Here is a 111,836-nt window from a genome sequence, read left to right on the forward strand (position 1 = left end):
CCTCGATCCGGCGCTCGCCGCGCGGCTATGCACGCTGGCGGCGGCGGCGCGGCTATCGGTCGCGGTCGATCTGCCGAGCGGGGTCACCACCGATAATGCGCGCGTGTTGGGCGATGTTCCGGTGGCCGATGTGACACTCGCGCTTGGTGCTCCCAAGCCGGCGCATTTGCTCCAGCCCGCCGCACGGCATTGCGGCAGGATACGCGTGCTCAATATCGGAATCGATGCGAATAGTGCGCTGCATGTGCTTGAAAAGCCTTCCCTGCGGATACCAGACCACGATTCGCATAAATATACGCGCGGGATGGTCGCGGTGGTCGGTGGCGCGATGGCGGGGGCATCATTGCTGGCGGGCGAAGCAGCGATGCGCGTCGGCGCGGGCTATGTCGCGCTGATCGGCGGCGAGGGGGGCGGGCCACATGCGCTGGTCCACAGGCCGTTCGACGATGAAGCGCTTGCCGACGGTCGGATCGGGGCATTGTTGATCGGGCCGGGGCTTGGCCGGGGTGGCGAAGCCGTGCGACGGTTTGATCGCGTACTCGCTACGCCGCACGCGCTGGTGATCGACGGCGATGCGCTGCATTTGTTGCAAGACCGGAAAGCCGATCTCAAGCAACGCGGGGTGCCGGTGATCCTTACCCCCCATGCCGGGGAGTTCGACGCCTTGTTCGGCAACGGCGCGGGCAGCAAGGTCGAGCGTGCGCGTGACGCCGCGCGTGACATTGGCGCGGTCGTGGTGTTCAAGGGCGCCGATACCGTGATCGCGGCGCCCGACGCCCGCGCCTGCATCGCGCCCGCCGCCAATCCATGGTTGTCGACCGCGGGCACTGGCGACGTGCTGGCCGGGGCGATCGCGGCGCTGCTGGCCGGCGGTATGGCGCCGTTCGACGCGGCCGCGGCGGGGGTATGGCTGCACGCCGATGCCGCGCGGCGCCTTGGTGCGGCCTTCATTGCCGACGATCTCGCGATCATGTTGACCGAATCGAGAGCATCCTTGTGACCGACGAAGCGATCGTGCGCGTTGCCGCGCGCGGCGACGGCATGACCGAGAGCGGCCGCGCGGTGCCGTTTGCCGCGCCGGGCGACAGGGTGACACCGACCGGCCAGGTGATTGCGGGGCCGCATCACCAGACGCCGCCGTGCCAACATTATCCGCGCTGCGGGGGGTGCCAGCTCCAGCATCTCGATGATGCGAGCTATGCGCGCTATCTGGTCGAGCGGATCGAGGGGGCACTGGCCGCGCACGGCCTCAGAGCCGAGATCCGGCCGCCGCTGCTGTCACCCGATCATAGCCGCCGCCGCGCCGCGCTCCACGCCGAGAGGCGCGGGCGCCAGATCTGGATCGGTTTCACCGAGGCGCGCAGCCATGCGCTGGTCGATATCGACCAATGCCGGGTGCTCGCGCCCGACCTGTTCGCGCTCGTCCAGCCGTTGCGTGGGTTGCTCGCGGCGATCCTGCCCAAGGCGCGCCGCGCCAATCTGACGCTCACGCGCACCGATCAGGGGATCGAGGTGTTGATCGACGGCGTCACCGCCGAGGGGCTGGCCGCCGCCGAGGGGCTCACCGCCTTTGCCGAGCGCCACAGCCTCGCACGTCTGGCGATCGACAGCGGATACGGCCCCGAAACGCGTTGGGAACCCGATCCGGTGACGATCACGCTCGGCGGCGTGCCAGTGCCGTTCCCGCCCGCCGCCTTTCTGCAGGCGACGCCCGAGGGCGAGGCGGCGCTGATCGCGGCGGTGCGCGAGGCGATTGGGCCTGCCGCGACGACGGCTGACCTGTTCGCGGGCCTCGGCACCTTTGCGCTGTCGATCCCCGGCAAGGTATACGCCGCCGAAGCCGCGCGCGACGCCAGTTTGGGGCTCAAGGCGGCCGCCGCGCGGGCGCAGCGCCTGGTGTTCGTCGAGCATCGCGATCTGTATCGCCGTCCGCTGACCGCCGACGAACTCGGCCGGTTCGAGGCGGTGGTGCTCGATCCGCCGCGTGCGGGCGCGCGCGATCAGGCAAGTATGATCGCGCGATCCACGGCACCGAGAATCGCTTATGTCTCGTGCAATCCCAGTACCTTCGCGCGCGACGCCAAGGAAATGGTCGAGGGCGGCTATGAGCTGGATTGGGTCCAACCGGTCGGGCAGTTCCGTTGGTCGACGCATGTCGAACTGGCGGCGAGGCTCAGCCGTCAGGGATAATCGGCGCGGACGAAGTATAGCCCATCGGGGGGCGCGTTGAGCCCCAGCGCGGTGCGGTCGCGTGCGGCGAGCGCGGCGGCGATATCATCGGGGGTCCACTTGCCTTCACCGACCAGCGCGAGACAGCCGACCATCGAGCGCACCTGATGGTGGAGAAACGAACGTGCCGACACATGGATCTCGATCGTGTCACCATCCTGACGCACGTCGAGCCGATCGAGCGTCCGCAACGGGCTGTTGGCCTGGCAATGCGCCGAGCGGAAGGTCGTGAAATCGTGTCGGCCCAGCAGCTTGGCGGCGCCTGCTTGCATCGCGCGACAATCGAGCGCGACGGGGATGCGCCAGGCCAATCGCTTGTCGAAGGTCAATGGCGCGCGGCGAGTGACGATGCGATATTGATAATGCCGCGCGATGCACGAGAAGCGCGCGTGCCAATCGTCGGGCACGATGTCACAGCCGAGGATCGCGACCGGCGCGGGGCGCATCACCGAATTGAGCGCCTCCATCAGCCGAAACGGCGTGAAGGCGCGCGCGATATCGAGATGGGCGCGCATCCCCAGCGCATGAACCCCGGCGTCGGTGCGCCCCGCGGCGTGCACCACCACATCCTCTTGCGTGATCGTGTGCGCCGCGTCCTCGATCGTCTGCTGGACGCTGGGGCCATGCGTCTGACGTTGCCAGCCCATGAAGGGCGCGCCGTCATATTCGATCGTGAGCGCGAATCGCGTCACAGATTCGTGCCGACAGGGATAGCGAAGCCGCGCAGCAGTTCATCGGCGCTCATCACGCCGCGGCCCGCGCGCTGGACGAGGATCGGTTCGATCGCGGCGGTGGCACAGGCGATCGTCAGTTCGCCATCGATCACCATGCCCGGTGCGCCGGTGCCGTCGGCCATCGCCGCCGCGAGCACGCGGATGCGTTCGCCGCCATGGTCGAACCACGCCCCCGGTGGGTTGAACGCGCGGATCTGTCGTTCGACTTGTACCGCTGGTTGCGCGAAATCGAGTCGCGTCTCGGCCTTGTCGATCTTGGCGGCGTAGGTGATGCCGCCCTCGGCCTGTGGATGCGCGGGATATGCGTCGAGATCGCGCAGCACCTCAACCATCAGCGTCGCGCCCATCGCGCTGAGTTCCTCGGTAAGGGCGCCCGCGGTCTTGCCCTGAATCGGAGTGCGCCCCTCAAGCCGCACCGGCCCGGTATCGAGCCCGGCCGCCATCTGCATGATCCCGACCCCGGTTTCGGCATCGCCGGCAAGGATCGCGCGCTGGATCGGCGCGGCGCCGCGCCAACGCGGCAACAGCGAGGCATGGACGTTGAGGCAGCCGTGGCGCGGCGCATCGAGCACCGCCTGCGGCAGGATCAGCCCATAGGCCGCGACCACCGCGACATCGGCATTGAGCGCGGCCAGCGCGGCCTGTTCTTCGCTTGCTTTCAGGGAGATCGGCGAACGTACGGCGACCCCGAGCGCGGTGGCGCGTGCCGCGACGGGCGAGGGCACCAGCTTCTTGCCGCGCCCCGCGCGTCGGGGTGGCTGGGTGTAGGCCGCGACGATGTCGTGCCCTGCCGCGACCAGCGCGTCGAGCACCGGTACCGCGAAATCGGGCGTTCCCATGAAAATGATCCGCATGACAGTCCTGTCGCCGCTTGGCAGGGGCGGGCGCAAGCCCTTATCTAGCGTGCTTATGGCATCCCCAGAAATCGAGGCGTTGACGCAAGCGCTCGCGCGGCTTCCCGGGCTTGGCCCCCGATCGGCCCGGCGCGCCGTTTTGCACCTGCTCAAGAAGCGCGCCACCGCGCTCGAGCCGTTGCGGGCGGCGTTGGAGGCGGTCGATCAGCGGCTCGCGACCTGTGCGGTCTGCGGCAATGTCGATACGGTCGATCCGTGCGGGGTGTGCGCCGATCCGCGCCGCGATGCGCGCGCATTGTGCGTGGTCGAGGATGTCGCCGACCTTTGGGCGCTCGAACGCTCGCGGCTGTTTCCCGGCAAATTCCATGTGCTGGGCGGTCGGCTCTCGGCGCTCGAAGGCGTGCGGCCCGAGGATCTGACGATCGATGCGCTCGTCCGCCGGATCGAGGCAGGAGGAATCGACGAGGTCGTGCTGGCGATGAACGCCACGCTCGAGGGCCAGACCACCGCGCATTATATCGCCGAACGGATCGAGCGGTTTCCGGTGCGCGTCACTCAATTGGCGCATGGCCTGCCAGTGGGCGGCGAACTCGATTATCTCGACGAAGGCACGCTGGCGCAGGCGCTCCGGGCGCGACGTCCTGTCGCTTGACGTTAGCGCGCGCGCAACCTAGCTGACCGAATCATGGCCGTGCTCGATATCCTCGAAATCCCCGATCCGCGGCTGCGTGCCGTGGCGAAGCCCGTCGCGCAGGTGGACGATGCCGTCCGCACGCTGATCGATGACATGTTCGACACGATGTACGACGCGCGGGGGATCGGCCTTGCCGCGACCCAGCTCGGGATCGAGCAGCGGGTGCTCGTCATCGATCTCCAGGAACGCGAGAGCGACGAAGAAGGCAAGGAAAGCGAGCCGGTTCGCGACCCGCAGGCATTCGTCAACCCCGAGCTTCTGTGGGTGAGCGACGACGTGTCGGTCTATAATGAGGGCTGCCTGTCGATCCCCGAGCAATATGCCGAGGTCGAGCGCCCCGCGCGCTGCCGCGTCAAATGGCTCGATCGCGACGGCGCGGCGCACGAGCAGGAATTCGACGGGCTGATGGCGACGTGCATGCAGCACGAGATCGACCATCTGAACGGCGTGCTGTTCATCGACCATCTCTCGCGGCTCAAGCGCGACATGGTGGTCAAGAAACTCACCAAGATGCGCAAGAACGCTGCGTAAGCGCCTGAGTTTAACCGGCCGGTCCGCAATAGGTCAGCCCGACGCCGTCCCACATTCCTGAACTGACAAGCATGGCCCGTGCCGATTCGGCGAAGCGAAGCTTGATCTTGTCGGGCGCGCGATGGCCCTCGGCCTGGCAGGTCGCGGCGATATCGTAACCGCCGGGCGCCTTCACGACGCTGTCGAAGCTGCACGAGACTTCGCCCGCGGTGGTGAGGCGGCGTTCCTCGAACCGCCACGCGCCCGAATCGCAGGCCTGTTGCGTCGCCGCCCAGCGGCCGACGTAGCGATATGGGGAGTCTGCTGGTGGCAGACTGCCCGCGGAGGTCGACGCGGCGATATTTGCGCTGTCGTGCGGGGGCAGGGTGCCCTCATCGGGGGCGACCTCGGTGAAGGCCACGTCGCCGACCTGCGTTTCGTTGGCGGTTTGCGGTGCCTGCTGGCACGCGGCGAGGCACAGCCCGGTGGCGAGGAGCGCGGTACGCATCGGCAATCTCCCTTACGCTGGGTGACGCCAACGGTGCACGGCCGGAGGAGGTTCCCCTTGTCGGCTGCGCGCCCGAACGGTAGGTTCGCGCTTCGTTCCATCGCTGGAGAGCCGATTTGGACCTGGTTACTGCCCTTTTGTTCTCGGTTTTTCTGATGGTCGGGCTCGTACTCGGCTGGTTCGTGGGCAACCGCGGAACGACCGCGGCGCGGGCCGAACGCGATGCCCGGACCGAGGAGTTCCGCAAGGCGATCACCGATCTTGCGGGTGCAGAGGAACGCGCCAAGGCCGCCGATGGACTGCGCGCCGAACTGGCCGTGTTGCGTGACGACCGCGATGCCGCGCGCACCGATCTGGCCACGCTCAAGGCCGATGCGCGCGCCTTCGAGGCACGGCTGGCCGAGTTGAAGGAAGCGAAAGACCTCATGGCGTCACAATTCGCCGAGGTCGCCAACAAGCTGCTCGGCGAAGCGCAGGCCAGCTTCCTCGAACGCGCGCAGCAACGGTTCGCGCAAGCCGGCGAATCGAACGAGGCCAAGCTGAAGGCGCTGCTCCAGCCGGTCGAGCATACGCTCAAACGCTATGAGGAGAATGTCGCCAAGGTCGAGACCGAGCGCAAGGAAGCGTATGGCAACCTCACCGGCCTAATCGATGCGATGCGGATCGGGCAGGAATCGGTGCGTGGCGAGGCGGCGAAGCTCGTCAACGCACTCCGCTCGGCCCCCAAGGCGCGCGGGCGCTGGGGCGAGCAGCAATTGCGCAACGTGCTCGAGACGTGCGGGCTTGCCGAGCACACCGATTTCGAGATGGAAGTGAGCGTTGCGAGCGACGGCGGGCGGCTGCGCCCCGATGCGATCGTGCGCATCCCCGGCGGCAAGAGCCTGGTGATCGATGCCAAGGTGTCGCTCAACGCCTATCAGGACGCGTACGGCGCGGTCGACGAGACCGAGCGCGCGAGCCATATGGCGGCGCATGTCGCCTCGATGAAGACGCATATCAACGCGCTCGGCGCCAAGGCGTATCAGACGCAGTTCGAGGATACGCCAGATTATGTCATCATGTTCGTGCCCGGCGAGCATTTTCTCTCGGCGGCGCTCGATTCCGCGCCCGATCTTTGGGACTATGCCTTCGATCGCCGCGTGCTGATCGCGACGCCGACCAATCTGATCGCGATCGCGCGCACGGTGGCGGCGGTCTGGCGGCAGGAGAAGCTTGCCGGCGAGGCGCGCGAGATCGCGGCGCTGGGCAAGGAACTCCACGCGCGGCTGGCGGTGATGGGGGGGCATGTCTCGCGACTGGGGAAGAATCTCGAAACCGCGATGGGCGCCTACAACGCGTTCGTCGGCAGCCTCGAATCGCAGGTCATGACGAGCGCCAAGCGCTTCGAAACGCTCAATATCGATACCGCAGGCAAGGCGATCGACGCGCTGCCGGTGGTCGAACAGTCACCGCGCCCGCTGACCAAGCTCGCCGCGGTGCCCGAGATCGACGCGGGGGCGGCGGAATAACCCACCACCCCGAGGCCGACGCGTTTTTACCGCGACGTCTTGCGCAACGTCACCGATCCTTCGCGACTGCTCAGCGTGAGGGTCTGGCCGCGCTGCTGCGTGGTTACCGGGCCGTCGAGGATCTTGAGGAAGCGGTTTTCGACCGTCATCGCATTGCCCTGGCACATCATCCTGGTCACCGCGAGCTTGCCGGTCAGCAACGTATCGCGCCGCTCCTGATATTCACCGTTGAAGCGATTGCAGCCGGCGCTGCCCTGAATCCGTCCCTCGCGGGTGAATTCGACCGTGGCGGGACGATCGAGCCGCACCTGCCGGCCATCGATCGCGTCGATCGTCCAGCTGGTGCCGGAGAGGCCGGCGCCGGGTCGACCCGGACCGCCGGGCCCCGGCCGATCCGGCCGATCGTTGCCGATGCCGCCGCAACCGCGCACGGTGCCGCGCCGCGTGGTGACACGCACCGTATCGGGATAGCGCCGATCGCTCATCCCGTCGCTGCACGGGGTACGCGTGATATCGACCGTGAGTTGGCGCGTCTGGTAGCGCCGACCGTTGGTCGTGGTGCGTGGCTCGGGGGTAGGGACCTCGACGACATTCTGCCCGTAATCGCCTTCGTACCGCATCGTGCGCGATCCGATCGTCAGCGCCCAGCCGGGCTCGGTGCCGATCGCGCGGTAGCTATCGCTTGCCGGCGGCCGCGGGCGCGGCGGCGGGCCGGGCCGATCGGGGGCAGGGGCTTGATCCATGACACAGCCCGCCAATCCGGCGGCCCCCATGAGCATGATGATGGAACGGCGCATTGATGTGATCTCCTTCATTGTCGGGGTGCAACGATCGACATGAACCGGAGGTTGCGCCTCAGCCGCGATGTTGGGCGAGAACCTCATACGCCATCACCGCGGTGGCCACCGCCGCGTTGAGGCTGTCGGCCTTGCCGAGCATCGGCAGCTTGACCAGCAGATCGCACGCGGCCTCATAGGTTTCGGGCAGGCCTTGCGCCTCGTTCCCCGTCAGCAGGAAGGTGGGGGCGGTATAGCGCGCGGCGCGATAATCGTGATCGGTGTCGAGGCTGAGCCCGACGAGCTGGCCGGGCCCGGCGCGCAGCCAAAGGAGGAAATCCTCCCACCGCGCCTTGACGATCGGGATCGTGAACAAGGCGCCCATGCTCGCCCGCACCGCCTCGACCGAGAACGGATCGACGCAATCGTCGATCAGGATCAGCCCGCCCGCACCAACCGCATCGCCGGTGCGCAGGATCGTGCCGAGATTGCCCGGATCGCGCAGTTTTTCGGCGACCAGCCAGAGCGGCGCAATGGTGCGGTCGATCGTATCGAGCGGGGTCAGAAATTCGGCGAACACGCCCACCACCGCCTGCGGATTATCTTTGCCCGAGAGCTTGGAGAGGATGTCGGGCGTCGTCTCGATCACGTCGCCGCCCGCCGATTCCACCGCTTCGACAAGCGCCTCGACGAGTGGGTGCCCCGCGCTCTGGCGGGCGAAGAACAGCATTTCGGGAAGCCGCCCGGTCTCGCGGGCCTCGGTCAGGATGCGCAGCCCTTCGGCGAGGAACAGCCCTTCGTCGCGGCGATGTTTCTTATCGCGCAGCGTGCGGACCCGCTTGATCAGCGGGTTGGAATAAGCGGTGATCTCACGGGGCATTATTCCTCGCCGAACTTGTCCTCGACCAGCCGGACCAGCGCGGCGACGGTTTCTTCCGCGCCCACGCCCGTCGCGCTGATCGTGATCGAATCGCCCATCGCCGCGCCGAGCATCATCAGCCCCATGATCGAGGTGCCCGTCACCGGCGTCCCGTCCTTCGACACCGATACCTCGCACGGCAGCGTCGCGGCCAGGGTCACGAACTTGGCGCTCGCCCGCGCGTGCAGGCCACGCTTGTTGGTGATGTCGACCACCGATTCGGCCTGCATCAGGCGATCGCCTCGCCCAGCACTTCGGAAGCGACCGAGATATATTTGCGCCCGGCCTCGCGCGCAGCGGCGACGGCGTCGGCGACCTTCATCACCTTGCGCGCGCCTTCGAGCCGGATCAGCATCGGCAGGTTGACGCCCGCGATCACTTCCACCCGGCCCGCTTCCATCAACGAGATGGCGAGGTTGGAGGGGGTGCCGCCGAACAGGTCGGTCAGCACGATCACCCCGCTGCCGGTATCGGCCGCAGCGATCGCCGCGGCGATGTCTGCGCGGCGTATCTCCATGTCGTCTTCGGGGCCGATGCAGATCGTCCCGATTCGTTCCTGCTTGCCGACAACGTGCTCCATCGCGGTGACGAACTCTTCCGCGAGCCGCCCATGCGTGACGATGACGAGGCCAATCATGATGCTGATACTTCCCGAAACTGCCCGAATTTCATCAAGCGCCCTCTGCTCACGCGCCGGTCGCGGCATCCTCCAGCGTGTCCTGCGGCGCGGTTCCAAGATCGCGATGCGAGACCGTGGGCGAAAATCCTTCCGCGTGCAACCACGCGGCGAAGCGTTCGGCGACATGGACCGATCGGTGTCTCCCGCCGGTACACCCGAACGCGATCGTGACATAGGCCTTGCCCTCGGCCCGATAGCGCGGGAGCAGCAACGCCAGCAGCGATTCGATCCGTGTCATCGCTTCTTCATAAGCGGGATCGGCGGCAATGTACGCGCTGACATCGGCGTCGAGCCCGGTGCCGGGGCGCAGCGCATCGACCCAATGCGGGTTGCGCAGGAAACGCATGTCGAACACCAGATCGGCGTTGCGGGGGATGCCGCGCGAATAACCGAACGACATGACCGAGAGCGTCGGCTGATCGAGCCCGTCGCGCGCGAAGGTCTTGCGGATCTGCTGCTTGAGTTCGTTGGGCGCGAGATCGCCGGTGTCGATCAACCGGTTCGCCCAGCGTCTGAGCGGCGCCAGCAGCTCGCGTTCGCGCCAGATCCCGTCGCTCGCCGGGCGATCGGGCGCCAGCGGGTGACGACGGCGGGTCTCGTCATAGCGCCGTTCGAGTTCCTGCCCCGGACAATCGAGGAACAGCGTGCCGATGTCGTACCCGTGCCGCTCGCGCAGTGCCTTGATCCGCTCGACGATGCGCTGGGGATCGAAATCGCGCGTGCGGGTGCCGATCCCGAGCGCGAGCGGCCGCGAATCGCTTTCGGCATCCTTGGCGGGCGGCGCCGACAGCAAACGATCGAGCAGCACCAGCGGCAGATTGTCGACGACCTCCCACCCCAGATCTTCCAGCGTCTTGAGCACGGTCGATTTGCCCGCGCCCGACATGCCGGTGACCAGCAGGATCTCCTTCGGCACATGCTTCATGCTGTGCCCTGCCGCGCCAGCGCGAGTTCGACCTTGATCGGTGCCGATGCTTCGTGTGCATTGAGCGCGATTTCGGGAACGACGATCCCCGCGATCAGACGGTCGCTGTCGTCGGCGGGCATCCGTTCGGGGCGCTCGACCAGCCGCACCAGCAACGCCACCGGGGCGCGATCGACATGCGGCATGTCGACGATGCCGAGCGCGCGTACCTCGATCTGCCCGGCGATCGTCGCGGGGGGCGAGGCCTTGAGCGTGCCGTTTTCGCGCGTGAGGATCGTGTAATCGTCGGCCACGAGTTGCGCGCCACGATCGATCAGGCGCAGCGCGAGATCGGATTTGCCGCTGCCCGACGGGCCTTCGATCAGCACCGCACGGCCGTGAACGGCAACGCAGGAGGCATGGAGCGTTTCCGACGAGACAATTGCCATATCCAATCCCTCATCAAGCCAACGCCCATCACGAGTCGGCGCGCGGCAGCCGCACCACGAACCGTGCACCGCTCAGCCGGTCGTCGCGCGATTCGACCGCGATCCTTCCCTGATGCCCCTCGACGATGGTGCGCGCAATGGCGAGGCCCAGCCCCGAATGCGTCCCGAACGCCTCGCCTTCGGGGCGAATCGACTGGAAACGGCGGAAAATCGCGTCGCGGGCCTCCTCGGGAACGCCGGGGCCTTCATCCTCGACGCGCACCACGAGCGTATCATCCTCGCGGACGATCGACAGCGCGATCAGGCCATCGTCGGGCGAGAAGGAAATCGCATTGTCGATCAGATTCTCGAACACGCGTTCGAGCCGGGCGCCGTCACCCATCACGATCAGCGATCCGGTGTCGGGCGTATCATAGGCAATGCGGATACCCCGCTCGACCCCGCGATTGGTGCGCGCGTCGAGCAGCGCGCCGATCAGCGCGCCGATATCGATCGGATCGAATTTGGCCCGGCTCAACTGCGCGTCGAGCCGCGACGCATCCGAAATATCGGTGATCAGCCGGTCGAGCCGATGGATGTCGTCGCGCACGATGCCGAGCAGCCGCGCCCGCAGGTCGGGATCGTCGACGGTCGCAAGACTCTCGGCGGCCGAGCGCAGCGACGCGAGTGGGTTCTTGAGTTCGTGGGTGACGTCGGCGGCGAACGCTTCGGTCGCGTCGATCCGCGCGCGCAACGCCTGGCTCATATCCGACAGCGCACGGGCGAGCAGGCCGATCTCGTCGCGGCGCGAGGGCAGCCGGGGGACGACAACTTCGCGCGCACGCCCCAGTCGGACGCGAATCGCTGCACGCGCCAGCCGCCCGAGCGGTCGCACGATCGTTCGCGCGAGGAACAGCGACAGCAGCACCGAAACGAACGTGACGATGCCGAGCACCACGCTCAGCCGATAGCGTTCGACACGCACCGTCTGCGTGATGTCGCGCGCGTTGACGGTGGTCATCACCGTGCCGCCATTGGGCAGCGCGGCGGCCGCGGTGATGACCGGCGTCCGATCGGGCGCGCGCCATACCGTCGTCGGCATCGTCCGCGTCGCGTGGGCGGTGCGGACATCGGGCCAGTCGTAGCCCGCCTTATGCTCGCGATAGAGCGGCGCGCGCGTGGCGCCGACGACGGTGTCGATCACCGCGTCGAGAAAGCGCGCGGCATTCTGTTGCCAGGGTTCCTTGTCGGGATCGACCAGCCGGAAATTCTTGAGCCCGAGCGCGCGGCTGTCGGCGATTTCGGTGCCCGCATCGTCGTACAGGCGGATGCGGGCACCGGTATCGCGCGCGAGCCGGAGCAACAGCCGGTCGCGGCGCTCGGGCGCGGCATCGGCGAGCGCCTCGGCAACGAGGCGCACCTCGCGCGCGGCCTGATCGACGCGACTGTCCTCGATCCGGCTGCGATACGAATCGAGGTAGAAGAACCCGCCCGCCAGCAAGGCCAGCGCGAAGATATTGACGGCAAGGATGCGCGGCGTGAGCGAGACCCGACCCGACCAGCGGAGCGCAAGGTCGCGATCGTCACTCCTCGGAGAATCGGTAACCGGCGCCATACAATGTTTCGATTGCGTCGAATTCGGGATCGAATTGACGGAATTTGCGGCGAATCCGCTTGATGTGGCTGTCGATCGTGCGGTCGTCGACATAGATGTCGTCGTGATAGGCCGCATCCATCAACTGGTTGCGCGTTTTGACGATGCCGGGGCGTTGCGCGAGCGTTTCGAGGATCAGGAATTCGGTGACCGTCAGCGTCACGGGCTTGTCGTTCCAGGTCACCCGGTGGCGCGGCGGATCCATCGACAGCCGTCCGCGTACAAGGATTTCCGCGGTTTCCGCCTCGCCCTCGGTGACGCCCTGCGCAAGCTCCGTCCGGCGCAGGATCGCCCTGATCCGCGCGATCAGCAGCCGCTGCGAAAACGGCTTGGCGATATAATCGTCGGCGCCCATCGCCAGCCCGAGCGCCTCATCGAGCTCGTCATCCTTCGAGGTGAGGAAAATGACCGGCGTGGTCACCTTCTCGCGCAGGCGGCGCAGCAGTTCGAGCCCGTCCATCCGGGGCATCTTGATATCGAGCACCGCGAGATCCGCCGGATTCTCGATCAGCGCCTTCAGCGCCGCTTCGCCATCCGAATAGACCCGGGTCAGGAATCCTTCTGCCTGCAGCGCAATTGATACCGAGGTGAGGATATTCCGATCATCGTCGACCAGCGCGATCGTGGCAGCCATGCGCGGGCGTCTCCGTGCTGTGAGCGAATCGCCTAGGGCAATCGGGCCGATTGCTCAACTCGGGCGTTTGACGTGGGTCAACCCGCCCGATAAGCGCGAAGGTAAATTGGTATCGGATGCGACGACAGAGCGCACCGGCAATGTGGGAGAACGGAACCGTGGAGCGCACGCCGCTGATGGGCTTTGATGCCCAGGGTATCCGCACGGATGCACGATTATACTGGAATTTGCAGACCGCGCCGCTGGTCGAGGAGGCGGTCCGGCGCGGGGAGGGGCATCTTGCCGCCGATGGCCCGCTGGTCGTCGCGACCGGGCGCCACACCGGCCGTTCGGCGCGCGATAAATTCACCGTCCGCGACGCCGGGACCACCGATACGATCTGGTGGGGGGAATCCAACCAGCCGATGACGCCCGACCATTTCGCCGCGCTCAAGGCCGATTTTCTGACCGCGCTCGGCGCGAAACAGGATCTGTTCGTCCAGGATCTGTACGGTGGATCGCAGCCCGAACATCGCGTCGGCGTGCGCGTCATCACCGAACTGGCGTGGCACAGCCTGTTCATCCGCACGATGCTGGTGCGCCCCGAGGCCGAGGCATTGCGCGGTTTCGTGCCCGATTACACGATCATCGATCTGCCCAGTTTCCGCGCCGATCCGGCACGCCACGGCTGCCGCAGCGAGACCGTGATTGCGGTCAATCTGACCGACCGACTGATCCTGATCGGCGGCACCGCTTATGCCGGCGAGATGAAGAAATCGGTGTTCGGCCTGCTCAACTATCTGCTGCCGCCCAAGGGCATCATGCCGATGCATTGTTCGGCCAATATCGGCCCCAAAGGCGATACGGCGGTGTTTTTCGGGCTGTCGGGGACGGGCAAGACGACGCTGTCGGCCGATGCCAGCCGCACCTTGATCGGCGACGACGAACATGGCTGGTCCGATACTGCGGTGTTCAATTTTGAAGGCGGTTGCTACGCCAAGATGATCCGGCTTTCCGAAGAGGCCGAGCCCGAGATTTTCGCGACCACCAAACGGTTCGGCACCGTGCTCGAAAATGTCGTGATGGACCCGGTGTCGCGGACGCTCGATTTCGACGACGCGCGGCTCGCGGAAAATTCGCGCGGGGCCTATCCGATCGATTTCATCCCCAATGCCAGCGCCGACAATATGGGGCCGGTGCCGCGCAATGTCGTGATGCTGACCGCCGATGCGTTCGGCGTGCTGCCGCCGATCGCGCGGCTGACCCCCGATCAGGCGATGTACCATTTCCTGTCGGGCTATACCGCCAAGGTCGCGGGTACCGAAATGGGGGTCACCGAGCCGCAGGCAACCTTTTCGACGTGCTTTGGTGCGCCGTTCATGCCGCGCCACCCTTCGGTCTACGGCAATCTCCTGAAAGAGCGGATCGCGCGCGGCAATGTCGATTGCTGGCTGATCAATACCGGCTGGACCGGCGGGCGCTATGGCGAGGGCAGCCGGATGCCGATCAAGGTGACGCGCGCCTTGCTCAAGGCCGCGCTCGACGGCAACCTTCACGCTGCGGACTTCCGCACCGATCCCAATTTCGGCTTCGAGGTGCCGGTCGCGGTCGAGGGGGTCGATAGCACGATCCTCGATCCGCGCCGGACCTGGGCCAGCCCCCATGCCTATGACAGCATGGCGGCGCGGCTGGCCGATCTGTTCGTCGAGAATTTCGCGCCGTTCGCCGAGCATGTCGACGACGGCGTGCGCCGCGCGGCGCCGCGGGTGGCGGTCGTCGGATAGAAACCGGACACGCCGCATCGCGCGACCGGTGGAAGCATGATAGGCAGGGCGATCATCGCAGGAGACGACGCATGGGCTTACTTGACGGGCTGCTGAGCCAGATCACCGACAATGTCGACATCGCCAACCTCGCTGCGAAGGTCGGGCTCGATCCCGCGCAGGTAGAGCAGGCGGTGGCCGCGCTGGCACAGGCGCATCCGCAGCCCGGCGATACCGCCGAACAGGCCGCCGCGGCGACCGGCCTGTCGGCCGACTCACTACGCCAGATCGTCGAGCAGATCGGCGGCGAGGGCGCGCTCGGGCGCTTTGCCGGGCTGTTGGGCGGCGAGGGCGCTGCCGGTGGTCTGGGCGGTCTCGTTTCCGGCTTCCTGAAGCGCTGACGAAAACCGGGGGTCAGTCGTCGGCGGGCTCGGTAAGGAGGGCGCTGCCGTCGACCCCGGTCACCCGCACGCGGCGCCCGACCGCGGTATCGGGACCGTGCGCGGGCCAGCTTCCGTCACCGACACGCACCCGGCCCGCGCCGTTTTCGATCGCGTCGGTCACCACCACGATTTCACCGATCAACCGCGCGACGCGATCGTTGAGCAGCGGATCGGACGATTCGACCGGATAATCGCGATACCAGCGCTTACCGATCAGCACGGCGACCGCGGCCCAGATCCCGAACGATGCGAACTGGGCGACCGGCGACAGATCAGCGAGCACCAGCGTTGCGACGCCGGTGATCGCCGCCGCGATCGCGAGGAAGATCAGGAACACCCCCGGCACCATCAGTTCGGCGATGCCGAGCCCCACCGCAAGGATCAGCCACAGCCATCCCGCCTCACCGAGCAGCGCGTCCAGCGTCATTGCGCGCCGGGTTCGAACGGCCCGCGTTTGCGCGATGCTGGCGCCGGCACGGGGGGTGTCGCGGGCGCCTGATTGGCGAGCGCGTCCTTCGCGAGTTCACCGATTCCGCCCAGCGTGCCGATCAACTGCGTCGCCTCGACCGGGAACAGGATCGTTTTGGCGTTGGGTGAGGTCGCGAACTTGCCGATCGCTTCGACATATTTCTGCGCGACGAAATAGTTGATCGCCTGCGTGCCGCCGCCCGCGATCGCATCCGAGACGACCTTGGTCGCCTGCGCTTCGGCTTCGGCGGCCCGCTCGCGCGCCTCCGAATCGCGGAACACCGCTTCGCGCCGGCCTTCGGCCTCGAGGATCTTCGATTGCTTCTCGCCCTCGGCGCGCAGGATCGCGCTAGCGCGCGCGCCCTCGGCATCGAGGATATTGGCGCGCTTTTCACGCTCGGCTTTCATCTGGCGCGCCATCGCGTTGACGATATCGACCGGCGGGCGGATGTCCTTGATCTCGACTCGCGTGATCTTGACACCCCATGGATTGGTCGCGTGATCGACCACGTTCAGGAGCCGCACGTTGATCTCGTCGCGCTTCGACAAGGTCTCGTCGAGGTCCATCGACCCCATCACGGTCCTGAGATTGGTGGTCGAAAGCTGCATGATGCCGACGAACAGATCGGAGACTTCATACGCCGCCTTGGCCGCGTCGAGCACCTGGAAGAACACCACGGCATCGACCGCGACCATCGCGTTGTCCTTGGTGATGATTTCCTGCCCGGGAATATCGAGCACCTGTTCCATCATGTTCACCTTGCGGCCGACACGATAGAAAAAGGCGGGGTAGAAATTGAACCCCGGGGGTGCGACCGCGGTGAAGCGGCCAAAGTGTTCGATCGTATATTGAAAGCCTTGGCGCACGATTTTAACGCTCGACATGAGATAAAAGAGCACCAGGACCAGCACCAGCGCGGCAGCGAGCAAACCCATCGTCATCCCCCGGACATAACAGCCGGACCGGCGCAACTGCCGGCCATAAGGGCAGACTAGCACAGCCGGGGGCAAGCCTCATCATAAACCGGACGTGACGCGATGGCGGCGCCCGATATGGCCCCCTAGCGGAGAAGCGTGGTGTTGGTTACATGGGCCGCCACACATCCCCCGCGCAGGATCCGGCACTCCATGGAAATCAGACTCGGCCTCACCTTCGACGATGTTCTGCTGCAACCGGCGGAATCGAGCGTGCTGCCGAGCCAGGCCGACACCCGATCACGCCTCAGCCGCGAGATCGCGCTCAACATCCCGATCCTGTCGTCGGCGATGGATACCGTCACCGAAGCCGACATGGCGATCGTGATGGCGCAGCTTGGCGGCATCGGCGTGCTTCACCGCAACCTGACGGTGGAGGAACAATGCGACGCCGTGCGGCAGGTCAAGCGCTACGAAAGCGGCATGGTGGTCAACCCCATCACGATCGCGCCCGATGCGACGCTTGCCGAGGCGCAGGCGTTGATGACCGACAATCGCATCAGCGGCATTCCGGTGACCGAGAAGGACGGCACGCTGGTCGGTATCCTGACGCACCGCGACGTGCGCTTTGCCGAGAATCCGCGCCAGCGGGTTTCCGAACTGATGACGCACGAGGATCTGGCGACGGTGCGTACCGGCGTCGGCCAGAGCGAAGCGCGCCGGCTGCTCCACCAGCGGCGGATCGAGAAGCTGCTGGTCGTCGACGATGCCTATCGCTGCGTCGGGCTGATCACCGTCAAGGATATCGAGAAATCGGTGACCTATCCCGATGCCACCAAGGACGGCGCGGGCCGGCTGCGCGTGGCAGCGGCGACGACGGTGGGCGACAAGGGCTTCGAGCGGACCGAGGCGCTGGTCGATGCCGAGGTCGACCTGATCGTGATCGATACCGCGCACGGGCATAATCGTGAGGTTGCCGCCGCGGTCGAGCGGGTCAAGAAGCTCTCCAACGCGGTGCAGGTGATCGCGGGCAATGTCGCCACCGCCGAGGCGACGCGCGCGCTGATCGATGCCGGTGCCGACGGGATCAAGGTCGGGATCGGGCCGGGCTCGATCTGCACCACGCGGATCGTCGCCGGGGTGGGCGTGCCGCAGCTTACCGCGGTGATGGATTGCGCCGAGGAGGCGGCGAAATCGAACGTGCCGGTGATCGCCGACGGCGGCATCCGCACCTCGGGCGATATCGCCAAGGCACTGGCCGCTGGCGCCTCGACCTGCATGATCGGTTCGCTGCTCGCCGGCACCGAAGAAGCACCGGGCAACACGTTCCTGTATCAGGGCCGCGCCTATAAGAGCTACCGCGGCATGGGATCGGTCGGCGCGATGGGGCGCGGATCGGCCGATCGCTATTTTCAGGGCGACATCAAGGACCAGCTCAAGCTGGTGCCCGAAGGCATCGAAGGCCAGGTCGCGTTCAAGGGGCCGGCGAAGGATGTCATCCACCAGCTCGTCGGCGGCGTGAAGGCCGCGATGGGCTATACCGGCGCGGCGACGATCCCCGAGCTTCAGCGGCGCGCGCAATTCGTGCAGATTACCGGTGCGGGCCTGCGCGAAAGCCACGTCCATGACGTCACGATCACGCGCGAAGCGCCGAACTACCCCAACCGATGACGCCCGGTGGGCGCGTCAAGGCGGCGATCGAATTGCTCGATGCGATCGCTGCCGCCGCGCGCGACCAGGGACCGGCGGCGGATACGCTGATCGCACGCTATTTCGCTGAGCGGCGTTATGCGGGCAGCAAGGATCGCCGTGCGGTGCGCGAACTGGTTTATGCCGCGATCCGATTGCTTGGCGAGCGGCCCGACAATGGCCGGCAGGCGATCGTCGCGCTGGCGCGGCACGATCCGGCGGTCGCGGCGATGATCGACGGATCACCGCACGCCCCGCCGCCGATCGACCCGGCCGAGCCCGGTGCCGCTGCGGGCGTGGCACCCGCGTGGCTCGTCAAGCGTCTCGAACGATCGGGGATGGCGGCCGATACGCTGCCGGCGCTGCTTGAGCGCGCGCCGCTCGATATCCGCGTCAACCGATCGATTGCCGATCCCGCCGCGATCGCCGCCGAGATCGAGGGGGCCGCACGCTTGCCCCATGCGCCCGATGGCCTGCGCCTGCCGAGCGGCACCGCCGTCGAACAACTCGCGGCATGGCGGCGCGGCGCGATCGAGGTGCAGGACGAGGGCAGCCAGATCGTCACGATGGCGGCCGCGGCCGCACCGGGGATGCGCGTGGTCGATCTGTGCGCGGGGGCGGGCGGCAAGACGCTGGCGCTGGCCGCGACGATGGACAACCAGGGCGATATCCTCGCCTGCGATACCGATCGTGCCCGGCTGTCACGACTCGCACCGCGCGCTGCCCGCGCCGGGGTGACGATCATTGAGACGCGGCTGCTCAACCCCGGGCGCGAAGCCGAAGCGCTGGCCGAGGATGCACAACGCGCCGATATCGTCCTGATCGACGCGCCCTGTTCGGGCACCGGCACCTGGCGCCGCAACCCCGAGGCGCGCTGGCGGCTCACGCCCGATCGGCTCGCCCGGCTGACGACGCTGCAGGCGCATCTGCTCGATGTGGCGTGTGCGTTGGTCAAGCCGGGCGGTGCGTTGGTCTATGTCGTGTGCTCGCTGCTCGATGAAGAAGGCGCCGGGCAAATCGCGGCATTCCTTGCCCGTCATCCCGGTTGGACACCCGAACCGCTGCACCTGCCTGCGGGTGCGGCGCGCGCCGCCGGCTGGCGGCTGACCCCCGCGCACGACGGCACCGACGGCTTTTTTGTCGCAAGGCTGATGCGCCCATGCTAGCGCTCAACCGCACGCGAATGCTGGAGAATGTCATGCGTTTCACCTCGGTTGCCATCGCTGCGGCGCTGACGCTGGTCACCGTATCGACCGCGCTGCACGGGCAGAAGCGCGACGACCAGATCGATCCGCGTTCGATGGCGCTGCTCGCGCAGGGTGAAGCAGCGGCGAAGACCGGCGACCTCGAAGGGGCAGCAGATACGCTCGAAACCGCGCTCGTGGTCGATCCGCGCAACCGCGCGGCGTTCGTGGCGCTGGGGGACGTGACCCACAAGCGCGGGATGCCGGGCAAGGCAATCCGGCTCTATCGCGAAGCACTCAATCTCGATCCCAACGACATCACCGCGTTACGCGGTGAGGGCGAGGCATTGGTCGCGCGCGGCGCGATCGATCAGGCCAAGGCCGATCTCGTCAAGATCCGCCGGCTGTGCGCCAGGGCGGTCTGCCCCGAAGCAGCGGCGCTCACCGCCGCGATTGCCAAGGGTCCGCCGGCCACCGCGCTGGCATCCAAGACCGAGAATGAGGCGCAGGCCGCCACCTCGGCCGAATAGTCAGGCCGACAGCGCGCGCGCGAGGATGATGAACTCGTCGACGCGCACCGTCTCGGCGCGGCGCGTCGGATCGATCCCGAGCGTGTCGAGCGCTGCCAGCGCGCCGGGGACGCCCTTGAGGCTCTGCCGCAGCATCTTGCGCCGCTGGCCGAACGCCGCCGCGGTAATGCGTTCGAGGATCGCGAACCGCACCCCCGAAGGTGCCTCGGTGGCGGTCAGATGGACCACTGCGGACATCACCTTGGGCGGCGGGGTGAAGGCCGAGCGATGGACCGTCATCGCGAGCCGCGCGTCGGCGCGCCACTGCGCCAGCACGGCGAGCCGGCCATAAGCATCGTCACCCGCCGCGGCGACGATCCGGTTGGCGACTTCGCGCTGGAACATCAGCGTCAGGCTCTGCCACCACGGAAGCCAGTCAGCCGACAGCCAGCGGACCAACAACGCGGTGCCGACATTGTACGGCAGATTGGCGACAATGTGCGGTTTGCCCGCGAACAGCGAGGGGGTATCGATCTCGAGCGCATCGCCCTCGATCACGCGCAACCGGCCCGGATAATGCGCCGCGAGTTCCTCAAGCGCGGGGATGCAGCGGCGATCGCGCTCGACCGCCGTCACCCGCGCGCCCGCCGCGAGCAATGCCCGCGTCAGCCCGCCGGGGCCGGGACCGACCTCGAACACCTCGGCATCCGAAAGGTCGCCCGGAATCGCGGCGATCCGACCGAGCAATTGCGAATCGAACAGGAAGTTCTGGCCAAGCGCCTTGCTGGCGCTCAACCCGTGTCGGGCAATGACCTCTCTGAGCGGCGGGAGCGCCGTCACGCGGCCGGGCAGGCGAGTGCGAGTCGGCGGTGTTCGACCGCGTTCGCGGCAAGCTGGATCGCCGCGATCATCGCGCCCGGCTCGGCCCGGTTCTCGCCCGCGATCGCAAAGGCGGTGCCGTGATCGGGCGAGGTCCGCACGATCGGCAGCCCGAGCGTCATGTTGACGCCCTCGTCGAAATGGAGCGTCTTGATCGGGATCAGGGCCTGATCGTGGTAGCAGCACATTGCGACGTCGTATGTCGCGCGGGCGCGGGGGTGGAACATCGTGTCGGCGGCAAAGGGGCCCGAGGCGAGGATGCCCTCATCGCGCAAGATCTGGATCGCGGGCGCGATGATGTCGATTTCCTCCCGACCCAGCGCGCCTTGCTCACCGGCATGGGGGTTGAACCCGGCAAAGGCGAGCCGGGGCGATTCGAGCCCGAAATTGCGGCACAGCCCGCGCGCGGTCGCCCGCGCCTTGGCAACGAGCAAGTCGATCGAGAGCAACTCGGATACCATCGCGAGCGGAACATGCGTTGTGATGGGCACCACGCGCAGACTGGGCCCCGCGAGCAGCATCACCGCATTCTCGCCCGCAATCCCGCACCGCTCGGCGACGAATTCGGTCTGGCCGGGATGGGTGAAACCGATGTCGTAGAGCTGGGCCTTGGAAACGGGCCCGGTAACGAGCCCGCCCGCCGCGCCGGTCTGCGCGAGCCCGGTGGCGAGTTCGAGCGACCGCAACGCGGTCTGCGCGCCGAGTCGGTCGGGCTGGCCGGGCTCGATGGCGCCGGAGCGTTCGATCGCGAGCACGGGGAGCCCATCCGCGAACGCGGCGGCGGCCTGCGCGGGCTCGAGCACGGTCGTGACGGGGCCATCCCACACCGCCGCGACCGACCGTGGATCGCCGACCGCGAAGAACGGCGCGAGGCCGTGCCGCTTGCGTTCCGCCCACGCCTTGGCGACGATTTCGGGCCCGATCCCGGCGGGATCGCCCAGCGCGATGGCGAGCGGCTTCATCGTCTCCGACGCGATGGGAGCCATCGCTTCATCGATATTCGACGATCGCGTCGCGCCGCAGGTCGCGCAGCATCTGCTGCGCGCGCAGGTTGACGCGCTGCTGTTCGATCTGGCTCTGGACCTGTGACGGATCAGGCAACTGGCCCGACTGGGGCGTGTCACGCCCGCACAGGACAAGCGCCCGCACGCCTTCCGACGGCGACCCGAACGGCGGGGTCGCCTCGCCGATGCTCATATTGAGCACGAGCTGTTGCAATTGCGGCGGCAGATCGCGCACGCGGACCTGATCGTTATCGACCAGCGTCGCGCCGATTTCCCTGGCGACCGCGGTGGCATCGCCGCATCCCTTGATCGCCTGCGTCGCCTGCGCGAACTTGCTGGCGCGCGCGCTGGCCTGATCCTGCGTCGTTCCCGGCGCGAACTCGATCGTCAACTGGCGCAGGCTGAGCCGGGCGTCGCGCGGATCGGCGGTCAACACCTTGCGTTCGTCGACCAGATACAGGATCGAAAAACCGCCCGAATTCGGGATCGGCCCGGCGACCTGGCCGACCTGCATCTGCTGCGCGGCCTCGGCAAGCGGCGCGGGCAGCGTGTTCGCCTGAATCCAGCCAAGATCGCCGCCGACCGCCTTGGTTGACGCTTCGGAATATTGCGCAAAATATTCAAAGGGATGTTGCCCCTTTTTGATTTCGTCCATCAGACCTTGCGCATTGTGTGCAACCTGATCAAGCCGATCGGGGGTCGCACCCAGGAAGATTTCCTTGAGGTGGTATTCGGGCTGGCCCTCCTGCGCCTTCAACCGATCGAGAATGCCCTGCACCTCCTCTTCGCCGACATTGACGAAGGGTTCGACCTGCTGGCCGAGATAGCGCTGCCAGGCGAGTTCGGCCTCGATCTGGAGCCGAAGCGAGCGATCCGACGAGCCGATCGAACGCAGATAGGCCCGCATCTCGTCAGGGGTCTTTTCGAAGTTCCGCGAGACGCGCGCGAACCCCTGGTTCACCTCGGCCGGGGTGACGGTGATCTTGTTGGCCTTAGCTTCCTGGATTTCCAGCGTCTCGTCGATCAACTGCGCCAGAATCTGGAGGCGCAGCCGCTCGAGATCGGCCGGGGGAAGATCGGGAATGTTGTTGGCCGCCTTGATGAGCGCGACCCGCTGATCGACGTCGGTGCCGGTGAGGACCGCATCGTTGACGATCGCGGTCGGCTTGCGGACGTTGGGATCGGCCTTGCCGAGGATCTGCGCGTCGGCGGGAATGTTCAGGTTGGCGGCCGAATTCGGCGCATCGTTCGGTTGTTGATCGGCAGTCTGCGCCACCAGCGCGGTGGCCAGCGCCAACCCGGCGGCAACCCCCAACCAGCGGCCAAAACCCGCCGCTTTCGTCCACGAAATCATCACGATGTTTTAAACCTCATTCGTCGCGGCCGCGCGTCGGCGGGCTCACCTATGCCCATTTTGCTGAACCTTGGCTTAGCAGCCCCGGTTCTTCAACCCCCCAGGTTCTTCAATCGCAACGTCAGCAAGAAGGTGTTCCCACGCCGTGCGTCGCCGGTATCTTCATAGTCGCGCCGCCAGGTGACGCCGAGCTTGAGGCAATCGTCTTCATACGCGACGCCGAGCCGGTGACGGACCGGCTCGAAGCCGTCGACCGCCGACAGCGGGTCTTCCTTCGGCCCGGTCAAATCGACGATCGCCGAGCCGAACACCGACCAGAATTGCGAGACCTGCACCCGCGCGCCGACCCGTGCTTCCTCCCGATCCCGCAAATCCTCCAGTTCTTCGGTGATGTTGCGGTTGAGCCGGAGATAGCCGAGCATCACATAGGTGCGCCGCGAACCGATCGTGGCGTCGATCTCGTTGCGGCGGAAGGCGAAATTGTCCTTGTCGATCCGGAACCGATGGACCAGCGACACGAATTCACGATAGCGAATTTCGGTGCGGCCGACATAATCCGAAAAGCGGTCGTTCAGCCCCGTGCCGTCGGGAAACAGGCTCGGGCGCGAGGTCAGGCGGTAGCTCTGGCCGATATTGGTGTCGATCGAGATGCCCGGCAGGCTCAGCGTATAATCCAGGCCATAGGTGAAGCGCGTCGAATCCTCGAACCGATCGTAGCCCGCGAAGCGATTGAGCGCGAACAGGTTCGAATCCTCGAGATCGACCGCGCGCGCATCTTCATTGGGCAGGTCGAGATTGGCGATATGCGGCGCGGCGACGACCTGAACCCGTGGCGTCAGCCGCTGCGTGCCGCCAAGAAATTCGCCGACCAGCGGCCATTTGACGTCCACCGCCACCGCGCCGATCGCCTGCGTGTTGAAGCCGGATTCGCCGCGATAGGCCGCCACCGTCGTCGCCAGCGTATCACTGGTGTTGTAGAGATCGCCGCGCGCATAAGCGGTGAAGGTCACTTCCTGGCCCCAGCGCGTCAGCTTGCGCAGATCCCAGCGCGCGCCGGCGAAAGCACGCTGGGTATCCTGCCCCTCGGTCCGCGTGAGCGCGAGCGAATTGGCCTGCAACATCAACGTGCCGCCGAACAGCCCGTCGACCCGACGGCGATAATCGATTTCGGGCAACGCGATCGGCTGCATTCCCTGCTGGTCGTCGACGCGCAGCGTCTGCACCGCCCAACCGGCAAGCGAAAAATAGCTGTCGCGATCGATCCGTTCGAGCTGGATCGTGTTGCGCAGCCGATCGTCGCGCGAAATATCGTACCGGCGCAGGAAGGTGTCGTCGGTGGTCAGCCGGATCGAGCCGCTGACGCTCCAGTTCGGATCGAGCTGATAACGCCCCGCGGCATCGAGATAACCACGAAAATCCTCTTTGCTGCCCGGTGGCGCGGGGCCGATGAAATCGTCGCTGCGGCGGCTGACAGTGCCATAGCCGGTAAGCCGGAAGGCACCGAGCCGATTGATCTCGCGGTATTCGGCCTCGAGCATCGGCATCGCATCGCTGAACAGATGCGGCGTGATCGTCGCGGCGCGATTGCGCGCGAGCTGGAAATGATAGGGGACCGCGATCTCGATCCCGTTGGTTCGATCGTAGCGGATGTCGGGCGCGAGGAAGCCGCTGTCGCCATCGCTGCCGATCGGATGCGAAAAAGCGGGCAGCGGGACCCCGAGTCCGAAGAAATCGAGCCGCGCCCCCTGGTAATAGACGCGGCGTTTGTCGGGCCGGTAGGTGACGCGTACCGCGCTGATCTTCCAGGTCGGCTCCTTGGGGCAGCCGGTCGAACTCGTCACCGCGCACGGCGTATAGGCCGCGCCCTCCAGCGTCGCGACACCGTTCGCATCACGCGTGCCGCGCCGCGCGGCGAGCCGCCCCCCCTGTTCGAGCACGATCAGCATGTTTTCGACCACGCCGTCGCGCAGCGAATCGGTCAGGTCGATGCGATCGCCATAAGCGGTGTCGCCCTGAGGATTGGTGACCGCGATATTGCCGGTCGCGACGACCTGCCCGGTCTTGCGGTTCCACACCACCTGATCGGCGCGGAGCCGATCGTCGCGGCGGACCATGCGCACATCGCCGCTTGCGGTGACGACGTCGCCATCCATGTCATATTCGAGCGTGGCTGCGGAAAACTGGACCTGATCGGGATCAACAGGCCCGGAGTCGGCATCCGCTGCCTGCTCGGCGGGCGGGGGCGGGGCGTCCTGCCGCGGCAGATCCTGCGCGTGCGCGCCGCCACCGATCAGCGCTGCCGCGCCGATGACGCAAGTGGCCAACAAGGCGTGCCGGGTCACGGTAAACTCTTCCCCCAACGGGCCATATGCGTTCCATAAAGGCGATCGCCTATCGCATTGCCGCGCGCGGATCGCAATCGACGCCGCGCGCTTTGCCACGCAACCGTGGCTCGATTAGGACAGGCGCACGACTCGCCCAGGTGAATTATTTCCCGAGGATATGATGCAGATTCAGTTTTCAACCGCCCCCACCGATGCCGAATTGACCGTGCTTCCCGTCGAAAAAGACGGCCTCGCGCGGGTGAAATTCGGTGCGTTCGATGCATCGGCGCAGCGCGTGCTGCTTGCCGCGGCCAAGGCGGGGCGGTTCGAGGGCGAGGCAGGGGGAATCGTTGACGCGGTGGTCGCGGCGGGCGAGCGCGTTCAGCGCGTGGCGCTGATCGGGGTCGGCAGCGGCGAGGCCGATTACGAGCGCGCGGGCGGCGCGCTGACGGCGCGCTACCTCACCTCGGGCACGACCGCGCTGACGGTCGATTTCAACGCCTTGCCGGCGGCGGCGAGCCCGCGCGCAGTGGCACGCTTCGCGGCCGGCGCGGCGCAGCGCGGCTGGCGCTATGACGTCTATCGCACCAAGCTTGCCGACAAGGCCAAGCCGACATTGGCGACGCTGACGATTGCCGGCGCGCCCGCGGGCACCGACGCCGAATGGGCGCCGCGCGACGCGCTGACGCAGGGGCTGGCGCTGACCCGCGAGCTTGTCACCGAGCCGGCCAATATCCTCTATCCCGAAAGCTTCGTCGCGCGCGTCACCAAGTCGGTCGAAGGGCTCGGGCTCGAGTTCACCGTGCTCGGCGAGGAGGAGATGCGCGACCTGGGCATGGGGGCGCTGCTCGGCGTCAACCAGGGATCGCGCCGTGCGCCGCGGCTGCTCGCGCTCAAGTGGAACGGGGCCGGGGCGGGCGATCCCGCGCTCGCGCTGGTCGGCAAGGGCGTGACCTTCGATACCGGCGGCATCTCGATCAAGCCCGCCGGCGGGATGGAGGACATGAAGTGGGATATGGGCGGCGCCGGGGCCGTCGTCGGCACGATGAAGGCGCTCGCGCTGCGCAAGGCCAAGGCGAACGTGATCGGCGTGTGCGGGCTCGTCGAGAATATGCCCGACGGCAATGCGCAGCGCCCCGGCGATGTCGTGACGTCGATGTCGGGACAGACGATCGAGGTCATCAACACCGATGCCGAAGGGCGGCTGGTGCTGAGCGATGCGCTCACCTGGGTCCAGCGCACGCATCGGCCCAAGACGATCGTCGACCTCGCGACGCTGACCGGCGCGATGATCATCGCGCTCGGCAACGAGCATGGCGGATTGTTCGCCAATGACGACGGCCTGGCCGATCAGTTGCTCGCCGCCGGGCTCGCCTCGGGCGACAAATTGTGGCGGTTCCCGCTCGCCGATGCATATGACAAGCTGCTCGAAAGCCAGATCGCCGATATGAAGAACGTCGGCCCGCGCGGCGCGGGATCGATCACCGCGGCGCAGTTCCTCAAGCGTTTCGTCGATGAAGGCGTGCGCTGGGCCCATCTCGACATCGCCGGCATGGTCTGGGCCGACAAGCCCGGCGCAACCTATGACAAGGGCGCCACCGGCTATGGCGTGCGTGTGCTCGATCGGTTCGTGGCGGATAATTTCGAGCAATAAGCCGTCATGCCAGCAAAAGCTGGCATCTCTCCGTAACCCCCGAAACTCCAGCTTTTGGAGGGCCGGTTTGAGGCGGGCCGCATGCAGGTCGATTTCTACCATTTGACAGCAACACCGCTCGATCGCGTGCTGCCGCGGCTCGCCGAGCGGATTGTCGCCGACGGCGGCCGTCTGCTGATCGTCGCCGAAGATGCGCGACTGCCTGCGCTCGATCGGCTGCTCTGGACGTACAAGGCGGAGAGCTTTCTGCCGCACGCCTGCGCCGGCGGCGATGGTGACACCGTGCAGCCCGTTCTGCTTGCCGCGGTGCCCGGCGCGGCGAACGGCGCACGCAACATCCTGCTTGCCGACGGGGTGTGGCGCGAGGAGGCGCTGGGATTCGATCGCGCCTTCCACCTGTTCGACGAGGAGCGCATCCGCGAGGCACGGCTGACGTGGAAATCGCTCGGCGACCGCGACGGGATCGACCGCCGTTATTGGAAGCAGGACGATAGCGGGCGTTGGGAGCAGGCCGCCTGAGCCGGGTTGCATCGCAGCGCGACCGCGCCTAGGTCGGCGCGACTTTCGAACAACCAGCAGGAGTACGCGACCGCCATGGCCGCCAATCGCACCTTTTCGATCATCAAGCCCGATGCCACGCGCCGCAACCAGACCGGTGCGGTCACCAAGATGCTCGAGGAAGCCGGCCTGCGCGTCGTCGCCTCGAAGCGTATCCGCATGACGCGCGAGCAGGCCGAGGGCTTTTACGCTGTTCACCGTGAGCGCCCGTTCTTCAACGATCTGGTCGAGTTCATGATCTCGGGCCCGGTCGTGGTGCAGGTGCTCGAGGGCGAGGATGCGGTGCGCCGCAATCGCGACGTGATGGGCGCGACCAACCCGGCCGATGCGACCCCGGGTACGATCCGCAAGGAACTCGCCGAGTCGATCGAGGCCAATTCGGTCCATGGATCGGATTCGGATGAGAATGCGGCGATCGAGATCGCCTATTTCTTCAGCCCCGACGAGATCGTCGGCTGATATGGCGTGGCGGGTGCGGGCGGCGGTGCGCGATGACGCGGCCGCGCTCGCGCTCGTCGCCGCCGCCACCTTCCTCGACGCCTTTGCCGGCGTGCTCGAGGGCGCGGACATCGTCGCGCATTGCGGCAAGCACAACACGCCCGCCGCCTTTGCCGAGTGGATCGACGATCCCGCCGGCGCGGTCGCGCTGGTCGAGGCGATCCCCGGTGGCGCGCCGCTTGGCTATATGTTGCTGACCGCGCCCGATCTGCCGATCGAAACCGGCCCCGACGATATCGAACTCAAGCGGATCTACACGCTCTCGCGCTGGTACGGCGCGGGGATGGGGCCGGCGCTGATGAACCAGGCGTTCGACGATGCCGCCGACCTCGGCAAAAGCCGAATCCTGCTGGGCGTCTATGGCGGGAATTTGCGCGCACGCGCTTTTTACGAACGCCACGGCTTCGTGCTGGCCGGTGAGCGCCGCTTCCTCGTCGGCAGCACCTGGCACGACGATGTGGTCTATGCCCGCGAGGTTTAGCCTCCGCTCAGTTCGCCGGTTTTTCGCGCGCCCATAAGGCGTCGAGTCGCTTGGCCGAGCCGCTTCGTTCGCGCAGCACCAGCCCCTTGAGTCGCAATTTACGCCCGCGCAGCACGCGACCGTCGGTGTGCCAGATGATATCGTAGATCGCGCTATCGGTGCGATGCTGGTCGGCATCCCAATAATCGCTGGTGATCAGGACCGGGAGCCGGCCCTCGACCTGATCGGGGCCGCGATCGGTGAGATCGAGCATCGTACGCGCGAACCAGTTCGCGTCGATCCGTGTGTCGACCACCGCATGGCGCACCGGCAGCCCGAGATCGGCGGGGAAGGTGATGTCCAGGCTCTGGATGCGGTGTGCCGGATCCTTGAGCGCGAGCGCGGCGCCGTTATCGATCGGCGTCGCGACAAGCGAGACGATCGCCGCGGCATGGGCTTGCGCCACCTGTTCGGCCTTGCGCGCGGTGGCATCGTCGCGGCGCTGCGACCAGTTGTTCCACAGCGTCAGCCCGGCGATCGCGACCCCCGCCATCGCGAGCAGTTCGGCCAGCGTGATCCAGCGGCGACGGGTGGCGGCGGCTTCGGCCCTGGCGACCGCGCGTTCGGCGGCGTTCTCGATATTCGCCGACGGCGACACACCGGCGTCGGGCAACGGCCCGCTGGGGGGAAGGTCGCTCATCGCCCCTCCGCGGCGCGCAGCCGGGCCGGGGCCGCCAGCGCCCAGCTTTGCGCGAGTCGCTCCTCGATATGGTCCCAATCGGTATCGGGCGACGCGAGGTTGATTCCCAGCCAGCTCGGCAGATAGGCAGGCTTGTTGTAGGTTTCGGGCGCGATCTCGAGCAGCATCGCCTGTTCGTCGGGGCCAGCCACGCGCACGCAGACGACGACGCGGCCATCGCCATGGTGATTGTCGCGGAACTGCGCGAATTGCTTGCCCGCGACGAAGAAGGTCGGCTGGCCGTGCGACAGTCTCTCGCTGGTCTCAGGTAGCGCGAGCGCGGCGGCACGAAGCCGGTCGAGGGGCGGGGCAGCCGTCATCGCGCCATGAAGTCTGCCAGAACACGCGGATAAAGGCGATGCTCTTCGACAAGGACGCGCGCGGACAGCGTCTCGACGGTGTCGCCGGGCAGGATGGGCACCTCGGCCTGGCCGAGCACCGCGCCCGCATCCAATTCCTCGGTGACGACATGGACCGAACAGCCCGCGACCGCATCGCCCGCGTCGATCGCGCGCTGATGCGTATCGAGCCCCTTGTATTTGGGCAGCAGCGACGGGTGGATGTTGATGATCCGCCCACGCCAGCGCCCGACGAAATCGTCGGACAGCAGCCGCATATAGCCCGCCAACGCGATCACCTCGACCCCGGCCGCGCGCAATGCCGCGTCGATCTGCTGCTCATAAGCGGGTTTGCCGATGCCCCTGGGCGAGAGCGCGAACGTATCGATGCCCTCGGCGCGTGCCCAGTCCAACCCCGGTGCTTCGGGCTTGTCGCTGGCGACGATCGCGACCTCGTAGGGCCAGTCGGCTGCCTTGGCGGCTGCGACGAGCGCCATCATGTTCGATCCGCGCCCCGAGATCAGAATGCCGACTTTGGTCTTGGTCATCGTGGCAGATCACGCATTGTGGGTGGCCGACCAGCCTTGTTCGCTGCCCCAGCATCCGGCCGGCCCCGCAACGGTGCAGCCGCGCGTACCCTTGTCGACGATGCCCATCCGGTGAACGGTCTCGTTGGCCGTGGTCAGCGCGTTGGTGACGGCCTCGACCTCGGCTTCGGCGACGATCACCGCCATGCCGATCCCGCAGTTGAAGGTCCGCGCCATTTCGTCGGGGGCGATGTCGCCCTGCTGCTGAAGGAACGCCATCAGCGGCAATTGTGGCCACGCCCCGGCGTCGATCCGGGCATGGACCCCCTTGGGCAGCACCCGCGGAATGTTCTCGAGCAGCCCGCCGCCGGTGATGTGCGCGAGCCCCTTGATGCGCCCTTCGGCGATCGAGGGCAGCAGCGCCTTCACATAGATCCGCGTCGGTGCCATCAGCGCCTCGATCAGCGCGAGATCGCGATCGAACGGGGCAGGGGCATTGACGTCCCAGCCACGATCGGCCGCGAGCCGCCGCACCAGCGAGAAGCCGTTCGAATGCACGCCCGACGACCCGAGGCCGAGGACGACATCGCCGGCCGCGATGGTTTGGCCGGTCAGCACGCGATCGCGCTCGACCGCGCCGACGCAAAACCCCGCGAGATCATAATCGCCATCGGCATACATGCCGGGCATCTCGGCGGTCTCACCGCCGATCAGCGCGCAGCCGGCCTGACGGCAGCCATCGGCGATCGAGGCGACGACGCGCTCGGCGACGCGCGCGTCGAGTTTGCCGCTGGCGTAATAATCGAGGAAAAACAGCGGTTCGGCGCCCTGGACGATCAGATCGTTGGCGCACATCGCGACGAGATCGATCCCGACGCCGTCGTGGCGGTCATGATCGATCGCCAGCTTGAGCTTGGTGCCGACGCCGTCATTGGCGGCGACTAGCAGCGGATCGGTGAACCCGGCGGCCTTGAGATCGAACAGGCCGCCGAAACCGCCGAGATCGGCGTCGGCGCCGGGGCGGCGCGTGGCGCGCGCGAGCGGCGCAATCGCCTTCACCAGCGCATTGCCTGCGGCAATCGAGACGCCCGCATCGGCGTAGCTATACGGGCCCTTGCCCTGTGGCTTATCGGTCATAGCGGAAGCGCCTAGAGTGTTTTCGGATCAGACCGCACCGGCCCGCTTCCTCGTCCGGCCACCCATGGGATACAATCGCCGGGTGGCCGGGCGGGGGAGCGGGCCGGTGCCGTTTCGCTTGTGCGAAAAAGCGCTCTAACCACATCGCGCTTGGATTTCCACGCCTGCTTCGCCAAAAGGGCGCCTGTCATGCGTCGGTTCCCCCTTTTTCGCCCGCTCGTCGTGCTGCCCGCTTTGGCGGTGCTGGGCGTGGCCGGTGCGGTAACCGCGCAGATCGCGGGCGATCGCGGCGTTGCGCCGATCGACAGCTCGGGGAATTTCGAGGTTACCGACGTCCATGTCGACATCAGCGCGAAAAGTGCCGAGGACGCGCGCAAGGGCGGCTGGCGGCTCGCGCAGCGCAAGGCCTGGCAGATGCTGTCGCAACGGATGACGGGCCATGCCGGATCGCTGCCCGATTCGACACTCAACGGCCTGGTCTCGGGAATCGTCATCGAGAACGAGCAGATCGGCCCCACCCGCTATATCGCCACGCTGGGGGTGCTGTTCGATCGCGGCCGTGCGGGATCGCTGCTCGGTGTGGGCGGGCACAGCTTCCGCTCGCCGCCGATGCTCGTCATCCCGATCGAATGGAGCGGCGGCGTCGCGCAGAGCCTCGAATTGCGCACCGGCTGGCAGGAGGCATGGGCCCGCTTCCGCACCGGCAGCAGCACGATCGATTACGTGCGCCCGACCGGCACCGGATCTGACCCGCTGTTGCTCAACCTCGGCCAGACCGGGCGGCGCGATCGCGGCTGGTGGCGGATGGTGCTCGATCAGTTCGGCGCGTCGGACGTGCTGATCCCGGTTGCGCACCTGTATCGCCAATTTCCCGGCGGGCCGGTGATCGGCGTGTTCGAGGCGCGATTCGGGCCCGATAACCGGCGCATCGCGCGCTTCGCGCTGCGCGTCGAGAATGCCGATGGCGTGCCCGCGCTAATGGATGCGGGCGTTCAGCGGATCGATCAGGCGTATCAGAATGCGCTGCGTGGCGGCATCCTGCGGGTCGATCCCAGCCTCGCCTATATTCCGCCCCCCGAAGCCGAAGCGGCGCCCGACGACGGGCTGGGCGAGGATCTCATCGAGATGACCCCGGCGCCGGTGGCAGGGGCATCGTTCAACGTCCAGTTCGATTCGCCCAGCGCCGCCGCGATCGGCAGCACCGAGGCGGCGCTGCGCGCGGTGCCGGGGGTCGGCTCGGCGGCCACGACCAGCCTCGCCCTCGGTGGCGTCTCGGTGATGCAGGTGACCTATAGCGGCGACGTCAACGCGCTGCGCGCCGCGCTTGAAGCGCGCGGCTGGCAGGTCGATGTCGGCGGCACGACGCTCCGTATCCGGCGCCCGGTGGCGCCTGCGCCGGCGGCATCGCCGCCCGCCGCCGGAGGCGCGACGGCGGGATGAGCCAGATCGCGCTGCCCTTCGAGTGGCCGGCGGACCCCCGCGACGACGAATTTCTGGTCAGCAGTTCGAACGCGGCCGCGGTCCATGCACTCGAACATTGGGGCGCCTGGCCGGTGATGGCTGCGATCCTCGTCGGCCCGCGCAAATCGGGGCGCAGCCTGCTGGCGCGCATCTTCGCCGCCAAGAGCCACGGCAGCATCATCGACGATGCCGATCGCGCGCCCGAAACCGAGCTTTTCCATGCCTGGAACCGCGCACAGGCCGAACGCCGCCCGCTGCTGATGGTTACCGAGCAGGCCCCGCCCGAATGGAAAGTGCGACTGCCCGACCTTCGCTCGCGGCTCGCCGCGAGCCCGGTGGCGCGCCTCGGCCCGCCCGACGACGTGCTGATGCGCGCCCTGCTCGAGCGCCAGTTCATCAAGCGCGGGCTCGATGCGCGGCCCGATCTGATCGATTGGCTGCTGGCGCGAATCGAGCGTAGTCATATTGCCGTCATGCGCACGATCGATGTGCTCGATCAGCATGTGCTCGAACGCCGCAAACGCTTGTCGATCCCGCTGGCGCGGTCCACGCTGCGCGAAGCCGGCCTGGTGAACGATCACGCCACCGACGGCAGGGAGACCCGATGAACCGCCCCGCGCATCTCGCCCGGTTCCACGACGATGACGATCCGTTCACCGACGCGACCGCGGGCGACCGGTTTTTCAACCGCGAGCTTTCGTGGCTGGCCTTCAACCGCCGCGTGCTCGAGGAGGCGTGCAACAAGGCGCATCCGCTGCTCGAACGGCTACGCTTCCTGTCGATCTCGGGATCGAACCTCGACGAGTTCTTCATGGTCCGCGTCGCGGGCCTCAAGGGCCAGCAGCTTCAGGAGGTCGAGCGCCGCTCGGCCGATGGGCGCACGCCGGGGCAGCAGCTTGCCGAAATCAGCGACGCCGCCGCGACGCTGATGGCCGATATTCAGGCGGTATGGTGCGATCTTCGGGCGGCGCTTGCCGGTGAAGGGATCGAAGTCCTCGACTACGACCAGATCACCCCCGACCAGATCGCCTGGCTCGAAACCCATTTCCGCGATCAGCTTTTCCCGATCGTGACCCCGCAGGCGCTCGATCCGGCGCATCCGTTCCCGTTCATCCCCAATCGCGGATCGGGGGTGATGTTCGATCTGGAGCGCGTGTCCGACGGGGCGCCGGTGCGCGAACTGGTGATCTTGCCCGGCACCGCGCCGCGCTTTCTGCGGCTGCCGGGTGATCCCGCTTATTATGTCGCGATGGAAACGCTGCTCGCGCGGTTTTCCGGGCTGATCTTCCCCGGCTATCGCGTGAAGGCGGCGGCGGCGTTCCGCGTGCTGCGCGACAGCGACATCGAGATCGAGGAGGATGCCGAGGATCTCGTTCGCTATTTCGCCAATGCGATCAAGCGCCGGCGGCGCGGGCGCGTGATCCGGCTCGATCTCGAATCGGGGATGGCGGACGACCTCAAGGCACTGCTGCGCGACGAGCTCGGCGGGGCCGAGGCGATCATCACCGAAACCGGCGATTTTCTGGGTATCAGCGACCTCGACCTGCTCGTCGAGGAGGATCGGCCCGATCTCAAATTCCCGCCCTTCGCGCCGCGCTTTCCCGAGCGCATCCGCGAATATGGCGGCGATTGTTTCGCGGCGATCCGCGCCAAGGACATCGTCGTCCACCATCCGTACGAAACCTTCGATGTCGTCATCGCCTTCCTCAAACAGGCGGCAGCCGATCCGGATGTGGTGGCGATCAAGCAGACGCTGTACCGCGCGGGCAAGCAGCCGGCAGTAATCAACGCACTGATCGCCGCGGCCGAGGCGGGCAAATCGGTGACCGCGGTGGTCGAACTCAAGGCGCGCTTCGACGAGGAGCAGAATCTGCTCTGGGCCTCGGCGCTCGAGCGCGCGGGCGTCCAGGTCGTCTACGGCTTCATCGACTGGAAGACGCACGCCAAAATCTCGATGGTCGTGCGGCGCGAGGGGACGGGGTATCGCACCTATTGCCATTTCGGCACCGGAAATTACCATCCGATCACGGCCAAAATCTACACCGATCTCAGCTTCTTCACCGCCGATCCCCGGATCGGGAGCGATGCGGCGCACGTGTTCAATTACGTCACCGGCTATGTCGAGCCCGAGCACCTCCAGCTCATCAGCATGTCGCCGCGCGACTTGCGGGCACGGCTGATGGCGCTGATCGAAACCGAGATCGGGAATGCGCGCGCCGACAAGCCCGCCGCGATCTGGGCGAAGATGAACGCGCTGGTCGATCCAGCGGTGATCGAGAAGCTCTACGAGGCCTCGAACGCGGGGGTCGAGATCGAGCTTGTGGTACGCGGCATCTGCTGTCTGCGCCCCGGCGTACCTGAGATGTCCGAGCGCATCCGCGTCAAATCGGTGGTCGGGCGGTTTCTCGAACACAGCCGCATCTGGGCGTTCGGCAACGGCAAGGCGCTGCCCAATAATGACGCGAAACTGTTCATTTCATCGGCGGACTGGATGCCGCGCAATTTCGATCGGCGCGTCGAATATATGTTGCCGATCGAGAACCATACCGTCCACGATCAGATCCTCGATCAGGTGATGGTCGCCAATCTGCTCGACAACGAGCAGAGCTGGGAACTACAGCCCGATGGCACCTATAGCCGCGACGATCCGGGAGACCGACCGTTCAACCTCCACCGTTATTTCATGACCAATCCGTCGCTGTCGGGCCGCGGCGCCGCGCTGAAAACGAGCGAATCGGTGCCCAAGCTGTCGCTGCGCCGCCGCCGTTGACGGTGCGGCCAAGTGGCGCGCCGTGCGTTGGGTAGATCGATGGCAAATCTCCTGTCGCGCCGGACCGCCGCCGAGCTTGACGGCCCACCGCGGGTCGCGATCATCGACATCGGCTCGAACTCGATCCGCCTCGTCGTCTATCAGGGGCCGCCACGGCTGCCTTCGGTGCTGTTCAACGAGAAGGTCATGGCCGGGCTGGGCCGCGAGCTTGCCGACAAGGGGACGATCGGGCCCGATGCGATGGCGCGCGCGCGCGCCGCGCTTGCGCGGTTCGTCGCCGTGGTGCGCGCGATGGAGGTCTCGCGGCTGACGACGGTGGCCACCGCGGCGGTGCGCGAAGCGGATAACGGCCACGAACTCATCGCGCATGCCGAGGACCTCGGGCTCGACGTGACCTTGCTCGCGGGCGAGGAAGAAGCACGGATTTCGGGGCAGGGCGTGCTGTCGGGCATTCCCGACGCCGACGGCATCGTCGGCGACCTAGGCGGCGGCAGCCTCGAACTCGTGCGCGTATCGGGCGGCGAATTGTGCGATCGCGCCTCGTTTCCGCTCGGCGTGCTGCGGCTCGCCGCGATCCGCGAACGCGGCGATCACACGCTCGAACGCTATGTCGGCAAGATGCTCAGGAAAGCGGGTTGGGCCGGTGTTGGGGAGGGGCGCCCCTTGTACCTGGTGGGCGGATCGTGGCGTGCGCTGGCGCGGCTCGACATGCACACCACCAATTATGCGCTGCCGATCCTCCATCAATATGCGATGTCGGCCGAAACCGTCGCGCGGCTGGGCCGGATGATTCCGCGGCTTGAGAAGTCGTGGCTGCGTGACGTTCCCGAACTCTCCAACGCGCGAATCGCGACGCTGGGCGATAGCGCGGCGTTGCTGGCCACGTTGCTGCGTTCGCTGGGCAGCGACACGATGGTCGTCTCCGCCTTCGGGTTGCGCGAAGGCCTGCTGTACGGCCAGCTCGACCCGCGCCAGCGCACCGAAGACCCGCTGATCGTCGCCGCGCGCGAGGAAGGGCGACGCCTCGGCCGGTTCGCCGAGCACGGCAATCTGCTCGATCGGTGGATCGCACCGCTTTTTGCCGACGAGACGCCCGCGCTGGCGCGGTTGCGGCATGTGGCCTGCCTGCTCGCCGATGTCGGCTGGCACGCCAACCCGGAATTTCGCGCCGAACGCGGGCTCGACGCCGCGCTCCACGGCAATTGGGCGGCGATCGATGCGCGCGGGCGGGCGCGAGTCGCGCAGGCGCTGTTTACCAGCCTGGGCGGCGGCATCGTCTCCCCGGCGCCCTTGCCCGATCTGGCGACCGCGGACGATCTCGCGCTGGCGGCACGCTGGGGCCTCGCGATCCGGCTCGGTCAGCGGTTCAGCGCGGGCGTGGCCGGGCCGCTCAAACAGTCACGCCTGTCGTTGACGGGCGAGGCGCTGGTGCTCGATCTGCCTGCCTCGAATGCGGCCTTTTATGGCGAAGCGGTCGAACGACGCCACAAGGTGCTGGCGACGCAATTCGGCCGCAAGCCGGTGCTGACGCTCCGTTAAACGGAGCCGTGAGCGGTGATGAAGACGCGCCGCTTCCACGGGTGCGGACGATACCCCGATCAGCCGCAGGTAAACGAGGTGACGGCGTTCTTGTCATCGAGCATGATGTTGAGCCGATCGAAGCGGAAATCCATCGTCACCGCGCTGTTGGGTTGAATCCAGCGCACCGTGCGCGCGCCCGCCCGCTCCATCGCCGTCGCGCCCAGCGCCGCGCTGGCGGGCTGGCCGACCAGATCGGTGAGCGCGTCCGCCTTGCAGGCCACGCCGCTGGGATCGTTGGCGGCGGGGATATCCGTCGCGGGTGACGGGGTTTGGGCACAGGCGGCGAGCGCCACCGCGCCAAGCAGGATCGTCCGGGTCATGCAGCATCCTCCGTTCGGCTCATCTTGAGCTTGCCGTTCTGGACGGCAAACGCAAGCTGCCCTTCGACGAGCGCCAGCGCATCGCGACCGAATTCCTCGAACCGCCAGCCTTCGAGGATCGACAGCCCGTCGCGCTTGCCCGCCGCGAGCGCTTCGAGATCGTCGCTGCGCGCGAGCAGCTTGGCGGCGACGTCGATTTCGCGCGACCGGATCTTGAGCAACAATTTGAGCAGATCGGCGACCAGCGCGCCTTCCTTGCCCAATCCCGGCTTACGATCGTCGCGCAGCGGCATCTCGCTGGCGGGCAGCGGTTCGGCTGCGTCCAGCGCCGCCATCAGCCGTCCGCCGATGTCATTGCCCGCCCATGCGCCTGAAAGCCCGCGCACGCGCGCCAGATCGGCCTGTTTTTTGGGCGGCGACAGCGCGAGATCGGCGAGCGTCTCGTCCTTCATGATCCGCCCGCGCGGCAGATCCTTGCCCTGCGCTTCGATCTCGCGCCAGCGGGCCAGCGCCTTCAGGCGCCCCAGCGCTTCGGGTTTGCGCCCCGAAATCCGCACCCGCTTCCACGATTCGTCGGGATCGTTGATATAATGTGCCGGATCGGCAAGCCGCTCCATCTCCTGATCGAGCCAGGCGCCGCGCCCGGTTTTCTTGAGCTTTGCGAGCATCTTGGGGAAGATGACGGCGAGGTGCGTCACATCGGCGATCGCGTAATCGATCTGGCGTTTGTCGAGCGGCCGACGGCTCCAGTCGGTGAAGCGCGCACCTTTATCGACCTGGATGCCCAGCCAGCTATCGACGAGGTTCGAATAACCGATCTGCTCGCCTTGCCCGAGCGCCATTGCCGCGACCTGCGTGTCGAACAGCGGATTGGGGGTCGTGCCGGTGAGATTGGCGACGATCTCGATATCCTGCCCACCGGCGTGAAAAACCTTGAGCACATCGTGATTTTTGGTCAGCAGATCGAGCAGCGGCGTCAGGTCGATGCCCGGCGCGAGCGGATCGATCGCAGCCGCTTCGTTGTCGTCGGCGATCTGGATCAGGCACAGCTCGGGCCAGTAACTGTTCTCGCGCATGAACTCGGTATCCACCGCCACGAACGGCGCGGTGGCGAAGCGGCTGCAAAGGTTGGCGAGGGCTGCCGAGTCCTCGATCAGGTCATGGATGTGCATCGCGGCTCCATAGCGATGCGGCGGCGGCTTGACAAAGTGCCATCTGATGGGGAAGCGCAGCGCTTCTCTTGAAGCGTCACCCCCGCAAGGGCAGGGACCCGGCTCCTGCAATCGCCGCGTGTTGCATGGATACGAGCTGGGTTCCCGCCCTTGCGGGGATGACGTGCCGATATTGAAAGACGATTACCATGCACGCCTATCGCACCCACACCTGCGGCCAGCTTCGCGCGGATCAAGCGGGAGAGACCGTCCGCGTTTCGGGCTGGGTGCATCGCAAGCGCGATCATGGCGATCTCGTCTTCATCGACCTGCGCGATCATTACGGGATGGTCCAGATCGTCACCGAGATCGATGGCCCGGTGTTCTCGGTGATCGAGGGGCTGCGTGCCGAAAGCGTGGTGACGATCACCGGCACGGTCGAACGGCGTGCGGCCGATGCAATCAACCCCAACCTCCCCACCGGCGAGATCGAGATCCGCGCGATCGAGGCGACGCTGCTGTCTGCCGCCGCCGAACTACCGCTGCCGGTTGCGGGCGAGCAGGACTATCCCGAGGACGTGCGGCTGCGCTATCGTTTCCTCGATCTGCGCCGTGAGACGCTCCACGCCAATATCGTCAAGCGGACCAAGATCATCTCGGACATGCGCCGCCGTATGGAAGGCGCGGGGTTCACCGAATATTCGACCCCGATCCTGACCGCGTCGTCGCCCGAAGGCGCGCGCGATTTCCTGGTGCCGAGCCGCGTCCATCCGGGCAAATTCTACGCACTGCCGCAGGCGCCGCAGCAATATAAGCAGTTGCTGATGGTCGCGGGTTTCGACCGCTATTTCCAGATCGCGCCGTGTTTCCGCGACGAAGACCCGCGCGCCGACCGGCTGCCCGGCGAATTCTACCAGCTCGATCTCGAGATGAGCTTCGTGACGCAGGAAGACGTGTGGAACACGATGGAGCCGGTGATGGCCGGGGTGTTCGAGGCGTTCGCCGATGGCCGCCACGTGACGCCCGCGGGCAGCTTCCCGCGCATTCCGTATAGCGAGGCGATGCTCAAATACGGGTCGGACAAGCCCGATCTGCGCAACCCGGTACTCATCACCGACGTCACCGACCATTTCGTCGACTCAGGGTTCGGTATCTTCGCCGGGATCGTTGCCGGGGGCGGCGTCATCCGCGCGATCCCGGCGCCGGGCGCGGGCGCGGGCAGCCGCAAATTCTTCGACGACATGAACAATTGGGCCCGCTCGGAAGGGTTCTCGGGGCTCGGCTATATCAACATCAAGGACGGCGAGCCGGGCGGGCCGATCGCCAAGAACCATGGGCCCGACGCAACCGCGACACTGATCGCGGCGCTTGGGCTCGGCCCGAACGACGGTGTGTTCTTCGCCGCGGGCAAGGAAGCGCAGGCAGCCAAACTGGCGGGGCTTGCGCGGGTGCGCGTCGGCGAGCAACTCGACCTGATCGACAAGGATCGGTTCGAATTGTGCTGGATCGTCGATTTCCCGTTCTACGAATATGACGAGGACGAGAAGAAGGTCGATTTCGCGCACAACCCGTTCTCGATGCCGCAGGGCGGGCTCGACGCGCTCAACGATCAAGACCCGCTGACGATCAAGGCGTATCAGTACGACATGGTCTGCAACGGCTTCGAGATCGCATCGGGATCGATCCGTAACCAGTCGCCCGACACGATGGTCAAGGCGTTCGAACTGGTCGGGCTCTCCAAGGCCGACGTCGAGGAGCGTTTCGGCGGGCTCTATCGTGCTTTCCAATATGGCGCGCCGCCGCATGGCGGCATGGCGGCCGGGGTCGATCGCATAGTGATGCTGCTGTGCGGCGCGCAGAATCTGCGCGAGATCACCTTGTTCCCGATGAACCAGCGTGCCGAGGATCTGCTGATGGGGGCGCCGTCACCGGCGGCGCCGAAGCAGCTTCGCGAGCTTCAGGTCCGCATTGTCGAAGCACCAGCGAAGAAGGATGGCGACGCGGCCGGTGCGCCCAAGGCGGGCTGATCGTGGCGCGCCGAGGGTGATTTAGCGGCGCTGAGTCGCCAGATCATTCCATCTGGCTCGACATCGCTCTAACGCAGCTTGGAAATCCTCAAGCCATCGAGCTTGGCGCGGTCCTTGACCGATTCTTCGCTGCGCGTGAGCGCCTTGGCGATCGCCTTGAGCGGCATCCCCTTCTTCGCCAGTACGTGCAGCTTCTGCACCTCGTCGGCGGTCCAGGGCTGACGGTGGCGTTCAAACTGCTTCGCGCTCATGCAGCGTCCTCATCGGGGATAAGCCCGATCGCGAGGATCTCGATCGCGTCGGCTTTGCCGTTGAAGGGCAGCAATTCGCCTTCCTCGGCGCCGATCATCGCCTGCGCCAGCGGGGAGGCAAAACCGATGCGGTGCGTGGCGGGATCGGCCTCGTCAGCGCCGACGATGTCGATCCGGCGCTCGGTGCCGTTGAGGGTAAAGCGGACGCGCGTCCCGATCGCCACTTCGCCCTCGGGCGGGGGCGGGGCCAGCTCGGCGGTGGCGGCGCGCGTGTTCCAATAACGCAGGTCACGCTGACGCGACTCGGGATCGGCCGGGTCGTCAGCAAGCGATCGTTCGAGTCGCTGCACTTGTGCACGGATCAACCGGTCGCCGCGGGGGGTGACGATATTGGGTCCGGCGGGCAGCGGCAGTTCGAAACGAGGTTCCTTGTGCTCGTCGTCGCTTTCGCGCCGGAAAGCGACGCTCACGGCGCCGAACCGCCGATCACCGGTGCAAATTCGCCATCGTCGCCCATCACCCACAGCACCCCGTCGTGAATCGCGAAATAGGCGCCGCGCAGCTTGAGTTTGCCCGCTGCCTCGCGTTCGGCGACAAACGGGAACGTGTGGATATTGGCCAGCGAGACGCGCACCGTTTCGAGTTCGAGCGCGCGAGTCGCCTCGTCGCCATGGCCGTGTTCGGCGATGATCCGGTCGCGCGCCTCGTCGAGCATGTCGACCCAATTGGCGATGAACGCGCCGTCGCCCGGCGCCTTGTCGACAAAGGCATGGCTGAGCGACGCGCTGACGCCGCCGCACGATCCATGCCCCATCACGACGATTTCGGCGACTTCGAGCTGGGATACGGCGAATTCGATCGCCGCCGACACACCGTGCCGGCCGCCGCCGATTTCATAAGGGGGAACCAGATTGGCGATGTTGCGAACGACGAAGATTTCCCCCGGAGAGGCATCGAACACGGTCGCGGGATCGGTTCGGCTATCGGCGCAGGCGATCACCATCACGCGCGGATGCTGGCCGTGGGCCAATTCGGTCCAGCGGGTGTGGTGGTCTACATAGTCATGGTCGTGAAAACGGCGATAACCGGCGATGAGGTCCGCAAAGTCTGTCATGGACCGCCCTATTTGCAGGTTGACGCGGGGCTGGCAAGCGGTTGCGACAATCGCTATCTGGCGGCCATGAATGAGATGACCCCGCTCGCCCGTCCGCCGCGCCAACGCAAGCCGGACTGGATTCGCGTCAAGGCGCCCACCAGCGCCGGCTTCGCCGAAACCAAGCGGCTGATGCGCGAGAAGAACCTCACGACGGTGTGCGAAGAGGCGGCGTGCCCGAACATCGGCGAGTGCTGGACCAAGAAGCACGCGACGGTGATGATCCTTGGCGACACCTGCACGCGGGCCTGCGCCTTCTGCAACGTCAAGACCGGGATGCCGCGCGCGGTCGACCCGCTGGAGCCGCAGCACGTCGCCGAGGTCGCGGTGCAGATGGGGCTCCAGCACATCGTCGTCACCTCGGTCGATCGCGACGATCTGCCCGATGGCGGCGCGCGCCAGTTCGTGCGGGTGATCGAAGCGATCCGCAAGGCCGCGCCGGCAACGACGATCGAAATCCTGACCCCCGATTTCCGCAACAAGAGCGATGCCGCGGTCGAGATGATCGTCGCCGCGCGGCCCGACGTCTACAACCACAATCTCGAGACCGTGCCGCGGCTCTACCCCACGATCCGCCCCGGCGCGCGCTATTACGCGTCGCTGCGGCTGCTCGAAAGCGTCAAGAAGCTCGATCCGTCGATCTTCACCAAGTCGGGCGTCATGCTCGGGCTGGGCGAGGAACGACTCGAGGTGCATCAGGTGATGGACGACATGCGCTCGGCCGATGTCGATTTCCTGACGATGGGCCAGTATCTCCAGCCGACTCCGCGCCACGCCAAGGTGATGGATTTCGTTACCCCGCAGGCGTTCGATGCCTATGCCGCGATCGCGCGCGCCAAGGGTTTCCTGCTGGTCGCCTCGTCGCCGCTGACGCGGTCGAGCTATCATGCCGGCGACGATTTCGAGCGGATGCGCGCCAATCGCGAAGCGAAGCTGGCCCAGGCCGCCGCGCCAACAGCCTGATGCCGCAGCACCACGAGATCCGCCATCTTCCATATAGCTGCGAACAGATGTTCGATCTGGTCGCCGACGTGAAAAGCTATGCGCAATTCCTGCCTTGGGTCAGCGCGATCCGGGTGCGTTCGGACAATGCGACCGAGATGGTCGCGGACATGATCGTCGGCTTCAAAGGGCTGCGCGAGACGTTCACCTCGCGGGTCGCCAAGGTGCGGCCGCGTGAAATCCATGTCGATTATCTCGACGGCCCGCTCAAATATCTCCGTAACGACTGGAAGTTCACGCCGGAAGGCTCTGGATGTATGGTCGATTTCAACGTCGACTTCGCGTTTCGGAATCGCGTGTTCGAGATGTTGGCGGGGCAGGTGTTCGATCGCGCGCTCAGGAAGATGATCGGCGCGTTCGAAGCGCGCGCGGCCGAGCTTTATGGCGCGGATGCGAAGGGTTCTGCGTCGGGCATCAGCAGTTCGAGCGCACATAGCGCGGCCTGAAGCCGCACCCCGCCACGCCCCTGATCGCCAAAGTCCTTGGCATCGGCGACGACATCGGCCGGATCGGCGCCGCGTTCGGCGCGCGCGAATACCACGCGGCCCACCGGCTTGCGCTCGCTGCCGCCGCCCGGCCCTGCGATCCCGGTGATCGCCACCGCAACATCGGCGCCGCTCTGTTCGAGCGCGCCTTGTGCCATGCTCCACGCGGTTGCGATCGACACCGAACCGAAGGTCTCGATCATGTCGCTGCTGACATGGAGCACCGCCAGCTTGGCCTCGTTCGAATAGGTGACATAGCCCGCCTCGAGCACGTCGGACGACCCCGGAATTTCGGTAAGCGCCGCGCACACGAGCCCGCCCGTACAGCTTTCGGCCAGCGCGATGCGGCGACCGGCGGCTTTGTTGGCATCGACCACGCGCTGCGCGGCGGCGACGAGTTCAGCGGGGAGAATCGTCTCCATGGGTCAGCGCCTCTGCGCCGGGCAGAGCGGGAGATCAAGCGTCGGCATGCGCGTGTCGATCGCACCGGCGGCCTGCTTCTCGCGAATCAACTCCAGCGCCGACACCACCAGCCCCGCGGCGTTGCGCGGCGGAAGCGGCTGGAGCAGCGTCACCATATGATCGATCGCAGCGCAGTCGCTGGTCTGGATCTGCCCGACCAGCGCCGGGGCGAGCACCGACACCAGCAGCGGCCGCGTAAAATCGGATTGCAGCAGCGGCGCCATATCGGGCCCGGCGACCTTTTCGAGCGCGGCGCGCGCCTGCGGCCAGGCCTGGTTCGCGGCGGCGTCATATTGCGCCAGGAAGGCGCCGCTCGTCTGGCGGATCAGCGCGGTAACTGGCAGCACGGGGGCGCAGGCGCGCCCGGTCTGGCGGATGATTTCGGGCATCGCGACCAGCGTGATCGATTCGGCTTCGGCGGTGGTGATGCACGGTGTCGCCGCGGTGGCCGCCGTGCCGGAGGCGACCAGCGCGATCGCGCTCAAACTGGCAAGGAACTTCATACACGATCCTTTGATAGAGAGATGGCGCCGGGAACGGGGGCGGGGACACGGACGGTCGCGATCGCCTGCGCGGCAATACCTTCGCCGCGGCCGACGAACCCGAGCCGTTCGGTGGTGGTCGCCTTGATACTGACCTGATCGGGCCCCAGCCCGAGCAATTCGGCGATCCGCGCGCGGATCGCCTCGCGGTGCGGGCCGATCTTCGGGGCCTCGCACATCAAGGTCAGGTCGACGAAATCGATCATGCCGCCGCGCTCGGCGACGAGCCGCGCGGCGTGTTGGAGGAACTGGTCCGACGCCGCACCGCGCCACTGCGGATCGCTCGGCGGGAAATGCGTACCGATATCGCCCGCGGCGATCGTGCCGAGCAATGCATCGGTCAGCGCATGGAGCGCGACATCGGCGTCGCTATGCCCCGCAAGCCCCTTGTCGTGGGGGATCAGCACGCCGCCGAGCCACAATTGCTCGCCCGCGACGAGCCGGTGGACGTCGAACCCCGTGGCGCTGCGCGAGACCATCGCGGCGCCGAGGCGCGTCTCGGCGGCGGCGATGTCGGCGGGGTAGGTGATCTTGTCGAGCATCGTCTCTCCCTCAACCAATGCGATAGTGCCGCCGAGGCGACGCACCATCTGCGCGTCGTCGGTTGCTTCCTCATCGCCGGGCCAGCGTTGATGCGCGGTGCGTAGCGCGTCGAACCTGAACGCTTGCGGAGTCTGGACCCGGTAGAGCCCCTCGCGCGCCACCGTCTCGCCCAGCGTCGTGCTGCCGCGCGCGAGCGTGTCGGCAACCGGCAGCACCGGCACCGCGCCGTCGTGCGTCTCGAGCGCTTCGAGCAGGCGGTCGATCACCGCCGCGCAAAGGAAGGGGCGGGCGGCGTCATGGACCAGCACCCGCGTCACCGCCTCGTCTGCCAACGCGTCCAGCCCGGCTTGCACCGATTCCCGACGCGTCGCGCCGCCGGTGACGTGGCGAACAGCACCGAGCGCGGTTGCCAGCATCGCCTCCTGCCCGGCGCCGATCACCACGATCACGCGGTGGATCGCGGGATGCGCCGCCAGCGTGGCGTAGCTATGGGCGAGCATCGGCCTGCCGCCGAGCATCTTGAATTGCTTGGGCGGGCCGCCGAGCCGCGTCCCCTGGCCGGCGGCGACGATCAGCGCGATCGTGCGGTGAATGGTCATCGCGTGCGCCTAGCCCAAGCGCGCGCGGCTTGCCAGCAGCGGGCGTCTCGGATAAAGCGCTGCCCAATTTTCAGGCACATTATGACGACACTCGCTCCCATTCAGGTCGGCCCCGTGCGGATCGACAGCCCCGTCGTGCTGGCGCCGATGACCGGCGTCTCCGACATGCCGTTCCGCACGCTCGTGCGCCGTTACGGTTCGGGGCTCAACGTTACCGAGATGATCGCGAGCCAGGCCGCGATCCGCGAGACGCGCCAGTCGATCCAGAAAGCGGCGTGGCATCCGCTCGAAGAACCGGTGTCGATGCAGCTCGTCGGCTGCACCGCGCTCGAAATGGGCGAGGCGGCCAAGCTTGCCGCCGACAAGGGCGCCGCGATCATCGACATCAACATGGGCTGCCCGGTGCGCAAGATCGTCAACGGCTGGGCAGGATCGGCGCTGATGCGCGACCTCGATCTGGCGAGCGCGATCGTCAAGGCGGTGGTCGCCGCGGTCGACGTGCCGGTAACGCTCAAGATGCGGATGGGCTGGGATCATGCCAGCCTCAACGCGCCCGAACTCGCGCGGATCGCCGAGGACATCGGCGTCAAGATGATCACCGTCCATGGCCGCACCCGCTGCCAGATGTACAAGGGCAGCGCCGACTGGAGCTTCATCCGGCAGGTGAAGGACGCGGTGTCGGTGCCGGTGCTCGTCAATGGCGACATCTGCTCGATCGAGGATGCCGAAACCGCGCTCGAGCAATCGGGTGCCGACGGGCTGATGATCGGGCGCGGCGCTTACGGCCGGCCATGGCTGCTCGGCCAGATGATGCATTGGTTTGCCACCGGCACGCGGCGGCCCGACCCCTCGCTCGATGAGCAATATCTTGTTATTGCAGAACATTACGAGGCGATGCTGTCGCATTATGGCACCGAAACCGGGGTCAATATGGCGCGCAAGCATATCGGCTGGTACACGCGCGGGCTGCACGGTTCGGCGGAGTTCCGCAACACCGTCAACCAGGAACCCGACGCCCGGGTCGTCAAGAAGATGCTCGCCGAATTCTATGCGCCGTGGCGCAATCGTGCCGCGGCCTGAGAATGTCGTCGCCGGTGGCCCCGGCCTGTCCGAACTGCTTACGGCGTTGCCGGTCGGCGTGCTCGTCATCGACCCCGATCGCCGGATCGCGCGGGTCAATACGGCGTGCGAGCAATTGCTCAACCTGTCCGAGCGCGTTCTGGTCGGCCAGCGGCTCGATGATGTGCTTGCCTTGCCCGGCCCCGCGCGCGCGCGCCGTGACGGCCATGCGCTCGCGGCGTTCGATGTCGAGATCGAAACCAGCCGCGGCGCGCGCGTCCGCGTCGATTATCTCGAGGCCTTGCTCGGCGACCATGCCGGGTGGCGCGTGATCACGCTCCACCATGCCGCCACGCCGCGCGCGATGGGCGTATCGCCGGGCCGCGATGCGGGCGCGCGCGCGGCGGTGGGCGCGGCGGCGATGCTCGCGCACGAGATCAAGAACCCGCTGTCGGGTATCCGTGGCGCGGCACAATTGCTCAGTGGCGGGGAAGGGGCGGGCGACCTGACCACGCTGATCGTCACCGAGGTCGATCGGATCGCGGCGCTGATCGACGGGATGCAGGATTTCAGCGACACGACCCCGCTCGAATTGACGTCGGAGAATATCTATCCGCTGCTCGATCACGCTCGTCGCGTGGCACGCGCCGGGTTCGCGCGCGACGTGACGATCGACGAGCATTTCGATCCGTCGCTGCCGCCGGTGCTCGTCAACCGTGATGCCTTGCTTCAGGTGTTCATCAACCTGCTCAAGAACGCGTCCGAGGCCGTCGCGGGGCAGGCCGAACCGCGGATTCTCCTCACCACCGCATATCGCCAGGGCGTCGCGATCGATGCCGGCCCCGACAAGCCGCGCCGCGCGCTGCCGATCGAACTCGCGGTGATCGATAACGGCCCCGGTGCGCCGCCCGATATCGCCGAGCTGCTGTTCGATCCGTTCGTTTCGGGCCGGCCCGAGGGCAAGGGGCTGGGACTGGCGCTGGTCGACAAACTGATGCGCGCGATGGGCGGGATCGTCCAATATGCGCGCGAGGGCAGCCCCGAGGCAACCGTGCTCCGGGTCCGGCTCGCGCGCGGGGAGGCGGCATGACCGCGACCGTGCTCGTCGTCGACGATGATGCCGCGATCCGCACCGTCGTTGCGCGCGCGCTCGACCGCGCCGGGCACGATGTCGTCACGGCCGGATCTCTGGCCGAGATGGCGCGCGCGCTCGATCGCGGCTTGCCCGACGTGCTCGTCTCCGATGTCGTGTTGCCCGATGGCAACGGCCTCGACGCGGTCGCGACCTTCGTGCGCGATCATCCGCGGCTGCCGGTGATCATCCTGTCGGCGCAGAATACGCTCACCACCGCGGTCCGCGCGACCGAGGTCGGCGCTTATGACTATCTGCCCAAGCCGTTTGACCTTGATGTCCTGGTGCGCGCGGTGGCGGGGGCGCTGGCGCGGGAAGGCGGGGTGCCGGTGGCGCCGCTGGGCGAGGATGACGCCGCGCTGCCGCTGATCGGCCGGTCGCCGGCGATGCAGGATGTGTATCGCACGATCGCGCGAGTCGTCTCGAACGATCTCACCGTGCTGGTGTCGGGTGAATCGGGCACCGGCAAGGAGTTGGTGGCGCGCGCGATCCACGATCTCGGACCGCGCCGCCACGCGCCGTTCGTCGCGATCAACATGGCCGCGATTCCGCGCGAGTTGATCGAATCCGAGCTGTTCGGCCACGAACGCGGCGCCTTCACCGGCGCACAGGCACGCGCGGCCGGGCGGTTCGAGCAGGCCGGCGGCGGCACCTTGTTCCTCGACGAGATCGGCGACATGCCGATGGAGGCGCAGACCCGGCTGCTGCGCGTGCTCCAGTCGGGCGAATTCACCACCGTCGGGGGCGGGCGGGCGATCCGCGCCGATGTCCGCATCGTCGCCGCGACCAATCGCGATCTGACCCGCGCGGTTGCCGACGGGCGGTTTCGCGAGGACCTGTTCTACCGGCTCAATGTCGTGCCGATCGCGCTGCCGGCGTTGCGCGAACGGCGTCAGGACGTCGCCTTGCTCGCGCGGCACTTCCTCGAGCGCGCGGCCGAGGCGGGGCTGCCGCGCAAGCAACTCGACGCGCCAGCGATCGCGCTGCTCGAGGCGCATGACTGGCCGGGCAATGTCCGCGAACTCGAGAATATCACGCGGCGGATGGCGGTGCTCAGTCGTGACAGCGTGATCGGCGCGGCCGACGTGCGCGCGACGCTCGGCGCGGCATCGCCCGATGTGACGGTGCCCGATGGGGCCACGCACGATGCCGGGATCGAGGCCGCGGTGACGGCGCTCGTCGGACGTCTCGCGCGCGCGACGCCCGACGCGCTCACCGACGGCACGCTCTACGATCGCGTGATCGCCGAGGTCGAGCGCCCGTTGATCCGCGACATGCTCGCACGCAACGGCAATAACCAGCTCCGCACCGCCCGCGCGCTCGGCATCAACCGCAACACGCTGCGCAAGCGGCTCGACAGCCTCGGAATCGCGCTCGACGCGGACGACGAAGAGCGGCCATCCGGTTCTGGAGATCGGTGAACGGGGCTAATATGTGTTTTGCTTGCACGGGCATTGTTGTATTCGTGCAACGATGAGTGGCGAGGCGGTGACAATTGCGGGCGGTGAGCCGCACCGCTGGCAACCCGGGTTGTCCTGGCCCGCGCTGGTCGAAATCGGCGTGCTGGCGGCCGCGATCCTGATGGGGGTCGCGACCTATTTCATCCTCGATAGCAGCAGTACTTCTCAGAAATTACTCAGTCCCGGCGTTGCGGCATTGCTTTTGCTGGGAAATCTTTTGCCGGTGGCGGCGCTGCTGGTGCTGATCGGGCGCCGGGTCGCGAAGCGCCGGGCGGCACGTGCCGACGCCGCCGGCGATGGCAGGCTGCACGTGCGGCTGGTCGCGATCTTCTCGTTGATCGCCAGCGTGCCGATCGTGCTGACGGTGATCGCCGCATCGGTGATGTTCCAGTCGGTCAACCAGTTCTGGGCATCGAGCAAGGCGGAGAAGGCGTTCAACTCGACGATTGCGCTGGTCGAGGATGCGCAAGGCCAGTTCATCGATCGCTGGGTGGCCGAGGCGCGCGCGATGGCGACCGATCTTGGCGACAACCGCAATGTCTACCCGGTCGGCACCGAGACCGGGCACAATTATCTCGCGCGGCAGACCTTGTATCGCAACCTCAGCGAAGCGGTGCTGTTCACCTATGAGGGCAAGGACGGGATCAACGTCGTCGATGTGGTCAACCCGCCCGACGAAACGGCCTTCTCGGAACGTGTCACACCTGAATTGCTCAAGCTGATGAGCAAGCAGCAAAATCCAGCGATCAACCGCACGCCTGATACGATCTGGATCGTGATCAACGTGCCCGATGCGCCCGACCTGTATCTGTACATCGGCACGCATGTGAACGCGACCTTCATCAACCGCCAGCACCTCGCGGCGAGCGATCTGATCAACGAATATCGCACGCTCCAGGAGCATTCGCACGCGCTCCAACTCAAGTTCAACGCGGCGCTGTTCGCGGTCGCGGTGCTTATCATCGCGCTGACGGTGTGGATCGCGCTTGCGGTCGCCGATCGGCTGGTGCGCCCGGTCAACGAGCTTGTCGGCGCGGCGCTCAGGGTATCGGAAGGCGACCTTGCGGTACGCGTGCCCGAGCCGCGGACGCGCGACGAAGTGGGCGCGCTCGGCACCGCGTTCAACGTCATGACCGCGCGGCTTCAAACGCAGACGACCGCGCTTGAAAGCCGCCGCGCGCTGATCGAAGCGGTGATGTCGGGGGTCACCGCGGGGGTGATCTCGATCGATTCCAACCGCACCGTCCAACTCGTCAACAGCTCGGCGGTGGCGCTGCTCGATTCGGAGCGCGGCGATCCTGTCGGGCAACCGCTGGCCGCGCTTTCGGCCGAACTCGATGCCTTGCTCGATAGCGACACGCGTGAGGCGGTGATCCAGGTTGCCGCCGCCGAGCGCGAGCCGCGCACGCTCGCGGTCAAGATCACGCGCGACGCCGCGGGGCAGGTGCTCACCTTCGACGATATCACCCAGCAATTGCTCGATCAGCGCCGCGCGGCCTGGTCCGATGTCGCGCGCCGGATCGCGCATGAGATCAAGAACCCGCTCACCCCGATCCAGCTCGCCGCCGAACGGCTCCAGCGCCGCTATGGCAAGCAGATCGACAGCGCCGACCCCACCTTCAAGCGGCTGACCGAAACGATCGTGCGCCAGGTCGGCGATCTGCGCCGGATGGTCGACGAATTCTCGTCGTTCGCGCGGATGCCCAAGCCCGTTTTTCGCGAGGAATCACTGGTCGATATCGGCCGTCAGGCGCTGTTCCTGCACGAAGTCGCGCATTCGAACATCCACTTCACCTTCGAGCATAGCGGCAATGCGGTGATGCTGGTGTGCGATCGCCGCCAGATCGGGCAGGCGCTCACCAACATCGTCAAGAACGCCGTCGAGGCAATCGACGCGCGCGGCACGGATGCCGATGGCGCGATCGTGATGCGGCTTTGGGAGGATAGCGATCCCGATAGCGTGACGATTGAGGTCGCGGACGACGGTGTCGGGCTGCCGATCGAGCGCGATCGCCTGGTCGAGCCCTATATGACCACCCGGTCGCGCGGCACCGGGCTTGGCCTCGCGATCGTCAAGAAGATCGCCGAGGAACATTGCGGCACCGTTACCTTCGCCGATCGTGACGGCGGGGGCACCAAAGTGACGATGACCTTCGATCGCGCGATGCTGGCCGCGATCGACACCGGCGACGGATCGGACGCCGATGACGCCCGCGATCGCCCGCTTCCCGCTCTCACCAGAAACCGGACCCCCTGATTATGACGCTCGACATCCTTGTCGTCGATGACGAACTCGATATCCGCGAACTCGTGGCGGGCGTGCTCGAGGACGAAGGCTATGAGGCGCGCAACGCAGCGGATAGCGATGCCGCGCTGGAGGCGATCGCGGCGCGACGGCCGTCGCTGGTGCTGCTCGACGTGTGGCTTCAGGGCTCGCGGCTCGACGGGCTCGACCTGCTCGACGAGATCAAGCGGCGCGACCCGTCGATCCCGGTGCTGGTGATCTCGGGGCACGGCAATCTCGATACCGCGGTCGCCGCGATCCGCCGCGGTGCTGCCGATTTCATCGAAAAACCGTTCGAGGCCGAGCGGTTGCTGCTGATGGTCGAGCGCGCGACCGAGACCGAGCGGTTGAAGCGCGAGATCGCGTCGCTGCGGGCCTCGGTGGCGAGCGAGAGCGATCTTACCGGCGCGTCGGCGGCGATCAACGCGGTGCGCGCGACGCTCAAACGCGTCGCCTCGACCGGCAGTCGCGTGATGATTACCGGCCCGGCCGGGGTCGGCAAGGAGATCGCGGCGCGGCTGCTCCACGGCTGGAGCCCGCGCGCGAGCGCCCCGTTCATCGTCGTCAGTGCCGCCCGGATGACGCCCGAGCGCGTCGAGGAGGAATTGTTCGGGGTGGAGGAGGGCGGAGATCTCGTCCGGCCCGGCATGCTCGAACAGGCGCACGGTGGCACGCTGTTCCTTGACGAGATCGCGGACATGCCGCTGACGACGCAGGGCCGCATCCTGCGCGTGTTGACCGACCAGAGCTTCACTCGTGTCGGCGGCCAGCGCATCGTCAAGGTCGACGTGCGTGTCGTCTCCGCCACCGCGCGCGACCTGACCGAAGAAATCGCCGAGGGGCGGTTTCGCGAGGATCTCTATTACCGGCTCAACGTCGTGCCGGTCGCGATTCCGCCGCTGGCCGACCGGCGCGAGGATATTCCGCCGCTGGTCGATCATTTCGTTGCGCATTATGCCGCCGAGCGCCGCGTGCCGACCCCGGAGATTGCCACCGATGCGATGGTCGCGCTGCAATCGTGCGATTGGCCCGGCAACGTGCGCCAGCTCCGCAACGTCGTCGAGCGCACCGTGATCCTGGCGCCGGGCGATCGGATCGGCCGGATCGAGATCGACCTGCTGCCCGCCGAAGTGCTCGGCGAGCAGGGTGATCTCGGCGGCAACGGGACCGCGGCGATCATGGGCGCGCCGCTGCGCGAGGCCCGCGAGACGTTCGAGCGCGAATATCTGCGCGTGCAGATTCGGCGGTTCTCGGGCAATATCTCGCGCACCGCGAGCTTCATCGGGATGGAGCGCTCGGCGCTGCATCGCAAGCTCAAGCTGCTCGGAATCACCGAAACGCGCGAATCCTGAGCCGGCAGTGGACGCGGCGTCGCCGCATCCCTAAAATTGAAACAGCGTGCCGATAAAGGTGCGCATCCTGACGCCGGGAACCGGCGCGCCGCAGGGCCATGACCCTGCCAATAAGGACAGCAAGATGGCCGAAAAACACAGCTCCCTCCAGGATCTCTTTCTCAACGCACTGCGCCGGTCGAAAACACCGGTGACGATGTTCCTCGTGAAGGGCGTCAAATTGCAGGGAATCGTCACCTGGTTCGATAATTTCTCGGTGCTGCTGCGCCGCGACGGCCAATCGCAATTGATCTACAAGCATGCGATCTCGACGATCATGCCATCGGGGCAGATCGATGTCGCCGAGATCGTTGGTTCGATGGGAGAAAGCAGCAAGAAGCCAATGCTTCTGCAGGAAGTTTTTCTGAGCGCAGTGCGCAAATCGGAAGAGGGCGTGACGATGTTTCTCGTCAACGGCGTGATGCTCCAGGGGCATATCGCGGCGTTCGATCTGTTCTGCATGTTGCTCCAGCGCGACGGCATGTCGCAGCTTGTCTACAAACACGCCGTCTCGACCGTTCAGCCGGCGCATCCGCTCAATCTGGCGGAAGAGCAGGCGGATTCGAGCGAAGATTGAGCACCGGGTTCGATCGCGATCGGGATGATTTCGCTCGCGGCGCGCGCGCCGTCGTCGTGTTCCCCGATCGGGGGCAATCGAGCCGCGACGCCGAGGCGCGGCTCGATGAGACGGCGGGGCTCGCGCTGGCGATCGGGATCGTCGTTGCTGATCGCGTCAACGTCAAGCTGCGCGCACCCAAGCCCGCGACCTTGCTCGGCAGCGGGCAGGTCGAGGCGCTGGCGGCGACCGCGCGGATGGAGGATGCCGATCTCGTCATCTTCGATGCCGCGCTGACGCCGATCCAGCAACGCAACCTCGAAACCGCGCTCGACGCCAAGGTGATCGATCGCACCGGGCTGATCCTCGAAATCTTCGGCGAACGCGCGGCGACCGCTGAGGGACGGCTTCAGGTCGAATTGGCGCATCTCGATTATCAGGCGGGGCGGCTGGTCCGCAGCTGGACCCATCTCGAGCGTCAGCGCGGCGGCTTCGGCTTTCTCGGCGGGCCCGGCGAAACGCAGATCGAGGCCGATCGCCGACTGATCCGTGATCGCATGGCGCGGCTGCGGCGCGAGCTCGATCAGGTCAAGCGCACGCGTGGGCTGCATCGCGATCGGCGCCAGCGCGCGCCCTGGCCGGTGATCGCGCTGGTCGGCTATACCAATGCCGGCAAATCGACGCTGTTCAACCGGCTCACCGGCGCCGACGTGTTCGCCGAAAATTTGCTGTTCGCGACGCTCGATCCGACCTTGCGGCAGATCCGCCTGCCCGGCATCGACAAGGCGATCCTTTCCGACACGGTGGGGTTCGTCTCCGAACTGCCGACCCAGCTCGTCGCGGCATTCAAGGCGACGCTCGAAGAGGTAGCCTCAGCCGATTTGCTGATCCACGTCCGCGATGTCGCGCACCCCGACAGCGAGGCGCAACGCGCCGATGTCGAGGCGGTGCTGACCGAGATCGGCGTCGACGAGGCAACGCTCAGGATCGAGGCGTGGAACAAGCTCGACCTGCTCGATGCAGCCGAACGCGAGGAACGCCTGGGCGACGCGGCGAAGCGCGAGGATGTCGTCGCGGTCTCGGCGCTGACCGGGGAGGGGGTGGAAGCGTTGATGGACAGGATCAGCGCGGTGCTCACCACCAGCCACCGACGCTATCGGATCGCGCTCGACCCCGCCGATGGTGCGGGCGCGGCCTGGCTGCACCAGCATGGCGAGGTGCTCGATCAGGCGATGGAAGGCGATGCGCTGGTGTTCGAGATGCGGATGGCGCCCGCCGATCACGAACGCTTCGCGACGCGATTCGGGTAGCGAGAACAAGAAGGGAACGCCGGGGCAGGGAGCAGGGGCCGGCTATTCGGCTTGTTTCGCCGCGCTCCAGAGCATTTCCTTCTCATCGAGGCTGAGCCCCGCAAATCCATCGCCGGCGCGGCGCTCCATGTCGCGGAAGCGGCGCTCGAACTTTGTATTGGCGGCCCGAAGCGCGGCTTCGGGATCGATAGCGAGCTTGCGCGCCCAATTGACGACCGCGAACAGCAGGTCGCCGATCTCTTCGGTACGGTCCGCGTCGGTCGTCGCGGTATCGACTTCGGCCAGTTCCTCGACGATCTTGGCGCGCGCGCCGCTGGCATCGGGCCAATCGAAGCCGGTGCGCGCGGCGCGTTTCTGGAGCTTTTCGGCACGCAGCAGCGCGGGCAGGCCCAGCGCAACTCCGTCAAGCGCACCAGCGGCGGCGTCACCACGTTTGGCGGCGCGTTCCTCGGCCTTGATTTCTTCCCACAGGTGATGGCCGCCCTCGGCGCGATCGCCGAAGATATGCGGGTGGCGGCGTTCCATCTTGTCGCTGATGGCGGTGGCGACGTCGCCGAGATCGAACAGGCCGGCTTCTTCGGCCATCCGGCTGTGGAACACGACCTGGAGCAGCAGGTCGCCGAGTTCGTCCTTGAGATCGGCCATGTCGGCACGCTCGATCGCGTCGGCGACTTCATAGGCTTCCTCGATCGTATAGGGCGCGATCGTCTCGAAGGTCTGGACGCTGTCCCATTCGCACCCCGTTTTGGGATCGCGCAGCCGGGCCATGATGCGGACGAGGCGGTCGATCATCGGTGTGGAAGGCAGGCCGGAGGTGCTGGCGAAAGGGGCCCCTCGGGCGTTTCAGGATCAAGTTCGATAATATACATTATGTAAAATCTATCCATCGATCGGCACGAGGACGAGATCGCGCCCTTCCACGCGCCAGGCCTGCAATTGCGACAAAAAGTTCATCCCGATCACATTGGTGTCGCCGAACGCCGGCGACACGATCACCGGCAGATCGCGGGCGCTGAGGCTGCCGATCGTCACGCGGGCCGCACGCCCCGGCAGCGCGGCGATCGTCCCGTTGGCGGTGCTGATGATTTCGGGAAAGCCGCTTTCGTCGACGCGGATGCCCGCCGCGGCCGCCGTCGCTGCCGAGATCGCCGTCGTCGTCGCGCCGCTATCGATCAGCATCCGCCGCGTTGCGCCGTTGATCGAGACATCGGCCCAGAAATGCCCGTCCTCGGCCATCGGGATACGCATCGTCGTCCCCGAGATGCGTGAGCTGGTGCCGAATAGCGCCGTGTGGATGCCCGACCACGCCGCCGCCACGCGATGCCGCTGCGTCGCCAGCAGCAGCCCCAGCGCGAAGATCGCGATCCACGCGATCGCCATCTTGGCCACATGCCTGATCGGAAGCCGCCGCGCGAGCAGCGCCGAGAGCGGCAGGATCAGGCACAGCGCATAGAAAAGCGCGTTCTGGCTGGTCGCATCGTTCAAAGGACGATCTCCAGCCCATCATAGCCAGGCTCAACCCCGGCGGGCAGCGTCGCGCACAACGTCCGATAATCCATCGACTGGTCCATATGGATGAAGATGGCACGTTTGGGCGCGAGTTGCGCGATCCATTCGAGTGCGGTGGCGAGATCGGGGTGGCTGGGATGCGGGCGCGCGCGCAGGCAATCAAGAATCCAGACGTCCAGATTCCGATACAACGTCCGCATATCATCTGTCAGGATATTGAAATCAGTTGAATATCCTACAGATCGCTCTTCAACCGAGAAGCGCAGGCCGGCCGAATGGATCGAACCATGTGGTTGATCGACCACCGCGATCTCGATTTCCCCCACCGTCAGCCGATCGGGCAGAATTTCCGCTGTCGCCATGGCCGGATAGCCACCCTGCCCGCCGAACGCATAGGCAAAGCGCTGCTCGAGCGACGCCATCGTATCGGCGCGCGCCAGCCCGCGCACCGGCCCGCCGATCGCGTGATAGACCTGCCGCAGATCGTCGATCCCGTGGCAATGATCGGCGTGGTCATGGGTCCAGATCACCGCGTCGAGCGCCGCGACATCGGCCGCGAGCAACTGTTCGCGCATATCGGGGCTGGTATCGACGAGCACCCGCGCGCCGTCATGCTCGACCAGCAGCGAGGCACGCGTGCGTCGGTTACGGGGCTCGGCGGGATCGCACGCGCCCCAGTCATTGCCGATCCGCGGCACACCTGACGAGGTGCCCGAGCCGAGGATGCGAACCTTCACGCGCCGGTTTTCGCGAACAAGGTCTTGAAGTTACGCGTTGTCGCTGCGGCCAGTTCTTCGATACTTTCCCCGCGCAACGCGGCGAGGAAATGCGCGGTATCGACGACGAAGCCCGGCTCGCCCGTTTTGCCCCGGTGCGGCACCGGCGCGAGGAAGGGCGAATCGGTTTCGATCAGCAGCCGATCGAGCGGCAATCGCGCAGCGGTTTGCTGCAGATCCTTCGCGTTCTTGAAGGTGACGATCCCCGAAATCGAGATGTAGAAGCCCAGATCGAGCGCGATATCGGCAAATGCGCCGCTCGCGGTGAAACAGTGGATGACGCCGGGATACGCCCCCTTCCCCATTTCGTCGGCGAGGATCGCGGCGGTATCCTCCTCGGCGTCGCGCGTGTGGACGACGATCGGCAATTGCGTCTCGCGCGCCGCCGCCAGATGCGCGCGAAAGCTCGCCTGCTGGCGGGCGCGATCCGAATGATCGTAATAATAATCGAGCCCGCTCTCGCCGATCCCGACGACGCGCGGATGCTGCGCCCGTTCGACTAGTTTGGCGGTGTCGATATGGCTGTGCTGATCGGCCTCGTGCGGGTGGATGCCGACCGTCGCCCAGACGTCGGGCTCGCGCTCTGCGGTAGCGAGCACCGCGTCCCACTCGCTTTCGCGTGTCGAAATGTTGAGCATCCGCTCGACGCCGCGCGCGCGGGCGCGTTCGATCACTGCCTGCTGATCCTCGGCCAAGCCTTTGTAATTGAGATGACAATGGCTATCGACGAACATCAGTCGGCGGCCTCCTTGAGCTCGAGCCGGGGAAAGACCGGCGACGGCGGCGCGATCCGGAAATCGGCCGTGGCGAGCGTATCGTACCAACCCGCATCGTCGAGCGCGGCATGATCGCGCGCCTCGGCGCCAAGCTGATCGAGCACCTTGCCCGCCGAGTCGGGGATCACCGGCAAGATCGTGATCGCCAGCGCGCGGATCGCGCGGACCAGCGTCCCCAGCACCGCGTGCATTCGTGCCGAATCGGTTTTGCGCAACGCCCAGGGTGCCTGCACGTCGATATATTGGTTGCACGCGAATACGCCGCGCATCCATGCCTCGGTCGCATGCGACAGCCCGAGATCGGCAAATGCCTCGCGGAACGCGCTGTTTGCCTCGGCAACGCCTGCGAGCAGCGCGGTATCGGCCGCGTCGGCGCGCCCGGCCTCGGGCAGCGCGCCCTCGAGGTTCTTGGCGATGAACGAAAGCGTCCGCTGCGCAAGATTACCGAAGCTGTTGGCAAGATCGGCATTGGCCCGTGTTACAATCGCTTCTGCCGAAAAGCTGCCGTCCTGTCCGAAGCTGATATCGCGCAGCAGGAAATAGCGCAGCGCATCGACGCCATAAGCATCGGCAAGCGCGACCGGATCGACGATGTTACCGGTCGATTTGGACATCTTCTCGCCGCGGTTGAGCACGAAGCCGTGCCCGAACACCTGCTTCGGCAGGTCGATGTTCGCCGACATCAGGAAGGCGGGCCAATAAACCGCGTGGAAGCGGACGATGTCCTTGCCGATCAAATGCAGGTCCGCGGGCCACCAGCGCGCGAAATCGCCCGTTTCATCGGGAAAGCCGAGCCCCGAGATATAATTGGTCAGCGCATCGACCCACACGTACATGACATGGCCGTCGCTGCCGGGCACCTTGACGCCCCAATCGAAACTGGTGCGCGATACCGACAAATCCGACAGCCCGCCTTCGACGAAGCGCAAAATCTCGTTGCGGCGGCTCTCGGGCCGGATGAAATCGGGGTTGGCCGCATAATGATCGAGCAGCTTTTGCTGATAATTGGAAAGCCGGAAGAACCACGTCTCCTCGGCGGTCCACTCGACCGGGGTGCCGTTGGGCGAGAGTTTGCCCCCTTCCCCGTCGACCAGTTCCTTCTCGTCGTAAAACGCCTCGTCACGAACCGAATACCAGCCCTCATAGCGATCGAGATAGAGATCGCCCGCATCGGCCATCCGCTGCCACAGCGCCTGGCTGGCGGCGTGGTGATCGGGTTCGATCGTGCGGATGAAACGATCATGTGAAATGTTCAGTTTCGCTGCCATGTCCTGAAAATGACCGGACATTTCGTCGGCAAGCGCGCGAACGGGAACGCCGCGATCGCGCGCGGTCTGCACCATCTTCAGCCCGTGTTCGTCGGTGCCGGTCTGGAACCGCACGTCGCGCCCGGCCTGCCGCTGGAAACGGGCGATCGCATCGGCGGCGATCGCTTCGTAAGCGTGGCCGATATGGGGGCGACCATTGGGATAATTGATCGCGGTGGTGACATAATAGGGTTTGGGCATAGCCGCGCTGTTAAGCCATTCGCCGGGCCAAGCAAAGGTAGTGACTCGAGGGCTCGCTCAAATGGGGTCTAACGCGGCGAAGGCGTGGCCAGCCGCGCGACGATCCCCGCCATCTCGAACACCGTCGCCTGCGCGTCGAGCGATAGCGCGCGCGCACTCGCGGCGAGATTGCGCGCAGCGTCATGCGCGTCGAGCGCGGTGCGCAGGCGGTCGCCCTCGCGCCGGGCCGCCTCAGCCGCGACGAACGACGGCGTGCGATCGAGGAACGCCTCGTAGCGCGGCTGCGCGGCCTTGAGCGCGAGCGCCTGCGCCAGCCGGGAACGCTCGGCGTTGGTCGGATCGCCCCGCTCGGCAATCGTCGCCAACGCGTGATCGAGCGCCGCCATCTCGAGCCCGGCATAGCCGAGCGCGCGGCCGGGTGACCCCTGCCCCGCCGCGATCAGCGCTGCGATCTCGTCGTCACCGGCCTGCGGCAACGCTTCACGCAGCAAGGCTGTCATCGCCTCGCGCGGCAGCGGTTCGAAGCGCAGCAACCGGCAGCGCGAGCGGATCGTCGGCAACAGCCGCCCCGGTGCATGGCTGACGAGCAGAAAGATCGTTCCCGCAGGGGGCTCCTCAAGGCTCTTGAGTAGCGCATTGGCGCCGCTGCGCTCGAGGTCGTCGACCGCATCGATCAGCACCACGCGCCGCGACGACATCGACGGTGTGGTCGCGAACATCGCCTGGAGCGTGCGTACCTGCGCGATGGTGATGCTGCGCGCGAGATTTTCCCCCGGCTTGGCGGCATCCTTGGGCAGGCGTTCGAGCAAGCGGAAATCGGGATGCGAGCCCGCCGCGATCAGCGCGCGCGTCGGATTGTCGGGCGGCAGATCGAACCCCGCGCCGATCGTGCCGGGCACCGCGGCCTCGGCGAGCAACGCTGCCCCGGCCGCGCGCGCGAAACTGCCCTTGCCCACGCCCTCGGGCCCGGCCAGCAACCAGGCATGGTGCATCGAGGCGCCGTGCATCGCGGTGAGAAAGGCGGCCCGTGCCGCGTCATTGCCGATCAAGGACGTCATGGCAGCAGATCGGCGAGCCCGGCGAGCAACGCTTCGGTCACACTGTCGGGGGCGCCCGACGCATCGATCCGCCGCACGCGCTCGGGCTCGCGCTCGGCGAAACCGCGAAAGGCGGCAGCAACCGCATCGTGGAAACCGCCGTCGCGCGCGGCGAAGCGATCGGCGGCGGCGCCGTCACGTCCGGTCGCACGCACCGCCCCCTCGCTCGGGGCGATTTCGAGCACGAAGGTACGATCGGGCAGCAAGCCGCGCGACCCGAAGCCGTGGAGCGCCATGATCGCCGCATCGTCGATCCCGCCGGCCGCGCCCTGATAGGCGCGCGTCGAATCGATGAAGCGATCGGCGATCACCCAATGGCCGGCGCCAAGCGCGGGGTTGATCGTCTTTTCGACATGATCGGCGCGGGCGGCGGCAAACAGCAAGGCTTCGCTATGCGGGCTCCAGCGGGTGACCGCGCCCTGCATCAGCAGGGCACGGATCGCCTCGGCGCCCTCGCTGCCGCCGGGTTCGCGCGTCACCAAGGTGTGCAGCCCGCGCGCCTCCAGCGCGGCCGCGAGCCGCCGGACCTGGGTCGACTTGCCGGCGCCCTCCCCGCCCTCGAGCGAGATGAAGCGCCCGCGGGTCATCCGAACAGCGACGTCAGGCCGTTCCAGGCGCGCCGGAAGAAGCCCGCTTCGCCCACGTCGTTCGCGGCGACCAGCGGCACCGTCTGCGGGCCGGTATCGGGCAATTGGATGACGAGATCGGCGATGTGCTGGCCAGCCTTGATCGGCGCCTTGATCGGCCCCGAATAGACCACCTTCGCGCTCATCTCCGGCAAGGCGCCCGACGGCACGGTCACGGTCAGCTCGCGCGGGGCGACCAACCCGACCGACCCGGCGCTTCCCATCTGAACCTCGGCGGTCGAAACCTGCTTGCCCTTGGCGACGATCGGGTGCGCCTGCCACGCGCGGAAGCCCCAGTTCATGAAGCGCACCGATTCGCTGATGCGCTGGTTGAAGCTCGTCAGCCCCGATACCACCATCACCAGGCGGCGGCCGTTCTGTTCGGCCGACCCGGTAAAGCTGTAGCCCGATTCCTGGGTGTGCCCGGTCTTGAGCCCGTCGGCGCCCGCAACGCGGCCAAGCAAGGGGTCGCGATTGGCCTGCGTGATCGCCTCGCCGCCCAGCGTCTTGCCCCAGGTGAAATCGGGCTTCGAATAGAAGTTCTTATAGAGTTCGGGGAACTCCTCGATCGTCGCCTCGGCAAGCTTGGTCAGGTCGCGCGCGGTGACATAGCTGACGCCGTTATCGGGCCAGCCGTTCGAGGTGCCGAACTGGCTGTTGGTCATGCCGAGCTTCTTCGCCTCGGCGTTCATCTGCGAGACCCACGCCTCTTCGGTGCCTTGCAACCCTTCGGCGAGCACGACGCAGGCATCGTTCCCCGACAAGGTGATGATGCCGTAGAGCAGGTTGGCGACGCTGACCTGTTCGTTGGGGGAGAGGAACATCGTCGAGCCCGCCTTGGGCCCGTGCCAGCGCTCCCATGTCTCGGGGCGCACGGTGATCATCTGGTCGAGCTTGACCCGGCCCTGCTTGATCATGTCGAAGGCGAGATAGACCGTCATCATCTTCGCGAGCGAGGCCGGTGGAATCCGTGCGTCGGGGTTCTTCGCATAGAGCACCGCCCCCGATGACAGATCCTTCAGATACGCCACCGGCGCGGGCGTATCGAACGGCGGCGCGGCGGCCATCGTCGGATAGGACAGCGCGATGGCGGCGATCGAGGCGACGAACAGCTTCTTCATGGTGGATCCGTAACGCTGGAAGGGAACATTAATCGGTGAGGACGCGCGCATCGCCATAGCCGCGCTTGGCCGCGCCGTCACGCGCGCTCGTCGCCGCCGCGCGCGTTTCATACGGGCCGAGGCGAACGCGGAAATAGCGGCCCGCGGGCTGGACGGTGCCGCCGAGCGTCCTGGCAACCCCGGCGGCGCGATCGCGGGTCGAGAAGGTCGCGACCTGTACCTGATACCGCCCCGTCGCCGCGGCAACGGCGGGCTTGGACGCCGGTGTCGGTGTTGACGGCTTGACGACAGGTGGCACGGGTTTCGCTACGGCGGCGGGCTTGGGTATCGATGGCTTGGGCACGGGGGGCTTGTCGGTCGGCGGTTTGGCCACCGGCGCCACCGCAATCGCGGGCGGCGCAATCTTTTTCGCGTCGAGCATCGTGCGCAGCCCGGTGAGCAGCACCGGCGGCGCATCCATCCGCACCGATGCGGGGTGCCCGGCGCGGAGCGCGGCCACATCGACCGCGGGCGGATCGACCTGCCGCACGCGTACCGCCGCGCGATCGCCGCTGACGCCCAGCAACTGCGCGGCACCGGGCGACAGCGTCAGCACATGCCCGACAGCGACGGGGGCGGTGCCGCCAATCGCGACGAGGATCGTCTTGCCGCTATCGATCGCGGTCACTTCGGCGAAGCTGCCGGCGGCAAGCGCGGGCGACGCGGCCGAGATCGCGCCCGAGGCGTCCGCCCCGATCGCGGCATAACCGACATCGTCATAGCTTTTGACCGTGCCCGAGGTGCCGGCGGGGCCGGTTGCCTGTACCCCCTCGGGCAAAGGCGGCGCCTTGTCCTGCGCGATCGCGACCGCCGGCGCTGCGATCAGCACCAGCGCGAGCGCCTTATTGTTCCACTGCATCCGCCAACAGCCCCACCGATAACGCATAGAAATTCGAGCAATTGTAATCGAGAATGACACGGTAATTGCCGGTGAGCAAATAGGCCGTGGCGCCGGGGCCATCGGGTTCGAGCAGCGTCGCCATCATCTGCGGATCGGTGGGCCAGCCGCGCCCCTGCGGCACAAGGCCGAGCGCGCGCCACTCGGCGATCGTCTTCCACTGGCTGTGGCGCTCGAACACGCGCGGGCAGCGCGGCGAGACGGTGCGACCGACCAGCGCGGCGCGGTTGAGCCCGGCGGGGGTCGTCACCGCGAAGCCCCAGGGCTGGCCCTTGCGCCACCCGGCGTTGACGAAATAATTGGCGATCGAGGCGAGCGTGTCGGCGTCGCTGTTCCAGATATCGATCCGGCCGTCGCCATCGCCGTCGCGCGCGAGCCGCAGGAAGACCGAGGGCAGGAATTGCGGCCCGCCGGTGGCGCCCGCCCAACTCCCCTTGAGCGAGGATGCGGGCACGCCGCTGTCGATCATCTTGAGCGCGGCGATGAACTCGCCCGAAAACAGCGCCCGTCGCCGCCCCTCATAGGCCAGCGTGGCCAGCGAGCGCGGCAGATCGAACCCGCCCATATAGCTGCCGTAATTGGTTTCATGCCCCCAGATCGCGACCATGATCGATTCGGGCACGCCGCTTTCCGCCTCGATCCGCACGAGCTTGGAGCGATTGGCGAGATAGGCGCTGCGGCCACGCGTGATCCGCGCGGTATCGACATGGCGCGCCTTGTACGGCGCGAACATCGGGATCGGCGCATTGGGATTGCCGCCGGGCTGAGCACGATCGAGTTCGATCACCCGCGGGTTCATCGTCAGACCGGGGAAAACCGCGGCGATCGTCGCGCGGCTGACGCCGGCGGCCTCGGCCTCGGCGCGCAATGTTCCGAGATATTGCTGGAACCCGGCCTCGGTCTGCGCCGCCGCCGGGCCCGCCATGACGAGGCACGCGATCGCCGCCCCGCCCGCTGTGATCCAATTTGCTACGCTACGATACCCCCGCATGGGAGGATTCTTGCCACATCCGGCCGCGAACATGAACCCCTGATATCCCGCCGCTTGCACAAATCAGCGCATCCGCCCTAAGGCGGCGACAGCTGGAAGAGTGTCCGAGTGGTTTAAGGAACTGGTCTTGAAAGCTAACGGGGGTTTCAGCGCTCGGCAGCGCGGACCGGCGAAAAAGGAGTGTGGTTAGAATCGCTTAGCGGTGGGTCGGGAAATGGCTAAAGGTGAGCACAGCGCCGCCATCTAGCAGATTTCTAGCCGCGCCGCTGAATCGGTATGGAAGAGTGTCCGAGTGGTTTAAGGAACTGGTCTTGAAAACCAGCGACGGGGCAACCCGTCCGTGGGTTCGAATCCCACCTCTTCCGCCATAAATTATTGATTTCGCTGGATAATTTCAAATAGCACCGCCTCATGCCCACTGCGATGCCCATTTTGAGAATGGATTGATCTGGACGGATTTGGGCAGATTTGGCCGCTTGAGCGGCGGTAGCCGCTTGTTATGACGGTGACTCTCAGGAGCTTGCCAGTCGTTCGCAATCCGACAGAGCGGCGAGCGCCCACACCGAATCTCCAATGGCCGGATGGCCTGTGGCCTGCAACCATTCTCGCGCCATCGCATACTTGCATTGTAAAGTTAGGCTAGCCGCCACACCGTCATCTACGCGTTCCAGTTTGTACGCAAGGTGGACTCCGTCTTCCGCCGGTAGGCTGGCAATCCTGAGCGCAATATCTTGGGAACTCTCGCCCGATGGAGTCGGCTGACCGTGCCGCTCGTGGAGTTCGGCGATAACGAATGCGGTAAGAAGTTGGCGAAATGTGTCGGCCATGCTCGTCCCCTTGGGGGTTCCATATCATGGCAAGCACATAGTCGCCAGCATTCGCGCCCGGCAGGCCGATCCCGATTACGCCCCCACGATCCGCGCCACCACGCGCTCGATCTCGACATGCTGGGCAACCGCGAGCGCGAAATCGGCGGCGGGCGTCCCGTCAGCGATCGCAGCGGCGATCATCTCCGCCGGCACGGCATGGGCGGCGCCGATGCGCTTGATCGCTTCCTCGCGCGACACGGGCGGCTGCGGGGCCGGTTTCGGCTTCGGCGCCGGTGAGGGCGTCGGAGCCGCCGTGACAGCGACAGGCGCGCGCTCGCCGGGTAGCGGGGCGCCGAGTCGCTTTAAGCGCAACGCGAAGGCGTCCACGTTCATCTTTGCATACGGGTCGCCATTCGCGGCTTCGGCGAGGAATTCGCGATGGCGTGCCATGTCGGCTGCGATGCGGGTTTCGGTGGTCATCGTGGTACTTTCATTGGAATTGATGATGGAAGGCCGGGTCATGCCGGAAGCCGTGCCCACGCCGCCCGGATCGCATCACGATCGACCGGCGTGAACTGCGCAGCGACCTCGACTGGCACGCCACAGGCGCGGGCTAGCAGGGCGTCTTCGCCGGCATCGCCAAGCTCGATAATTTCGGCGAGAGGCGGCCGGCGCACGTGCACGGCGCGGATCAATTGGCCTGTGATAGGCACGGTCACACCACCAAACTGGAGCGCAACCGCGCTCACGCCGGCACCCGCGAACGCATAGGAACGATCGACTCCGCGTGCTCCATCGCCTCGCCAAGCGCTGCTTTCAGGCTTTCCCGGTCGGCCGACGAAAATTGCTTGGCGGTGCCGCGAGGCAGGCCGGCCGCGCGCTCTAACAGTGCATCGAGCCCGGCGTTGCGAAGTTCGTCAATTTCGGCATCGGACGGGCGGACGATCCACGCGGCCGAAATCGTGCGATCGCCGACCGTCAAGCCGTATTGAAACCGAACACGGGGCGGGCAGCGGGGTGTCATGCGGCGGCCTTTGCGGACGCAAGCTTTTGATATTTTTCGCGCCCGCGCTCGAAGCGCCGCAGATCAGCCTCGGCGACCTTCCGCACTTCGGGGTCGTCGCTCAGGGCGCGCGCTTTGGCGAGTTTCTCGCGGTACGCCTGCCACGAACGACCCGTGTGCGGATATCGTCCGACTGCGGCGGCAATAAGCTCAATGTTGAGCTTGGAGTCGAGGTCATACTTGACGACCAATGCTTCCAACTCGGCGCGAAGTGCCGGGTCGAGTGTTTCAGGATTTGGCACAGGCAAGAGCGAAAAGCCGAGGACACCTAGCCAAGCATCCGCAGTATTCAGGCCCGGAGTCGTGCTCGTGCGGGTAGCCTTCAAGGTGCAGGTCTGCACGCCGGAGCAGTACTCCATTTCCATATGGGTCACGCCCTGCTCGCGCATTTTGGTATAGATGAACTTCGCCACCGGATGGGCACGTTCGGGCACGGTAATTCGTGACGGACGCTTACTTCGCTTCGGCTCGTTCCAACGTTTTTGTTCCATGCCGAATAGAGTAGGGTTTTCTATTCTTTCAGTCGGGACGGTTTCAATCGTTATGCCGTGTGACTTTCTATTCGGTCTCTTCGCGTTCGGCCTGAAAACAAGGACCCAAGTTCAAAATTTTTTGTAATTTTTTTTCAAAGAGATTTCCGAATCTTGCTTTGATGGAAACAAGTTTGATATTTCCGATGTATCTAAACGGGGAATGCGCATTGTCCGAACCCGCGTGCGGCACCGCCGTGGGAGGACCCACGCTTTCTATGTAGGTTTTGCGGCGGGCGTGGGGTGGACATGCCGTCGCCGCTATGGTTCGTTTCGTAATCGAAACTCTGGGGATCATTGATGTTTCTGCTAGCGCTCGCCGCATCAACAGCGAACATCGCTGATTGCGTTAAGGCCGTCCACACCCGCACCGATATCAAAACGCAATGCGCTGCCGCCCACGATCCTGAGGGCCTGTGGAACGGCAACATTGAACCGCCACCCTGCAGGGAGGCCAAGACGCTCGGCCGAGCCTTTGACAACTGGCCAGATGGCATCCCGCGCGACGTCGCAATGCGGCAGTTCGACGAGGCCGCGAAGCTCTGCGTAGATTATCGCGAGTCCGAATTACCCGGAACGGCCGTCGATCGACTTTGGAATTAGGAGGGGATTATGCGGAAACGATGGATATTGGGCGGTGGCGCCTTGGCTCTAGCATTCGCCGTTGCCTATTTGGGGTCACCATTTTTGGCAATTCGCGACCTTAAGGCGGCGGCGCTGTCTGGCGAGGCTGATCGAATTGAGAAAAAAGTAGATTTTCCCGCCGTTCGCGAGAGTTTCAAATCTCAAGCCAATGCTGCGATGATCGCTAATATGAAAAATGATCCTGAGATGGCGGATAATCCGTTCGCAGGGCTCGGAATAATGCTGGCTCCCGTCATCGTCGACAAGATGGTCGACGCCTATGTGACGCCGGATGGATTAGCAGCGATCATAAAAAATGGTCGGCTTGCGGAGCCCGGCGCTGAGTCCGACAAACGGGCCGAGAATATCGAATATAGCTCACACTATACTGACCTCGATCGGTTCCGCGTCGATATTCGCTCCAAGGAGGTAGAAAAAACACCGGTTGGGCTATTGTTTGAGCGACGGGGACTGTTTTCGTGGAAGCTTGTGCGACTATATTTGCCAATAGACGAGTTGACCAATGAGCCCGCGAGTTAATCCGTCTGCGCTTTCTGATATTCAATTGATGCCTTCAAGCCAGCCGCGTGCGTCCGCAGCGGCATCGCCAGCGCCGCCGGCACTCAGTTCGGCGGGCCATTTCGAGCCCGTACGAAAAGCGGTGTGATCGCGCCCTTGGGAGGTCCCAAAACCTTTTTGACCTTTTTGACCCAAGGGGCCTGTAAAGGGACGGGGACACACGGAATTAAACCGTGCATGAAGGGGGGTCCCTAGTACAAAAAGGTCATAAAGTATTTTTAGTAGAAAACTCTAGGATTCCTGCGGCTTTCAGGTCCGACTTTTTGCTCGGAACGCCGGGTCAAAAAGGGGTCATAAAGGGTCAGAAAGTCTGTTACCCGGCCGACCTTTTTGACCTTTTTGACTCCCTTTATGACCCACCCGGGAGTCAAAAAGTCCGCGTATTCCGGGCAAGAAAATGGGCCGGCAAAGCCGACCCCCTTTCTTCCAACTCGCTGCTCCGTTCAGGCGACGAAAAAATATCGTTCCGACGGTCTACCGGCGCCCGTTCGACGCTCATGGCGAACACGGCCGGAAGCCTTGAGGTCATCGAGAATCTGCCCCCGCAGCCGGGTGTCGATGCCCTTGGCCTTCGCCCCGATGCGGCTCGGAACGATGCCTTTGTCGCCGGCCGTCTTGATCAGCCCTAGAATTTTGTTGAATGCCGCCGCGCGTTCATTGTCGGCGATGCGATCGGCACTCTCGCGGATCAACGTAGCCGCCGACAGGCGGGCCAGACGATACGCCCATTCGAGTATTGGGCCAGTGATAATTGGTGAGGCGGGATCGCAGCCCACGGCGACGACGAGGGCGAGCTTGAGGGCATGTTCCCGGACGCGGTTGAGGAACGGAAGCGCCTCGTTGCTTACGTCATTTTCCGCCTCGTCCAATTCGATGGTGCGTTCATCGTCGATCGCCTCGGCGTCGGCATCCAACGGCACCGTAATCGGGCGAGGCGCTTGACCCGACGTGGTCGCCAGATTGCCGAGCGGGTTTGCATCGGCCAGACGACGAACGGCATCGATCAAGGCTGATGGCGTCTCGTGCGGGAGCATCTGCGGCTTTACGCGAGCGGGCTTGGGTCCCGACACGTCGAGCAAAATCAGACGGGCAAGCAGGCCGTCAGACGCTGAGATTGATGAAAGGGATGACCAGAAGGCGTCTGGCGTGCTCGTGCCGCTCACCGACAGGTTGGGAGCAAAAACCTTGCTAGCCGCCTCGCCGGCATACTCCGCGCCCGCGAAGAAGGTGCCAGCCGCCGAAAACATTTCGAGCAGATCGTATCGGATCATGACGTTATGGAGACCCGCACGTCGATCGTGGATTTGGGACATGAAGCCGCCAAATTCATCGATATAGCAGCCAACGGATGGCTCGCGGGTGACAAGCTTACGAAGGGCGCTAGCGGACATCATCCGAGCCGGGCCGACGTATTTGTCGAGCCCGGCCGCCGTGGCCAGCGCCTTGACGCGCCCGAGGGCGTGGTCCTTGCCATGCCCCGACGGAGCGAGCGTCACGATGTAGTTATTGGTGCGCAGATTACTTGGCGTCGCGAATTTGCGTCCGGCGAGCGTGCCGACGAAGGTGAGTGCTGCGCCGAGCAGAAGCGCGCGGTTCGGGCGATCGGAGGAAGCCGCCATCCAGTCGACGATTTCGCCGACGAGTCCGGGCGGCGTGCAGAGATTGGCGATCCGATCCGATGACGTGAAGCTCGGATCGTCCTGCTCGGGTTCGTCCGGTGCCGGCGGCATGTTCGCCGGGTCTCGCCAATTCGCGGGATCGGCGAGGTCGAGCCCTACGTGCGCGCCGTCGGTGGTTGCCAATTTCAATTTTGCCATCTCGTCCTCAATGTATCCTTCCGCTTCATCTTCCGCCCGCATCGCCGCAAGAAATTTATGCGCGAACTCGATCCGGCGGCGGTGGGCGGGGGTGAGAGTGCGGACGGGTGATGCACCTGCGGTCACGAGCCACGCTGCATCGATATCGTTGTCGCGCAACAGGGCGGCGGCGTGGTCGTCACCCTTGCCCGCAGCGGCTTTCGCGGCTTCGCGGGTAACGCCGTAGGAGTCCGGCATGGCAAGCGCATCCGCGACGGCGTCGATCGAGGAAGCGCTTGCGAGTAGGGCACGGGCGCGTTCGACCGCTTCATCGTGCGCCGCCGCTTCAACTGCAGTGACCCATCCAACGTGATAACCGCGAAGCGCCCATTCGGCATCTTGAAGGGCGCGCTCGCGATCGTCGATCGTCACAAACTCAGCGGCCAGATCGACCAGTTCGGCTGGTTCGATCAGGGTTGACCAATCGCCATCCTTTGCAGCTGTATCGCGCGCGCCCCGTTGGATCAGAGACTCAAGAACGTCGGCACGCGCCCACTTGTCGTCGGCATCGAAGCCGTAATCGCGCTCGGCGTCGAATTGGTCGGCCATCGCATTGCGGGCGCGATCACGCTGGCCGGCCCGGTATGCGTCATTAATCGCGGCCTCGGCAATGCGGCTGGCGCGAATGCCAGCAGGGCCGGTAGACCACGCGCCTGATTCGAATGCGTCGGTGCTATCGGAGAATGGGCGAGCGTGCCGACCGGCTTCGAATGCGGAATCGCGGAGTCGAGAAAATCGGCGCGGAGCGTAGTTATTAAAAGCGTCCCCAATAGGAACGCGACTTTCCGTAAGAAAACTCAACGTTGTAACTCCAGACTGCCATTACACGTCTCCATTCGTGAAAATGGTTTGCCGTTTAAATCGGCGTTGGCGCGCCGATGACGAAAGATTTAGGCGGCGGTGACTTACGAGGTCGCCGCCGCTTTTTCACAGATATTGAAAATTCGCGCAGCGAATGCTTCGCCAGTTGGCATCGGGTCGTCGTCCGGCCAAGCTATGTGGTGAGTGCGGCCGTCACGGCGAGCGACCGCCGCTATGCCGGGAGCCGAGCGTCGAAGGCGGTGCTCGCGGCGATGATCCAAGAAGAATTCGCGATCCGTTTCCGGCGTCGGATGCGCGAGGATGCGGTCGAGGACGTTCACAGCGGACGCCCCCGCATATCCACGAGTTTGACAGCGTCAACGAAGCGCTCCGGCCGGATTCCCGGCTCTCGGCTTTCGGCGTGGATGATATCTTCAACCTCGCGCTCGATCAGGTCGTCGCGAATTACAACCTCGCCTTGTTCGTTGTACGCGTGGCGCGAGCCGTACCGCCGGCCATCGGCGTCGAAATAGGCGATGACTTTTTGCGTGATCGCAGGCCGCGTCCTACCGGCCGGGGTGCGGAGTTTGGTTTCCGCGTCGACGATGAAAGGCAGATCGCCCCGGCGAATGTTGAAATTATCGACGCGAGCCCGATAGGCGGCGTCTTCGTCGATCATCGCCCGGAGTTTGACCATTGCGTCTGTAATGGCTCGAATGCGCTTTGCGGCTGCTCCGTCGGTTTCCACGACCAGCTTTTTATGCTCGGCAGCGAGGGCGTCGCGCTCGGCGCGCACTTCCTGTTCGGCAACCGCCCCCCGCCAATGGGCGACGACGGATTCGGCAACCTCCAGCTCATCGGAAAGTTTGGCCTCGATGGCGCGCCAATCTTTAATTGCTGCGGCGTCGCCCGGGTCGGCGGGAACCTTTCGATGGGCTTCAAGTTCGGCGTGGGCTTGTGCTTCGGCGGCTTCTGCGGCGGCAAGGGCAGTGCGGGCGCGATCGAGGATCGGGGTGAATATGCTCATGCGCCGGCTCCTGCGAGAAGCTCGGCAGCGCGCACGGCGGCGGGGCCGAAGATGGTGCGGCGGGGCGAGATGCGGAAGCCAGGTGGGATCGCGCCCGTGCGCTCCCAATTAAACACCGTCATTCGCGTCACGCCAACGTGCCGGGCGAGTTCGGAACGGGACATAAATCGTACCTTCGTAAAGTTGAACACGAAGGCGACTCTGCCAGCTTTTACGAAAAGTGGGGGGGCGGTTCCAATAACGCCCAACTTTAGTAGGAATTAACCGTGCGCTAAATCCGTCCACAGGCGCCCAGATCAGTCCAGTTGAACGCCACCTACCCCTCACCGGCTCGCGGCCACGCGGCTGGCAAGCCAATCCGCCACCTCGGCGTCGAGCCAACCGACCGACCCGGCGGACAACGCGGTGCTATTCCCGGCCTTGATTACACCCGATTTGTCCCAAGCGCAGCCGCGACTCGAGCCGCCTGCTCGGGGGTGAGGGGCTGGCCAGCCGTCAATGCCGCGACAATTTCGTCAGCGTCATCCGCAGGCCCTCCCCCAGCAACCGCCTCGCCCGCCAGATAACCCGCCCATTCGCTCATCATAGGCCGGCGCAACTCGGCCAACTCGCCTCGGGCATAGGCGCGCCGCGCCTTGCTCCCCACTATGTGCGCCAGCGCTTCCTCGCTTAGATCGTCGGCATATTTGCCCCGCGCCCACTGCTTGAACGACGAACGGAAGCCATGAACGGTGATCTTGCGGGCGCCGTCATAGCCCATGCGGCGTAGCAGCATGGACATGGCCATATTGGAACGGGCCGCACCGTCGATCGCAAAAACGAGGTCGGTTGGCTTTGGCTCGGACGGCCGGACGCGCGCTAGCAAGGCGATAGCGGCGTCAGACAACGGCACTTCATGCTCGACGCCAGCCTTCATCCTGTCCGGTGGCACAACCCACAGTTTGCGCTTGCGGTCGATTTCGCCCCACGTGGCGCCCAATGCTTCGCCCGATCGAGCGGCGGTCAAGATGAGAAACTCTAAACACCGGGCCGCGAGCGCTGGGCGCTTTCGCAATGCGACCATGAAATCCGGAGCGTCGCGGTAATCCAGCGCCGCGTGGTGGCCGCGAGTCAGCTTTTTCTTTTTCGGCAGTATCTCCGAAAGATGCCCCTTCCAGATTGCGGGGTTGATCGCGTCGCGCGACCGAAGCCCATTCGCCATGGCGCCTGCAAGTATGCGCTCGATCCGTCCGCGCACCCGGTCGGCGGTTTCGGGCTTTGTTGTCCAGATTGGTTCCAGAACGGCGCGCACGTCATCGGTGCCGATTTCGGCGATAGGCATAGCCATAAGGGCCGCAGCATGAGCGCGGAGGCTGTGGCGCCACTGTTGCCGGTGAACTTCGTTGCGCCACCCCACTTCCTTTCCGGCAATATACGTCTCGGCGAAGTCGCCAAATGTGACGATACGCGGCCCTTCCTCGACGTTCGGCGCGATCACGGCGCGAGGGTCGCGCCCCGTCGCAACCGCCTCGCGCATCTCCGCCGCCAGCCGCCTCGCGGTTGCCAGCGATACGTCGACAGCGGCGCCCAGCCCGATCTCGGTCCGCTTGCCGCGTCCGGTCGTCATGAAAACCCATGACCGGGCGCCTTTCGGGGTAATGCGCAGATAGAGCCCGCCGCCGTCCGCATGACGACCGGACGCCCTCAGCGATGCGACTTGGCGGACGGTGAGACGGTTGATCGCGCGGGCCATGAGTAAATCCAAGGCTGAGGACAACCCATTCATGCCCACTTTGATGCCCACTTGCAACTTGGCTTTATCTGAACCAATTTGGACGAACGTTCGAAGTAGAATGGCGGCTTTATTCCATATATGGCTGTGATTTCATTGTTTTATGGGTTGAGATCGACGAAAAACTGCGGTGGAAGAAATGGAGGTTCTACGGACACCTCTTCCGCCAATCCTGCCAAATTGCCCGCTGTGAGCGCGGCGGCGAGCCCTATATACCGATATGCTCGGTAAAGACTCCAGCAATACCAGCTATCGTTGAACCGACAGCGGTAAAAATCAGCATCGAATTAAGGGACAGTTCGGCTCCAAACGCCGCATTGATTATGGCGATGATAGGGAAAATGAAAAATCCGAGGATGAAAAAGAGCAGCCCGCGCCTTTGGTTAAAGTCGAATGCCTTGGCCTTGGGGGCAGGCGGATCGCGAAGTGTCCAAATTGCCCAAAGGGCTAATAATAGGATAGGGAGCCAAACGTAGACAGGCCAAGATTGGTTCTTGTCCAGCACCCATGCTTTTAAGATGCCTGCCGTGCAAACAATGGCAATCGCCACATAGGCTAGAGTGTTTTTATTTATCATGACCGGACATCACTCGCAGTCACCTACCTAAGTCAACACCGAACAGCGTCCCACGCCACGCCCGAAGGTGCAGGGCGCTGGCAGCATCAAGGCGGAAGGAGTGTCGCCTACCCCTGCTGCTGCGGATGTTCGATTAACGAGGGACCGTCCGCTGGTCCTCGGCGCAGGCAGCCGAACAAAGCCCCGCGAACCCTATGCTCGCACCGGCATGGCACCGTCAGCGAGCATGTGCGCTCCACGTCCCGTTCGCTTCCCAGCGGCGCAGGCACGCGACCAGCGCAACATGTCGTCGGGAGCAAGCGCCCCGCTCTCCATTCCGGCCCGAACCGCACCGGCGCAAGCGCGCGCGGTTCCGGCTCAGCCCCCGGCCATCACCCGTGCTCGGCGCTGGGGTGGTAGCGCTTGACGCGGTGCAGCGTGTTCCGGTCGGTGTGGTGCATCTCTTCACCCGTCGCGGCGAGCTTGAGCAGCAGGTCCGACGTATAGCCCAGCGTGCCATCGTCATGGACCGTGAAGCTGCTCTTGAAATCGCGAATTTCCGCGCGTTCCAGCAGATATTTGTTCTGTAATATGCCGTAATGCGCCGCGCCGGGCTGCGCGTCGAAGGTCAACACCTTGTCGTGCGGTCCGGCGCTGCTGCCGGCGAGGATCGCGATGCCGCGCCCGAACACCACCGATCGCATCACCTCGCCATGTGCCTTGTCCCACAACAGAAAGCCGACCTCGTCGTGGAACGGGTCCATCGCTTCCTCGCCATGGCGCCACGCGGTCATGGTGTAGTGAAGTCCCCACAGCACCTGCTGCCCGTTTTCCTGGACCGGGATCGGCTTGAAGCACGCTTTCTCGAAATAGGTCGTCTCGGTCGTCCAGTCGTCCTTGTTGTGATACGACAGATCGACCCCGGCATCGCCTTCCCACTCACCGACAAATGGCGTCAGCGGCCCCAGCTTTCTCGAATAGGAAATGGCGCTCGACATGGTGGTCCCCCTCCTGTTGTTGAGGGGACATGGTAGGTCATCGCGCGAACGCGGGCCAATCGAGCCTTTTTACCGGCCTGATCGACGTAGGCGTTCGTAAGGGTCGCCGCGAGCGCCTCGGTCAGTCGGACGTCGCTGTCGATCGTTTGGGAATGAGCGTGCGCACCGCGCCGATCACGGGCTTCACCTGCGCGGCGATGATGTTGCGATGGGGATTGTCGCCACCCAGCCCGGTCGCGGGGAATTCATCCTTGCCGGGGCGGTGATAGGTGCCGAACACGATATCGAAAATCGGCAGGAAATCGGCGAAATTCTTGTTGTGGTGCGCCGGATCGACCGAGTGATGGATGCGGTGGACCTGCGGCGTCATGATCACCGGGTGCAGCCAGCGCAGCCGGAACCGGACGCTCGAATGATAGAACATCGATACGCTGACCATCGCAAAGACGACGATCACGCCCATATTGGCAGCCGCGGCGACGTTGAGCTTGAGCACCAGCCCGAGCGTGAAGGTCGGAAAGATCGTGCGCCACGCCGATTGCAGAAAATGGTCGCGGCCAAAGGTGCCCGCGTTCATCCGCTCCTCGCTGTGGTGCAGCTTGTGGAACTCCCACAGGAACGGCACTTTATGTTCGAGCCGGTGCGACCAGTAAAACCACAAATCGTGCAAGACGAACGCCGCGATCCCGATCACCACGACGCGGAGCGCTTCCCCCACGACGGGCACCGATCGCAGCAGATCGAACGACAGCGCGTAAGGCGTGAGCCCGAGCGCCTCCTGCACATAGCGCCCGCCCATGCCCGAGAGCATGCCGATCGGGATCACCAGCGCGAGCGTCGAGAAGATGATCGCCGCGTTGAGCAGATAATCACGCGGCCGGGGCCGCTCTCTCGCGGGCCAGATCTGTTCGAGCAGGATGAAGGGGATCAGCAGCAGGTGGAACTTGACCATCATCGGCAAGGTGTTGCGAAATGCCGTTACCGCTGTTTCGAAAAATTCCATTGGCCCCTCCCCTCTACAATCGGCTGCGGCGCCGTTATCACGGTCAATATGAACTGCAATCCCATATTATGTTGATTTACGCGCGCAACGCCCCCATCTCGCAGCGCGTGAGGCCACGTCCTCCCCCCTTTCGCGGGTTGAAGTCCGGGACGGCCCGGCACCTTTGACACAGGAGGTTGCCGTGGCGTGGATCGTCCTCATCATTGCCGGGCTGTTCGAAATCGTCTGGGCGTTTGCGATGAAGCAGTCGCACGGCTTCACGCGGCTATGGCCAACGCTGGCCACCGCGGGCGCGATGGCGCTCAGCGTCGGGATGCTCGCCTGGTCGATGCGCTCGCTGCCGCTCGGTACGGCCTATACGATGTGGACCGGGATCGGCGCGGTGGGCGCCTTCGTGGTCGGCGTTGCCGTCCTCGGCGAATCGGCCAGCCTGCTGCGCGTGCTGGCGGCGATGCTCATCATCTCGGGGCTGCTGCTGATGAAGGTGGCGAGTCCCGGTTAGGGCGCGCCCGTCCCTCATTGCAACCGCAGCGTCGCGTCGAGATCGACCAGCGTATCGAATGCGGCCTGGGTCAGCGGGTGATGAAATTCGCAGCCGGCGATGAAATCCGCGGCCCAGGCGATATCGGCGGCGACTTCGCCGATGTGCGGCAGCGTGAGCCAGATCGTCGTGCCGGGCTTTATCGCCGAATAGGTCTCGAGCCGGGCGCCGTGGCGTGACAGATCGACGACCCGGCACAGCGCGCGGCCCAACCCGTCGCGCGTAACGCGCACGTCCAGCGCAACGGCCGCGCGCGTGCTGCGACGACGGCCGGGCACGTCCGCGGGTTCGATTTCGGCAGCCAGCATGGGCCTTCCCTCTTGCGAACGAGGGAAAGCCTATGCCGGCTGTGGATAATGAAGTGTTAAAGCCGCCGCCTTGGCGCAGCGCTTATTTGCGGGCGAGCGAAAGCCCACCGAAACGCTTGTTGAAGCGCGCGACCTGGCCGCCCGAATCGACGAGACGCTGGTTGCCGCCGGTCCAGGCCGGGTGCGACAGCGGATCGATGTCGAGCGTCATCGTATCGCCTTCGCTGCCCCAGGTGGAGCGCGTCTCGAACACGGTGCCGTCGGTCATCTGCACCTTGATCATATGATAGTCGGGGTGCGTATCTTTCTTCACGAACAATCTCCTTGTGCGGGCTGGTTTCCGACCAGTCCTGGGAAGCGCGGGCCTCTACACGGCCCGTAGTGGTTGAGCAAGTCTCAGGCCGCGGGCGGATCGGCGATCATCGCGGTGAAATTCGCCTGCGCCGCGACCTTGCCGTCGATCAGCGCCTTGCCGGCGAATTTGCACACCGTCGCCCGTTTCTGGACGAATTCGACCTCGAGCCGCAGCAGTACGCCGGGTTCGACCGGCATTCTGAACTTCGCTTCGTCGATCGCCATGAAATAGACGAGCTTGCCCGAGCCCGCGAGCCCAAGCGATTCGACCGCAAGGATCCCCGCCGCCTGCGCCAGCGCCTCGACGATGAGGACGCCGGGCATGATCGGGCGGCCGGGGAAATGCCCCGCGAAAAAGCCCTCGTTGATCGTCACCGCCTTGATCGCGGCGATCCGCTGGTCGGGGATGATCTCCTCGACCCGATCGACCAGCAGCATCGGATAACGATGCGGCAGCGCCGCCATCACCCGCTTGATGTCGAGCGGGCCGATGGCAGGCCGATCGGCGGCGGCGGTGTCGCTCACCGGCCCTGCGTCTGTGCGGGGGCAGCGGCGGCGGGTGCGGCCTGCTGGTGCTGCTGGCCGGGCTGCCAAGTGGCGGGCGGCGAGATGCTCACGCTGGGGACGACGCGGTCGAGCTCGGCGGTGATCGCCGGGGTGATGTCCACCGCCGGCTGCGCGAAGAACGCCGATTCGGGGCGCAGCAACAGGCTCACATTCTTTTGCCCGACCACGGTCTGCACCGCCTTGTCGAGATGCGTGCTGATCTGCTCGAGCGCATAGCCCTGCGCGCGCGCGGCGGGCTGCTGGAGCCGTGCGAGTTCCTGCTTGCCGGCTTCCTCGCGCTGGCGGATCGTCTGTGCCTGCGTGGTCAGCGCGGCTTCGTTCGGGGTCGCGGCGCTGCGCGCGGCGTTGAATGCGTCATAAAGCGGCTTGAGCTCGGTCGCGATCGCCTGACGGCGCGCTTCGGCCTGGTCGAGCTGCGCCTTGTAGGTGGTCTCGATCTGCTGCTTGGCGGTTGCCCATGCCTTGGTGTTCGCAACGGCCGCTTCGGGATCGGCCACCGCGATGCCCGCGACCTGCGCGTGCGCGGTGCCGCCGATGGCGAGCGCCGGCGCGGTGAGGGCCGCCGCGGCGAGGAAGGTCTTCAGATTGATCATCAGAATTGTCCACCTACGTTGAAAGTGATGAGTTTCTTGTCTTCGCCCCGCTGACTGAGCAGCGCCTTGGCGATATCGATACGCAACGGGCCAAACGGCGAATTCCAGTTGACGCCAAAGCCGACCGACAGGCGCGGTTTCCAGCTGAAGCCGTAGAAATACTCGGCAAAGGGCGCGATCGACGTGGTGTACGCGGTGTTGGTCGAGGTGCCTGCGCAGACCCCGCCGAAGGTATCGGCATAGCCCGTCGTGCAGGTCGTCACCTTGCCCGCATTGTCCGCGGCGTCGGTGGGCACGATGTAGAGCGGACGCCCCTCGCCATCGAGCACGGGATTGATGATCGGATCGACGATCACATTGCCGTCGGCGTCCGTATGCGTCGGGAACACAGCGGTCGGCAGCGGTTTCTTGACGTCGAACAGCGCGCCGAAATCCATGAAGATCGACGGCCTGAGCCCAAGTTCCTGCGCACCCGAACCGAGTGGGATCTCCAGCTCGACATGGCCCAGATAATAGGCCTTGCCGCCGAGCGCGTCGTCGTAGATCCGATCCTTGTCGGTCACCAGCGTCTGCTTGCCATCGGCATCGGTGGTATAGGGCACGCGCTGGACGCGCGGGCCGACGCCGCGGATGTCGAAGCCGCGGAACTGCGGTTCGCCGAGGTAGAAACGGTCGATGATGCGGACCTTGTCGATCCCCGGGCCGCGGCTCTTCTCGAGCGAGAAGATGTACCCGCCCTCGGCGCGGACCGAGAAGATGAAGCCGCCGCCGACCCCCCAGTATTTGCTCGCTTCGGCGCGGGTGCGGACATATTTGACGTCGCCGCCCAGCCCCGCGAAATCCTGGCTGAACACCAGCCGGTTGCCCGCGCTAGGGCGCAGGCGGCTGTTGAGGCTGTCGTTGATCAGCGAATAGCCGATCGACGAGGTCAGCCGGTCGCCGAGCGAGTCGCACAGATAACGGCCCGCCTTGAGCGGATCGCACGAGCCGTCGGTGTCGAGGAACTGCTTGTCGAGCCCGACTTCGTCGTACGAGAGCTGATAGCGCCCCGCGAGCGACCAATATTCGGTGAGTGGAATGCCCGAGCGGAGCTGGAAGCCCGTCGACACCTGGCTGTAGGTCGTCTGCCGATCGCGGCCGAGATAGTTGAACGCATTGTAATCGCGCCGGAAAATATCCGCACCGACGGCGACCGATTTGTCGAACAGATACGGCTCGGTGAAACCAAGCTGCACCGACTTTGAATAAGCCGAATAATTAACACTAGCCCGCAATTCCTGGCCCTTGCCGCGGAAATTGCGTTGGGTGATGCCGGCCTGTATTATGAATCGTTCGAGGCTTGAGTAACCTGCTGAAAGCTGGATTTCGCCGGTCGAGCGTTCCTCGACATTGGCCTCGAGCACGAGCCGGTCGGGGGCCGACCCGGGGGTCTGCTTGATCTCGAACTTGTCCTGGAAGAAGCCGAGCGAATTGATCCGGTCCTGCGAGCGCTTGACCTGGAAGCTGTTGAACGCATCGCCCTCGGCAAGCCGCATCTCGCGGCGGATCACCTTGTCTTGCGTGTTGGTGTTGCCGTTGATGTCGATCCGCTCGACATAGGTGCGCTGCGACTGCGCGATGCGGAAATTGATCCCCATCGTCAGCGTCTCGCGGTCGCGGTGGAACTCGGGATCGACCTCGGCAAAGGCATAACCGACCAGCCCCGCGGTCTCCTTGAGCGAATCGATCGAATCCTCGACCGCCTTGGCGTTGTACCAATCGCCTTTGTGGAACGGCAGCGCCGCGGCCAGCCGATCGCCGTTGAAATCGCGAATGTCGCTATCGACGGTGACGTCGCCGAACTTGTAGCGCGGCCCTTCCTCGACGACATAGGTGATGATGAAATCGCGCTTGTCGGGGGTCAGTTCGGCCACCGCCGAGGTGACGCGGAAATCGGCATAGCCTTCGGTGAGATAGAATTGACGCAGCTTCTGCTGGTCATAGGCCATCCGATCCTGATCGTAGCTCGTATTCGAGCTCAGGATCGTCATCAGGCGCGCTTCCTTGGTCGCCATCTGCTTGCGCAGCTTGCCGTCGGAAAACTCCTCATTGCCGAGGATGTTGATCTGGCGGACCTTGGATTTCGGTCCCTCGCTGATCTCGAACACCACATCGACGCGGTTCTGATCGAGCGCGACCATCTGCGGCTGGACGTTGGCGGCGAAGCGCCCTTCGCGGCGATAGAGTTCGATGATCCGCGTCACATCCTGCCGCACCGCGGTGCGGGTGAAGATCTGGCGCGGCGCGAGTTTGATTTCCTTGGTGATCTTGTCCGACTTGAGGTGCTTGTTGCCTTCCAGGATCACCCGATTGATCAGCGGGTTCTCCTTGATCCGGATGACGAGCTGGCCGGTCTGCGCGCCGTCGATCGCGACATCGGCGAACAGCCCGCTGTTGAGCAGATCGCGCAGCGCCTGATCGAGCAGCGGGTTGCTGAGCGGCTGGCCGACCTGAAGCTTGGTGTAGGACAGCACCGTCGCGGGCTCGATCCGCTGCGACCCATCAACGCGGATCGAGGTGATCGTGCGCTGCGGCGTGGTATCGGTCGACGCTGCCGGTGGAGGATTGGCTGCGGGCGGGGTCTGTTGCGCGGCCTGTGCGTACGCCGCCATCGGGAATGCCGACAGCATCGTGCCCGCAAGCAGGAAGGCGGTGGCCTGGACGCCGAAACTGGAAATCTTGGTCGCTGTCACTGTCCCACCCCAAAAGGTATGTTTGCTGCCGGAGGCACGGCCGCGCCGCCCTGCCCCAACCGGCTCAGCCGATCAACCCGGCCAGATTTTTCCACAGTCCGAACGCGCCCAGATCGTTGAAGGTAACCAGCAGCATCAACGCGAGAATCGCCGCCAATCCACCACGGAATGCCCATTCCTGCACCTCGGGCTCCACCGGCCGCCGCCGAACCGCTTCGATTGCATAGAACATCAGATGGCCGCCATCCAGCACCGGGACTGGCAACAGGTTGATGAATCCCAGATTAATCGAGATCAGCGCGATCAGGAACACGAACGAGTCGAGCCCCATCACCATCTGTTCGCCCGAGACTCGCGCGATCGACAGCGGGCCGCCCAATTCCTTTACCGAGCGCCGCCCGCTGATCACCTGGCCGAGCGTTTCGACCATCATCCGGACGATGTCGCCGGTGCGCTCGACCGCAACCACCGGCGCGCGCATGAGCCCGACCGTGGCATGAACGGGCTCAGACGGACCGATGCCGAGCAAGCCGACGCGATATTCGTTGCCGAAGCGGTCGCGCTCGACGACCGTGCCGATCGCCGCGACGCGCGACATCGCCTCGCCGTCGCGCCGGAAATCGACCGTGACCCGTTCGCCCGCGCGGATTTTGACGTAGCGGACCATGTCATCGAAAGTTGTCATCGAGCGCCCGCCGAGCGCGACGATCGTATCGCCCGACGCCAGCCCGATTCGCGCGGCCGCACTGCCTTCGACCACGGTGCCGACGGTCGCCGGGGTGCGGCTTTCGCCATAAGCGAGCGCGAAACCGGCGAGAATCAGGATCGCGATCAGGAAATTGGTCACCGGCCCCGCCGCGACCACGATCGCGCGTTGCCACAAGGGCTTGGACTGGAAGGTGCGCGAACGCTCCTCGGCGGGCAGCGCGAGCCAATCCGACGAGGGTTGCCCCGCCGGGTTCATGTCGCCGGCGAATTTGACGTAGCCGCCGAGCGGCATCCAGCCGAGCTTCCAGCGCGTGCCGCGTTTGTCGGTATGGCCCCAGATCTCGCGGCCGAAGCCGATCGAGAAAGCGTCGGCCTTGATCCCGAACCAGCGCCCGGCGAGATAATGCCCCAGTTCATGGACGAACACGAGCGGCCCGATCACGAGCATGAACGCGACGATGGTGAGGAGCACGCCGGGAGAATCGATCAAGCCACGCAATCCTTTACACGCTCGCCCGCGATGGCCCGTGCTTCGGCATCGATGGCGAGCACCGCGTCGAGGCTGTCCGGCGCCGCCGGGGAATAGCACGCCAGCGTATCAGCGACGATTGCGGCAATTTCAAGAAATCCGATGGCGCGCGCAAGGAACGCGGCGACCGCCACTTCATTGGCGGCATTGAGGATCGCGGGCCGCGCGCCATCGGCCTCCAGCGCCTCACGGGCCAGCCTGAGCGCCGGAAAGCGTTCGGGATCGGGGGCTTCGAAGTCGAGCCTGCCAAGCGTCGCGAAGTCGAGCGGCGCCATCGCCGTCTCCATCCGATCGGGCCAGGCCAGCGTATGCGCGATCGGGGTGCGCATATCCGACGGGCCGAGTTGCGCGAGAATCGAACCATCGACATATTCGACCATCGAATGGATCACCGATTGCCGGTGGACGATGATCTCAAGCTGGTCGGGACGGACCGGGAACAGCCGCGCGGCTTCGATCAGTTCAAGCCCCTTGTTCATCATCGTCGCCGAATCGACCGAGATCTTGGCGCCCATCGACCAATTGGGGTGCGCGACCGCCTGTTCGGGGGTCATGCCCCGCATCTCGGCGACGCTGGTATCGCGAAATGGCCCGCCGCTTGCGGTCAGGATCACCCGCCGCACCCGGTTTGACCGCACCGAATCGAAGCATTGGAAAATCGCATTATGTTCCGAATCGGCGGGCAGCAGCGTGGCGCCGTGGCGTGCCGCTGCCTCGAGGACCAACGGCCCCGCCGATACCAGCGGCTCCTTGTTGGCGAGCACCACTGTACCGCCCCGTTCGAGCGCGGCCATCACCGGGCGCAGCCCCGCGCAGCCGACGATCGCGGCCATCGTCCAGTCGGCACCGAGCGCGGCGGTGTCGCACACCGCCTGGGTGCCGCCCGCGCTGACGATTCCCGTACCGGCAAGCGCGGCGCGCAGTTCAGGCAACGCGGCCTCGTCGGCCACCACCGCATAACGTGCGTTGGTGCGGATCGCCGCTGCCGCAAGGCCTTTCGCGTCACGATTGGCGGTGAGCCCGAGCACCTTGAATTGATCGGGCGCGCGCTCGATCAGGTCGAGCGTCGATGTTCCCACCGATCCGGTCGCCCCGAGAATGGTAACGGTCTTCATCCGAGCAACTCGCGGATCGGGATCAGCACCAGCAACGCGGCGAGCGGCGCCACCGGCACCAGCCCGTCGAGCCGATCGAGCACCCCGCCATGGCCGGGCAGGATCGCGCCGCTATCCTTTACGCCCGCGCGGCGTTTGAGCCAGCTTTCAAACAGATCGCCGCCCTGCGCGACCACCCCGAGCAGCGGTGACGCGAGCGTCAGCCGCAGCGGCAGGCCATGGCTGTAGTGAAGCGTGATCCCGAGCAGCGCCGCCGCGAGCACGCCGCCGCCGAGCCCTGCCCAGGTCTTGTTGGGGCTGATCGCGGGCGCCAGTTTGGGGCCGCCGATCGCCCGGCCCGCGGCATAGGCGCCGATGTCCGTCGCCCAGACCAGGGCGAGCGCCCAGAACGCGAAGACGACGCCGTTGCCCGGCGTCTCGCGGATCAGCAGCAACGCGAACACCGGCAATCCGCAATAGAAAATACCCCAGCCGAGGATCGGCCGTTTCGTGACGATGACGATGAAGAACGCGGCACCGAGCAATAGCCCGAGCGCGAAAAAATCGGGCCCGGCGGCAAACGGGCTGAAGATCGCGAGCGGCACGAACAGCGCATATTGGGCGAGCCGCCGGGTTTGAGGCGGCATCTTCGCGAGATCGGCCCATTCGCCCATCATCAGCAGCGCCATCACCGCGGCCAGCAGCCAGAACGCCATGCCGCCGAACACCAGCGCCGCCACCGCGACCACGATCAGCGCGATCCCGGCGACCACGCGCAGCATCAGCTCGGACGGCTGTTTTCGGACCTGCGAGCTAGTCACAATCCGCCGAAACGCCGCTCGCGCCGGGCAAAGGTCGCGATGGCCTCGCGCAGCCTGGCGCCGTCGAAATCGGGCCATAGCGTGTCGACGAACAGCAGTTCGGCATAGGCTGCCTGCCACAGCAGGAAGTTCGACAGCCGACGCTCACCCGAGGTGCGGATCACCAGATCGAGCGGCGGCAGGCCGACGGTGTCGAGTTCGGCCTCGATCGCGGCCTCGTCGATCGCCTCGGCAGCGATCTCGCCAGCGGCCGCACGCGCCGCGAGGCGGCGCGCGGCGGCGGCGATCTCGGCCTGTGCGCCGTAATTGAGCGCGATGACGAGAATCGCGCCGGTATTGCCCGCGGTGCGCGCGACCGCGGCATCGATCATCTGGGCGAGATCGGTGCCGAAACGGCGATAATCGCCGATCACGCGCAACCGGACGTTCTCGCTCACCAACTCGTCGAGATCGGAGCGGATGAAGGTGCGCAGCAGCGCCATCAGATCGGTGACTTCGGTATCGGGCCGCCGCCAGTTCTCGGACGAGAAGGCGTAGAGCGTCAGCGCTTCGATCCCGAGCCTACGCGCCTCACGCGTGACCTTGCGCACCGCCTCGACACCCGCGCGATGGCCTGCGACGCGCGGCAGCAGCCGTTTCTTCGCCCAGCGCCCGTTGCCGTCCATGATGATCGCGACATGACGCGGCATACCCGGTCCACCACCCGTGGCGGGCACGAAGGCGGGGCTGGTGCTCATCGGCGCCAAACGCCCCCGGCACGAACCGAAGAGAAAGAGGCCGGCGCGGTCCTCACTGGCCGAGAATTTCCTTTTCCTTGGCCTGCGCCACCGCATCGATGTCGGCGATCGTGCCATCGGTCACTTTCTGGACCTCGGCCTCATGGCGCTTGCGCTCGTCCTCGCCGAACAGGCCCTTCTTTTCGTCGGTCTTGAGGCTGTCCATCCCGTCACGACGCACGTTGCGCGCGGCCACACGCGCCTTTTCGGCATATTGGCCGGCAAGCTTGGCGAGTTCCTTGCGGCGTTCCTCGGTCAGATCGGGGATCGGCAGCCGCAGCGTCTGCCCGTCGGCGATCGGGTTGAGTCCAAGCCCGGCGGAGCGGATTGCCTTGTCGACCGGCCCCACGTTGGATTTGTCCCACACCTGGACGCTCAGCATCCGCGGCTCGGGCGCCGAGACGGTCGCGACCTGATTGAGCGGCATCGACGCGCCGTAGACCTGAACGGTGATCGGATCGAGCAACACCGTCGAGGCGCGGCCGGTGCGCAGACCGGCGAGATCGTGTTTGAGCGCCTCGACCGCGCCCGCCATGCGCCGTTCGAGATCGGCCTTGTCATAGGCGGCCATGATCCTGCTCCCTTCTAATCGATTGAGCTTATTCTACCACGGAAAGCGCCGGTTCGACGACGTTCGTGACGATCGTCGCCCTGCCCTTTCCTTCGAGCACCGAGGCGAGATTGTGTTCGCCGCGGATGTTGAACACCACGATCGGGATATTGCTGTCCCGGCACAGCGCCACCGCGCTGGCATCCATCACCTTCAGATTGTCCGCGAGAACGCGATCGAAGGTCAACGCGTCATATCGTTTGGCGGTCGGCACCTTCTTGGGATCGGCATCGTAGACGCCGTCGACGCTGGTGCCCTTGAACAGCGCGTCGCAGCCCATTTCGGCCGCGCGCAGCGCCGCTGCGGTATCGGTGGTGAAAAACGGATTGCCGGTCCCCGCCGCGAAAATGACGATCCGGCCCTTCTCCATATGCCGCACCGCGCGGCGGCGGATATAGGGCTCGCATACGCTCGACATCGGGATCGCCGATTGCACGCGGGTTTCGACGCCGATCTTCTCGAGCGCCGCCTGCACCGCGAGCGCGTTCATCACCGTTGCGAGCATCCCCATGTAATCGCCCGTGGTCCGGTCGATTCCCTGCGCGACGCCGGCCAGCCCGCGGAAGATGTTGCCGCCGCCGACGACGAGACACAGATCGTGCCCCGCCTCCTTCGCCGCCGCGATCTCGCGGGCCACGCGCGCGACCGTGTCGGGATCGATCCCGAACGGCGACTGGCCCATCAGGACTTCGCCCGACAGCTTGAGAAGAATACGTTTGAAGCGGGGCAGCGTCATGGAACCTGGCGAAACGATAGGGGGAAAGGTGAAGGCGCGCGGACCTTAGTAGCGCGTCTGGTGGATGCCAAGCGCTGATCCCGTGCAATCATCGTGCATGGCGGCGTAAACGAAAACGGGCGAGGTGGCCGGACCATCGCCCGGCTACCCCGCCCGCCATCGAACCGATGATCGTTTACTTGGTGAGGCCCGCCGTCGCGGCGACCTCGGCAGCGAAATCGCTCTCTTCCTTCTCGATGCCTTCGCCGAGCTGGAAGCGGACATAATCCTTAAGCGTGATCGTCGTGCCCGCGGCCTTGCCCGCCTTGGCAACGACGTCCGCGATCGGGGTCTTGTTGTCCATCACGAACAGCTGGCTGAGCAGCGCGTTCTCCTTGGCGAACTTCTTGACAGCCCCCTCAACCATCTTGGCGATGATATCGGCGGGCTTGCCCGATTCCGCGGCCTTTTCACCCGCGATCTGGCGCTCGCGCTCGAGCACCTCCTGATCGAGCCCGGTCTCGTCGAGCGCCAGCGGGAAGGCCGCGGCGATGTGCATCGCGAGCTGCTTGCCGAGCGGCTCGAGCACGTCGACGTCGGCATCGCTCTCGAGCGCGACGAGCACGCCGATCTTGCCGAGGCCCGGCGCCTGCGCGTTGTGGACATACGAGATGACCGCGCCCTGCGACACGTCAAGCCGCTTGGCGCGGCGCAGCGACTGATTTTCGCCGATCGTCGCGATATTGTTGGTCAGCGCATCACCGACGGCGGTGCCCGAAGGCATCTTCGCGGTCGTGAGCGCGTCCATATCGTCGCCCTTGGAGAGCACGATCGCGGTCACATCGCGAACGAACTGCTGGAACTGCTCGTTCTTGGCGACGAAATCGGTCTCCGAATTGACCTCGACCGCCGCGCCCGCATTGCCGGCGACGGCGACCCCGACCAGTCCCTCGGCCGCGGTGCGGCTCGACTTCTTCTGCGCGGCGGCAAGCCCCTTGGTGCGCAGCCAATCGACGGCGGCCTCCATGTCGCCGCCGCTCTCGGTCAGCGCCTTCTTGCAATCCATCATGCCCGCACCGCTGCGGTCACGAAGCTCCTTGACGGCGGCTGCAGTGATCTCGGCCATTGGGTCAATTCCTCATATATCGTGAAATGGATGCGGGCGGGGGAAGGCATCCGCCCTACCCCGCCCCCATGACTGTCCGGCGACGGTTCAGGCGTCGAGCTGGCGCTCGCCCTCGGCCGCCGTTTCGGGCTCGGTCGAGGCGGCGGGCGCCTCAGGTTCAGCCGCCAGCGCGGGCTCGACCGGCGGCTCGGCCATCGCGCCGAAATCCTTGCCGCTCATCATCGCCGCATCCTGGCCACCGCGGGTCGCGGCGATCGAGACGGCTTCGCAATAGAGGCGGATCGCGCGGCTCGCATCGTCGTTGCCGGGAACCGGGAAGGCGATGCCGTCGGGCGAGACGTTGGTATCGAGGATCGCGACGACGGGAATGCCAAGCGTGTTGGCCTCCTTGATCGCCAGCTCTTCCTTGTTGGCGTCGATCACGAACATCACGTCGGGGATGCCGCCCATGTCGCGGATGCCGCCAAGCGACAGCTCAAGCTTGTCGCGCTCCCGCGTGAGCTGGAGGACTTCCTTCTTGGTGAGGCCCTGCGTGTCGCCCGCAAGCTGCTCGTCGAGCGCCTTCATGCGCTTGATCGATTGCGAGATCGTCTTCCAGTTGGTGAGCATCCCGCCCAGCCAGCGGTGGTTGACGAAATGCTGGCCGGCCTTGCGCGCGCCATCGGCAACCGCTTCCTGCGCCTGGCGCTTGGTGCCGACGAACAGCACCTTGCCACCCGAGGCCACCGATGCGGCGACGAAATCGAGCGCGCGCGCGAACAGCGGCACGGTCTGCGACAGATCGATGATGTGGACGCCGTTGCGATCGCCGAAGATGTAAGGCTTCATCTTCGGGTTCCAGCGATGCGTCTGGTGGCCGAAGTGAACGCCGCTTTCGAGCAATTGCTGCATGCTGACGACTGGTGCCGCCATAAGGTAATTCCTTTCCGGTTGTTCCTCTGGGAAGCAGTGATCCATCGGCCACAGGCCCGGACACCGGTATAGAGCGCTTCCCATGCGGGATTGAGCGCGCGCCACTAGCCCAGGCGGCGCGCGAAATCAAGCGTTGACATGTGGAACGAATATGGAACATATAGTGTTCAACACGGGCACACGGAACGCATTTCCCACTATTCGGTTGGCGACGTTCCTGAATTTTCTCCGCGATCAGGGAGTTTGGACGATGATGGCAATGGTGCAGCTTGTGGTGTTCGCCGGCGCGCTGGCGCTGATCGCTTTTGTCCTGGCCGAAACCGTCATCCCCGCGCTGCCGCGTATGGCAATGCTGCTGCGGGGCGAGGCCGATCCGGCGGTGCGCCCGGCCTTCACGCCGTGGGCGGCACCGATCCGTGATCGTCGGCGGGCCGTGGTGCGGGGGCGTGCGCCGCGGCGCGAAGCCGCCTGACGCGCGCATAGCTCATGATGCTGAACGGCATCGCGATCAGATAAAACAGGCAGAGCGCGCTGGCGGTGTGCCACGGCGCCGAGATCAGCCCGCCGCCGAGCAAGGCGACGACGATGATCGCCTCGAAGCGGATATTCTGCCGCAGCTTGAGCGAACTCCACGAGAAAGTGGCGATGTTCGACACCATCAGCGCCGCCACGAACGCCACCCAGGGTGCGACCAGCCAGGCCGAGCGGAAGATCGGCTCACCGGTCCAGAACCACAGATACATCGGCAGCATCACCAGCCCGGCCCCCGCCGGTGCGGGCACGCCGGTGAGGAATCCGGCTGATTTGTGCGGCTGCTCGGTCACGTCGATATTGGCGTTGAAGCGCGCGAGCCGGAGCGCGCACAACACCGCGAAAGCGAGCGCGCACATCCAGCCCAGCCGCGGCAGATCGATCAGCGTCCACAGGAACAGGATCAGCGCGGGCGACACCCCGAACGAGATCGCATCGGACAGCGAATCGAGTTCGGCGCCGAATTTGCTCTCGCCGTGGAGCATCCGCGCGACGCGCCCGTCGAGCCCGTCGAGCACCCCCGCGACGAGCACCATCAGCACCGCGCGTTCCCACTCGCCGCCGATCGCGAAGCGGATACCGCTCAACCCGAAGCACAGCGCGAGTGCGGTGACGGCGTTAGGCGCGACCGCACGCAGCGGCAGACCGCGCCGCAGCTTGGGCCGCCTTTCCTTCACAACCGTGTCTCGATCACTGGGCGACGCCGGATACCGGCTGTCCGCCGATCCGGCCAAGCACCGTTTCGCCAGCGACGGTGCGCTGGCCGAGCGCGACCTGGCACGCCGCATCGTCGGGGAGATAGACGTCGACGCGGCTGCCGAAGCGAATCAGCCCGATCCGCTGGCCCGTCGCGACGATATCGCCGGTCTTGGCGAAGGTGACGATCCGGCGCGCGACCAGCCCGGCGATCTGGGTGAAACCGACGCGGCGGCCGTCATGGCCTTCGACGACGAAATGCTGGCGCTCGTTCTCGTCGCTCGCCTTGTCGAGATCGGCGTTGAGGAACTTGCCCGAGATATAGACGATCTGACGAATCGTGCCGCTTACCGGCGTGCGGTTCACATGAACGTCGAACACGCTCATGAAAATCGAGACGCGCACGCGGCTCGCCTCGCGAAGGCCGTTCTCGCCCGTCATTTCGATCGGCACGGGAACGCGCTGGATCATCGTAATCAGCCCGTCGGCGGGCGCGATGATCAGATCGTCGCCCTGCGGGGTGACGCGCACCGGATCGCGGAAGAACGCCGCCACCCAGACCGTGAGGCCGACCAGCGGCCAGGTCACGAAATCCCAGACGAACAGCGACACCAGCGCCACCGCGCCGGCGATCAGGATATATTTGCGTCCCTCGGGATGGACCTCGGGGAAACGCCACTTCACCGGGGCGGCCGTAACGGGGGGCTTATCGAGCGGGGACATGCGGCACGGTCTAGCGACGCGGCGTCCGCAACACAATCGACTCCCGCGCATCGGACGCACCAGTATTGCCCCCAAGGTTGATCGCCCGCGGCCATCTGCCTAGAGGCATGGCCAACAATCCACCCCGCAATTACGGAAAGCAAAACGCATATGGCGAAGATCAAGGTTAAAACCCCGGTCGTCGAGATCGACGGCGACGAGATGACGCGGATCATCTGGGAATGGATTCGCGAGCGTCTTATCAAGCCTTATCTCGACATCGGGCTCGAATATTACGACCTCTCGATCCAGAAACGCGACGAGACCGACGATCAGATCACGATCGATTCGGCCCACGCGATCCAGAAATACGGCGTCGGCGTGAAGTGCGCGACGATCACCCCCGACGAGGCGCGCGTCGAGGAATTCGATCTCAAGAAGATGTGGAAATCGCCCAACGGCACGATCCGCAACATCCTGGGCGGCACGATCTTCCGCGAGCCGATCGTCATCAACAACGTGCCGCGGCTGATCCCGGGCTGGACCAAGCCGATCGTCGTCGGCCGTCACGCGTTCGGCGATCAGTATAAGGCCACCGACTTCCTCGTCCCCGGCCCCGGCAAGCTGACGATGAAGTTCGAGGGCAAGGACGGCAAGGTCATCGAGCATGAGGTGTTCGATTTCGAATCCTCGGGCGTCGCGATGGGGATGTACAATCTCGATCAGTCGATCCGCGATTTCGCCCGCGCCTCGATGAATTACGGCCTCAACCGCAACTGGCCGGTCTATCTGTCGACCAAGAACACCATCCTCAAGGCCTATGATGGCCGCTTCAAGGATCTGTTCCAGGAAGTGTTCGACAGCGAATTCAAGGACAAGTTCGCCGAAGCTGGCATCGAATATCAGCACCGCCTGATCGACGACATGGTCGCCAGCGCGCTCAAATGGCACGGCGAATTCGTGTGGGCGTGCAAGAATTATGACGGCGACGTCCAGTCGGATCAGGTCGCGCAGGGCTTCGGCTCGCTCGGGTTGATGACCTCGGTGCTGATGACCCCGGACGGCAAGACGATCGAGGCCGAGGCGGCGCACGGCACCGTCACGCGCCATTATCGGATGCACGAGCAGGGCAAGGCGACCTCGACCAACCCGATCGCGTCGATCTTCGCGTGGACCGGCGGGCTCAAGTATCGCGGCAAGTTCGACGGCACGCCCGACGTCACCAAATTCGCCGAGACGCTGGAACGCGTCTGCGTCGAAACGGTTGAGAATGGCCATATGACCAAGGATCTTGCGATCCTGATCGGCCCCGACCAGCCGTGGATGACGACCGAGCAGTTCTTCGAGGCGATCCGCTCGAACCTCGAAAGCGCGATGTCGGCGCAAGGGCTCGGCTGACCGGGTCAGGTGACGATCATCCTTACTTTCCGACGGGATGTCTGCAAAACCCACCGTCACCTCCGGACTTGTTCCGGGGTCCAACCTGCCCCAGGCGCTGACGCTTGCGGATGGTTGGATGCCGGAACAAGTCCGGCATGACGGCAGGTGGGAGGAAAAATGGATGATCGCCATGACCGGGCATCGCGTTGATCGAGTATTGCGCTGATGGCGCGCTCCGGCACCGCCCGGCGGCTTGAAGTCCGTCTCGCCCGGATCGCTGATGTCGCCGGCATCATCGATCTGGTCGAGCGGTCTTACGATCGCATGTCGGGCTACAGTCCGGGGCAGGTGCGCGGCCAGATCAACCATTATCCCGAAGGCCAGTTCGTCGCGCTCTACGACGGTCGCGTGGTCGGCTATTGCGCGTCGATGCGGGTGGATGAGGACATCGCCCTCGTCCCCCATGACTGGAAGGGGATCACCGCCAACGGCTTCGGCTCGCGGCACGACCCCACCGGTGCATGGCTCTATGGCTATGAGATGTGCGTCGATCCCAAGGTGCGCGGCGTGCGGATCGGGCAGCGGCTCTATGATGCACGCAAGACCCTTGCCGAACGCCTTGAGCTGAAAGGCATCATCGTCGGTGGGCGGATGCCCGGCTTTCAGCGTAACCGGCGCAAGGTCGATGGACCCGAAGGCTATCTCGACGCGGTGATGACGAGCAAGCTGCGCGATCCCGTGGTCAGCTTCCAGCTTCGCAACGGCTTCGAAATTCGCGGCGTGCTCGAAGCCTATCTGCCCGAGGACAAGCGCTCGGCGGGCAATGCCGCGCTGATGGTGTGGCGCAACCCCTATATCCCCGACGATAGCGACAAGATCTACACCCTCCCGCGCGACGTCGAGAGTGTACGCCTCGCGACGGTCCAGTTGCAGGCGCGCGCGGTAAAGGATTTCGACGATTTCCTCGGCAATGTCGAATATTTCGTCGATGTCGCCGCCGATTACCGCTGCGATTTCGTCGTGTTTCCTGAGCTCTACACGCTGCCGTTGCTATCGTATGAGAGGCGCGACCTGACGCCGATGGAGGCCATCGACGCCTTGACGGCACACACGCCCCGGCTGGTCAAGGAACTCAACCGGATGGCGCTCGAATACAATATCAACATCGTCGGCGGCTCGCACCCGACCCGCACCGACGACGGCGATATCCAGAATGTCGCCTATGTCTGCCTGCGCGACGGCTCGACCCATGCGCGCGAGAAGATCCACCCCACCCCCAACGAACGCTATTGGTGGAACATCAAGGGCGGCGACGAGGTCGATGTCATCCAGACCGATTGCGGGCCGATCGGGATCCTGATCTGCTACGATAGCGAATTTCCCGAACTCGCCCGCCATCTGGTCGATGAAGGCGCCCGCATCCTGTTCACACCGTTCTGCACCGACAGCCGGCAAGGCTATCTGCGCGTGCGTTATTGTTGCCAGGCGCGCGCGATCGAGAACCAGTGCTTCGTCGTCATGTCGGGCAATGTCGGCAATTTGCCCAATGTCGACAATATGGACATCCAATATGCACAGAGCTGCATCCTGACGCCGTGCGATTTCCCCTTCGCGCGTGACGGCATCGCCGCCGAGGCGACCGAGAATGTCGAGACGCTGACGATCAGCGACGTCAACCTGGCCGATCTCACCTGGGCGCGCACCGAGGGCACCGTGCGCAACCTGACCGATCGGCGGTTCGATCTCTACCGCCTCGATTTCGAGCGACGCACGCCCGGCGCGGGCACCACGGTTCAGGGCGCACGCCCGCGCGGACCGCACAGCCCCGGCGGCGGCTGATCCCCTTCCCTACGCTTCGGGCGACCGCACATGCTCGGGCCGGAAACCCAGCCCGATCGCACGCGCGGGCAGGCGCCGCAGCAGCGGCAGCGCCGCCAACAGGCGCAGGAACCACGGCAGGCGATCGACTGTCGCCCCGTCATCGAGCAGCGGCGCGATCACACGGTTCTGGATCATCTCCTGCATCCCCTGCGTGAGGCGGGCCGGCAGCATCCGCCGCGCCTGAACCTTCGCCAGCAGCGGCGCGACGTCCTCACCCCGCGCGATGGGCCCTGCGAGGATGTTGGCGGCGGCCACCGCATCCTGGATCGCGAGGTTGATCCCTACCCCGCCGATCGGCGACATCGCGTGCGCGGCGTCGCCGATGAACAGCAGGCCAGGCTTGTGCCATGTCTCGAGCCGATCGACGCTCACCGTAAGCAGTTTGACGTCATCCCAACTCGCAACCGCGCCGGCTCCCGCCGCCGTCTCGGGGCCGATCGCCGCGACGCGCTGCCGAAAGGCATGGATCCCCTCGGCGCGGATCTGTTCAGCGCGGCCTTTGGGAAACACGAAGGCGCATTGCCAATAATCGCGGCGATCGATCAGCACGAACAGGCGGCCGGCCTCGAACACGCCCATGGTTTGGTTGTCGGGCGCCGCACTTTTGGGCAGGCGGAACCAGAACACGTCCATCGGCGCGCCGATCGTCCGCTGCGGCAACCCCGATTGCGCCCGCAACACCGAAGTGCGGCCGTCAGCGGCGATCACCAGCGGCGCATGGATTTCGTCACCGTTCGCCAGCCTGACCCCGGTGGTGCGCCCCCTGGTCTCGATCGTCGCCACCGCCTCGGCGTGGCGCCGTAGCGCGAAGCCGGGGTATCGCGCGGCCACGTCGGCGACGAAATCGAGGAAATCCCATTGCGGCATCAGCGCGATAAACGGCGCCGCGACGCGCAAATGGCTGAAATCGGCGACCGGGATCGTCTCGCCCGCGATCCGCGCATGGATGAGCGGCAATGTCACATGATCGCGCGCGAGCAGATCGTCGAGCAGCCCGAGGTCATGGAACAACTCCAACGTCGAGGGGTGGATCGTATCGCCGCGAAAGTCGCGGAGGAAATCGTCGTGCTTTTCGAGCACGATCGTCTCGATGCCGGCGCGCGCGAACAGCAGCCCCGCAATCATCCCGGCCGGCCCGCCGCCGACGATGCAGATCTGGCATGAAAATTTATGCATGACCCACTGACAAACGCCCCACCCTCCGGTTAAGTGCAATCATGGCGCTTGGTCTTGAGAATAACGGTTTCAGCGATGCATTGGTGATCCTCGGCGCAGCGGGGCTGGTGATCCCCGCATTCGCGCGCTTCAAGATCAGCCCGGTCATCGGTTTCATCCTCGTCGGCATCCTGGTCGGCCCCGCCGGGCTCGGCTCCTTCGCGGGGCAGGTTCCGTGGCTCTATTACATCACGATTACCGATGCCGAGGCAATCGAGCCGTTCGCCGAATTCGGTATCATCCTGCTGCTGTTCTCGATCGGGCTCGAATTGTCGCTCAAGCGGCTGTGGGCGATGCGCAACCTGGTCTTCGGGCTCGGCGCGGCAGAATTGCTCGGATCGGGGCTGCTGATCGCGCTCGCGCTGGCGATGCTGGGGCAGAATACCCCCGGCGCGATCGGGCTCGGGCTCGCGCTCGCTTTGTCCTCAACCGCGCTGATCCTGCCGATGGCGGGCACCGCTAGCCCGGTCGGGCGCGCCGCCTTTTCGATGCTGCTGTTCGAGGATCTCGCGCTGGTGCCGATCATTTTCGCATTGGGCGCGCTGGCGCCGACCGCGACCGACGCCGGATGGGAAGGTATCGCCGGGGTCGCGCTCTGGGGCGCGGTCACCGTGGTCGCGATGTTCATCGGCGGGCGGCTCGTGTTGCCCAAATTGTTCGCGCAGGCCGCGCGCACCAAGAGCCCCGAATTGTTTCTCGCCGCCTCGCTGCTGGTCGTTATCGCTGCCAGCCTCGCCACCACCGCGGTCGGCCTGTCGCCGATCGTCGGCGCGCTGCTTGCCGGGCTGATCATCGCCGAGACCGAATATGGCGACGAGGTCGAAGTGATGACCGAACCGTTCAAGGGCCTCGCGCTCGGGGTGTTCCTGATCACCGTAGGAATGAGCCTCGACCTGCGGCTCGTCGCCGCCAATTGGGTGGGGCTCGGCGGCGCGGTGCTCGGCGTGGTCGCGATCAAGACCGCGGTGACCTTCGGCCTGCTCCGCTTCACCGGCACGCGGGCAGGCACTGCCGCCGAAGCCGGCGTATTGATGTCGAGCCCGTCGGAAACGACGCTGATCGTGCTCGGCGTGGCAACGCAGGCGCAATTGATCCTGCCGTCCACTGCAGCCTTCTGGCAGACGGTGACCGCGATCGGCCTCACCCTCACCCCGCTGCTTGCGCGCGTCGGCCAGAAGGCGGCACGGCGGCTCGAACGCCGCGTCGGCGCCGAAGAGCCCGAAGCGGCGACCGATCCCGAAGGCCCCGGAACGGTGGTGATCGGGTTCGGCCGCGTCGGCCGGATCGTCACCGACATGCTCGAACGCCATGGCCGCAAATATGTCGCGGTCGAGGCCGATATCGATGCCGCCAGCGCCGCGCGCCGCGCAGGCTATCCGGTGGTTTTCGGCGATGCCGCGCGCGCCGAGCTGATCGATCGGCTCAACCTGGGGCGCGCCGACGCGTTGATCCTGACGATGGATGATCCGGTGCTGTCGGTCCGCCTCACGCGGCGCGTGCGCAATTGGGTGCCGCATCTGCCGATCGTCGCGCGCGCGCGCGATACCGCCCACGCCGCCGAACTCTACCGCGCGGGCGCCACCGATGCCGTCCCCGAAACCGTCGAAAGCTCGCTCCAATTGTCCGAGGCGGTGCTGGTCGAACTCGGGGTGGCAATGGGCCCGGTTATTGCCTCGATCCACGACAAGCGCGACGAACTGCGCCACATCATCAAGGAAGCCGCCAATCTCGATCACGAGCCGAGGATGCGGCTTGCGCGGCTGGCCGAAACCAGCGGCGAGGACCTTTCCGATCTCTGATAGAATGTGGCTGACGGCTTTGGCGCCAGGACTCCGTCTACTGGAACGGATCGAGGATATGGCTCGTTCTGCCGTCAGGACGGCACCGTTCGCCGGTCTTGCCGAGGGTTTGGAGTGTGTTATGAATTTCCACCGCTTTCGTGCGCGCGGCCGCCTTCTTGCCGCGATCGGCACCGGGACGCTGCTGCTCGCCGGCTGCGCAACCCCGACGCCCTATCAGCCCGCCACCGGCCATGGTTACAACCGGACCGGCTTCAGCGACCAGCGGATCGAGGCCGATCGCTATATGGTCAGCTTTTCGGGCAACTCGCTCACCTCGCGCGAGACCGTCGAGCGCTATCTGCTGTTTCGCGCGGCCGAATTGACCGTCCAGCAGGGTTTCGATCACTTCATCCTCGTCGATCGCAACACCGATCGCAAAACGCAGACCTATGTCGATCGCCCCTTCGGCCCCGGCCCTTATGGCTTCTGGGGGCCGTCGTGGCGCTTCTACGGCAGTTGGGGGTGGCGCCGCTGGGACCCGTTCTGGGGCGACCCCTTCTATAATAATTTCGATGTCCGCACCGTCGATCGCTACGAAGCGATGGCCGAGATCGTGATGGGCAAGGGGCCGCCGCCGCGCGACAATGTCCGCAGCTTCGATGCGCGCGACGTGATGAGCAACCTCGGGCCGACGATCAAGGTTCCGAAGTAACGCCCTTGAAGATCGTGTAAAAAATTCGGCCGGTTTCTCCCACATGGAAAGGCCGGCCGAACCTTTTTATCGCTCGCCAGCGCGCCTTACAGCGCGCCGTGGCAATGTTTGTACTTACGCCCCGATCCGCACGGGCACGGCGCGTTGCGGCTGACGCGGCCTTCCCATTGCGCCGGATCGGTGCCCAGCGGCGTATCGGGCGGCGACGGGTGCATCGTCGGCAATTGCGTCGTCACCAGACCCAGCGTGCCGCCGTCGATATCGTTGGTATCGTCGGTGCCGGTGAACGGGTCGAAATGGCTGGTGATGAAATCGGGCAGATCGGGCAGCGGCGGCGGTGGCGCCTGCATCTGGAACTGGGCGTGCGCGATCGTGCGGGTCACATCCTCGCGGATGCTCGCGAGCATCCGTTCGAACAGCGCGAACGCCTCCGACTTATATTCGTTGAGCGGCGTCTTTTGCGCATAAGCGCGCAGATGGACGACCTGCCGCAGCGCATCGAGCGTCGCGAGATGTTCCTTCCAATGCTGGTCGAGATTCTGGAGCAGGATCGATTTCTCGATCTGCGTCCACGTCGCCAGGTCGATCCCGCTCGCCTTTTCGGTGACCGCCGCATCGGCGATATCCCCGATGCGCTGCTCGATCATCTCGACGTCGACCGCGTCTTCCTTGAGCCAGTCGTCGAGCGGCAGCTCGAGGTTGAGCAATTCGGCGAGGCGCGCCTTCATGCCTTCAATATCCCACTGCTCGGGATAGCTGCCCGGCGGGCACGCATCGGCAACGATCGCGTTCACCGTGTCGGCGCGCATATCGTTGATGATCTCGGTGACGTCGTCGGCATCCATGATCTCGGCGCGCTGCTCGTAGATCACGCGGCGCTGATCGTTCATCACGTCATCATATTCGACGACCTGCTTGCGGATGTCGTAATTGCGCGCCTCGACCTTCTTCTGCGCGGTTTCGATCGCCTTGGAGAGCCATTTGGAGCCGATCGCCTCGCCATCCTCGAGGTTCGATCGCATCATCCGCGCAAACAGCGTGTCGGGGCCGAAGATCCGCAGCAGATCGTCGTCGAGACTGAGATAGAAACGGCTGAGCCCCGGATCGCCCTGGCGCCCCGAGCGGCCGCGCAACTGGTTGTCGATGCGGCGGCTTTCGTGGCGCTCGGTGCCGAGCACGAACAGCCCGCCGGCGGCGAGCACTTCGTGTTTCTCGACCTCGATCTCGGCGCGAATACGCTCGATCGCCTTATCGCGCTCGGGGCCTTCCTCCATGTCGCCAAGCTCGGCCTCGACGCGAAATTCAAGGTTGCCGCCAAGCTGAATGTCGGTGCCGCGACCGGCCATGTTGGTAGCGATCGTCACTGCGCTCTTGCGCCCGGCCTGCGCCACGATGTGCGCCTCCATCTCGTGGTGGCGGGCGTTGAGGACGTTGTGCGGCACTTGCTCCTGGTCGAGAAAAGCGGCGAGCATCTCGGATTTCTCGATCGAGACGGTGCCGACCAGTACCGGCTGGCCGCGCTCGGCGTGGAATTTGACCTTCTTGGCGATCGCCGCGAATTTGTCGGCCGTATTCTTGTAGAACTCGTCCTCCTCGTCGACCCGCTGGATCGGGAGGTTGGTCGGGATCGTGACGACGTTCATCTTGTAGATGTCGAAAAATTCGGCCGCCTCGGTCGATGCGGTGCCGGTCATCCCCGAAAGCTTGGGGTACATGCGGAAATAATTCTGGAAGGTGATCGAGGCCATCGTCTGGTTCTCGGGCTCGATCTTGACGCCCTCCTTGGCCTCGACGGCCTGGTGCAACCCGTCCGACCAGCGCCGGCCGTCCATCATCCGGCCGGTGAATTCGTCGATGATGACGACCTTGTCGTCCTTGACGATATAATCGGTGTCGAGCTTGAACATCTTGTTCGCGCGCAGCGACTGGTTGAGGTGGTGGACCACCTGCGTGTTCTCGAAATCGTAGAGATTGGCGCCGACGAGCACCCCTGCGGCTTCGAGCATCCGCTCGGCGCGTTCGGTGCCGTCCTCGGTCAGGACGATCGTCTTCTGCTTCTCGTCCATGTCGTAATCGGCGTCGCCGAGTTGCTTCACCACGGCGTCGACCTTGATATACATCTCGGACTTGTCGTCGGTGGGCCCGGAAATGATCAGCGGCGTGCGCGCCTCGTCGATCAGGATCGAATCGACCTCGTCGACGATCGCGTGGTTGAACGGACGCTGCACCATCGCGCTGCGCTCGTACTTCATATTGTCGCGCAGATAATCGAAACCGAATTCGTTGTTGGTGCCATAGGTGATGTCGGCGGCATAAGCGTCGCGGCGTTGCTGGTCGGTCAGATTGGGGATGATCGTCCCCACCGTCATCCCGAGATAGCGGTAGACCTGCCCCATCCACTCGGCGTCGCGACTGGCCAGATAGTCGTTGACGGTAACGACGTGGACGCCCTTGCCCGGCAACGCGTTGAGATAGGTCGCGAGCGTCGCGACCAGCGTCTTGCCCTCACCGGTGCGCATCTCGGCGATCTCGCCGCGATGGAGCACGATGCCGCCGATCATCTGCACGTCGTAATGGCGCTGGCCGAACACGCGCTTGGCGGCTTCGCGGACGGTGGCGAAGGCCTCGGGCAGCAGATCGTCGAGGCTTTCCCCCGCCTCGAGCCGTTCGCGGAAGCGCGCGGTCTGGTGCTGGAGATCATCCTCGCTCATCGCCGAAATTGTCGGCTCGAAGCCATTGATCTTGTTGACGATCGACCGCAGCGACTTGACGTATCGGTCGTTCGACGAGCCGAAAATGGTTTTGGCAAAGCTGCCGAGCATGGCGGAATCCTGTTCGTTATATTGCGGGGGCCGATGCGCGCGGGGCGCCCTTCAGGCGGCGCGACGGTCGACGGGAAACTATGGGGCGATATGGGGGCGGCGCGAGGACGCGCAACGCCCGGCGTCTATTCGCGCCGGCACTCGGTGGTCACGCGGGCAAAAGCGACCGCGGCGATGACAGGCAGCGCGCTGGCGATCCGGCGCGCATCGGGCACGACATGCGGCACGCCCGGCGCCCGCACCGCGCGGACGACGATGCGCACCGCGACGCGCCCGCTATTGGCCTGGCTCGCCGTAATCGTGGTCGTGCTGCCGAGCGTCACCTGCGCGCGTGCGGGGCTCTGGCCGGAAAGCCCGGTCAGCCCTGCGAGCATCGCGTAGAGGATCAGCAACAGTTCCACGTGTCTCCTGACGGATTGGCGGGCGATCGCCCGGCTAGGCAGGCCATATAATCCGCGACGGCGCCCGTCGACCCTATAATCGTGCGCGTGGGCGGGTTACAGCGGCAGCGGATCGTCGTCGCTCAGCGGCGCGATCTCCAGTTTCCACAGCATCGACGATGTCCATACGCCCGCAATCGCCTTGCCTGCCGCATCGTGCGCCGGGCTGAACCGGCCATTCATGACGACCAGCGCGCAGGTCGTGCTGTCGAGCAGCGCCGTGCCGCTCGATTCGGTGATCGAGCATGAGGTGACACGGCCTTTGGCATCGACATCGACCGCGAACCCCGTGCGCCCCTCCGCACCCGCCGCCTTGGCCGCCGGCGGATAGCTGTCCCCGGCGAACCAGTCGGCGGGGTTGCCGATCGGTGCAGGCGTCGACGCCTCGGGCGCCGATTGGGCGAGCACGGGACTGGCCGTCCCGGCCAGAGCCAGTGCGATCAGCGGTTGCAGAAGGAGCATGCGGTTCATACGCCGTGGTTACTGCCCCGACACGCCGATGTCACGCCTTCACCCTAATCCGAGAGGCGCCAGGTTACGCTTTGGACGATTGAGGGTGGTGGCTTGCCCGTTTCCGGCAACGGTTTGAATTCGGCATGCGTGGTAGCAATGCGACACGTGCCGTCATCGAGCACGCGCGACCCCGAGGAAGCGATGATCGTGCACGATGCCGCATGCCCCGCAGCGTCGATTGTGAGCCGGAAACGAACCGTGCCCTCGATGTTTTCCCGCAACGCCTGGCGCGGATAGCTGTCGGGGCCAAACCAATCGACCGGATTGCCCGACCGAACCGGCGGTATCTTGTCTGGCCACGTATCGACCACCGGCGAGATGGCTGGTCTGTCCAATGTGGCGGCAATGCGCGCCTTGATATCAGCGGTGACGCCCGAAAGCGTGGTCATCGTTCCTGCGCGCTCGGCGATAATGATCCCGATCGAGGCGATCGCCAGCACCAGCGCCACACAGAGCGTGACGACCGCGAACATCAACCGTTGGCCTTGCCCCGTCAGCACGCTAACACCCCTCATCCTCGACCCGTCTACGTGGGAGCCCCGCCCTTGTCATCCGCCCAGTCTCCGCTTGCGCCCACGCACTTCCCGGATCTCCCCGCCATCGCGGGCGTTGATCTTCGTGTGGCGCGGGCGCGGTACAAGACATGGGACCGGTGCGACCTCACCTTCGTGTCGCTCGATCCCGGCACCAGCGTCGCGGGCGTGCTGACGCAGAGCAAATGCCCCTCGCCCGAGGTCGAATGGTGCCGCGCCGCGCTGCCGCTCGGCACCGCGCGCGCGCTGGTCGTCAACGCGGGCAATTCGAACGCCTTCACGGGCAATCGCGGGCGGGCGGCGGTGGAGGCGATCGCGGCGCGCGCCGCCGGACACCTCGGCTGCGCTCCCTCGGACATCTTCGTCGCCTCGACCGGGGTGATCGGCGTGCCGCTGCCGATCGACAAGGCCGAGGCCGGGCTCGACGCCGCGTTCGCCGCCACGCCGTGCGACTGGAACGAGGCGGCGGCGGCGATCATGACCACCGACACCTTCATCAAGACGGCGGTCACGACCGCGATCGTCGATGGCCGCACGGTGACGCTGGTCGGGATCATCAAGGGATCGGGGATGATCGCGCCCGATATGGCGACGATGCTCGGCTTCGTGTTCACCGATGCCGCGGTCGAACCCGCTTTCCTCCAGGCGGCGCTCAACGCCGCCAACCGCACCAGTTTTTCATGCATCACAGTCGATAGCGACACCTCGACCAGCGACACCGTGCTGGCGTTCGCGACCGGCAAGGCTGGCAACGCGCCGCTGACGAACGCCGACGATGCGGGTGCCGACGCGTTTGCCGCCGCGCTGGGCGATCTGTGCCGGCGGCTCGCGCATCTGGTGGTGCGCGACGGCGAAGGCGCGACCAAGTTCGTCACCGTCGAGGTGACGGGCGCCACGTCGGACAAGAGCGCGCACCGTATCGCCCGCAGCATCGCCGAATCGCCGCTGGTCAAGACCGCGATCGCGGGCGAGGACGCCAATTGGGGCCGCGTGGTGATGGCGGTCGGCAAGGCCGGCGAACCCGCCGAGCGCGACCAGCTCGCGATCCGCTTCGGCGATACGCTGGTGGCGGAAAACGGCCTCGCGGTCGAAGGCTATGACGAAGCCCCCGTTGCCGCGCACCTCAAGGGCAAGGAGATCGACATCGGCGTCGATCTCGGCCTCGGCGACGGCCGCGCGACGATGTGGACGTGCGATCTGACGCACGGCTACATCGCGATCAACGCCGATTACCGAAGCTGAAGCAAAACAGCGCCCCGCGGCCGGAGCCGGGGGCGCTGTTTGTAAGATCGGATGTCAGCTTTCGCTGGCTTCGCGTTCGATTTACGCGAGTTCGTTTTCCAGCCACGCCTTGATCCGGCCCTTGGGCTCGGCGCCGACCTTGGTCGCGGCGGGGGCACCGCCCTTGAACAGGATCATCGTCGGAATGCCGCGCACGCCGTAGCGGCCGGGAGCCTCGGGATTGTCGTCGATGTTGAGCTTGGCGATCGTCACCTTCTCGCCGAGTTCTTCCGAAATCTCCTCAAGGCTGGGCCCGATCATCTTGCACGGACCGCACCATTCGGCCCAGAAATCGACCAGCACTGGCCCTTCTGCATTAAGGACGTCGTTTTCGAAGCTCGAATCGGTGATCTGTTTGGTGGCCATGAGGGCGTCTCCTTTGATCTCTAGGTAGGCAGGCCGGCGCGCTTGCTCAAGCACCGGCCGCCAAGCTTTGTTGCGCTGGCGGCAAGCGGGGCTTGTGGGCGGCGAGTAGCGCATCGGGGAGCGCGAACGATACCGGCCCTGCGGTGTAGAGCAAGGTGGCGCCGATCCGGCGATCGGGGAAGATCACGCGCAGCGCCTCGGCATAGGCCGCCATCTGGCGCAGATGATAGATTGGCACGTCATCGACCGTGGCGGGCACGCGCCGCCCGGTCTTGAAGTCGATCAGCTCGACCGCATCGTCGGTGACGAGCAGCCGGTCGATCGTCCCGGCGACCACCAACCCGTCGCCGATCACCGCCGTCACTGGCGCCTCGGCCAGCGCGTCGGGCCCGAACAGCGCGGCAAAGCGCGGATCGTCGAGTACCGCACACACCGTCGCCACCAGCGCATCGCGCGCGTGGGGATCGGCCACCTGCCCCACGTCGCGCAGCCAGCGGTCGGCTGCCGCCGCGCGGTCTGCGGGTGGCACCGGCGGCAGACGCTCGAACAGCGCGTGGATCAACCGCCCGCGCTCGGCGGCGGCGCGCATCGCCGGGCTCGGTGGCGGGTCGGCGACATCGTCCTCGCCCAGCGCCGACGGCGCGAGCGGACGCGGCGGGCGCGCTTCCTGCGGGGCCGCGCGCCGTGCCCAATCGGGGAGATCAGGTCGGGCGGCCGCACCCGGCGCCTCACCGGCCTTGGTGGCGATCGCCTGCTGCGGCACGTGCCCCTCGAAACACCGCGCCTCATCCTCGACCAGCGGCACGCCGAGCGCGGTCAGCGCACGATCAGCGGCGGCGTACCAACTCGCCTCGGGCGGCACGCCTTTCGCGCGCGGCCCCAGCGCCCCGGCGATGACGAGTTGCTCCTCGGCGCGCGTCGCCGCGACGTAGAATAGCCGCCAATGCTCCTCGAGTTCGCGCGCTTCGGAGGTTGCGGCCAGATCCGCGATCTCGCCCCCGCGCTCGATGGTGCGCGGGCGGAAGATCGGGATCGCGTCGCGCGCATCCTCGGGCTTCCAGCTCAGAATATCGCGCCGCACCGAGGCGGGGTCGGCGGTCGCGTCGGCGAGGATCACCACCGGCGCCTGCAATCCCTTGGCCCCGTGCGCGGTCATCACCCGCACCGCATCGAGCGGCGCCGACGGGTCGCGCACGATCTCGACATCGCCGCGATCGAACCAGTCGAGGAAAAGCTGGAGCGAGGGCGCCGATAGCGTCTCGAAATCGAGCGCGGCGCTCAGCAATTCCTCGATCGGGTCGCGCGCTTCCTGCCCCAGCCGCCGGATCAGCTTGCGCCGTCCGTCGAGCGGCCCGGTGAGCAATTCCTCGAGAAACTGGTACGGCGTCGCAATATCGGCGCGGTTCAACATCGCCTCAAGCGGCGCGAGCCGTTCCGCAGGCTGCGTCGCGCGCAGATGACGCCATAGCGGCATTCGCGACGGGCGCGGCGCGGCGGCGTGCATCAAGTCATCCTGGGTCCAGCCGATCAGCGGCGACACCAACAGGCTCGCCAGCGCCAGATCGTCCTCGGGTTGGAGCGCGAAACGCACCGCGGCGAGCAGATCCTGCACCGCCAGCGGCGTATTGAGCCGCAGCCGATCGACCCCCGCCACCGGCACACCCTCGGCATAGAGCCGCGCGACCAGCAGCGACGCCAGTTCGCCACGCCGTTTGACGAGGATCAGCACATCCTCAGGCCGGATCGGCCGCCCCTTGCTCGCCAGCGTACCGCTGTTGATCATGTCGCGCACGCTGCGCGCGATCTTGCCCGCCAGCGCGCGCGTCGCATCGCCGACCCAGCCCTCTTCATCCTCTTCCGGATCGCCAACATCGTCGCTGACCGCAGGCCACAAGGTGACGCGTCCCGGTCCGGGGACTTCGCTGGCATGGACCTCGACTTCGCCGATCTCGCCCAGCGCGGCCGCGCCGACCGTCGCGATCGCAGCATCGACAAATTCGAGCACTGGGCGGGTCGATCGGAACGATTGCGTCAGCGACAGCCGCTCGAACGGCACGCCCTCGCCCGCCAGCGGATCGAAACCCTCCCCCGCCAGTCGCTCGAAATACCGCCCCGCCCACGCGAAATTGAGCGGATCGGTGCCCTGGAAGCCGAAGATCGCCTGCTTGAAGTCGCCGACGGTGAACAGCGTCCGCACGCGATCGCCATGCCGGCCTTCGCCGGCGAAGAATTCCTCGGCCAGCTTGCCGATGATCGTCCATTGCGCGAGGTTGGTATCCTGCGCCTCGTCGATCAGGATATGTTCGGTCGCCTGGTCGAGCTTGTAGCGCACCCATTCGCCCATCCCCGGCTGTTCGAGCAACGCCACCGCGCGGCCGATCAGATCGTCGAAATCGACCGCGCCTGCGCGGCGCTTGGCGAGCGCATAGCGCTCGGCATAATCGAGCCCGATCTCGAGCCCGGCCGCCAGCAGATCGGCATAGGCCGCGCGCGTGCGCATCGAGACCAGCGCGGCGCAGGCCTCGTGCAGCCGGCTTGCGGCCTCGGCATAGCCCTCCTCCTGCGGCGCCTGCCCCTTGCCGAACGAGCGCATCTCGCCATCGGCCTTGGCCCAGACGAGATGCAATTCATCGAGCGTCGCCGCACGATCCTCGCTCGAACGCGCGCGCCACGCCGCGATGGTGTCGGCACGCGCAAGCCCGTTCTTGGTCCCCCACGCCGCGTTCATCGCGGCCACTGCCGCCAGCGACGCGAGATCGAACGCATCGTCGTCACATGCCGCGACCAGCGCCGCCTCGATATCACCAGCGGGCAGATCGAGCGCGCGCCGCACGAACGGCGCGATCCCGCCTTTGGGCAGCGCCGACAGCCCGGCGCGCGCGCGGGCGCAGGCGATCAGGAAGCCCTCGGCCCCGCCCTCGCCCAGCCGCAGGCTGAGCGCGCCGATGGTGTCGATCACATGTCCGCGCCCCTCGCGTTCGGCATCGACCAGCATCTCGGCCAGCGCCTCGCGCGCCAGCACCGCTTCCTCGCGCGCTTCGAGCGGGCGGAAACCGGGCACCAGCCCCGCCTCGATCGGGAAAGCCGACAGCAGGCTCTGCGCGAAACCGTGGATCGTCTGGATGCGGATGCCCCCGCCCGGCGCATCGAGCACCTTGGCGAACAAAGTGCGCGCGCGGGCCACTAGACCCGGATCGAGCGGATTTTCGCCCAAAGCGGCGAGATCGTCCTTCACCCGCCGCTCGGGCATCCGCACCCAGGCGGCGAGCCGCGCGCTGATCCGCGCCGCCATCTCGGCCGCGCCCGCCTTGGTGAAGGTGAGGCACAGGATCGCCCCCGGATCGACCCCGCGCAGCAGCAGCCGATAGACGCGCGCGGTGAGCACCTGCGTCTTGCCCGTCCCCGCCGATGCCGACAGCCAGACATGCGCGCCGGGCGCACTCGCGCGCGCCTGGCTGCCCAGCAGGCGGGGCAAGGTGCCGATGCCGTCAGCGCTCACGGCCATACCATTCGTCGCGGCGCATCAACTGGTCATAGTCGGCGTAAGGCGCATAATCGGGCACCAGTTTGGCGGTGAAGCCGCGCATCCCCGTCAGCCAGTCGCGCGCTGCCTCGGTGAAATGGTGCGCGGCGATGCTCGTGAAATCGGCGGTCGGGATGCGATCGCGCTTGCCCGCCGGATCAACCGGGGTGGCAATATAACCGAATTGCCCGCCGCGCTTGCTGATCGACCAATATTCGAACGCCTCGGCGATGCCCGTGATATCGGCAAAGCCGCCGCGCTCGGCGATCAGCCCGAGCAAGCCGAGCTGCATCGAAAACCCCGCGCGCACCGCCGCAGCCGAGGGCGGCTTGCCGGTCTTGTAATCGACGATCCCGATCCCGCCGCTCGCCAGCCGGTCGATCCGGTCGGCGGTGCCGTTGAGCGTCACTCCGGCAATGTCGATTTTACCGCGCAATTCGGCAGCGAGCACGCGCCTGCCCTCGCTTGCCTGCGCCGCCATCGCCTGCCCGATCCAGCCGATCGCCTCGTCGAGCCGCGGCCACCACAAGGCGCGCAGCATCGGATGCGTGCGCGCATCGTGCATCATCGCCAGCGCACGCGGGCGCAGCGCATCGAGGCGGCAAGCGTCCTCGCGCGTCCAGATTTCGAGGATGCGATGCACCGCCGTTCCGCGCCACGCCGCGCTGGGATCGGCATCGACCGCGTCGAGCGGCATCAGGCGCAGCACGCGTCGCGCGTAAAAAGCATAAGGGTCCGCCTTCAACCGATCGACCTCGGTCACCGAGATCATCGTCGGGCGCAGCGCCGGCGGCGGCACCGGCTCGGGGCGAGCTTCGGGCATATGCGCACCCGGATCGTCGAGCGCGCGCGTCCAGCCTTCGAGGCCGCGAGCGCGGGTAATCCCGCCTGCGATCGCCTCGAGCCGGAGCCAGAAGCGCGAGGGGATCGCGGGCGACCGCGCATCGCGGCGCGGGCGCGTCAGCAGCACCTGCGGCGCGCCCAGCGCCTCGGCCAGATCGTGCGCGGCCAGCCCCACGCGGCGATCGAGCCCCGGCAGCCCCAGTTCGGCACGGATGCGCGGCGCCAGCCACGGATCGGGCGCGGGCTGGCCCGGCCAGATGCCTTCGTTGAGCCCGCCGAGGATCATCAGATCGGCGGTCTGCAACCGCGCCTCGATCAAGCCATAGATCGCCAGTCGCGGATGCCCGCCCTGCGGCGGCCGTACCGCGGTCTCGTCGAGCAGCGTCCGCACCAACGGCGCGAGGCTGTCGGGCGCGATTTCGGGCGGCCCCAGCGCGGCGCGTGCTTCGAGTTCGGCGAACCATTCGGCGAGCGCACGTCCCGCCGGCCCCGACCACAAGGCATCGCCGCACAAAGCGATGGACGCCTCACGCAGCGCCGCGAGCAGCGTGCCCAGCGGTTGCGGTCCATCATCGAACACTGCGCCGATCGGCTCGAGCAACGGCCGCGCGTCGCGCCACCATGCCTGCGCCCGCGCCCGGATCGCACGGGTGCGCTCGTCGCCCTCGGCCAGATGCGCGTCGATCCCATCGAGCCCGGGTGCCGGACGCGGGCCGCGCAGCGCGAGATCGAGCGCGCGGGCGCCATCGAGCCATGCAAGCCGCGCCGCACCGAATCGCACCAGCGGGTGCTTGAGCAAGGCGAGCAGCGCGACGGGCGCGAAATGCTGTGCCGCGGCCTCGGCAAGCGCGATCAGCAGCGTGCCCGGCGGCAGGATCGACAGCGGCCGTCCCGCCGAATCGTCGATCGCGATGTTCCAGCGCGCGCAATGTGCCGCCACCCGCCGCGCCAGCGCGCGATCGGGGGTCACCAGTGCCGCCGTCCGGCCCGGCGTCTCGAGCGCCGCGCGCAATGCCAGCGCGATCGCCTGCGCCTCCTCGGCGGGGGTCGCGAGTTCGACGGCGGTGACGTCGGTGAGCCGCCGGTCGGTGCCCGCCAGATCGGTCCATTTGCCGGTGTAATCGGCGGGCGCGAGCGCGTTGGCGACCGCGCGGCCACGGATCGCACCGGCATCGTGTCCGCCGCCCTCGCGCCAGGTCTCGACCTCGCCGCGGTTGATCCCCATCCGGTCGAGCAGCAGCTTCAATTGGAATTGCGGGTGCGTCTCGATCGATCGCGCGCGGCGGCCGGTGTCGGGATCGGGCACATGCGGCCCCAGCGCCTGCCATTCGGCCTCGGGCATGTCGATCGCGAGCCCCGGCAGCACCACCAGCCCCTGCGGCAGTTCGGCCACGCAGCGCAGCAGCCGCGCGATCGAGGGCGACGCGGTGGTCACCCCCGCCGCGCAGACGAACCCGGTCGGCGGCGCCGCACGCCAGCGTGTCGTCAGCCGCACCATCAGCCGCGTGCGCCGCTCGGCCAGGTCGATCCGCCCCAGCCGGCGCAATTCCTCAGGCCAGCGATCGAGCACGATCCGGAAAAGATCGAGCGACCGCTGCCAATGCGACGACAATTCCGCCGCCATCTCGAGCGTGCCGAGCCGCGACGGCGCGACATCCTCGACCAGCAATTGATCGAGCGTCCGCGCCAGCTCGCCGGCGAGCCTTACCGCCTCGGCCGCGTCGATCGGCTGCCCGGCCTTCGCGCGCTCCTGCTCGACCAGCCGCGCGAGGATCATCCGGCGTTCGAGCGGCGCGACTGCGGGGGCGACGGGATCGGGATCGTCGGCGGGATCGAGCGCGGCGCCCGCCGCTTCGTCGAGTTCGGGATCGCCGATCGCGACCAGCCGTGGCAGCAGCAGCGCGCCGCCGCTCGCCCGCACAAAGGCATCGCGGACGCTGCGCTGCGCGCGGTTGCTCGGCAGCAGTACCAGCCCGCGCGCCAGCGTCATCCGGTCCTTGCCGAACCGGCGGATCAGCCCCGCTGCCAGCGCATCGGCAAACGCGCGATGCGCGGGAATCGTGAAAAGCGCGGGCCGGGCCGGGTCAGCCATGCCCAATCACGGCCTCGGTCGCCGGAATCGCCTCAGGGGTGCCGACATCGAACCACAGCCCCTGATGGACGACGCCAAACGCGCGCCCGGCCGCGATCGCGCGATCCCAGAACAGATTGGTCGAAAACGGCCCTTCGGGCGCATCGACCAGCAGCCGCGGCGACAGTATCTGGACCCCGGTAAAGACGAACGGCGCGACGCGGCTGCGTCCTCGTCGGCCGGTGATCCGCCCATCCGCCGCAAGCCGAAAATCGCCCTGCCCGCGATGATTGTTGGCACGCGCGAGCGGTACCAGCAGCAACAGCGCATCCATCCGCGCATCGTCCCACCCCGCAGCAAGCTCGCGGATCGCATCAATGGGGCCATCGATCCATAGATTGTCGCTGTTGACCACAAGGACCGGATCATCGCCGAGCAGCGCGCGCGCATGGATCAGCCCGCCGCCGGTCTCCAGCAAGCGTTTGCGCTCGTCGGAAACAAAGACCTCGATGCCTTTGATGCGGTTCTTGACATGCGCTTCGAGCGCGTCGGCAAGGTAATGGACGTTGACCACCGCCCGTTTGACCCCCGCCGCCCGCAACCGATCGAACACATGGTCGATCAGCGGCTTGCCCGCGACCTCGATCAACGGCTTGGGCCGCGTCGCGGTCAGCGGCCGCATCCTTTTGCCGAGCCCCGCCGCCATCACCATCGCGGTTTCGGGCACCGCAACGCCCGGATCAGGGCGCAGCGCCAGCGTGCGTTTCGCGGTCATGCGACCTCCATCGGGTCGCCGCGCTTGTCGGCAGGAACATGGGCGGCGAACCATGCCGCGACCGGCGCCAGCACGGGATCGGCAAGGTCACGCTCGAGATACCGCCACACACGCGGGCACATCGCGGCGTAGCGCGGCTTGCCGTCGCGCTTCCACAGCCGCGTGAAGATGCCCAGGATCTTGGCGTTGCGCTGCGCGCCGAGCACCGCATAGGCCGCGGCGAAATCCGCCCCCGCCCCGGTAGCGCGGGCATAACGGTCGCGCATCGCGGTCTCGATCTCGGGCGCGACGTCGCGGCGTGCATCCTGGAGCAATGAAACGAGGTCGTATGCGGGGTGTCCCGCCAGCGCATCCTGGAAATCGAGCAACCCAAGCCCCTTGCCGTCATCGATCAACATCAGATTCTCGGCATGGTAATCGCGCAGCACCGTGACGGTCTCGCGACGGTCGAGCGCGGTGCCCAGCACCGCATCCCACGCCGCGCGATAGCCCGCACCATCGACGTCGAGTCCGACCGCGGGGCAATACCAGTCGACGAACAGCCCCGCCTCGCGCTGTAGCTCGGCGCGATCATAGGGGCGCAGCGGTCCCGCCGGGTGCTTGTGAAGCGCGACCAGTACATCGATCGCGGCGGCGTAGAGCGCCTCGCCCGCCTCGGGTCGCGCATCGACCGTCTCGCGCATCCGCACGTCGCCGAAATCCTCGAGCAGCACGAGCCCCAGCGCCACATCGTCGGCCAGGATCTTGGGCGCCGCGAAGCCTCGCTCACCAAGCCAGCGCGCGATCGCGATGAACGGCCGGGCATCTTCATGCGGCGGCGGCGCATCCATCAGCACTGCGCGGCCTCTAGTGCCCGACACGCGGAAATAGCGGCGGAACGAAGCGTCACCGGCCAGCGGAGCGATCGTCGCGCCGCCCCAGCCGTGCGCTGCGAGAAAATCGGCCGCTGCGGCCGGCGGAATCATGTCTGCAACCATCGCTCTTTCCAAGGCGCGGGCACGTCGGCTGTCAAGGAGCGGGCGCCGTCGGGTGCGATCGCCAGCGTCAGCGCGAGCGCCTCCGGCCAATGCCCCGGCGCACGCTCGGGCCATTCGATCACCAGCACGGAATCGTGCCGCGCCTCATCGAGCCCGAGTTCATCGAGTTCGGCGGGCGATTCGATCCGGTAGAGATCGACGTGCAGCACCGGCAGCGTCACCTCGGGCACGTCATAAGGCTGGACGATCGCGAAGCTCGGCGACGGCGCGTCACCCTCGAGCCCGAGCGCTGCCAGCAACCCGCGTGCGATACTCGTCTTGCCCGCGCCGAGCGGCCCCGACAGCGTGATGACATCCCCCGCACGGACCAGTTCCGCCAGCCGCGCGCCCAGCGCCTCGCTCGCGGCAGCATCGGCAAGCCTGATCGTCATCGCGGCAGTTCGGCGAGGATCACCGTC

The 111,836-nt window shown here is 66.0% G+C and carries 114 protein-coding genes and 1 tRNA gene (2 of these 115 only partly in view); 38 read left to right on the forward strand and 77 right to left on the reverse strand.

Annotation, left to right across the window (positions count from 1 at the left end):
- Positions 1-1,000, forward strand: the 3' portion of a protein-coding gene (locus NFE57_RS10305) for an NAD(P)H-hydrate dehydratase (protein WP_252135494.1). 383 nt of this gene lie to the left of the window's left edge; 1,000 of the gene's 1,383 nt are visible here — the last part of the coding sequence; its start codon lies beyond the left edge, outside the window; the stop codon is at positions 998-1,000.
- The gene (locus NFE57_RS10310; RefSeq protein ID WP_252135495.1) at positions 997-2,190 is read left to right on the forward strand and encodes a class I SAM-dependent RNA methyltransferase; all 1,194 of its coding nucleotides are present in this window, start codon (positions 997-999) and stop codon (positions 2,188-2,190) included. The genes NFE57_RS10305 and NFE57_RS10310 overlap by 4 nt, the downstream gene beginning before the upstream one ends.
- Here the strand turns inward: NFE57_RS10310 and truA are convergent.
- A complete protein-coding gene (truA, locus tag NFE57_RS10315; protein WP_252135496.1) occupies positions 2,181-2,921 on the reverse strand; it encodes a tRNA pseudouridine(38-40) synthase TruA in 741 nt (246 codons plus the stop codon). The genes NFE57_RS10310 and truA overlap by 10 nt on opposite strands.
- Entirely contained in the window at positions 2,918-3,817 is a 900-nt protein-coding gene (gene fmt / locus NFE57_RS10320) for a methionyl-tRNA formyltransferase (RefSeq protein WP_252135497.1), read from the reverse strand. Before fmt ends, truA begins: the two co-directional genes overlap by 4 nt.
- Before the next feature lie 55 nt (positions 3,818-3,872).
- Between fmt and recR the strand changes: the two genes are divergently transcribed.
- Together recR and def are read left to right on the forward strand one after the other, a co-directional pair.
- Positions 3,873-4,469, forward strand: a complete 597-nt coding sequence (gene recR / locus NFE57_RS10325) for a recombination mediator RecR (RefSeq protein WP_252135498.1) — start codon at positions 3,873-3,875, stop codon at positions 4,467-4,469.
- A 33-nt stretch (positions 4,470-4,502) separates the two neighbouring features.
- Positions 4,503-5,042, forward strand: coding sequence for a peptide deformylase (gene def / locus NFE57_RS10330; RefSeq protein WP_252135499.1), 540 nt, complete (start codon positions 4,503-4,505; stop codon positions 5,040-5,042).
- 10 nt (positions 5,043-5,052) lie between these two features.
- Here def and NFE57_RS10335 read toward each other — a convergent pair whose 3' ends face one another.
- Positions 5,053-5,529, reverse strand: coding sequence for a hypothetical protein (locus tag NFE57_RS10335; protein WP_252135500.1), 477 nt, complete (start codon positions 5,527-5,529; stop codon positions 5,053-5,055).
- Between the two features lie 155 nt (positions 5,530-5,684).
- Here NFE57_RS10335 and NFE57_RS10340 point away from each other — a divergent pair, with 155 nt between their 5' ends.
- On the forward strand, positions 5,685-7,037 hold the full coding sequence (locus NFE57_RS10340; protein ID WP_252135501.1) for a DNA recombination protein RmuC: 1,353 nt from the start codon (positions 5,685-5,687) through the stop codon (positions 7,035-7,037).
- Positions 7,038-7,063: 26 nt separating this feature from the next.
- Here the strand turns inward: NFE57_RS10340 and NFE57_RS10345 are convergent, their stop codons facing one another.
- From NFE57_RS10345 to NFE57_RS10380, 8 genes are read right to left on the reverse strand one after another with little or no spacing between them, the layout of a single operon-like run.
- Positions 7,064-7,834 carry an META domain-containing protein gene (locus NFE57_RS10345; protein ID WP_252135502.1) on the reverse strand — a complete coding sequence of 257 codons (771 nt, stop codon included), beginning with the start codon at positions 7,832-7,834 and terminating at the stop codon, positions 7,064-7,066.
- 58 nt (positions 7,835-7,892) lie between these two features.
- On the reverse strand, positions 7,893-8,693 hold the full coding sequence (locus NFE57_RS10350) for a TrmH family RNA methyltransferase (protein ID WP_252135503.1): 801 nt from the start codon (positions 8,691-8,693) through the stop codon (positions 7,893-7,895).
- Positions 8,693-8,962 carry an HPr family phosphocarrier protein gene (locus tag NFE57_RS10355; RefSeq protein WP_252135504.1) on the reverse strand — a complete coding sequence of 90 codons (270 nt, stop codon included), beginning with the start codon at positions 8,960-8,962 and terminating at the stop codon, positions 8,693-8,695. Before NFE57_RS10355 ends, NFE57_RS10350 begins: the two co-directional genes overlap by 1 nt.
- Positions 8,962-9,369 (reverse strand): PTS sugar transporter subunit IIA, encoded by a 408-nt coding sequence (locus tag NFE57_RS10360; RefSeq protein ID WP_252135505.1) that lies wholly within the window; start codon positions 9,367-9,369, stop codon positions 8,962-8,964. Before NFE57_RS10360 ends, NFE57_RS10355 begins: the two co-directional genes overlap by 1 nt.
- Before the next feature lie 49 nt (positions 9,370-9,418).
- The gene (gene rapZ, locus NFE57_RS10365) at positions 9,419-10,336 is read right to left on the reverse strand and encodes an RNase adapter RapZ (RefSeq protein WP_252135506.1); all 918 of its coding nucleotides are present in this window, start codon (positions 10,334-10,336) and stop codon (positions 9,419-9,421) included.
- Entirely contained in the window at positions 10,333-10,764 is a 432-nt protein-coding gene (locus NFE57_RS10370) for an HPr kinase/phosphorylase (RefSeq protein ID WP_252135507.1), read from the reverse strand. The genes rapZ and NFE57_RS10370 overlap by 4 nt, the downstream gene beginning before the upstream one ends.
- A gap of 28 nt (positions 10,765-10,792) precedes the next feature.
- Positions 10,793-12,358, reverse strand: coding sequence for a sensor histidine kinase (locus tag NFE57_RS10375; protein WP_252135508.1), 1,566 nt, complete (start codon positions 12,356-12,358; stop codon positions 10,793-10,795).
- Positions 12,327-13,031, reverse strand: coding sequence for a response regulator transcription factor (locus tag NFE57_RS10380; RefSeq protein WP_252135509.1), 705 nt, complete (start codon positions 13,029-13,031; stop codon positions 12,327-12,329). Before NFE57_RS10380 ends, NFE57_RS10375 begins: the two co-directional genes overlap by 32 nt.
- 176 nt (positions 13,032-13,207) lie before the next feature.
- Here NFE57_RS10380 and NFE57_RS10385 point away from each other — a divergent pair, with 176 nt between their 5' ends.
- Together NFE57_RS10385 and NFE57_RS10390 are read left to right on the forward strand one after the other, a co-directional pair.
- On the forward strand, positions 13,208-14,794 hold the full coding sequence (locus NFE57_RS10385; RefSeq protein ID WP_252135607.1) for a phosphoenolpyruvate carboxykinase: 1,587 nt from the start codon (positions 13,208-13,210) through the stop codon (positions 14,792-14,794).
- Positions 14,795-14,865: 71 nt separating this feature from the next.
- Positions 14,866-15,174, forward strand: coding sequence for a hypothetical protein (locus tag NFE57_RS10390; protein WP_252135510.1), 309 nt, complete (start codon positions 14,866-14,868; stop codon positions 15,172-15,174).
- A 13-nt stretch (positions 15,175-15,187) separates the two neighbouring features.
- Here the strand turns inward: NFE57_RS10390 and NFE57_RS10395 are convergent, their stop codons facing one another.
- A complete protein-coding gene (locus NFE57_RS10395; protein ID WP_252135511.1) occupies positions 15,188-15,643 on the reverse strand; it encodes an NfeD family protein in 456 nt (151 codons plus the stop codon).
- Positions 15,640-16,620 carry an SPFH domain-containing protein gene (locus tag NFE57_RS10400; protein WP_252135512.1) on the reverse strand — a complete coding sequence of 327 codons (981 nt, stop codon included), beginning with the start codon at positions 16,618-16,620 and terminating at the stop codon, positions 15,640-15,642. The genes NFE57_RS10395 and NFE57_RS10400 overlap by 4 nt, the downstream gene beginning before the upstream one ends.
- A 192-nt stretch (positions 16,621-16,812) precedes the next feature.
- Between NFE57_RS10400 and guaB the strand changes: the two genes are divergently transcribed.
- The 3 genes from guaB to NFE57_RS10415 are packed head-to-tail and all read left to right on the forward strand — an operon-like array spanning position 16,813 to position 20,002.
- Positions 16,813-18,270 carry an IMP dehydrogenase gene (gene guaB, locus NFE57_RS10405; RefSeq protein ID WP_252135513.1) on the forward strand — a complete coding sequence of 486 codons (1,458 nt, stop codon included), beginning with the start codon at positions 16,813-16,815 and terminating at the stop codon, positions 18,268-18,270.
- Complete coding sequence (locus NFE57_RS10410; RefSeq protein ID WP_252135514.1) at positions 18,267-19,454, forward strand: RsmB/NOP family class I SAM-dependent RNA methyltransferase; 1,188 nt, start codon at positions 18,267-18,269, stop codon at positions 19,452-19,454. Before guaB ends, NFE57_RS10410 begins: the two co-directional genes overlap by 4 nt.
- Positions 19,448-20,002 carry a tetratricopeptide repeat protein gene (locus NFE57_RS10415; protein WP_252135515.1) on the forward strand — a complete coding sequence of 185 codons (555 nt, stop codon included), beginning with the start codon at positions 19,448-19,450 and terminating at the stop codon, positions 20,000-20,002. Before NFE57_RS10410 ends, NFE57_RS10415 begins: the two co-directional genes overlap by 7 nt.
- On the opposite strand, the gene rsmA is transcribed toward NFE57_RS10415, so the two are convergent.
- The 4 genes from rsmA to NFE57_RS10435 form a co-directional block, all read right to left on the reverse strand.
- Entirely contained in the window at positions 20,003-20,821 is an 819-nt protein-coding gene (rsmA, locus tag NFE57_RS10420) for a 16S rRNA (adenine(1518)-N(6)/adenine(1519)-N(6))-dimethyltransferase RsmA (RefSeq protein WP_252135516.1), read from the reverse strand. It abuts the gene before it with no gap.
- Positions 20,818-21,846 carry a 4-hydroxythreonine-4-phosphate dehydrogenase PdxA gene (gene pdxA / locus NFE57_RS10425; RefSeq protein ID WP_252135517.1) on the reverse strand — a complete coding sequence of 343 codons (1,029 nt, stop codon included), beginning with the start codon at positions 21,844-21,846 and terminating at the stop codon, positions 20,818-20,820. The genes rsmA and pdxA overlap by 4 nt, the downstream gene beginning before the upstream one ends.
- Positions 21,847-21,850: 4 nt before the next feature.
- The gene (locus NFE57_RS10430; protein WP_252135608.1) at positions 21,851-23,218 is read right to left on the reverse strand and encodes a peptidylprolyl isomerase; all 1,368 of its coding nucleotides are present in this window, start codon (positions 23,216-23,218) and stop codon (positions 21,851-21,853) included.
- Between the two features lie 92 nt (positions 23,219-23,310).
- Positions 23,311-25,560 (reverse strand): LPS-assembly protein LptD, encoded by a 2,250-nt coding sequence (locus NFE57_RS10435; RefSeq protein ID WP_252135518.1) that lies wholly within the window; start codon positions 25,558-25,560, stop codon positions 23,311-23,313.
- Positions 25,561-25,723: 163 nt separating this feature from the next.
- Here NFE57_RS10435 and NFE57_RS10440 point away from each other — a divergent pair, with 163 nt between their 5' ends.
- From NFE57_RS10440 to NFE57_RS10455, 4 genes are all read left to right on the forward strand, one after another.
- Positions 25,724-27,196 (forward strand): leucyl aminopeptidase, encoded by a 1,473-nt coding sequence (locus NFE57_RS10440; RefSeq protein WP_252135519.1) that lies wholly within the window; start codon positions 25,724-25,726, stop codon positions 27,194-27,196.
- An 81-nt stretch (positions 27,197-27,277) separates the two neighbouring features.
- Positions 27,278-27,715, forward strand: coding sequence for a DNA polymerase III subunit chi (locus tag NFE57_RS10445; protein WP_252135520.1), 438 nt, complete (start codon positions 27,278-27,280; stop codon positions 27,713-27,715).
- Positions 27,716-27,790: 75 nt separating this feature from the next.
- A complete protein-coding gene (ndk, locus tag NFE57_RS10450) occupies positions 27,791-28,213 on the forward strand; it encodes a nucleoside-diphosphate kinase (RefSeq protein ID WP_252135521.1) in 423 nt (140 codons plus the stop codon).
- Position 28,214: 1 nt separating this feature from the next.
- Positions 28,215-28,733 carry a GNAT family N-acetyltransferase gene (locus tag NFE57_RS10455; protein WP_252135522.1) on the forward strand — a complete coding sequence of 173 codons (519 nt, stop codon included), beginning with the start codon at positions 28,215-28,217 and terminating at the stop codon, positions 28,731-28,733.
- A 7-nt stretch (positions 28,734-28,740) separates the two neighbouring features.
- Here NFE57_RS10455 and NFE57_RS10460 read toward each other — a convergent pair whose 3' ends face one another.
- From NFE57_RS10460 to purM, 4 genes are read right to left on the reverse strand one after another with little or no spacing between them, the layout of a single operon-like run.
- Positions 28,741-29,412, reverse strand: coding sequence for a hypothetical protein (locus NFE57_RS10460; RefSeq protein ID WP_252135523.1), 672 nt, complete (start codon positions 29,410-29,412; stop codon positions 28,741-28,743).
- Positions 29,409-29,771 (reverse strand): MmcQ/YjbR family DNA-binding protein, encoded by a 363-nt coding sequence (locus NFE57_RS10465; protein WP_252135524.1) that lies wholly within the window; start codon positions 29,769-29,771, stop codon positions 29,409-29,411. The genes NFE57_RS10460 and NFE57_RS10465 overlap by 4 nt, the downstream gene beginning before the upstream one ends.
- The gene (gene purN / locus NFE57_RS10470; protein WP_252135525.1) at positions 29,768-30,337 is read right to left on the reverse strand and encodes a phosphoribosylglycinamide formyltransferase; all 570 of its coding nucleotides are present in this window, start codon (positions 30,335-30,337) and stop codon (positions 29,768-29,770) included. The genes NFE57_RS10465 and purN overlap by 4 nt, the downstream gene beginning before the upstream one ends.
- A 9-nt stretch (positions 30,338-30,346) precedes the next feature.
- Entirely contained in the window at positions 30,347-31,453 is a 1,107-nt protein-coding gene (gene purM / locus NFE57_RS10475) for a phosphoribosylformylglycinamidine cyclo-ligase (protein ID WP_252135526.1), read from the reverse strand.
- A 189-nt stretch (positions 31,454-31,642) separates the two neighbouring features.
- On the opposite strand from purM, the gene NFE57_RS10480 reads away from it, so the two are divergent.
- Genes NFE57_RS10480 through NFE57_RS10495 form a run of 4 tightly spaced genes read left to right on the forward strand, consistent with a single transcriptional unit; the run spans position 31,643 to position 37,223 of the window.
- Positions 31,643-32,893, forward strand: a complete 1,251-nt coding sequence (locus NFE57_RS10480; protein WP_252135527.1) for a heavy-metal-associated domain-containing protein — start codon at positions 31,643-31,645, stop codon at positions 32,891-32,893.
- A complete protein-coding gene (locus NFE57_RS10485; protein ID WP_252135528.1) occupies positions 32,890-33,522 on the forward strand; it encodes an HdaA/DnaA family protein in 633 nt (210 codons plus the stop codon). The genes NFE57_RS10480 and NFE57_RS10485 overlap by 4 nt, the downstream gene beginning before the upstream one ends.
- Positions 33,519-35,684, forward strand: coding sequence for an RNA degradosome polyphosphate kinase (locus NFE57_RS10490; protein ID WP_252135529.1), 2,166 nt, complete (start codon positions 33,519-33,521; stop codon positions 35,682-35,684). The genes NFE57_RS10485 and NFE57_RS10490 overlap by 4 nt, the downstream gene beginning before the upstream one ends.
- A gap of 39 nt (positions 35,685-35,723) precedes the next feature.
- Positions 35,724-37,223 carry a Ppx/GppA family phosphatase gene (locus tag NFE57_RS10495; RefSeq protein WP_252135530.1) on the forward strand — a complete coding sequence of 500 codons (1,500 nt, stop codon included), beginning with the start codon at positions 35,724-35,726 and terminating at the stop codon, positions 37,221-37,223.
- A gap of 59 nt (positions 37,224-37,282) precedes the next feature.
- On the opposite strand, the gene NFE57_RS10500 is transcribed toward NFE57_RS10495, so the two are convergent.
- Together NFE57_RS10500 and rnd are read right to left on the reverse strand one after the other, a co-directional pair.
- A complete protein-coding gene (locus NFE57_RS10500) occupies positions 37,283-37,585 on the reverse strand; it encodes an I78 family peptidase inhibitor (protein WP_252135531.1) in 303 nt (100 codons plus the stop codon).
- On the reverse strand, positions 37,582-38,757 hold the full coding sequence (gene rnd / locus NFE57_RS10505; protein WP_252135532.1) for a ribonuclease D: 1,176 nt from the start codon (positions 38,755-38,757) through the stop codon (positions 37,582-37,584). Before rnd ends, NFE57_RS10500 begins: the two co-directional genes overlap by 4 nt.
- Before the next feature lie 188 nt (positions 38,758-38,945).
- Here rnd and aspS point away from each other — a divergent pair, with 188 nt between their 5' ends.
- Positions 38,946-40,763: an aspartate--tRNA ligase gene (aspS, locus tag NFE57_RS10510; RefSeq protein WP_252135533.1), complete on the forward strand. Its 1,818-nt coding sequence runs from the start codon at positions 38,946-38,948 to the stop codon at positions 40,761-40,763.
- Between the two features lie 68 nt (positions 40,764-40,831).
- Here the strand turns inward: aspS and NFE57_RS10515 are convergent, their stop codons facing one another.
- The 3 genes from NFE57_RS10515 to NFE57_RS10525 are packed head-to-tail and all read right to left on the reverse strand — an operon-like array spanning position 40,832 to position 42,128.
- On the reverse strand, positions 40,832-41,014 hold the full coding sequence (locus tag NFE57_RS10515) for a hypothetical protein (RefSeq protein WP_252135534.1): 183 nt from the start codon (positions 41,012-41,014) through the stop codon (positions 40,832-40,834).
- Positions 41,011-41,484 (reverse strand): GreA/GreB family elongation factor, encoded by a 474-nt coding sequence (locus NFE57_RS10520; protein WP_252135535.1) that lies wholly within the window; start codon positions 41,482-41,484, stop codon positions 41,011-41,013. Before NFE57_RS10520 ends, NFE57_RS10515 begins: the two co-directional genes overlap by 4 nt.
- Complete coding sequence (locus NFE57_RS10525; protein ID WP_252135536.1) at positions 41,481-42,128, reverse strand: carbonic anhydrase; 648 nt, start codon at positions 42,126-42,128, stop codon at positions 41,481-41,483. The genes NFE57_RS10520 and NFE57_RS10525 overlap by 4 nt, the downstream gene beginning before the upstream one ends.
- Before the next feature lie 57 nt (positions 42,129-42,185).
- Here NFE57_RS10525 and lipA point away from each other — a divergent pair, with 57 nt between their 5' ends.
- Together lipA and NFE57_RS10535 are read left to right on the forward strand one after the other, a co-directional pair.
- The gene (lipA, locus tag NFE57_RS10530) at positions 42,186-43,130 is read left to right on the forward strand and encodes a lipoyl synthase (RefSeq protein WP_353653910.1); all 945 of its coding nucleotides are present in this window, start codon (positions 42,186-42,188) and stop codon (positions 43,128-43,130) included.
- Positions 43,130-43,615 carry a type II toxin-antitoxin system RatA family toxin gene (locus NFE57_RS10535; RefSeq protein WP_252135537.1) on the forward strand — a complete coding sequence of 162 codons (486 nt, stop codon included), beginning with the start codon at positions 43,130-43,132 and terminating at the stop codon, positions 43,613-43,615. The genes lipA and NFE57_RS10535 overlap by 1 nt, the downstream gene beginning before the upstream one ends.
- On the opposite strand, the gene NFE57_RS10540 is transcribed toward NFE57_RS10535, so the two are convergent.
- Genes NFE57_RS10540 through NFE57_RS10550 form a run of 3 tightly spaced genes read right to left on the reverse strand, consistent with a single transcriptional unit; the run spans position 43,549 to position 45,800 of the window.
- Complete coding sequence (locus tag NFE57_RS10540) at positions 43,549-44,076, reverse strand: CinA family protein (RefSeq protein WP_252135538.1); 528 nt, start codon at positions 44,074-44,076, stop codon at positions 43,549-43,551. The two genes, NFE57_RS10535 and NFE57_RS10540, sit on opposite strands and share 67 nt — an antisense overlap.
- A 3-nt stretch (positions 44,077-44,079) precedes the next feature.
- Positions 44,080-44,619 (reverse strand): hypothetical protein, encoded by a 540-nt coding sequence (locus NFE57_RS10545; RefSeq protein WP_252135539.1) that lies wholly within the window; start codon positions 44,617-44,619, stop codon positions 44,080-44,082.
- Positions 44,616-45,800: a bifunctional 2-C-methyl-D-erythritol 4-phosphate cytidylyltransferase/2-C-methyl-D-erythritol 2,4-cyclodiphosphate synthase gene (locus NFE57_RS10550; RefSeq protein WP_252135540.1), complete on the reverse strand. Its 1,185-nt coding sequence runs from the start codon at positions 45,798-45,800 to the stop codon at positions 44,616-44,618. Before NFE57_RS10550 ends, NFE57_RS10545 begins: the two co-directional genes overlap by 4 nt.
- 81 nt (positions 45,801-45,881) lie before the next feature.
- Here NFE57_RS10550 and dusB point away from each other — a divergent pair, with 81 nt between their 5' ends.
- The 7 genes from dusB to hflX all read left to right on the forward strand — a co-directional run bounded on the left by dusB (position 45,882) and on the right by hflX (position 54,992).
- Positions 45,882-46,880 carry a tRNA dihydrouridine synthase DusB gene (dusB, locus tag NFE57_RS10555; RefSeq protein WP_252135541.1) on the forward strand — a complete coding sequence of 333 codons (999 nt, stop codon included), beginning with the start codon at positions 45,882-45,884 and terminating at the stop codon, positions 46,878-46,880.
- On the forward strand, positions 46,849-47,949 hold the full coding sequence (locus tag NFE57_RS10560; protein ID WP_382280324.1) for a two-component system sensor histidine kinase NtrB: 1,101 nt from the start codon (positions 46,849-46,851) through the stop codon (positions 47,947-47,949). The genes dusB and NFE57_RS10560 overlap by 32 nt, the downstream gene beginning before the upstream one ends.
- Positions 47,946-49,412: a nitrogen regulation protein NR(I) gene (gene ntrC, locus NFE57_RS10565; protein WP_252135543.1), complete on the forward strand. Its 1,467-nt coding sequence runs from the start codon at positions 47,946-47,948 to the stop codon at positions 49,410-49,412. Before NFE57_RS10560 ends, ntrC begins: the two co-directional genes overlap by 4 nt.
- Before the next feature lie 52 nt (positions 49,413-49,464).
- A complete protein-coding gene (locus NFE57_RS10570) occupies positions 49,465-51,708 on the forward strand; it encodes a sensor histidine kinase NtrY-like (RefSeq protein ID WP_252135544.1) in 2,244 nt (747 codons plus the stop codon).
- Between the two features lie 2 nt (positions 51,709-51,710).
- Positions 51,711-53,087 carry a nitrogen assimilation response regulator NtrX gene (ntrX, locus tag NFE57_RS10575; protein ID WP_252135545.1) on the forward strand — a complete coding sequence of 459 codons (1,377 nt, stop codon included), beginning with the start codon at positions 51,711-51,713 and terminating at the stop codon, positions 53,085-53,087.
- Between the two features lie 67 nt (positions 53,088-53,154).
- Positions 53,155-53,703 carry an RNA chaperone Hfq gene (hfq, locus tag NFE57_RS10580; protein ID WP_286207788.1) on the forward strand — a complete coding sequence of 183 codons (549 nt, stop codon included), beginning with the start codon at positions 53,155-53,157 and terminating at the stop codon, positions 53,701-53,703.
- On the forward strand, positions 53,700-54,992 hold the full coding sequence (hflX, locus tag NFE57_RS10585) for a GTPase HflX (protein WP_252135546.1): 1,293 nt from the start codon (positions 53,700-53,702) through the stop codon (positions 54,990-54,992). Before hfq ends, hflX begins: the two co-directional genes overlap by 4 nt.
- Positions 54,993-55,034: 42 nt before the next feature.
- Here hflX and mazG read toward each other — a convergent pair whose 3' ends face one another.
- The 10 genes from mazG to NFE57_RS10635 form a co-directional block, all read right to left on the reverse strand.
- Positions 55,035-55,784 carry a nucleoside triphosphate pyrophosphohydrolase gene (gene mazG / locus NFE57_RS10590; RefSeq protein WP_252135547.1) on the reverse strand — a complete coding sequence of 250 codons (750 nt, stop codon included), beginning with the start codon at positions 55,782-55,784 and terminating at the stop codon, positions 55,035-55,037.
- An 87-nt stretch (positions 55,785-55,871) separates the two neighbouring features.
- Entirely contained in the window at positions 55,872-56,477 is a 606-nt protein-coding gene (locus tag NFE57_RS10595; RefSeq protein ID WP_252135548.1) for a retropepsin-like aspartic protease family protein, read from the reverse strand.
- Positions 56,474-57,238 (reverse strand): MBL fold metallo-hydrolase, encoded by a 765-nt coding sequence (locus NFE57_RS10600; protein ID WP_252135549.1) that lies wholly within the window; start codon positions 57,236-57,238, stop codon positions 56,474-56,476. Before NFE57_RS10600 ends, NFE57_RS10595 begins: the two co-directional genes overlap by 4 nt.
- The gene (locus NFE57_RS10605; RefSeq protein ID WP_252135550.1) at positions 57,235-58,011 is read right to left on the reverse strand and encodes a TatD family hydrolase; all 777 of its coding nucleotides are present in this window, start codon (positions 58,009-58,011) and stop codon (positions 57,235-57,237) included. The genes NFE57_RS10600 and NFE57_RS10605 overlap by 4 nt, the downstream gene beginning before the upstream one ends.
- Positions 58,011-59,561 (reverse strand): methionine--tRNA ligase, encoded by a 1,551-nt coding sequence (metG, locus tag NFE57_RS10610; protein WP_252135551.1) that lies wholly within the window; start codon positions 59,559-59,561, stop codon positions 58,011-58,013. Before metG ends, NFE57_RS10605 begins: the two co-directional genes overlap by 1 nt.
- A gap of 68 nt (positions 59,562-59,629) precedes the next feature.
- Positions 59,630-60,619: a DNA polymerase III delta subunit-related protein gene (locus tag NFE57_RS10615; protein WP_252135552.1), complete on the reverse strand. Its 990-nt coding sequence runs from the start codon at positions 60,617-60,619 to the stop codon at positions 59,630-59,632.
- Positions 60,616-61,245: a dTMP kinase gene (tmk, locus tag NFE57_RS10620; RefSeq protein ID WP_252135553.1), complete on the reverse strand. Its 630-nt coding sequence runs from the start codon at positions 61,243-61,245 to the stop codon at positions 60,616-60,618. Before tmk ends, NFE57_RS10615 begins: the two co-directional genes overlap by 4 nt.
- Positions 61,242-62,405, reverse strand: a complete 1,164-nt coding sequence (locus tag NFE57_RS10625) for a D-alanyl-D-alanine carboxypeptidase family protein (protein WP_252135554.1) — start codon at positions 62,403-62,405, stop codon at positions 61,242-61,244. Before NFE57_RS10625 ends, tmk begins: the two co-directional genes overlap by 4 nt.
- A gap of 28 nt (positions 62,406-62,433) precedes the next feature.
- Positions 62,434-63,303: an SPOR domain-containing protein gene (locus NFE57_RS10630; RefSeq protein WP_252135555.1), complete on the reverse strand. Its 870-nt coding sequence runs from the start codon at positions 63,301-63,303 to the stop codon at positions 62,434-62,436.
- Complete coding sequence (locus tag NFE57_RS10635; RefSeq protein ID WP_252135611.1) at positions 63,287-64,267, reverse strand: lytic murein transglycosylase; 981 nt, start codon at positions 64,265-64,267, stop codon at positions 63,287-63,289. Before NFE57_RS10635 ends, NFE57_RS10630 begins: the two co-directional genes overlap by 17 nt.
- A gap of 344 nt (positions 64,268-64,611) precedes the next feature.
- Between NFE57_RS10635 and NFE57_RS10640 the strand changes: the two genes are divergently transcribed.
- Positions 64,612-64,701, forward strand: a tRNA-Ser gene (locus NFE57_RS10640).
- A gap of 144 nt (positions 64,702-64,845) precedes the next feature.
- Here the strand turns inward: NFE57_RS10640 and NFE57_RS10645 are convergent.
- The 4 genes from NFE57_RS10645 to NFE57_RS10660 form a co-directional block, all read right to left on the reverse strand.
- Complete coding sequence (locus tag NFE57_RS10645) at positions 64,846-65,160, reverse strand: hypothetical protein (protein WP_252135556.1); 315 nt, start codon at positions 65,158-65,160, stop codon at positions 64,846-64,848.
- 75 nt (positions 65,161-65,235) lie between these two features.
- On the reverse strand, positions 65,236-65,622 hold the full coding sequence (locus NFE57_RS10650; protein ID WP_252135557.1) for a hypothetical protein: 387 nt from the start codon (positions 65,620-65,622) through the stop codon (positions 65,236-65,238).
- A 265-nt stretch (positions 65,623-65,887) separates the two neighbouring features.
- The gene (locus NFE57_RS10655) at positions 65,888-66,124 is read right to left on the reverse strand and encodes a hypothetical protein (protein WP_252135558.1); all 237 of its coding nucleotides are present in this window, start codon (positions 66,122-66,124) and stop codon (positions 65,888-65,890) included.
- 38 nt (positions 66,125-66,162) lie between these two features.
- Positions 66,163-66,696 carry a hypothetical protein gene (locus NFE57_RS10660; protein ID WP_252135559.1) on the reverse strand — a complete coding sequence of 178 codons (534 nt, stop codon included), beginning with the start codon at positions 66,694-66,696 and terminating at the stop codon, positions 66,163-66,165.
- Between the two features lie 339 nt (positions 66,697-67,035).
- On the opposite strand from NFE57_RS10660, the gene NFE57_RS10665 reads away from it, so the two are divergent.
- Positions 67,036-67,338 (forward strand): hypothetical protein, encoded by a 303-nt coding sequence (locus NFE57_RS10665; protein WP_252135560.1) that lies wholly within the window; start codon positions 67,036-67,038, stop codon positions 67,336-67,338.
- Between the two features lie 9 nt (positions 67,339-67,347).
- The gene (locus NFE57_RS10670; protein WP_252135561.1) at positions 67,348-67,899 is read left to right on the forward strand and encodes a DUF2939 domain-containing protein; all 552 of its coding nucleotides are present in this window, start codon (positions 67,348-67,350) and stop codon (positions 67,897-67,899) included.
- Between the two features lie 482 nt (positions 67,900-68,381).
- Here NFE57_RS10670 and NFE57_RS10675 read toward each other — a convergent pair whose 3' ends face one another.
- The 7 genes from NFE57_RS10675 to NFE57_RS10705 form a co-directional block, all read right to left on the reverse strand.
- The gene (locus tag NFE57_RS10675; RefSeq protein WP_252135562.1) at positions 68,382-70,595 is read right to left on the reverse strand and encodes a YfjI family protein; all 2,214 of its coding nucleotides are present in this window, start codon (positions 70,593-70,595) and stop codon (positions 68,382-68,384) included.
- 104 nt (positions 70,596-70,699) lie between these two features.
- Positions 70,700-70,936, reverse strand: coding sequence for a hypothetical protein (locus tag NFE57_RS10680; RefSeq protein ID WP_252135563.1), 237 nt, complete (start codon positions 70,934-70,936; stop codon positions 70,700-70,702).
- Positions 70,933-71,622, reverse strand: a complete 690-nt coding sequence (locus NFE57_RS10685; protein WP_252135564.1) for a hypothetical protein — start codon at positions 71,620-71,622, stop codon at positions 70,933-70,935. Before NFE57_RS10685 ends, NFE57_RS10680 begins: the two co-directional genes overlap by 4 nt.
- A gap of 424 nt (positions 71,623-72,046) precedes the next feature.
- Positions 72,047-73,354, reverse strand: a complete 1,308-nt coding sequence (locus tag NFE57_RS10690) for a tyrosine-type recombinase/integrase (RefSeq protein ID WP_252135565.1) — start codon at positions 73,352-73,354, stop codon at positions 72,047-72,049.
- Positions 73,355-73,601: 247 nt separating this feature from the next.
- Positions 73,602-73,970 (reverse strand): hypothetical protein, encoded by a 369-nt coding sequence (locus NFE57_RS10695; protein ID WP_252135566.1) that lies wholly within the window; start codon positions 73,968-73,970, stop codon positions 73,602-73,604.
- Positions 73,971-74,341: 371 nt separating this feature from the next.
- Positions 74,342-74,947 carry a heme-binding beta-barrel domain-containing protein gene (locus NFE57_RS10700; protein WP_252135567.1) on the reverse strand — a complete coding sequence of 202 codons (606 nt, stop codon included), beginning with the start codon at positions 74,945-74,947 and terminating at the stop codon, positions 74,342-74,344.
- Positions 74,948-75,068: 121 nt separating this feature from the next.
- The gene (locus tag NFE57_RS10705) at positions 75,069-75,950 is read right to left on the reverse strand and encodes a sterol desaturase family protein (RefSeq protein WP_252135568.1); all 882 of its coding nucleotides are present in this window, start codon (positions 75,948-75,950) and stop codon (positions 75,069-75,071) included.
- 181 nt (positions 75,951-76,131) lie between these two features.
- Between NFE57_RS10705 and sugE the strand changes: the two genes are divergently transcribed.
- Positions 76,132-76,452 carry a quaternary ammonium compound efflux SMR transporter SugE gene (gene sugE / locus NFE57_RS10710; protein WP_252135569.1) on the forward strand — a complete coding sequence of 107 codons (321 nt, stop codon included), beginning with the start codon at positions 76,132-76,134 and terminating at the stop codon, positions 76,450-76,452.
- A 14-nt stretch (positions 76,453-76,466) separates the two neighbouring features.
- Here the strand turns inward: sugE and NFE57_RS10715 are convergent, their stop codons facing one another.
- The 13 genes from NFE57_RS10715 to rpsB form a co-directional block, all read right to left on the reverse strand.
- Positions 76,467-76,799: a PilZ domain-containing protein gene (locus NFE57_RS10715; protein ID WP_252135570.1), complete on the reverse strand. Its 333-nt coding sequence runs from the start codon at positions 76,797-76,799 to the stop codon at positions 76,467-76,469.
- An 82-nt stretch (positions 76,800-76,881) separates the two neighbouring features.
- Positions 76,882-77,112: a 50S ribosomal protein L31 gene (rpmE, locus tag NFE57_RS10720; protein ID WP_252135571.1), complete on the reverse strand. Its 231-nt coding sequence runs from the start codon at positions 77,110-77,112 to the stop codon at positions 76,882-76,884.
- A gap of 83 nt (positions 77,113-77,195) precedes the next feature.
- Positions 77,196-77,678 (reverse strand): 3-hydroxyacyl-ACP dehydratase FabZ, encoded by a 483-nt coding sequence (fabZ, locus tag NFE57_RS10725; RefSeq protein WP_353653906.1) that lies wholly within the window; start codon positions 77,676-77,678, stop codon positions 77,196-77,198.
- Complete coding sequence (locus tag NFE57_RS10730) at positions 77,675-78,313, reverse strand: OmpH family outer membrane protein (protein WP_252135572.1); 639 nt, start codon at positions 78,311-78,313, stop codon at positions 77,675-77,677. Before NFE57_RS10730 ends, fabZ begins: the two co-directional genes overlap by 4 nt.
- Positions 78,313-81,045, reverse strand: a complete 2,733-nt coding sequence (gene bamA, locus NFE57_RS10735) for an outer membrane protein assembly factor BamA (protein WP_252135573.1) — start codon at positions 81,043-81,045, stop codon at positions 78,313-78,315. The genes NFE57_RS10730 and bamA overlap by 1 nt, the downstream gene beginning before the upstream one ends.
- Positions 81,046-81,109: 64 nt before the next feature.
- Entirely contained in the window at positions 81,110-82,243 is a 1,134-nt protein-coding gene (gene rseP / locus NFE57_RS10740) for an RIP metalloprotease RseP (protein ID WP_252135574.1), read from the reverse strand.
- A complete protein-coding gene (dxr, locus tag NFE57_RS10745; protein WP_252135575.1) occupies positions 82,240-83,397 on the reverse strand; it encodes a 1-deoxy-D-xylulose-5-phosphate reductoisomerase in 1,158 nt (385 codons plus the stop codon). The genes rseP and dxr overlap by 4 nt, the downstream gene beginning before the upstream one ends.
- Positions 83,394-84,158 (reverse strand): phosphatidate cytidylyltransferase, encoded by a 765-nt coding sequence (locus NFE57_RS10750; RefSeq protein ID WP_252135576.1) that lies wholly within the window; start codon positions 84,156-84,158, stop codon positions 83,394-83,396. The genes dxr and NFE57_RS10750 overlap by 4 nt, the downstream gene beginning before the upstream one ends.
- A gap of 35 nt (positions 84,159-84,193) precedes the next feature.
- On the reverse strand, positions 84,194-84,934 hold the full coding sequence (locus NFE57_RS10755) for an isoprenyl transferase (protein WP_252135577.1): 741 nt from the start codon (positions 84,932-84,934) through the stop codon (positions 84,194-84,196).
- 52 nt (positions 84,935-84,986) lie between these two features.
- The gene (gene frr, locus NFE57_RS10760; RefSeq protein WP_252135578.1) at positions 84,987-85,544 is read right to left on the reverse strand and encodes a ribosome recycling factor; all 558 of its coding nucleotides are present in this window, start codon (positions 85,542-85,544) and stop codon (positions 84,987-84,989) included.
- A 28-nt stretch (positions 85,545-85,572) separates the two neighbouring features.
- Complete coding sequence (pyrH, locus tag NFE57_RS10765; protein ID WP_252135579.1) at positions 85,573-86,319, reverse strand: UMP kinase; 747 nt, start codon at positions 86,317-86,319, stop codon at positions 85,573-85,575.
- 175 nt (positions 86,320-86,494) lie between these two features.
- Positions 86,495-87,424, reverse strand: coding sequence for a translation elongation factor Ts (gene tsf / locus NFE57_RS10770; RefSeq protein ID WP_252135580.1), 930 nt, complete (start codon positions 87,422-87,424; stop codon positions 86,495-86,497).
- An 87-nt stretch (positions 87,425-87,511) separates the two neighbouring features.
- Positions 87,512-88,336, reverse strand: coding sequence for a 30S ribosomal protein S2 (rpsB, locus tag NFE57_RS10775; RefSeq protein WP_252135581.1), 825 nt, complete (start codon positions 88,334-88,336; stop codon positions 87,512-87,514).
- Between the two features lie 163 nt (positions 88,337-88,499).
- Between rpsB and NFE57_RS10780 the strand changes: the two genes are divergently transcribed.
- A complete protein-coding gene (locus tag NFE57_RS10780; RefSeq protein WP_252135582.1) occupies positions 88,500-88,808 on the forward strand; it encodes a hypothetical protein in 309 nt (102 codons plus the stop codon).
- Here the strand turns inward: NFE57_RS10780 and NFE57_RS10785 are convergent.
- Positions 88,729-89,544, reverse strand: coding sequence for a CDP-alcohol phosphatidyltransferase family protein (locus NFE57_RS10785; protein ID WP_252135583.1), 816 nt, complete (start codon positions 89,542-89,544; stop codon positions 88,729-88,731). The genes NFE57_RS10780 and NFE57_RS10785 overlap by 80 nt on opposite strands.
- 13 nt (positions 89,545-89,557) lie before the next feature.
- Positions 89,558-90,286, reverse strand: a complete 729-nt coding sequence (locus NFE57_RS10790; RefSeq protein WP_252135584.1) for a phosphatidylserine decarboxylase — start codon at positions 90,284-90,286, stop codon at positions 89,558-89,560.
- Between the two features lie 150 nt (positions 90,287-90,436).
- On the opposite strand from NFE57_RS10790, the gene NFE57_RS10795 reads away from it, so the two are divergent.
- Both NFE57_RS10795 and NFE57_RS10800 read left to right on the forward strand, forming a co-directional pair.
- Positions 90,437-91,663 carry an NADP-dependent isocitrate dehydrogenase gene (locus NFE57_RS10795; RefSeq protein ID WP_252135585.1) on the forward strand — a complete coding sequence of 409 codons (1,227 nt, stop codon included), beginning with the start codon at positions 90,437-90,439 and terminating at the stop codon, positions 91,661-91,663.
- 207 nt (positions 91,664-91,870) lie between these two features.
- On the forward strand, positions 91,871-93,484 hold the full coding sequence (locus tag NFE57_RS10800) for a bifunctional GNAT family N-acetyltransferase/carbon-nitrogen hydrolase family protein (protein WP_252135586.1): 1,614 nt from the start codon (positions 91,871-91,873) through the stop codon (positions 93,482-93,484).
- Between the two features lie 9 nt (positions 93,485-93,493).
- Here NFE57_RS10800 and NFE57_RS10805 read toward each other — a convergent pair whose 3' ends face one another.
- Positions 93,494-94,702, reverse strand: coding sequence for an FAD-dependent oxidoreductase (locus tag NFE57_RS10805; protein ID WP_252135587.1), 1,209 nt, complete (start codon positions 94,700-94,702; stop codon positions 93,494-93,496).
- 41 nt (positions 94,703-94,743) lie between these two features.
- On the opposite strand from NFE57_RS10805, the gene NFE57_RS10810 reads away from it, so the two are divergent.
- Positions 94,744-96,540, forward strand: coding sequence for a cation:proton antiporter domain-containing protein (locus NFE57_RS10810; RefSeq protein ID WP_252135588.1), 1,797 nt, complete (start codon positions 94,744-94,746; stop codon positions 96,538-96,540).
- Positions 96,541-96,661: 121 nt separating this feature from the next.
- The gene (locus tag NFE57_RS10815; RefSeq protein WP_252135589.1) at positions 96,662-97,234 is read left to right on the forward strand and encodes a CC0125/CC1285 family lipoprotein; all 573 of its coding nucleotides are present in this window, start codon (positions 96,662-96,664) and stop codon (positions 97,232-97,234) included.
- A gap of 86 nt (positions 97,235-97,320) precedes the next feature.
- On the opposite strand, the gene secA is transcribed toward NFE57_RS10815, so the two are convergent.
- The 4 genes from secA to NFE57_RS10835 form a co-directional block, all read right to left on the reverse strand.
- Positions 97,321-100,056: a preprotein translocase subunit SecA gene (secA, locus tag NFE57_RS10820; RefSeq protein WP_252135590.1), complete on the reverse strand. Its 2,736-nt coding sequence runs from the start codon at positions 100,054-100,056 to the stop codon at positions 97,321-97,323.
- A 125-nt stretch (positions 100,057-100,181) separates the two neighbouring features.
- On the reverse strand, positions 100,182-100,457 hold the full coding sequence (locus tag NFE57_RS10825) for a hypothetical protein (protein WP_252135591.1): 276 nt from the start codon (positions 100,455-100,457) through the stop codon (positions 100,182-100,184).
- A 96-nt stretch (positions 100,458-100,553) separates the two neighbouring features.
- Entirely contained in the window at positions 100,554-100,958 is a 405-nt protein-coding gene (locus tag NFE57_RS10830; RefSeq protein WP_252135592.1) for an energy transducer TonB, read from the reverse strand.
- Positions 100,959-101,011: 53 nt separating this feature from the next.
- Positions 101,012-101,482 carry an energy transducer TonB gene (locus NFE57_RS10835; RefSeq protein WP_252135593.1) on the reverse strand — a complete coding sequence of 157 codons (471 nt, stop codon included), beginning with the start codon at positions 101,480-101,482 and terminating at the stop codon, positions 101,012-101,014.
- A gap of 72 nt (positions 101,483-101,554) precedes the next feature.
- On the opposite strand from NFE57_RS10835, the gene argJ reads away from it, so the two are divergent.
- Positions 101,555-102,784, forward strand: a complete 1,230-nt coding sequence (gene argJ / locus NFE57_RS10840; protein WP_252135594.1) for a bifunctional glutamate N-acetyltransferase/amino-acid acetyltransferase ArgJ — start codon at positions 101,555-101,557, stop codon at positions 102,782-102,784.
- Between the two features lie 81 nt (positions 102,785-102,865).
- Here argJ and trxA read toward each other — a convergent pair whose 3' ends face one another.
- The 7 genes in view from trxA to NFE57_RS10875 are tightly spaced (at most 46 nt apart) and all read right to left on the reverse strand, a layout consistent with a single transcriptional unit that may run on beyond the window.
- Positions 102,866-103,189, reverse strand: coding sequence for a thioredoxin TrxA (trxA, locus tag NFE57_RS10845; protein WP_252135595.1), 324 nt, complete (start codon positions 103,187-103,189; stop codon positions 102,866-102,868).
- 46 nt (positions 103,190-103,235) lie between these two features.
- Positions 103,236-106,694, reverse strand: coding sequence for a double-strand break repair helicase AddA (gene addA, locus NFE57_RS10850; RefSeq protein WP_252135596.1), 3,459 nt, complete (start codon positions 106,692-106,694; stop codon positions 103,236-103,238).
- Positions 106,678-109,647: a double-strand break repair protein AddB gene (addB, locus tag NFE57_RS10855; RefSeq protein WP_252135597.1), complete on the reverse strand. Its 2,970-nt coding sequence runs from the start codon at positions 109,645-109,647 to the stop codon at positions 106,678-106,680. The genes addA and addB overlap by 17 nt, the downstream gene beginning before the upstream one ends.
- The gene (locus NFE57_RS10860; RefSeq protein ID WP_252135598.1) at positions 109,640-110,401 is read right to left on the reverse strand and encodes a nucleotidyltransferase family protein; all 762 of its coding nucleotides are present in this window, start codon (positions 110,399-110,401) and stop codon (positions 109,640-109,642) included. Before NFE57_RS10860 ends, addB begins: the two co-directional genes overlap by 8 nt.
- Entirely contained in the window at positions 110,398-111,366 is a 969-nt protein-coding gene (locus NFE57_RS10865) for an aminoglycoside phosphotransferase family protein (protein ID WP_252135613.1), read from the reverse strand. The genes NFE57_RS10860 and NFE57_RS10865 overlap by 4 nt, the downstream gene beginning before the upstream one ends.
- Positions 111,363-111,809: a tRNA (adenosine(37)-N6)-threonylcarbamoyltransferase complex ATPase subunit type 1 TsaE gene (gene tsaE, locus NFE57_RS10870; RefSeq protein ID WP_252135599.1), complete on the reverse strand. Its 447-nt coding sequence runs from the start codon at positions 111,807-111,809 to the stop codon at positions 111,363-111,365. The genes NFE57_RS10865 and tsaE overlap by 4 nt, the downstream gene beginning before the upstream one ends.
- Positions 111,806-111,836 carry the end of a PAS domain-containing sensor histidine kinase gene (locus tag NFE57_RS10875; RefSeq protein ID WP_252135600.1) on the reverse strand. Its footprint extends 2,312 nt past the window's final position, so the window shows 31 of its 2,343 coding nt (coding positions 2,313-2,343); its start codon lies beyond the right edge, outside the window — the gene reads right to left on this strand; its stop codon occupies positions 111,806-111,808. Before NFE57_RS10875 ends, tsaE begins: the two co-directional genes overlap by 4 nt.

This window comes from Hephaestia sp. MAHUQ-44 (assembly GCF_023806085.1).
In the GTDB taxonomy this organism is placed as follows: domain Bacteria; phylum Pseudomonadota; class Alphaproteobacteria; order Sphingomonadales; family Sphingomonadaceae; genus Sphingomonas.

Excerpts from the sequence above, each read along its gene's own strand:
- NFE57_RS10525 (WP_252135536.1), bottom strand. The coding sequence starts at position 42,128 with ATGACAGACTTTGCGGACCTCATCGCCGGTTATCGCCGTTTTCACGAC.
- NFE57_RS10665 (WP_252135560.1), top strand. The coding sequence starts at position 67,036 with ATGTTTCTGCTAGCGCTCGCCGCATCAACAGCGAACATCGCTGATTGC.
- dxr (WP_252135575.1), bottom strand. The coding sequence starts at position 83,397 with ATGAAGACCGTTACCATTCTCGGGGCGACCGGATCGGTGGGAACATCG.
- ntrX (WP_252135545.1), top strand. The coding sequence starts at position 51,711 with ATGACGCTCGACATCCTTGTCGTCGATGACGAACTCGATATCCGCGAA.
- NFE57_RS10695 (WP_252135566.1), bottom strand. The coding sequence starts at position 73,970 with ATGATAAATAAAAACACTCTAGCCTATGTGGCGATTGCCATTGTTTGC.
- NFE57_RS10360 (WP_252135505.1), bottom strand. The coding sequence starts at position 9,369 with ATGATTGGCCTCGTCATCGTCACGCATGGGCGGCTCGCGGAAGAGTTC.
- def (WP_252135499.1), top strand. The coding sequence starts at position 4,503 with ATGGCCGTGCTCGATATCCTCGAAATCCCCGATCCGCGGCTGCGTGCC.
- guaB (WP_252135513.1), top strand. The coding sequence starts at position 16,813 with ATGGAAATCAGACTCGGCCTCACCTTCGACGATGTTCTGCTGCAACCG.
- NFE57_RS10860 (WP_252135598.1), bottom strand. The coding sequence starts at position 110,401 with ATGACCGCGAAACGCACGCTGGCGCTGCGCCCTGATCCGGGCGTTGCG.
- NFE57_RS10485 (WP_252135528.1), top strand. The coding sequence starts at position 32,890 with ATGAGCCAGATCGCGCTGCCCTTCGAGTGGCCGGCGGACCCCCGCGAC.
- NFE57_RS10455 (WP_252135522.1), top strand. The coding sequence starts at position 28,215 with ATGGCGTGGCGGGTGCGGGCGGCGGTGCGCGATGACGCGGCCGCGCTC.
- ntrC (WP_252135543.1), top strand. The coding sequence starts at position 47,946 with ATGACCGCGACCGTGCTCGTCGTCGACGATGATGCCGCGATCCGCACC.
- NFE57_RS10815 (WP_252135589.1), top strand. The coding sequence starts at position 96,662 with ATGAATTTCCACCGCTTTCGTGCGCGCGGCCGCCTTCTTGCCGCGATC.
- NFE57_RS10480 (WP_252135527.1), top strand. The coding sequence starts at position 31,643 with ATGCGTCGGTTCCCCCTTTTTCGCCCGCTCGTCGTGCTGCCCGCTTTG.
- NFE57_RS10805 (WP_252135587.1), bottom strand. The coding sequence starts at position 94,702 with ATGCATAAATTTTCATGCCAGATCTGCATCGTCGGCGGCGGGCCGGCC.
- NFE57_RS10460 (WP_252135523.1), bottom strand. The coding sequence starts at position 29,412 with ATGAGCGACCTTCCCCCCAGCGGGCCGTTGCCCGACGCCGGTGTGTCG.
- NFE57_RS10380 (WP_252135509.1), bottom strand. The coding sequence starts at position 13,031 with ATGGCTGCCACGATCGCGCTGGTCGACGATGATCGGAATATCCTCACC.
- NFE57_RS10390 (WP_252135510.1), top strand. The coding sequence starts at position 14,866 with ATGGGCTTACTTGACGGGCTGCTGAGCCAGATCACCGACAATGTCGAC.
- NFE57_RS10800 (WP_252135586.1), top strand. The coding sequence starts at position 91,871 with ATGGCGCGCTCCGGCACCGCCCGGCGGCTTGAAGTCCGTCTCGCCCGG.
- rnd (WP_252135532.1), bottom strand. The coding sequence starts at position 38,757 with ATGCACATCCATGACCTGATCGAGGACTCGGCAGCCCTCGCCAACCTT.
- NFE57_RS10340 (WP_252135501.1), top strand. The coding sequence starts at position 5,685 with ATGGTCGGGCTCGTACTCGGCTGGTTCGTGGGCAACCGCGGAACGACC.
- NFE57_RS10430 (WP_252135608.1), bottom strand. The coding sequence starts at position 23,218 with ATGATTTCGTGGACGAAAGCGGCGGGTTTTGGCCGCTGGTTGGGGGTT.
- rpsB (WP_252135581.1), bottom strand. The coding sequence starts at position 88,336 with ATGGCGGCACCAGTCGTCAGCATGCAGCAATTGCTCGAAAGCGGCGTT.
- tsaE (WP_252135599.1), bottom strand. The coding sequence starts at position 111,809 with ATGACGATCAGGCTTGCCGATGCTGCCGCGAGCGAGGCGCTGGGCGCG.
- NFE57_RS10550 (WP_252135540.1), bottom strand. The coding sequence starts at position 45,800 with ATGACCATTCACCGCACGATCGCGCTGATCGTCGCCGCCGGCCAGGGG.
- NFE57_RS10865 (WP_252135613.1), bottom strand. The coding sequence starts at position 111,366 with ATGATTCCGCCGGCCGCAGCGGCCGATTTTCTCGCAGCGCACGGCTGG.
- NFE57_RS10570 (WP_252135544.1), top strand. The coding sequence starts at position 49,465 with ATGAGTGGCGAGGCGGTGACAATTGCGGGCGGTGAGCCGCACCGCTGG.
- NFE57_RS10350 (WP_252135503.1), bottom strand. The coding sequence starts at position 8,693 with ATGCCCCGTGAGATCACCGCTTATTCCAACCCGCTGATCAAGCGGGTC.
- NFE57_RS10810 (WP_252135588.1), top strand. The coding sequence starts at position 94,744 with ATGGCGCTTGGTCTTGAGAATAACGGTTTCAGCGATGCATTGGTGATC.
- NFE57_RS10385 (WP_252135607.1), top strand. The coding sequence starts at position 13,208 with ATGGGCTTTGATGCCCAGGGTATCCGCACGGATGCACGATTATACTGG.
- rapZ (WP_252135506.1), bottom strand. The coding sequence starts at position 10,336 with ATGAAGCATGTGCCGAAGGAGATCCTGCTGGTCACCGGCATGTCGGGC.
- NFE57_RS10635 (WP_252135611.1), bottom strand. The coding sequence starts at position 64,267 with ATGGCGGGCCCGGCGGCGGCGCAGACCGAGGCCGGGTTCCAGCAATAT.
- NFE57_RS10515 (WP_252135534.1), bottom strand. The coding sequence starts at position 41,014 with ATGAGCGCGAAGCAGTTTGAACGCCACCGTCAGCCCTGGACCGCCGAC.
- NFE57_RS10750 (WP_252135576.1), bottom strand. The coding sequence starts at position 84,158 with ATGCTGCGCGTGGTCGCCGGGATCGCGCTGATCGTGGTCGCGGTGGCG.
- purN (WP_252135525.1), bottom strand. The coding sequence starts at position 30,337 with ATGACCAAGACCAAAGTCGGCATTCTGATCTCGGGGCGCGGATCGAAC.
- NFE57_RS10715 (WP_252135570.1), bottom strand. The coding sequence starts at position 76,799 with ATGCTGGCTGCCGAAATCGAACCCGCGGACGTGCCCGGCCGTCGTCGC.
- addA (WP_252135596.1), bottom strand. The coding sequence starts at position 106,694 with ATGGCCGTGAGCGCTGACGGCATCGGCACCTTGCCCCGCCTGCTGGGC.
- NFE57_RS10645 (WP_252135556.1), bottom strand. The coding sequence starts at position 65,160 with ATGGCCGACACATTTCGCCAACTTCTTACCGCATTCGTTATCGCCGAA.
- NFE57_RS10415 (WP_252135515.1), top strand. The coding sequence starts at position 19,448 with ATGCTAGCGCTCAACCGCACGCGAATGCTGGAGAATGTCATGCGTTTC.
- NFE57_RS10650 (WP_252135557.1), bottom strand. The coding sequence starts at position 65,622 with ATGACCACCGAAACCCGCATCGCAGCCGACATGGCACGCCATCGCGAA.
- NFE57_RS10495 (WP_252135530.1), top strand. The coding sequence starts at position 35,724 with ATGGCAAATCTCCTGTCGCGCCGGACCGCCGCCGAGCTTGACGGCCCA.
- NFE57_RS10795 (WP_252135585.1), top strand. The coding sequence starts at position 90,437 with ATGGCGAAGATCAAGGTTAAAACCCCGGTCGTCGAGATCGACGGCGAC.
- NFE57_RS10540 (WP_252135538.1), bottom strand. The coding sequence starts at position 44,076 with ATGGAGACGATTCTCCCCGCTGAACTCGTCGCCGCCGCGCAGCGCGTG.
- pdxA (WP_252135517.1), bottom strand. The coding sequence starts at position 21,846 with ATGGCTCCCATCGCGTCGGAGACGATGAAGCCGCTCGCCATCGCGCTG.
- NFE57_RS10345 (WP_252135502.1), bottom strand. The coding sequence starts at position 7,834 with ATGCGCCGTTCCATCATCATGCTCATGGGGGCCGCCGGATTGGCGGGC.
- pyrH (WP_252135579.1), bottom strand. The coding sequence starts at position 86,319 with ATGACGCTGCCCCGCTTCAAACGTATTCTTCTCAAGCTGTCGGGCGAA.
- NFE57_RS10370 (WP_252135507.1), bottom strand. The coding sequence starts at position 10,764 with ATGGCAATTGTCTCGTCGGAAACGCTCCATGCCTCCTGCGTTGCCGTT.
- NFE57_RS10535 (WP_252135537.1), top strand. The coding sequence starts at position 43,130 with ATGCCGCAGCACCACGAGATCCGCCATCTTCCATATAGCTGCGAACAG.
- secA (WP_252135590.1), bottom strand. The coding sequence starts at position 100,056 with ATGCTCGGCAGCTTTGCCAAAACCATTTTCGGCTCGTCGAACGACCGA.
- NFE57_RS10605 (WP_252135550.1), bottom strand. The coding sequence starts at position 58,011 with ATGTTCGTCGATAGCCATTGTCATCTCAATTACAAAGGCTTGGCCGAG.
- tsf (WP_252135580.1), bottom strand. The coding sequence starts at position 87,424 with ATGGCCGAGATCACTGCAGCCGCCGTCAAGGAGCTTCGTGACCGCAGC.
- NFE57_RS10355 (WP_252135504.1), bottom strand. The coding sequence starts at position 8,962 with ATGCAGGCCGAATCGGTGGTCGACATCACCAACAAGCGTGGCCTGCAC.
- fmt (WP_252135497.1), bottom strand. The coding sequence starts at position 3,817 with ATGCGGATCATTTTCATGGGAACGCCCGATTTCGCGGTACCGGTGCTC.
- dusB (WP_252135541.1), top strand. The coding sequence starts at position 45,882 with ATGACGACACTCGCTCCCATTCAGGTCGGCCCCGTGCGGATCGACAGC.
- metG (WP_252135551.1), bottom strand. The coding sequence starts at position 59,561 with ATGCCCAAACCCTATTATGTCACCACCGCGATCAATTATCCCAATGGT.
- aspS (WP_252135533.1), top strand. The coding sequence starts at position 38,946 with ATGCACGCCTATCGCACCCACACCTGCGGCCAGCTTCGCGCGGATCAA.
- NFE57_RS10400 (WP_252135512.1), bottom strand. The coding sequence starts at position 16,620 with ATGGGTTTGCTCGCTGCCGCGCTGGTGCTGGTCCTGGTGCTCTTTTAT.
- NFE57_RS10830 (WP_252135592.1), bottom strand. The coding sequence starts at position 100,958 with ATGCTCCTTCTGCAACCGCTGATCGCACTGGCTCTGGCCGGGACGGCC.
- NFE57_RS10440 (WP_252135519.1), top strand. The coding sequence starts at position 25,724 with ATGCAGATTCAGTTTTCAACCGCCCCCACCGATGCCGAATTGACCGTG.
- NFE57_RS10835 (WP_252135593.1), bottom strand. The coding sequence starts at position 101,482 with ATGTTCGCGGTCGTCACGCTCTGTGTGGCGCTGGTGCTGGCGATCGCC.
- NFE57_RS10700 (WP_252135567.1), bottom strand. The coding sequence starts at position 74,947 with ATGTCGAGCGCCATTTCCTATTCGAGAAAGCTGGGGCCGCTGACGCCA.
- NFE57_RS10730 (WP_252135572.1), bottom strand. The coding sequence starts at position 78,313 with ATGATCAATCTGAAGACCTTCCTCGCCGCGGCGGCCCTCACCGCGCCG.
- NFE57_RS10375 (WP_252135508.1), bottom strand. The coding sequence starts at position 12,358 with ATGGCGCCGGTTACCGATTCTCCGAGGAGTGACGATCGCGACCTTGCG.
- NFE57_RS10790 (WP_252135584.1), bottom strand. The coding sequence starts at position 90,286 with ATGTCCCCGCTCGATAAGCCCCCCGTTACGGCCGCCCCGGTGAAGTGG.
- NFE57_RS10685 (WP_252135564.1), bottom strand. The coding sequence starts at position 71,622 with ATGAGCATATTCACCCCGATCCTCGATCGCGCCCGCACTGCCCTTGCC.
- mazG (WP_252135547.1), bottom strand. The coding sequence starts at position 55,784 with ATGATCGACCGCCTCGTCCGCATCATGGCCCGGCTGCGCGATCCCAAA.
- NFE57_RS10445 (WP_252135520.1), top strand. The coding sequence starts at position 27,278 with ATGCAGGTCGATTTCTACCATTTGACAGCAACACCGCTCGATCGCGTG.
- frr (WP_252135578.1), bottom strand. The coding sequence starts at position 85,544 with ATGGCCGCCTATGACAAGGCCGATCTCGAACGGCGCATGGCGGGCGCG.
- ndk (WP_252135521.1), top strand. The coding sequence starts at position 27,791 with ATGGCCGCCAATCGCACCTTTTCGATCATCAAGCCCGATGCCACGCGC.
- recR (WP_252135498.1), top strand. The coding sequence starts at position 3,873 with ATGGCATCCCCAGAAATCGAGGCGTTGACGCAAGCGCTCGCGCGGCTT.
- NFE57_RS10670 (WP_252135561.1), top strand. The coding sequence starts at position 67,348 with ATGCGGAAACGATGGATATTGGGCGGTGGCGCCTTGGCTCTAGCATTC.
- NFE57_RS10755 (WP_252135577.1), bottom strand. The coding sequence starts at position 84,934 with ATGAGCACCAGCCCCGCCTTCGTGCCCGCCACGGGTGGTGGACCGGGT.
- NFE57_RS10545 (WP_252135539.1), bottom strand. The coding sequence starts at position 44,619 with ATGAAGTTCCTTGCCAGTTTGAGCGCGATCGCGCTGGTCGCCTCCGGC.
- NFE57_RS10625 (WP_252135554.1), bottom strand. The coding sequence starts at position 62,405 with ATGAAGAAGCTGTTCGTCGCCTCGATCGCCGCCATCGCGCTGTCCTAT.
- NFE57_RS10410 (WP_252135514.1), top strand. The coding sequence starts at position 18,267 with ATGACGCCCGGTGGGCGCGTCAAGGCGGCGATCGAATTGCTCGATGCG.
- NFE57_RS10560 (WP_382280324.1), top strand. The coding sequence starts at position 46,849 with ATGCGCCGTGGCGCAATCGTGCCGCGGCCTGAGAATGTCGTCGCCGGT.
- NFE57_RS10690 (WP_252135565.1), bottom strand. The coding sequence starts at position 73,354 with ATGGCCCGCGCGATCAACCGTCTCACCGTCCGCCAAGTCGCATCGCTG.
- addB (WP_252135597.1), bottom strand. The coding sequence starts at position 109,647 with ATGGCTGACCCGGCCCGGCCCGCGCTTTTCACGATTCCCGCGCATCGC.
- NFE57_RS10705 (WP_252135568.1), bottom strand. The coding sequence starts at position 75,950 with ATGGAATTTTTCGAAACAGCGGTAACGGCATTTCGCAACACCTTGCCG.
- NFE57_RS10335 (WP_252135500.1), bottom strand. The coding sequence starts at position 5,529 with ATGCGTACCGCGCTCCTCGCCACCGGGCTGTGCCTCGCCGCGTGCCAG.
- trxA (WP_252135595.1), bottom strand. The coding sequence starts at position 103,189 with ATGGCCACCAAACAGATCACCGATTCGAGCTTCGAAAACGACGTCCTT.
- NFE57_RS10490 (WP_252135529.1), top strand. The coding sequence starts at position 33,519 with ATGAACCGCCCCGCGCATCTCGCCCGGTTCCACGACGATGACGATCCG.
- NFE57_RS10630 (WP_252135555.1), bottom strand. The coding sequence starts at position 63,303 with ATGCAGTGGAACAATAAGGCGCTCGCGCTGGTGCTGATCGCAGCGCCG.
- purM (WP_252135526.1), bottom strand. The coding sequence starts at position 31,453 with ATGACCGATAAGCCACAGGGCAAGGGCCCGTATAGCTACGCCGATGCG.
- NFE57_RS10615 (WP_252135552.1), bottom strand. The coding sequence starts at position 60,619 with ATGACGTCCTTGATCGGCAATGACGCGGCACGGGCCGCCTTTCTCACC.
- tmk (WP_252135553.1), bottom strand. The coding sequence starts at position 61,245 with ATGACCCGCGGGCGCTTCATCTCGCTCGAGGGCGGGGAGGGCGCCGGC.
- NFE57_RS10660 (WP_252135559.1), bottom strand. The coding sequence starts at position 66,696 with ATGGAACAAAAACGTTGGAACGAGCCGAAGCGAAGTAAGCGTCCGTCA.
- NFE57_RS10500 (WP_252135531.1), bottom strand. The coding sequence starts at position 37,585 with ATGACCCGGACGATCCTGCTTGGCGCGGTGGCGCTCGCCGCCTGTGCC.
- NFE57_RS10465 (WP_252135524.1), bottom strand. The coding sequence starts at position 29,771 with ATGACGGCTGCCCCGCCCCTCGACCGGCTTCGTGCCGCCGCGCTCGCG.
- NFE57_RS10395 (WP_252135511.1), bottom strand. The coding sequence starts at position 15,643 with ATGACGCTGGACGCGCTGCTCGGTGAGGCGGGATGGCTGTGGCTGATC.